Annotated in this window: 93 protein-coding genes and 4 pseudogenes; 50 read left to right on the forward strand and 47 right to left on the reverse strand. The window is 42.2% G+C overall.

Annotated elements, in window-relative coordinates; all coding sequences use genetic code 11:
* Positions 1-154: 154 nt before the first annotated feature.
* Entirely contained in the window at positions 155-3,484 is a 3,330-nt protein-coding gene (locus tag V7K50_RS10290; protein WP_334959657.1) for an efflux RND transporter permease subunit, read from the forward strand.
* Between the two features lie 224 nt (positions 3,485-3,708).
* A complete protein-coding gene (locus V7K50_RS10295; protein WP_334959659.1) occupies positions 3,709-4,146 on the forward strand; it encodes a DUF6918 family protein in 438 nt (145 codons plus the stop codon).
* A gap of 500 nt (positions 4,147-4,646) precedes the next feature.
* Here V7K50_RS10295 and V7K50_RS10300 read toward each other — a convergent pair whose 3' ends face one another.
* Positions 4,647-5,315, reverse strand: a complete 669-nt coding sequence (locus tag V7K50_RS10300; RefSeq protein ID WP_334959661.1) for an HAD family hydrolase — start codon at positions 5,313-5,315, stop codon at positions 4,647-4,649.
* Between the two features lie 493 nt (positions 5,316-5,808).
* Between V7K50_RS10300 and V7K50_RS10305 the strand changes: the two genes are divergently transcribed.
* A complete protein-coding gene (locus V7K50_RS10305; protein WP_334959663.1) occupies positions 5,809-5,988 on the forward strand; it encodes a hypothetical protein in 180 nt (59 codons plus the stop codon).
* 13 nt (positions 5,989-6,001) lie between these two features.
* On the opposite strand, the pseudogene V7K50_RS10315 reads toward V7K50_RS10305, so the two are convergent.
* Positions 6,002-9,449 (reverse strand): annotated as a pseudogene (locus V7K50_RS10315) (nSTAND1 domain-containing NTPase).
* 112 nt (positions 9,450-9,561) lie between these two features.
* Between V7K50_RS10315 and V7K50_RS10320 the strand changes: the two are divergent.
* Positions 9,562-10,035 carry a hypothetical protein gene (locus V7K50_RS10320; protein WP_334959669.1) on the forward strand — a complete coding sequence of 158 codons (474 nt, stop codon included), beginning with the start codon at positions 9,562-9,564 and terminating at the stop codon, positions 10,033-10,035.
* 31 nt (positions 10,036-10,066) lie between these two features.
* Here the strand turns inward: V7K50_RS10320 and V7K50_RS10325 are convergent, their stop codons facing one another.
* The 6 genes from V7K50_RS10325 to ssuD all read right to left on the reverse strand — a co-directional run bounded on the left by V7K50_RS10325 (position 10,067) and on the right by ssuD (position 17,671).
* Positions 10,067-11,365, reverse strand: a complete 1,299-nt coding sequence (locus V7K50_RS10325; protein ID WP_334959808.1) for a P-loop NTPase fold protein — start codon at positions 11,363-11,365, stop codon at positions 10,067-10,069.
* Positions 11,366-11,567: 202 nt separating this feature from the next.
* Positions 11,568-12,923: a (Fe-S)-binding protein gene (locus tag V7K50_RS10330; protein ID WP_334959671.1), complete on the reverse strand. Its 1,356-nt coding sequence runs from the start codon at positions 12,921-12,923 to the stop codon at positions 11,568-11,570.
* Between the two features lie 62 nt (positions 12,924-12,985).
* Positions 12,986-14,320 (reverse strand): FAD-binding oxidoreductase, encoded by a 1,335-nt coding sequence (locus V7K50_RS10335; protein WP_334959673.1) that lies wholly within the window; start codon positions 14,318-14,320, stop codon positions 12,986-12,988.
* A gap of 961 nt (positions 14,321-15,281) precedes the next feature.
* A complete protein-coding gene (gene ssuE, locus V7K50_RS10340) occupies positions 15,282-15,848 on the reverse strand; it encodes an NADPH-dependent FMN reductase (RefSeq protein WP_334959675.1) in 567 nt (188 codons plus the stop codon).
* Positions 15,845-16,483, reverse strand: a complete 639-nt coding sequence (locus tag V7K50_RS10345) for a beta-class carbonic anhydrase (protein ID WP_334959676.1) — start codon at positions 16,481-16,483, stop codon at positions 15,845-15,847. The genes ssuE and V7K50_RS10345 overlap by 4 nt, the downstream gene beginning before the upstream one ends.
* Positions 16,484-16,510: 27 nt before the next feature.
* Positions 16,511-17,671 (reverse strand): FMNH2-dependent alkanesulfonate monooxygenase, encoded by a 1,161-nt coding sequence (ssuD, locus tag V7K50_RS10350; RefSeq protein WP_334959678.1) that lies wholly within the window; start codon positions 17,669-17,671, stop codon positions 16,511-16,513.
* A 311-nt stretch (positions 17,672-17,982) separates the two neighbouring features.
* Here ssuD and msrB point away from each other — a divergent pair, with 311 nt between their 5' ends.
* Positions 17,983-18,477, forward strand: coding sequence for a peptide-methionine (R)-S-oxide reductase MsrB (gene msrB / locus V7K50_RS10355; RefSeq protein WP_334959680.1), 495 nt, complete (start codon positions 17,983-17,985; stop codon positions 18,475-18,477).
* Positions 18,478-18,846: 369 nt separating this feature from the next.
* Here msrB and V7K50_RS10360 read toward each other — a convergent pair whose 3' ends face one another.
* On the reverse strand, positions 18,847-19,446 hold the full coding sequence (locus tag V7K50_RS10360) for an MBL fold metallo-hydrolase (RefSeq protein ID WP_334959682.1): 600 nt from the start codon (positions 19,444-19,446) through the stop codon (positions 18,847-18,849).
* A 118-nt stretch (positions 19,447-19,564) separates the two neighbouring features.
* On the opposite strand from V7K50_RS10360, the gene V7K50_RS10365 reads away from it, so the two are divergent.
* The 6 genes from V7K50_RS10365 to V7K50_RS10390 all read left to right on the forward strand — a co-directional run bounded on the left by V7K50_RS10365 (position 19,565) and on the right by V7K50_RS10390 (position 24,979).
* Complete coding sequence (locus tag V7K50_RS10365) at positions 19,565-19,843, forward strand: hypothetical protein (protein ID WP_334959684.1); 279 nt, start codon at positions 19,565-19,567, stop codon at positions 19,841-19,843.
* 77 nt (positions 19,844-19,920) lie between these two features.
* Positions 19,921-21,111 (forward strand): pyridoxal phosphate-dependent aminotransferase, encoded by a 1,191-nt coding sequence (locus V7K50_RS10370; protein WP_334959685.1) that lies wholly within the window; start codon positions 19,921-19,923, stop codon positions 21,109-21,111.
* A 1,117-nt stretch (positions 21,112-22,228) separates the two neighbouring features.
* On the forward strand, positions 22,229-22,417 hold the full coding sequence (locus V7K50_RS10375) for a hypothetical protein (RefSeq protein ID WP_334801363.1): 189 nt from the start codon (positions 22,229-22,231) through the stop codon (positions 22,415-22,417).
* Positions 22,418-23,011: 594 nt separating this feature from the next.
* A complete protein-coding gene (locus V7K50_RS10380) occupies positions 23,012-23,524 on the forward strand; it encodes an inorganic diphosphatase (protein WP_334959687.1) in 513 nt (170 codons plus the stop codon).
* A 156-nt stretch (positions 23,525-23,680) separates the two neighbouring features.
* Positions 23,681-24,064, forward strand: a complete 384-nt coding sequence (panD, locus tag V7K50_RS10385; RefSeq protein ID WP_334959689.1) for an aspartate 1-decarboxylase — start codon at positions 23,681-23,683, stop codon at positions 24,062-24,064.
* A 12-nt stretch (positions 24,065-24,076) separates the two neighbouring features.
* The gene (locus tag V7K50_RS10390) at positions 24,077-24,979 is read left to right on the forward strand and encodes an MBL fold metallo-hydrolase (RefSeq protein WP_334959690.1); all 903 of its coding nucleotides are present in this window, start codon (positions 24,077-24,079) and stop codon (positions 24,977-24,979) included.
* A gap of 357 nt (positions 24,980-25,336) precedes the next feature.
* On the opposite strand, the gene V7K50_RS10395 is transcribed toward V7K50_RS10390, so the two are convergent.
* The 4 genes from V7K50_RS10395 to V7K50_RS10410 all read right to left on the reverse strand — a co-directional run bounded on the left by V7K50_RS10395 (position 25,337) and on the right by V7K50_RS10410 (position 30,604).
* Positions 25,337-26,554, reverse strand: a complete 1,218-nt coding sequence (locus V7K50_RS10395; RefSeq protein WP_334959692.1) for an HhoA/HhoB/HtrA family serine endopeptidase — start codon at positions 26,552-26,554, stop codon at positions 25,337-25,339.
* A 77-nt stretch (positions 26,555-26,631) separates the two neighbouring features.
* Positions 26,632-27,954, reverse strand: coding sequence for a D-alanyl-D-alanine carboxypeptidase (locus V7K50_RS10400; RefSeq protein WP_334959694.1), 1,323 nt, complete (start codon positions 27,952-27,954; stop codon positions 26,632-26,634).
* A 436-nt stretch (positions 27,955-28,390) separates the two neighbouring features.
* The gene (gene acsF, locus V7K50_RS10405; RefSeq protein WP_334959696.1) at positions 28,391-29,467 is read right to left on the reverse strand and encodes a magnesium-protoporphyrin IX monomethyl ester (oxidative) cyclase; all 1,077 of its coding nucleotides are present in this window, start codon (positions 29,465-29,467) and stop codon (positions 28,391-28,393) included.
* 507 nt (positions 29,468-29,974) lie between these two features.
* Complete coding sequence (locus V7K50_RS10410) at positions 29,975-30,604, reverse strand: DUF2996 domain-containing protein (RefSeq protein ID WP_334959698.1); 630 nt, start codon at positions 30,602-30,604, stop codon at positions 29,975-29,977.
* A gap of 241 nt (positions 30,605-30,845) precedes the next feature.
* On the opposite strand from V7K50_RS10410, the gene V7K50_RS10415 reads away from it, so the two are divergent.
* Entirely contained in the window at positions 30,846-31,691 is an 846-nt protein-coding gene (locus V7K50_RS10415; protein ID WP_334959699.1) for an alpha/beta hydrolase, read from the forward strand.
* Positions 31,692-31,715: 24 nt separating this feature from the next.
* Here the strand turns inward: V7K50_RS10415 and V7K50_RS10420 are convergent, their stop codons facing one another.
* Complete coding sequence (locus V7K50_RS10420; RefSeq protein WP_334959701.1) at positions 31,716-32,792, reverse strand: DMT family transporter; 1,077 nt, start codon at positions 32,790-32,792, stop codon at positions 31,716-31,718.
* Between the two features lie 256 nt (positions 32,793-33,048).
* On the opposite strand from V7K50_RS10420, the gene V7K50_RS10425 reads away from it, so the two are divergent.
* Positions 33,049-33,411, forward strand: a complete 363-nt coding sequence (locus V7K50_RS10425) for a hypothetical protein (protein ID WP_334801342.1) — start codon at positions 33,049-33,051, stop codon at positions 33,409-33,411.
* Positions 33,412-33,768: 357 nt separating this feature from the next.
* On the opposite strand, the gene V7K50_RS10430 is transcribed toward V7K50_RS10425, so the two are convergent.
* Together V7K50_RS10430 and V7K50_RS30675 are read right to left on the reverse strand one after the other, a co-directional pair.
* Positions 33,769-33,900: a hypothetical protein gene (locus V7K50_RS10430; RefSeq protein WP_334959703.1), complete on the reverse strand. Its 132-nt coding sequence runs from the start codon at positions 33,898-33,900 to the stop codon at positions 33,769-33,771.
* A gap of 246 nt (positions 33,901-34,146) precedes the next feature.
* A pseudogene (locus V7K50_RS30675) lies at positions 34,147-34,293 on the reverse strand (ISH3 family transposase); the annotation flags it as partial.
* 226 nt (positions 34,294-34,519) lie between these two features.
* Here V7K50_RS30675 and V7K50_RS10435 point away from each other — a divergent pair.
* Complete coding sequence (locus V7K50_RS10435; RefSeq protein ID WP_334959704.1) at positions 34,520-35,149, forward strand: Uma2 family endonuclease; 630 nt, start codon at positions 34,520-34,522, stop codon at positions 35,147-35,149.
* Between the two features lie 118 nt (positions 35,150-35,267).
* Here V7K50_RS10435 and V7K50_RS10440 read toward each other — a convergent pair whose 3' ends face one another.
* Entirely contained in the window at positions 35,268-36,140 is an 873-nt protein-coding gene (locus V7K50_RS10440) for a D-alanyl-D-alanine carboxypeptidase family protein (protein ID WP_334959706.1), read from the reverse strand.
* Positions 36,141-36,451: 311 nt separating this feature from the next.
* On the opposite strand from V7K50_RS10440, the gene mnmG reads away from it, so the two are divergent.
* Positions 36,452-38,374 (forward strand): tRNA uridine-5-carboxymethylaminomethyl(34) synthesis enzyme MnmG, encoded by a 1,923-nt coding sequence (gene mnmG / locus V7K50_RS10445; RefSeq protein WP_334959810.1) that lies wholly within the window; start codon positions 36,452-36,454, stop codon positions 38,372-38,374.
* Positions 38,375-38,605: 231 nt separating this feature from the next.
* A complete protein-coding gene (locus V7K50_RS10450) occupies positions 38,606-39,946 on the forward strand; it encodes a hypothetical protein (RefSeq protein ID WP_334959707.1) in 1,341 nt (446 codons plus the stop codon).
* A gap of 117 nt (positions 39,947-40,063) precedes the next feature.
* Here the strand turns inward: V7K50_RS10450 and V7K50_RS10455 are convergent, their stop codons facing one another.
* From V7K50_RS10455 to V7K50_RS10470, 4 genes are all read right to left on the reverse strand, one after another.
* Positions 40,064-40,660: a CPBP family intramembrane glutamic endopeptidase gene (locus tag V7K50_RS10455; protein ID WP_334959708.1), complete on the reverse strand. Its 597-nt coding sequence runs from the start codon at positions 40,658-40,660 to the stop codon at positions 40,064-40,066.
* Positions 40,661-40,958: 298 nt separating this feature from the next.
* Complete coding sequence (locus tag V7K50_RS10460) at positions 40,959-42,023, reverse strand: DUF3326 domain-containing protein (RefSeq protein WP_334959710.1); 1,065 nt, start codon at positions 42,021-42,023, stop codon at positions 40,959-40,961.
* 87 nt (positions 42,024-42,110) lie between these two features.
* The gene (locus V7K50_RS10465) at positions 42,111-42,290 is read right to left on the reverse strand and encodes a hypothetical protein (protein ID WP_334959712.1); all 180 of its coding nucleotides are present in this window, start codon (positions 42,288-42,290) and stop codon (positions 42,111-42,113) included.
* 124 nt (positions 42,291-42,414) lie between these two features.
* Positions 42,415-42,732, reverse strand: a complete 318-nt coding sequence (locus V7K50_RS10470) for a 2Fe-2S iron-sulfur cluster-binding protein (protein ID WP_334959714.1) — start codon at positions 42,730-42,732, stop codon at positions 42,415-42,417.
* A 194-nt stretch (positions 42,733-42,926) separates the two neighbouring features.
* On the opposite strand from V7K50_RS10470, the gene V7K50_RS10475 reads away from it, so the two are divergent.
* The gene (locus tag V7K50_RS10475; protein WP_334959716.1) at positions 42,927-43,418 is read left to right on the forward strand and encodes a hypothetical protein; all 492 of its coding nucleotides are present in this window, start codon (positions 42,927-42,929) and stop codon (positions 43,416-43,418) included.
* A 3-nt stretch (positions 43,419-43,421) separates the two neighbouring features.
* Positions 43,422-44,438, forward strand: coding sequence for a GUN4 domain-containing protein (locus V7K50_RS10480; RefSeq protein WP_334959718.1), 1,017 nt, complete (start codon positions 43,422-43,424; stop codon positions 44,436-44,438).
* 66 nt (positions 44,439-44,504) lie between these two features.
* Here the strand turns inward: V7K50_RS10480 and V7K50_RS10485 are convergent, their stop codons facing one another.
* On the reverse strand, positions 44,505-45,134 hold the full coding sequence (locus tag V7K50_RS10485; RefSeq protein ID WP_334959720.1) for a transposase: 630 nt from the start codon (positions 45,132-45,134) through the stop codon (positions 44,505-44,507).
* 1,037 nt (positions 45,135-46,171) lie between these two features.
* On the opposite strand from V7K50_RS10485, the gene V7K50_RS10490 reads away from it, so the two are divergent.
* From V7K50_RS10490 to V7K50_RS10530, 9 genes and pseudogenes are all read left to right on the forward strand, one after another.
* The gene (locus V7K50_RS10490) at positions 46,172-46,570 is read left to right on the forward strand and encodes a hypothetical protein (protein ID WP_334959721.1); all 399 of its coding nucleotides are present in this window, start codon (positions 46,172-46,174) and stop codon (positions 46,568-46,570) included.
* 159 nt (positions 46,571-46,729) lie between these two features.
* Complete coding sequence (locus V7K50_RS10495; RefSeq protein ID WP_334959723.1) at positions 46,730-47,614, forward strand: DUF4351 domain-containing protein; 885 nt, start codon at positions 46,730-46,732, stop codon at positions 47,612-47,614.
* 508 nt (positions 47,615-48,122) lie between these two features.
* A complete protein-coding gene (acnB, locus tag V7K50_RS10500; protein WP_334959812.1) occupies positions 48,123-50,786 on the forward strand; it encodes a bifunctional aconitate hydratase 2/2-methylisocitrate dehydratase in 2,664 nt (887 codons plus the stop codon).
* Positions 50,787-50,841: 55 nt separating this feature from the next.
* Positions 50,842-50,973 (forward strand): annotated as a pseudogene (locus V7K50_RS10505) (element excision factor XisH family protein); the annotation flags it as partial.
* A gap of 256 nt (positions 50,974-51,229) precedes the next feature.
* Entirely contained in the window at positions 51,230-52,318 is a 1,089-nt protein-coding gene (locus V7K50_RS10510) for a DUF262 domain-containing protein (RefSeq protein ID WP_334959725.1), read from the forward strand.
* On the forward strand, positions 52,318-52,995 hold the full coding sequence (locus tag V7K50_RS10515; protein ID WP_334959727.1) for an MAE_28990/MAE_18760 family HEPN-like nuclease: 678 nt from the start codon (positions 52,318-52,320) through the stop codon (positions 52,993-52,995). The genes V7K50_RS10510 and V7K50_RS10515 overlap by 1 nt, the downstream gene beginning before the upstream one ends.
* A gap of 42 nt (positions 52,996-53,037) precedes the next feature.
* The gene (locus V7K50_RS10520) at positions 53,038-53,319 is read left to right on the forward strand and encodes an endonuclease domain-containing protein (protein ID WP_334959814.1); all 282 of its coding nucleotides are present in this window, start codon (positions 53,038-53,040) and stop codon (positions 53,317-53,319) included.
* Positions 53,320-53,431: 112 nt separating this feature from the next.
* The gene (locus V7K50_RS10525) at positions 53,432-53,758 is read left to right on the forward strand and encodes a hypothetical protein (protein ID WP_334959729.1); all 327 of its coding nucleotides are present in this window, start codon (positions 53,432-53,434) and stop codon (positions 53,756-53,758) included.
* Entirely contained in the window at positions 53,728-54,468 is a 741-nt protein-coding gene (locus tag V7K50_RS10530) for a dienelactone hydrolase family protein (protein ID WP_334959731.1), read from the forward strand. The genes V7K50_RS10525 and V7K50_RS10530 overlap by 31 nt, the downstream gene beginning before the upstream one ends.
* A gap of 26 nt (positions 54,469-54,494) precedes the next feature.
* On the opposite strand, the gene V7K50_RS10535 is transcribed toward V7K50_RS10530, so the two are convergent.
* The 3 genes from V7K50_RS10535 to V7K50_RS10545 form a co-directional block, all read right to left on the reverse strand.
* On the reverse strand, positions 54,495-55,451 hold the full coding sequence (locus V7K50_RS10535) for an N-acetylglucosamine kinase (RefSeq protein WP_334959733.1): 957 nt from the start codon (positions 55,449-55,451) through the stop codon (positions 54,495-54,497).
* A gap of 127 nt (positions 55,452-55,578) precedes the next feature.
* Positions 55,579-56,844: an MFS transporter gene (locus tag V7K50_RS10540; protein ID WP_334959735.1), complete on the reverse strand. Its 1,266-nt coding sequence runs from the start codon at positions 56,842-56,844 to the stop codon at positions 55,579-55,581.
* Between the two features lie 55 nt (positions 56,845-56,899).
* Positions 56,900-57,289 carry a GxxExxY protein gene (locus V7K50_RS10545; RefSeq protein WP_334959737.1) on the reverse strand — a complete coding sequence of 130 codons (390 nt, stop codon included), beginning with the start codon at positions 57,287-57,289 and terminating at the stop codon, positions 56,900-56,902.
* A gap of 113 nt (positions 57,290-57,402) precedes the next feature.
* On the opposite strand from V7K50_RS10545, the gene V7K50_RS10550 reads away from it, so the two are divergent.
* Both V7K50_RS10550 and V7K50_RS10555 read left to right on the forward strand, forming a co-directional pair.
* Complete coding sequence (locus tag V7K50_RS10550) at positions 57,403-60,387, forward strand: valine--tRNA ligase (protein ID WP_334959739.1); 2,985 nt, start codon at positions 57,403-57,405, stop codon at positions 60,385-60,387.
* A 179-nt stretch (positions 60,388-60,566) separates the two neighbouring features.
* Positions 60,567-61,001, forward strand: coding sequence for a hypothetical protein (locus V7K50_RS10555; RefSeq protein WP_334801292.1), 435 nt, complete (start codon positions 60,567-60,569; stop codon positions 60,999-61,001).
* A gap of 294 nt (positions 61,002-61,295) precedes the next feature.
* On the opposite strand, the gene V7K50_RS10560 is transcribed toward V7K50_RS10555, so the two are convergent.
* The 3 genes from V7K50_RS10560 to V7K50_RS10570 are packed head-to-tail and all read right to left on the reverse strand — an operon-like array spanning position 61,296 to position 64,525.
* Complete coding sequence (locus tag V7K50_RS10560; protein ID WP_334959741.1) at positions 61,296-61,994, reverse strand: DevA family ABC transporter ATP-binding protein; 699 nt, start codon at positions 61,992-61,994, stop codon at positions 61,296-61,298.
* A gap of 51 nt (positions 61,995-62,045) precedes the next feature.
* Complete coding sequence (devC, locus tag V7K50_RS10565; RefSeq protein WP_334959742.1) at positions 62,046-63,221, reverse strand: ABC transporter permease DevC; 1,176 nt, start codon at positions 63,219-63,221, stop codon at positions 62,046-62,048.
* Positions 63,218-64,525, reverse strand: coding sequence for an HlyD family efflux transporter periplasmic adaptor subunit (locus tag V7K50_RS10570; RefSeq protein ID WP_334959744.1), 1,308 nt, complete (start codon positions 64,523-64,525; stop codon positions 63,218-63,220). The genes devC and V7K50_RS10570 overlap by 4 nt, the downstream gene beginning before the upstream one ends.
* Positions 64,526-64,865: 340 nt before the next feature.
* On the opposite strand from V7K50_RS10570, the gene V7K50_RS10575 reads away from it, so the two are divergent.
* Together V7K50_RS10575 and V7K50_RS10580 are read left to right on the forward strand one after the other, a co-directional pair.
* Entirely contained in the window at positions 64,866-65,483 is a 618-nt protein-coding gene (locus tag V7K50_RS10575; RefSeq protein ID WP_334959746.1) for a TetR/AcrR family transcriptional regulator, read from the forward strand.
* Positions 65,471-65,632 (forward strand): hypothetical protein, encoded by a 162-nt coding sequence (locus V7K50_RS10580; protein WP_334959748.1) that lies wholly within the window; start codon positions 65,471-65,473, stop codon positions 65,630-65,632. Before V7K50_RS10575 ends, V7K50_RS10580 begins: the two co-directional genes overlap by 13 nt.
* Here V7K50_RS10580 and infC read toward each other — a convergent pair.
* A complete protein-coding gene (gene infC / locus V7K50_RS10585; protein WP_334959816.1) occupies positions 65,619-66,128 on the reverse strand; it encodes a translation initiation factor IF-3 in 510 nt (169 codons plus the stop codon). The genes V7K50_RS10580 and infC overlap by 14 nt on opposite strands.
* 220 nt (positions 66,129-66,348) lie before the next feature.
* Here infC and V7K50_RS10590 point away from each other — a divergent pair, with 220 nt between their 5' ends.
* Complete coding sequence (locus tag V7K50_RS10590) at positions 66,349-67,689, forward strand: DEAD/DEAH box helicase (RefSeq protein ID WP_334959750.1); 1,341 nt, start codon at positions 66,349-66,351, stop codon at positions 67,687-67,689.
* Between the two features lie 169 nt (positions 67,690-67,858).
* Positions 67,859-68,101, forward strand: a complete 243-nt coding sequence (locus V7K50_RS10595; RefSeq protein WP_334959752.1) for a ferredoxin-thioredoxin reductase variable chain — start codon at positions 67,859-67,861, stop codon at positions 68,099-68,101.
* 5 nt (positions 68,102-68,106) lie between these two features.
* Here V7K50_RS10595 and V7K50_RS10600 read toward each other — a convergent pair whose 3' ends face one another.
* A complete protein-coding gene (locus tag V7K50_RS10600; RefSeq protein WP_334959754.1) occupies positions 68,107-68,328 on the reverse strand; it encodes a hypothetical protein in 222 nt (73 codons plus the stop codon).
* Between the two features lie 786 nt (positions 68,329-69,114).
* On the opposite strand from V7K50_RS10600, the gene sfnG reads away from it, so the two are divergent.
* From sfnG to V7K50_RS10615, 3 genes are all read left to right on the forward strand, one after another.
* Entirely contained in the window at positions 69,115-70,212 is a 1,098-nt protein-coding gene (gene sfnG, locus V7K50_RS10605; RefSeq protein ID WP_334959756.1) for a dimethylsulfone monooxygenase SfnG, read from the forward strand.
* 587 nt (positions 70,213-70,799) lie between these two features.
* Entirely contained in the window at positions 70,800-72,008 is a 1,209-nt protein-coding gene (locus tag V7K50_RS10610; RefSeq protein ID WP_334959758.1) for an SfnB family sulfur acquisition oxidoreductase, read from the forward strand.
* 93 nt (positions 72,009-72,101) lie between these two features.
* Entirely contained in the window at positions 72,102-73,154 is a 1,053-nt protein-coding gene (locus V7K50_RS10615) for a hypothetical protein (RefSeq protein WP_334959760.1), read from the forward strand.
* Between the two features lie 197 nt (positions 73,155-73,351).
* Here V7K50_RS10615 and V7K50_RS10620 read toward each other — a convergent pair whose 3' ends face one another.
* Complete coding sequence (locus tag V7K50_RS10620) at positions 73,352-75,031, reverse strand: iron uptake porin (RefSeq protein ID WP_334959762.1); 1,680 nt, start codon at positions 75,029-75,031, stop codon at positions 73,352-73,354.
* A 632-nt stretch (positions 75,032-75,663) separates the two neighbouring features.
* Between V7K50_RS10620 and V7K50_RS10625 the strand changes: the two genes are divergently transcribed.
* The 3 genes from V7K50_RS10625 (at position 75,664) to V7K50_RS10635 (ending at position 78,635) form a co-directional block, all read left to right on the forward strand.
* Positions 75,664-76,848 (forward strand): acyl-CoA dehydrogenase family protein, encoded by a 1,185-nt coding sequence (locus V7K50_RS10625; RefSeq protein WP_334959764.1) that lies wholly within the window; start codon positions 75,664-75,666, stop codon positions 76,846-76,848.
* 163 nt (positions 76,849-77,011) lie between these two features.
* The gene (gene cobW, locus V7K50_RS10630; protein WP_334959766.1) at positions 77,012-78,052 is read left to right on the forward strand and encodes a cobalamin biosynthesis protein CobW; all 1,041 of its coding nucleotides are present in this window, start codon (positions 77,012-77,014) and stop codon (positions 78,050-78,052) included.
* 112 nt (positions 78,053-78,164) lie between these two features.
* The gene (locus tag V7K50_RS10635; protein WP_334959768.1) at positions 78,165-78,635 is read left to right on the forward strand and encodes an ABA4-like family protein; all 471 of its coding nucleotides are present in this window, start codon (positions 78,165-78,167) and stop codon (positions 78,633-78,635) included.
* A gap of 68 nt (positions 78,636-78,703) precedes the next feature.
* On the opposite strand, the gene V7K50_RS10640 is transcribed toward V7K50_RS10635, so the two are convergent.
* From V7K50_RS10640 to V7K50_RS10650, 3 genes are all read right to left on the reverse strand, one after another.
* Entirely contained in the window at positions 78,704-78,919 is a 216-nt protein-coding gene (locus V7K50_RS10640) for an acetyltransferase (RefSeq protein ID WP_322647980.1), read from the reverse strand.
* A gap of 405 nt (positions 78,920-79,324) precedes the next feature.
* Positions 79,325-79,633 carry a DUF3181 family protein gene (locus V7K50_RS10645; RefSeq protein ID WP_334959770.1) on the reverse strand — a complete coding sequence of 103 codons (309 nt, stop codon included), beginning with the start codon at positions 79,631-79,633 and terminating at the stop codon, positions 79,325-79,327.
* A gap of 119 nt (positions 79,634-79,752) precedes the next feature.
* Positions 79,753-80,010, reverse strand: a complete 258-nt coding sequence (locus V7K50_RS10650) for a hypothetical protein (RefSeq protein ID WP_334959772.1) — start codon at positions 80,008-80,010, stop codon at positions 79,753-79,755.
* A 125-nt stretch (positions 80,011-80,135) separates the two neighbouring features.
* On the opposite strand from V7K50_RS10650, the gene V7K50_RS10655 reads away from it, so the two are divergent.
* Positions 80,136-80,567, forward strand: coding sequence for a biotin carboxylase (locus tag V7K50_RS10655; RefSeq protein ID WP_334959774.1), 432 nt, complete (start codon positions 80,136-80,138; stop codon positions 80,565-80,567).
* A gap of 244 nt (positions 80,568-80,811) precedes the next feature.
* Here the strand turns inward: V7K50_RS10655 and V7K50_RS10660 are convergent.
* From V7K50_RS10660 to upp, 4 genes and pseudogenes are all read right to left on the reverse strand, one after another.
* Positions 80,812-81,597: pseudogene (locus tag V7K50_RS10660) on the reverse strand (Rpn family recombination-promoting nuclease/putative transposase).
* A gap of 125 nt (positions 81,598-81,722) precedes the next feature.
* Positions 81,723-81,974 carry a YggT family protein gene (locus tag V7K50_RS10665; RefSeq protein WP_334959776.1) on the reverse strand — a complete coding sequence of 84 codons (252 nt, stop codon included), beginning with the start codon at positions 81,972-81,974 and terminating at the stop codon, positions 81,723-81,725.
* Between the two features lie 127 nt (positions 81,975-82,101).
* Complete coding sequence (locus V7K50_RS10670; RefSeq protein ID WP_334959818.1) at positions 82,102-82,455, reverse strand: hypothetical protein; 354 nt, start codon at positions 82,453-82,455, stop codon at positions 82,102-82,104.
* A gap of 75 nt (positions 82,456-82,530) precedes the next feature.
* Positions 82,531-83,181 (reverse strand): uracil phosphoribosyltransferase, encoded by a 651-nt coding sequence (upp, locus tag V7K50_RS10675; protein ID WP_334804072.1) that lies wholly within the window; start codon positions 83,179-83,181, stop codon positions 82,531-82,533.
* An 837-nt stretch (positions 83,182-84,018) separates the two neighbouring features.
* On the opposite strand from upp, the gene V7K50_RS10680 reads away from it, so the two are divergent.
* From V7K50_RS10680 to V7K50_RS10695, 4 genes are all read left to right on the forward strand, one after another.
* Positions 84,019-85,086 carry a response regulator gene (locus V7K50_RS10680; protein ID WP_334959777.1) on the forward strand — a complete coding sequence of 356 codons (1,068 nt, stop codon included), beginning with the start codon at positions 84,019-84,021 and terminating at the stop codon, positions 85,084-85,086.
* 205 nt (positions 85,087-85,291) lie between these two features.
* Positions 85,292-85,669, forward strand: a complete 378-nt coding sequence (locus tag V7K50_RS10685) for a response regulator transcription factor (RefSeq protein WP_334800130.1) — start codon at positions 85,292-85,294, stop codon at positions 85,667-85,669.
* Positions 85,670-85,673: 4 nt separating this feature from the next.
* Complete coding sequence (locus tag V7K50_RS10690) at positions 85,674-86,171, forward strand: chemotaxis protein CheW (RefSeq protein WP_334959779.1); 498 nt, start codon at positions 85,674-85,676, stop codon at positions 86,169-86,171.
* A gap of 60 nt (positions 86,172-86,231) precedes the next feature.
* Positions 86,232-89,078, forward strand: coding sequence for a methyl-accepting chemotaxis protein (locus V7K50_RS10695; protein WP_334959781.1), 2,847 nt, complete (start codon positions 86,232-86,234; stop codon positions 89,076-89,078).
* A 20-nt stretch (positions 89,079-89,098) separates the two neighbouring features.
* Here V7K50_RS10695 and V7K50_RS10700 read toward each other — a convergent pair whose 3' ends face one another.
* Positions 89,099-89,254: a hypothetical protein gene (locus V7K50_RS10700; RefSeq protein WP_334959783.1), complete on the reverse strand. Its 156-nt coding sequence runs from the start codon at positions 89,252-89,254 to the stop codon at positions 89,099-89,101.
* On the opposite strand from V7K50_RS10700, the gene V7K50_RS10705 reads away from it, so the two are divergent.
* Positions 89,253-92,306 (forward strand): hybrid sensor histidine kinase/response regulator, encoded by a 3,054-nt coding sequence (locus V7K50_RS10705; RefSeq protein WP_334959784.1) that lies wholly within the window; start codon positions 89,253-89,255, stop codon positions 92,304-92,306. The two genes, V7K50_RS10700 and V7K50_RS10705, sit on opposite strands and share 2 nt — an antisense overlap.
* 1,471 nt (positions 92,307-93,777) lie before the next feature.
* On the opposite strand, the gene V7K50_RS10710 is transcribed toward V7K50_RS10705, so the two are convergent.
* Complete coding sequence (locus V7K50_RS10710) at positions 93,778-94,062, reverse strand: DUF427 domain-containing protein (RefSeq protein ID WP_334959786.1); 285 nt, start codon at positions 94,060-94,062, stop codon at positions 93,778-93,780.
* 832 nt (positions 94,063-94,894) lie between these two features.
* Here V7K50_RS10710 and V7K50_RS10715 point away from each other — a divergent pair.
* Together V7K50_RS10715 and V7K50_RS10720 are read left to right on the forward strand one after the other, a co-directional pair.
* Positions 94,895-95,641: a DUF6920 family protein gene (locus V7K50_RS10715; protein WP_334959787.1), complete on the forward strand. Its 747-nt coding sequence runs from the start codon at positions 94,895-94,897 to the stop codon at positions 95,639-95,641.
* Between the two features lie 479 nt (positions 95,642-96,120).
* The gene (locus V7K50_RS10720; protein WP_334959789.1) at positions 96,121-96,477 is read left to right on the forward strand and encodes a hypothetical protein; all 357 of its coding nucleotides are present in this window, start codon (positions 96,121-96,123) and stop codon (positions 96,475-96,477) included.
* A 631-nt stretch (positions 96,478-97,108) separates the two neighbouring features.
* On the opposite strand, the gene V7K50_RS10725 is transcribed toward V7K50_RS10720, so the two are convergent.
* Both V7K50_RS10725 and V7K50_RS10730 read right to left on the reverse strand, forming a co-directional pair.
* Entirely contained in the window at positions 97,109-97,447 is a 339-nt protein-coding gene (locus V7K50_RS10725) for a hypothetical protein (RefSeq protein WP_334959791.1), read from the reverse strand.
* A gap of 59 nt (positions 97,448-97,506) precedes the next feature.
* A complete protein-coding gene (locus V7K50_RS10730) occupies positions 97,507-97,740 on the reverse strand; it encodes a hypothetical protein (protein ID WP_334959793.1) in 234 nt (77 codons plus the stop codon).
* A gap of 215 nt (positions 97,741-97,955) precedes the next feature.
* On the opposite strand from V7K50_RS10730, the gene V7K50_RS10735 reads away from it, so the two are divergent.
* Positions 97,956-98,936: an aldo/keto reductase gene (locus V7K50_RS10735; protein WP_334959794.1), complete on the forward strand. Its 981-nt coding sequence runs from the start codon at positions 97,956-97,958 to the stop codon at positions 98,934-98,936.
* A 174-nt stretch (positions 98,937-99,110) separates the two neighbouring features.
* Here the strand turns inward: V7K50_RS10735 and V7K50_RS10740 are convergent, their stop codons facing one another.
* The 5 genes from V7K50_RS10740 to V7K50_RS10760 form a co-directional block, all read right to left on the reverse strand.
* A complete protein-coding gene (locus V7K50_RS10740) occupies positions 99,111-99,488 on the reverse strand; it encodes a response regulator transcription factor (protein WP_094344281.1) in 378 nt (125 codons plus the stop codon).
* Between the two features lie 121 nt (positions 99,489-99,609).
* Positions 99,610-103,743 carry a PAS domain S-box protein gene (locus tag V7K50_RS10745; protein WP_334959796.1) on the reverse strand — a complete coding sequence of 1,378 codons (4,134 nt, stop codon included), beginning with the start codon at positions 103,741-103,743 and terminating at the stop codon, positions 99,610-99,612.
* A gap of 13 nt (positions 103,744-103,756) precedes the next feature.
* Positions 103,757-105,805: an ATP-binding protein gene (locus V7K50_RS10750; protein ID WP_334959798.1), complete on the reverse strand. Its 2,049-nt coding sequence runs from the start codon at positions 105,803-105,805 to the stop codon at positions 103,757-103,759.
* Positions 105,792-106,070 (reverse strand): hypothetical protein, encoded by a 279-nt coding sequence (locus tag V7K50_RS10755; RefSeq protein ID WP_334959800.1) that lies wholly within the window; start codon positions 106,068-106,070, stop codon positions 105,792-105,794. The genes V7K50_RS10750 and V7K50_RS10755 overlap by 14 nt, the downstream gene beginning before the upstream one ends.
* Positions 106,071-106,752: 682 nt before the next feature.
* Complete coding sequence (locus V7K50_RS10760; protein ID WP_334959802.1) at positions 106,753-107,253, reverse strand: fatty acid hydroxylase; 501 nt, start codon at positions 107,251-107,253, stop codon at positions 106,753-106,755.
* A gap of 597 nt (positions 107,254-107,850) precedes the next feature.
* Here V7K50_RS10760 and V7K50_RS10765 point away from each other — a divergent pair.
* Together V7K50_RS10765 and V7K50_RS10770 are read left to right on the forward strand one after the other, a co-directional pair.
* The gene (locus V7K50_RS10765) at positions 107,851-108,558 is read left to right on the forward strand and encodes a haloacid dehalogenase type II (RefSeq protein ID WP_334959804.1); all 708 of its coding nucleotides are present in this window, start codon (positions 107,851-107,853) and stop codon (positions 108,556-108,558) included.
* A 305-nt stretch (positions 108,559-108,863) separates the two neighbouring features.
* Positions 108,864-109,733 (forward strand): DUF5895 domain-containing protein, encoded by an 870-nt coding sequence (locus V7K50_RS10770; RefSeq protein WP_334959806.1) that lies wholly within the window; start codon positions 108,864-108,866, stop codon positions 109,731-109,733.
* The last annotated feature ends 139 nt before the right edge of the window (positions 109,734-109,872 follow it).

The following is a 109,872-nucleotide window of genomic DNA, read 5'->3' on the forward strand; positions in this document are numbered from 1 at the left end:
AGTAGGCGATCTTTGGCAGTCGTAACGAGAGTTAGACTAAATTAGTCTAACTCTGTCTGTAGAATCTCAGTGTCTTTAGACCTGAGAGTGTCAAATTAATAAAAAGCTACTACCTCACTAACCAGTCTTAAACTTTTCCTTTATTCCCTAATTTATGTTTGTCAATACCTTCATCAGACGTCCAGTACTGACGACGGTCTGCACGTTCATCATTTTGCTGCTGGGAAGTATCTGTATTCCGATCCTGCCCATTTCTCAGCTACCAGACCTCGCGCCGGTGCAAATCACCGTTAGCTCTAACAATACTGGTGCGGATGCTCAAACAACAGAAAGTACTGTCACCAATATTATTGAGCGACAAATTAATGGTGTTAAAGATGTATCCTATATATCTTCTAATACGGGTAATGATGGTTCCAGCAACATAACCGTCTCCTTCCCAACTGATGTCAATAGCGATATTGCTCAAGTAAACGTTCAAAATAAAGAAGGACTTGCTGAACCTCAATTACCAGATACTGTTCAACGAACAGGTGTCACCGTTGAAACGGCATCGAGCAGTCTGCTTCTGGTCTATGGGTTTTACTCAGATAATAATGAGTATGACAACATTTTTATCAGTAATTATGTTGATCTGTTTATTCTCGATCAGGTGAAACGGCTTCCTGGTGTAGGAAAAGCTACGATTTTTGGGGAGCGCAAATATGCCATGCGTCTTTGGCTTGATCCCAACAAGCTTGCCCAACATCAACTAACTCCTCAAGATGTGACAGCAGCCCTGCAAGAACAAAATATTCAGGTGGGTGCAGGGGCAATTGGTAAGGAACCAGCACCAGATAATCAAAGCTTTGAATTTGCTTTACGGGCAACCAGTCGATTTAAAGATGCGTCTGAATTTGAGGATATGGTGCTGAAGGTGAGTCAAGGTGGCACTAATAGCACCACTAATAGCACCACTAATACCACCACCAATAGTACCCTAGTTAAGGTCAGAGATATCGGTCGAGTTGAACTGGGAGCCGAGAGCTATCTGGCTGATGCCAAATTCACCATTCCAGGGAATGCTCCCAAGCCAGCCGTGGGTTTGGGGATATATCAACTTCCGGGTAGTAATGCCCTGGACGTTGCCCATGCTGTTGAAGACCAAATCAAAATACTAGAGAAGAGTTTTCCACCTGGACTCAAAGGACAGGTGGCATTTGATACCACTCCATTTGTAGAAATTTCTTTAGAAGAAGTTCTACAGACTCTGGTTGAAGCGATTATCCTGGTGGTCTTGGTAATTTTTGTCTTTTTACAAGACTGGCGTACCACGATCATTCCCACTGTGGCGATCCCCGTTTCCCTGGTTGGGACTTGTGCGGCTCTGTTGGTTTTAGGATTTCAGATTAATACACTGACCTTATTTGGTTTCGTTCTGGCCATCGGTCTGGTTGTGGATGATGCGATTATTGTGGTGGAGGCAGTTGCAGTCAAACTGGAGCAGGGCTTGAGACCCTTGGAGGCGGCAATGGAAGCCATGAAAGAGTTAACTGGGGCAGTCATTGCCACTTCCCTTGTACTCATGGCGGTATTCATTCCAGTTACATTCATTCCGGGCACAACTGGGATTGTCTACAAACAATTTGGGTTAACCGTTGCTTGCTCTATTGCCATTTCCACCTTCAATGCTTTAACTTTCTCTCCGAGTATGGCAGCCATCCTCATGCGCCCGGCTCAGACTCCACGAGGCCCTTTGGGGTGGTTTTTTACGCAATTTAATCGGGGATTTAGCTGGTTTACGCGCCGCTATGTCGGCTTTGTTAGCTACCTTACCCATGTCAAGCCGATTGTAATTGGGGTTTTTATTACTGGTTTAGTAGCAACGGTTTTGATGTACAAAGCAGTGCCAACTGGATTTATTCCAGAGGAAGATCAGGGTTACTTCTTTGTAGTTGTCCAAGGGCCTGATGGGGTTTCTTTGAAATACACCGAATCTGTGATGGAGCGGGTTGCTAAGGAAGTAACATCGCTTCCCGAAGTTCAAGCTAGTTTTATGATCAGTGGCTTTGGTTTCGATGGCAATGCTTCCAATTTAGGCATTGCCTTTGCTAACCTCAAACCCTGGAAAGTGAGAACTGAAGAATCTCAGTCTGTTTATGGAATACTTCAGAGGATGAACAAAAAGCTCTCTGCAATTACAGATGCTAGAGCGATCGCTGTCAATGCTCCGCCAGTGAGAGGATTAAGTAGTACAGGTGGTTTTGAGTTTATCATTCAAGATAAAACCGGAAGTGCGCCGATTCAAACCCTGCTTGATACTGCTCAAAAATTCATTGGGGCGGCCAATAAAAACCCTGCTTTACAACGAGTCTTCACTCAGTTCACCGCAGACACGCCTCAGTTTGACATCCAAGTGAACCGCAACCAAGCCAAAGCTCTCGGTGTTGAACTCAACGATATCTTTGGGGCATTGCAAAGTTACTTGGGGTCGCAATATGTGAATGACTTTGTGCAGGGACAGCGACAGTATCGAGTATATGTCCAAGCAGATGGGGTTTTCCGCTCTAATCCAGATGATATTGGCAAGCTGTATGTTCGCTCTGCAACTGGGGCGATGATTCCCTTGAGTAATCTGGTGAAAGTTACTCCCTTTGTCGGGCCGAAAACCATCTCCCATTATAACTTGTACAGATCAATCAAAGTCCAGGGCGCTCCGGCTCCCGGTGCTAGTTCTGGACAGGCGATTCAAGCGATGGAGAAACTAGCAGCAGAGGTCTTACCTCAAGGGTTTGGTTACGAGTGGACAGGGACTTATCTCCAAGAAAAGACATCTGGGGGATCTACGGGCTTGATTTTTGCCTTCGCCTTCGTTATTGTCTTTCTGGTGCTAGCGGCTCAGTATGAGAGCTACGTTGACCCGATCATTATTTTGCTGACAGTTCCCCTGGCAGTCTTGGGAGCGATGACGGCGATTTGGCTACGTTCCAATATTTTCATGGCAGGTAGCCTCTTCCCCAAAGTGGTGGATGATATTTATTGCCAGGTAGGTTTGGTGACTTTGATTGGTCTAGCTGCAAAGAACGCGATTTTAGTCGTGGAATTTGCCAATCAGCAGCATGAGCAAGGCATGAGCTACACACGAGCGGCGGTGAAAGCGGGGCAAGAACGTCTGCGACCGATCTTAATGACTTCCTTTGCAGCCCTATTAGGATTTTTGCCCTTGGTGATCTCTCAAGGGGCTGGAGCCAGTAGCCGTTGGTCTTTAGGAACAGCGCTCTTTGGGGGGCTGATGCTTTCAACGTTCTTGAGTTTGTTCTTGGTGCCAATTCTGTATATTTTGGTTAAGACTCTGGCTGAGGCTCTATTTTCTCGGAAGCGATCGGGTGGCTCAAAACCTCCAGATTCTCCCAATGGAACTTCGGGATCTAGACATGAAATTCTGCCTGCTGGCTCAAGTCAGCCAGAGACACAACTCAGGTCTCAGCAAGATGGGATAACCTAATTTTTGCCTTAAGCCTCTCTAGCAAAGTGCCTAGTTTTGGCGGTTTGTAGTAAGCACTTTAGTGCTTAGAAAATAAGGACTTAAAGTTGTTACTACAAACTTGCTTATCCAGCAAACTTAAATTTACACCAATTGACTCAACTCTGATACCATTTTGTGTAATTTCCTGCTTACTAAAAAAATTAGTCGAATAGAAATTAAGTACTTAGATAAGGAAGAGTGAAATGGGACTTAGCGACGGACTTTTGAACCCGACCAAAAAGGCGATGGTCATAGAGGACTGTTGCAATATGATCGAAGGACAGCTTGCATCCAAATCAGGCATGAGCGGCATCGCTTTGAAAACTGCCTTCGCTGCTCTGAAGGGGGTTAAGCCAGGATACATTCCCTATGTTGTTGAGCAGATTTTACCGCAATGCCTCACAGCACTTGATCCGATTTGGAGTCAAGGCGTAGAGAAAGGCGATCCAATTGAATACCTGAATGCAAATCGCTCTGATACAGCAGATGCCCTATTGGGTGTCACCGATGGGAGAGTCAAGAATACAAAGCGCCAAATTGTCCGAGGAACCTATGAAAAACTTCGCGGTTCAGCCAAAAAGCACGTAGAAGAAGCAGTGCCAGACTTAGCCAAAGTAATCAATAATTACACTAAGAACTGAGCTAGAAGGGAAGAATCACAATAAACGTATGCCGCCGTTCGATGCGTCGGTGGCTGGCATCCGGGGCAGACATTAAATTGGGGAAAGTGCGTAGACGCATTCGCGCAGCGACTCCAAGAGTTGCGGCTTGTCGCCAGACATCACCTCAAAACTTCACCAACTCCAAATCAAGTTCCGCCCCTTGGATGTCTCCTTCTTTTAACTGTTCTCTGAGATTGAATTAAGGCTTTTTGAGTAAATAATATTGCACAGCTTCGTTGATGAATTGACTGCGTTGGCGTAGCCTCTCCTCTGGAGAATCGCATACCGTCTCTTTCGGAAAATCACCTTTTTCAATGACTCGATCAATTAGTCAATTGTCCGAGCTAGCAAGGTAATGTTAATCAGGCTATGTATAATTTTTTGCTTTGTCTTGCACGGCAATTTAATGGTTCACATCTAAAGTGTGTATAGCTGTGGTAGAGGTGCGATCGCTTACCCTTTTAATACCCTTTTAGTATTTAAGCATTTGCACCCAGAATAGAAGAGTCATAGTGCTGTAGCAAATCTTCTGGATCGTTGTAAATTGCGATCGCTCCCGACAGTTGTTCATCGCTAAAGCCACCGCAGCGCAAAGCAATTACACCTACCCCTGCTTTGCCGGCAGACTCAATATCGTAGGGCGAATCCCCTAGCATCACTACTTTATCAGGTGTCATTTGTCCTTTGTTCAAGGCGGCTTGTACAATGTCAGGAGCAGGTTTAGATGCTTCGGCATCATCGGATGTAGTTACTTCCGATAGCAAATCATCTACTTGGGCAATTTTGAGTAATATGTCCAGTTCTTGAGAACTTGCTGAACTAGCAACAACTAGATGCAATCCCGATTTTTGCATCTTTAACACTAACTCCCTGCTACCATTGGCAGTAGTAATTTGCGGTTTATATTTGTTCAATATAAGTTCTTTGCGTCGTTCGGCGATCGCTTTGCCAGTTCCTTCTTCACCATTTAATTCTGGCACTACTTTAGGAATAAGTTGATCTCCACCCATGCCGATGAGTGGTCTGACTTTTTCAAATGGCACTTCCAAGCCATAAGCTGCAAATGCCTCTACCCAGGCTTGTGCATGAGTATCATTACTTAAAACCAGTGTTCCATCAACATCTAAAATTACTCCTTCTAATGCCATGAAAACCTCGGCTGACGTTTTGTTTCATAGCTGATGATGGCATGGCAAATAATTTACTTCATCGTCCTAACAGAAGAGAAGGGGGTTAGAGGATGTTTGAAAAGTCCTCTTGTTGGTATCAAAAGTTTTAGATCCCCCTAAATCCCCCGATAAATTGGGGGACTTTGATTCCGGTTCCCCCCTTTTTAAGGGGGGTTAGGGGGGATCTAAAAGTACCTAAACTCACCGCAAAACACTTTTCAAACATCCTCTTAGAGAAGAAAGTGCGATCGCCCGCGTCAGTTCTACCCCACCCTAACCCTCCCCGTATGTATTGGGGAGCCACTGCGTTGCGGGGGTTCCCCCCGTTGTCGCAAGTGGCGTGAGGGAACTAGATTTTCTGGCGTTGCATAATTGCGGATTGATTATTGTAGAGACGGCGATTTATCGCGTCTCTTGCCTTAACCGAACCGTATTGGGAGAGGGGTTGGGGGTGAGGTTTTGAGACGTACCTTTGCAAAGCTTCATTGATCAATCAACAGCGATCGCGCATAATTTGAAATATCTAATCACTGCCAACCATCTACTAAACATCGCCGGAAAAGATTTAGTTACCTTAAATTTACATACAGATATGACGGAAATTAAGCCTCTCTCCGCTTCGGGGAGAGGTTTGGAGAGGGGTCTTAATTGATTTCCGGAGATGTCTACTTGATATCATCACAGAGACGCCTATCGCTCTCACTCAAATTCGGGTTATTCTGCAAATAATCATGCAGCCAATTGCAACCCCGCACCAACAATCGGTCTAAATTATCCACAGGCCACAACAGCGCTGTCTTGTCAAATGATGCCGTGGCGATGGTTTTGCCGTCCGGGCTGAAACTCACACTATTGACACTGCCTCGGTCTTGATAACCTTTGAATAGTTGCATCACTTCCCGCCCATATAGTATGTTGTGCTTCTTGACGTGCTGCATCTTGACGTCCTTCTTGACGTGCTTCTTCTGCTTTTTGACGTCCTTCTTGACCTGCTTCTTCTATTTGTCGACGTGCTGCTTCTAGTTGTTGACGTGCTGCTTCTAGTTGTTGACGTGCTTCTGCTTTTTGACGTGCTTCTTGACCTGCTGCTTTTACAAGTCTTGCTTGTATTTGGTTGAGAGTGGTTTGGGCTTGTTTAGCTCCAGATTGTGCTTGCTGTTGTTTTGTCACTGCTTTTTGTAATTCTACTTCAGCAGTTTCTCTTTCTTCGTTTGCCGTTTTAATTTTTTCCTGGGCTTGGGCATTATTCTCTTTTAATTTTGAGGCTGTCTGGTTTGCCTGTTGAGTTTTCTGTTTTGCTAATTTTGATTCTGTTTGTGCGGTTTGCTGATTCTTCTGCGCTTCTTGAAACTTATGCTCTGCATCTTGCTTTTTATTATCAGCATCTTTAGCCACTTGAATTTGACTCAATGCATATCTTGATGATATACCTGCCAATAATAATAGACATACCGCTAAACCAGAACTCACCATCAACCCCATCCGCCCTTGGCGAATTTGTCGCTTGGCTTCTTTTTGAGCATTAACTAATATCTGCTTTGCATCTTTCAGCTTCTCTTCTACTTGCAGGCGTTGTTCTCGCTCTCTAGTTAGTTCTGCTAATATTTCATTACCCTGTTGTTGGCGAATGAACGACACGAGGTAATCATGCACCAATTGATAACGGTCAGCCGGCGATTCTGGTAAAAACAACACTAACCTTGAAGCCACAAAAATCTCTAACACCAAATCTAGTTTATCGGCTTCTGCTGCCAAATCTGCTACTAACTCAGCGCGAGTCTTTAGGGGACGAGTACCATTTTCATCTGTGAGTAAATATAAAACCAGTTGTGCAACACGTTCATTTTCAGCACCACAGTCTGTAATTACTTCTTCTAAAAATCGCTCAACCAGCTTTTCTTTAGTGCCAAACTGAAGATACTTATCTAAAGTTGTAATTTTCTCAGTTTGCAGTTGCGTCCCCACAATTTGTAACTCAATCGGGCGAACCTCCCCCAATTCGCCTGCTAAATCTTGCACTAATTTATCAATTAATGCAGGTTCTAAGTAAAAGTGAGAGCGTTCTGTTAAACTCTGCACCACAGCCATCGCATCGGCTGGCGAAAAGTTACCCAAGTAATAGCGAATATTTTTATCGAGAATATTATTATTAATTACACTTAAATCAAACAGACGGTCTAACTCTAATAAATAATGTAAATAATCTTCTCGTAAGGATAAAATAATCTTCAGAAAAGGAATATCTAGACAAACTTGCAAAAACTCATAAAATGCTCGTCGTTGACCTTGGTCTGTATAAACAAAGAAAAACTCCTCAAACTGGTCAAACATTAAAACCGTCAACAAATTTCTATCAGCATTTTTCCGTAATTGTTCTAAAATAGCTGCTGAAGAATCAAGATTAGCAAATAATTGATTGCCTCTAACTTTCTCAAAAGCCTTAGCGAAACTCTGCCCCAACATTCCTAGCCAATCGGTATAAACTCGTAACAAAATAGGTAAAGCATCTCGCTCACCAATTGCTTCCTGTTGCAACGCCGGGATTAATCCACCCTGCAAAATCGAGCTTTTACCCACTCCTGACTGACCATGAATTACAGTCAATTTATGCTCAGTCCCGCCAATTCTTTCTCGCAAACGTTTAACATCTTGTCCCCGACCAGAAGCGGCAATTTCTTGAGCAATAGTTTCAAAATTTTCTACCTGCAACTGTGCAGAATTAATTGCCTGTCGCTGTGGGTTGAGATAAGATGCACCAACAAAAGCGCGGAAGCCATACTGTTGTTCAATTTGTAATTGTTCTTGTTTAATATTAAAAGCATCTAGATATTCACCTTGTTCAAAGTAGAGCGAGCGTAATCTGTCTAAGATAGATATATATAATTGGGGATTATACTGATGATTACTTTCAAGTTTTGCAGCTTTTAAACTATTAATTGCTACTCGATTTTGATCTAAAGCCTGTTGAGATTTTGCTAAAATAAACCTACACAATCCAACTTCATTTGATTGAAGATTAGGGATATCAGCTAATATTTGCAATGCTTGTCCTGCAAGTTGATTAGCTTCTTCCCAGTGTGACTGCTCTAAGGCTACCTCTGCCAAAAAACCATAATCTTTAGCCAATTGCAACGGCGTACCATAATTTTCATGTAGCGGCAGAGATTTTTCCACAAGGCTTTGCAACTCTGGCCATGCTTGTAAACGTCGCAGCACTTCACCCAGTTTAGTAATATGTTTTGCAACTAAATCTGAACGTTGTGCTTGTTCAAAAATTTCAATAGCTTGCTGAAAGCAAATTTTAGACTCTTGCCAATAGCGTTGATTTTCTGTCTGATTTTTTTCAGCTTGGCGATTATAAACTGAAGCAATATTAACCAGTAATATACCTTGTCGTTCTAAATAATTACTTTGTTGCCAAAACCCCAAGCTTTGTTGATAATGTCCTAAAGCAGCATCTATCCGGTCATGTAAATAATCATTTAAACCAAGCACAAACTCTAAACTTGCTTGAAGTGCTGCTTCTAATACTTCTCCTCGATTTTGCAAATCTTGACGGGCGGTTTCTAGTTCCCGGCACATTTGGGGATTGGGCGTTACATCACCTGCAAAGATTTCATCACTTTTTTGCTGAAGGAAATTGACTAACTCATCAGTAGGGTTTTCAAACTCAATGATAGTTGCCCAATTCTCTAAATCAGTTGCTAATCGAATGAATTTTTGCAGAACTGAATCATTAACCCACAACAATATCGGAAACGGGAAGTTCTTTCTAAACTCCTCCCGTACTTGGTTAGCTGAAGTCAAAACTGTATCAATATCTTTAACCGACTCTAAACCAAAAATCATCAATGCAGGTGGCTGTTCATCTCCCAGCTGTTCGCGTATATTTGTGTAAAGCGTTTTGACTGATGCAGGTAAGGTAATTTCGCATATTTTCACAGGAGAGATTTGGTGCAGCCGTTCTACCATGCGCTGACGTAAAGCAACATAATTACAGCGCAAGAAAATTAGCGAAAACTGCCCCTGAGAAAAGGTAATTGCTCTAACTAAAGTTTGTAATGAACCCTCATTGTCAAAGGCAAAATTTTCCGGTTCTTGCTGATTACTCATAACATACAGCAGTTTTTTTTTGCATGAAGTACAAAGCGACGAGTTTTGAGGCAGGAGGCAGAAAGGACGACGGACGGATTTCTGCTAGTTGTAAAAAGCTGTAGTTGTGAAGATGACGACTATAGCGGTTTCCATTCAGATGCGGTACAACATTACATCACAAGGTGTAGGGGCACGGCAGTGCCGTGCCCCTACGGGTGTACCTCACGTAAACGAGAACCGCTATAACACGGCTCCCGCATTTGTTGATATAGCTCCCGCATTTGTTGATATAGCTCCCGCATTTGTTGATATAGCTCCCGCATTTGTTGATATAGCTCCCACATTTATTGATATTGCTCCCACATTTATTGATATTGCTCCCACATTTATTGATATTGCTCCCACATTTATTGATATTGCTCCCGCATTTATTGATATTGCTCCCACATTTATTGATATTGCTCCCGCATTTGTTGATATTGCTCCCACATTTATTGATATTGCTCCCACATTTATTGATATAGCTCCCGCATTTATTGATACGGTTCCCGTAATTGCTGACACCGCCAACTTTGTGCCATTTTACAAAATACCTGATAGCTAAGAGCGTACAACTCTACCCCTCTACAGCCGATTTATAACCTAAATTCCTTGGCTTCTGCCAAAATCGGATTGATATCAAACCACGAACCATCCTCATCGCGGTATTCAAATACAAACATACTGCGGAGCAAAAGTTCGTATCTTTCATGACCTCTCAAGTTTTTCTCTTGCGCTACCTCACGCAGTAATTCCCATTCATCGGGCGCAATTGCCAAAGTTAGCTCGTTGCGGCGTTGTTTAATCACCCTATTTACACACTCTTGCGACAAAGGTGGGTCTTCTTGCTGAAGACAGCGAAACAATAACATCAGCAAATTACGCAAATGACCGCCGCTAACTAAGCACAGCCTTTCTAAAGTATCAGGACTATCAAAAACCTCAGTAATTAAATTCCGACTTTGTTCCCAACTGACACCAGGAAAAGCCCTCGCCATGACCATCTGTTGCAGCAGTGTAATTCCCTGTGAAAATTGCGAACCATCTTGTAATTGCACAGGAACCATCGGCAAAACCTTGGGGTCTACGCCAAAGCGATTTGTTAACCTTCCTAAAGCGTTGGAAAAAATCAACACTAACGGAATGGTATAAACAACATGACAATTTAGCTGGTTTAACTGTTCACCCCGTTCCACAAAGAGATATTCTGGCTGGTAAAGACCGGAAGGTTTCTGAGAATTATCCACTCTGTCGAGATTATCTACAATTACCACCAGTCCTTTTTTACCCTGCTGCTTGAGTTTTTCTCTAGCAGGCTTGAGCAATTCTTTGTTAATTGATTCTAAAATGCCATTGGTGCGGGGTTCTAAATATTGCCGTAACTGAGAGCGAAGTTTAGGACTATCTTTAGTTTTGGCAGTAATTTTGGCAATACCTACAGATAACTCTCCCCCAAGTTCTATCGGCGTTTGCAAAAATTCACCAAGTTCATTAAACAGAGTTTGAAAGTATCCTGGCTGGAGATTAATTTTTATTGCTTCAAGACTTTGGCTAACTTCACGAGCAACTGCTAATAATATATCTGTAACATCAATATCAGCCATATCCAAGCTTTGGCTAGACTCAAAATAAACCACATGAAATCCCTGCTGCTCTAACTCTGCCTTTAGCCGCAGTAATTCAGTGGATTTGCCACAACCGATATGTCCGGTAAATAATTGACAGGTAGGTTCTTCAGGTGCAAGGCGGGTGATAGTTCGCCCAAGTTCCTCAATAATCCTTGCACCACGCACTTTAGAGAAATCAATATAATACTGTCTATCTTCCGGTTTGCTCACAATCAGAGTTTTACTGGGGTTGCAAGCTTGAAAAAATCTAACTAAATCTAGTTTCATCATAAATCACCCGACATTAGCGTGACGCTCTTGCCCATTTCAGTGATTATACAGACGATAAAGCCGCTATTTCGGAAAAAACTTTTTGAGATTGACTGATTTAAGAACTTCCAAGCAAAAAATATCTCACTTTTCTTGTGGGGTGGGTGTCTCACCCGCCTACAAACAAGGACGGACAGGATGTCCACCCCACAAGAAACATCTATAATTTCAACTTCTCACCACGAATCGAATAATCCAACAACTCCATCGGGTGAATAACTGAAATCTTCTTACCTTGCAACTGTAAATACTTCGTAATCTGCAAAGTACACCCCGGATTAGCAGAAGCAATTAATTCAGCACCAGTATTCAACAAATTCTGCACTTTTTGCCGACCCAATTCTTCAGAAACTTCCGGTTGCAGCATATTATAAACTCCAGCACTGCCACAACATAAAGCCGCATCTATTGGTTCTCTCAACTTCACCCCTGGAATTTGTCGCAATATCTGACGCGGTTGCACACTAATCTTTTGTCCATGTAATAAATGACAAGCATCTTGATAAACTAAATTCAAGGGTTTATCAGTCAGTGGTGAAAGTTTTGCTGTTAAACCAACAGTTGCTAAAAATTCTTGAGCATCTTTTACTTTAGCTGCAAAATCCTTTGCCTTTTGCCGATATTCTGGGTCACTTTCTAAAATGTGACCGTATTCTTTCAAAGTATGACCGCAACCAGCAGCATTAATAATTACGAAATCTACATCCGTTTTGGCAAAACTATCAATCATCTGCCTTGCTAAAGCTTTCGCCTGTTCTGTTTGTCCTTGGTGTTCGGGAAGCGCCGCACAGCAACCTTGAGATTTGGGAATCACAACTTCACAACCATTTGCTGTTAAAACCCGCACGGTTGCTTCATTCACAGAGGAGAAAAACAGCCGTTGCACACAACCTAAAATTACCCCGACTCGGTAACGCTTCTCACCTTTAGCGGGAATCACAGTAGGAAAATTATCTTCAAAAGATTTGAGAGTAATTTCTGGCAGAATAGATTCCATTGCTGCCAAACGGGGCGATATTTTATTCAGTAAACCCGTAGCTCGAAATAATTTAGCAAACCCCAACTTTTGATAAACCAACAACGGAACTAATAAAACCCGTAAAAGATTAGGATAGGGAAACAGAGAAAATATCAGTTGACGAATAAATCTATCTGGTAAACTCCGGGGATAATTCCGTTCAATTTGGTGACGAGTTGCAGAAATTAATTTGTCATACTGCACCCCAGAAGGACAAGTACTTACACAAGCAAGACACCCCAAACAAGAATCAAAATGTTCTACAGTTGCCGTATTTAGAGCAATCTCACCCTCATTAATTGCATCCATTAAATAGATACGTCCTCTAGGAGAATCCATCTCCTTACCCAGCACCCGATAACTCGGACAAGTCGAGAGACAAAAACCACAATGTACACAACTATCAATCAACTTAGGATCAGGTGGATGATTAATATCAAACCCCTTCAAATTCTTTAAACTAGCCGTATTATTAACAGAATTTTCTGAAACTTGCATATTTCTCCCTTCCCCTCTCTATCTCAGCGTTCTCAGCGTCTCTGCGGTTCGTTTTCTTAAACCTAAATCCCACCCACAAACCGCCCAGGACTTAAAATATTCTTACTATCAAACTGTTCCTTAATACAGCGCATCAACGGTAAAGCATTACCCGTATAACCCCAAACATCTATTTGTTCTTTAACAGCCCTTGGTGCTGACAAAATTGTTAAAAAACCTCTATGAGCTTGAGTGCCTAGGCGCAGCCCGCCGCAGGCATCGCGCACTCTCAAAACTTGATTTTTACTCTCTAATTGTAACAAACCTAAACCACTACTAATATGAATCAAACCTAACTCCACCTGAGTCAAAATCTCCACGGCAGCAGTGGGTAACACTCCTATTTTGCAGGTAATTACTGATTCTGTAGCAGTAGTATGTATTCGTTCTTGCAATCTCTGCCATAGATTAGCTTCATCACCATCGGCAAAAATTGCCCCATCTAAGCCCAACTTTTGCCCTACTTCCAAAACTCGATTTGACTGTTCCTTAACACTCTCACTAATACTTTGGAAGCGGGCAATTAATCCTAGTCCTTCACCCAAACCTAAGCTAGATACCAATTTATTTGATAGCAAATCAGCTTGGACTGGTGTTAACGCCGAACCTCGCAGGATATTAGCTGCTTGAGATACAGCCTCTGCACTACCGGTTAGTACCACCGTCCCCGATGCTTCTGGTAGCGGATATAGGCGAAAAGTTAGTTGACTAATAAAGCCTAATGTGCCATAAGAACCAGTAAGCAACTTCATCAAGTCATATCCGGCGACATTTTTGACTACCCTTCCCCCAGCCTTGGCAATTTGTCCATCAGCACGGACAAAAGTAATACCTAGTAACTGGTCGCGCACACTACCATAACGTTGCCGCAGAGAACCTGTATCACCGGTGGCAACAATACCGCCAATAGTTGCCAACTCTGGTGCTGCGGGGTCAAGGGCGAGAAATTGCCGCGACTTTGCCAAAAGTGCTTGCAAATCTGAGAATTTCATCCCAGCTTCTACTGTCACAGTCAAATCACCAACAGCGTGTTCAATCAGTTGGTTCATGCGTTCTGTACTAACTACAACATCAACACCCTTAGCTAAACCACCCCAGCTAAGTTTACTGCCACTACCACAGGGGAGGACGCGCCAGTTGTTTTTATGAGCTGTGGCGATGACTGCGGCTAGCTGTTGTTGAGTGCGAGGATAGACAATACAACTGGGTAAATTTCCAGAAGCTATAGCCTGTTGAATACGTTTTTGCTGACTGAGTTCGATATTTTCCCAAAGACAAACAGCATTTTCTTCGCCGACGATAGATGCAAAATCAGAAGCGCAGACGGCTTGCGGTCTGTCATTAGACATTGCTTTCATTGAGTTTATTTTTTTACGCCCTACTTCTAATTTACTGGCTAACCTGACCAAAAAAGCACATTGCCATTAATATACGGTGGCTTCAATATAAAAAGCGATGCCTAGGGCGCAAGCCAGCTTGTAATCAGCGCCAATTAACAATTCAAAATTCAAAATTAAAGACATTTCAGACGGGGATTTAAACCCCGACTGAAGTAGACATCTCCAGAAACTAAATATGCGTTACCCAGAACCCTTGTAGAGACGTAGCAGTGCTACGTCTCTACATATATTTGATTAGAGCGCAATCTGCTGTAGCGACAAAAATTCTAATAGAACTTTGAGCTTTATCAAAGCTGAATAAAGTTGTAACGCTCTTGTATTACAGCACATTTGATCTGAATGAGGTACACAAGGGCGGGCAGGATGCCCACCCCACAAGATTTATCAGATTAAGATGTGTACTTCATTTATTTGCAAAGTGCTGTAAGAGCGATCGCGCTTCGCTTGGGTAAGGTATTAGCCTTATCCAACCTATAATACAATATCGTTCAGTTAAGTCCGAAATCCTTGGTAGAGACGCGAAATTTCGCGTCTCTACAGGTCTAAAATCAATACCAAAAATCCTTAACTAAACCGTATTGACCTATAATATTTGAAAGCTTTTAAAGCTTAGGAAAAAAGTAGTAGATAAGTGAAATTTACTCATCTACTACACGTAGAGTTAGGAGACAGCTTGGATATTTACAATATCTTCTATGGGAAAAAGTAATAAATTTCAGCAATGTTAGTTGAATAAATTAGAGATGTTTGGAGAGATGTCTAAACCTAGTATATTCATTTGAATATCACTATTTAAATGTAGTTATTGAGAATAAATTTATATTGTTTTATATTTCTCTGATTAACTTTTAAAAAAAAGTAACAGATGGGTAAAAATTACCCCTCTGCTACAAGCAAACGGAGGTATAAACTTGATTATTTAATTGGCATGAACCAATTCTTGAGGCGCTGCGGCATCATAAGCTGCGGCTTTCACAAATTCCTTGAGAACGTCTTTGAGTCTTTGCTCAATTTCCTCATCTAACAAGACACTATTATCAGCTTGTCGTTGAACTTGTTTGTCTACCGCATAAACTGTAGCTAGGATATGCCGCGCTCCTAATTCAGATAATACAGGTTTTAGGGCGTATTCAATTGCCAATAAATGAGCGATGGTTCCACCCAAAGCAATTGGTAATACGGGTTTACCTGTTAATGATTTTTGTGGCAGCAAATCTAGAAATGTTTTTAGCACTCCTGTATAAGCAGCTTTGTAAATTGGGGTGGCAATAATCACACCATCTGCCTTTGCTAATAAAGCTTTTGGCTGTTCTAAAGCAGGGCTGTCGTAACGTCCAAAAACTAAATCTTCAGCAGGCAAATCTCGAACTGAAATAATGTCTACATGCAGGCCTTCTTGTTGTAAAAGCTTGGCAGTATATTCGACAAGACCGTAAGTTCTAGATGGATGGGTTGGACTACCAGCGATCGCTAAAATATTTGTCATTCAATTAAACTCCCAATTTCTAAAATTGGTTCAGTATGTTTTGCAGTTTTGGTCTTCATAGCTGATGCTGTGTTGACCTTTTCACTCAGACGTTTGTAGGGACGGCGCAAACTCATACTCTCAACTTCCCAAATGTAGCCATGAATAACTACATCCTGGGGAATTAAAGGAGAATTACGCAGTAACTCCACCTGCTGTGTGCAGATTTCATCTACATCGGTAAACGTTTTGATCCATTTGGAAAAAACACCTTTTGGTAGCTTCAATTCTGGCAACGCAGGATCGATAGTAACTTGATCCACGTCAATACCTTGATTTCGCAATACCTCACTGAGAAAGTCTCCTGATGCTGTCATCATGCCACATTCGGTATGATTAATCACGATGATTTCTTTTGTGCCAAAAAACTGCGTAGTTAACATCGCTGACCGAATCGCATCATCTGTAACTAACCCTCCAGCATTACGGAAAATATGAGCATCTCCTTCACCAATTCCTAATGCTTTCTCCACAGGTAAACGTTCATCCATGCACGCTAGCACCCACAAGCGTTTGTTGTTAGGTATTCCCAACTGACGACGCAATGCCCACGCTTCTTCTTCTGAGATTTTTTGGTCAATTTGTTGGTGCAGCATGGTTGGTAATCTTCTAGTTCTTATTTACTAGGATACGGACGTTGCTCTTTCTTGAGGCTTTTGCTTAGGGAAATCTTCATTTGCCACGATCTCGCCAAATGGACTTAAGACATGTTGCTTTTCCACTGTCGGCAGATTCTCTAATGGCAGATGGGGAAATAGCAGTTCTGCAACTCGATAAGCTTCCTCTAAGTGGGGATAGCCAGAGAAGATAAAAGACTCAACACCCAAAGAAGCGTATTCCAATATTCTGGCTGCTACGGTTTGGGGATCGCCGACTAAGGCCGTTCCCGCACCACCCCGCACTAAACCGACTCCCGCCCATAGGTTCGGGCTGATTTCTAATGCCTCACGATTCCCGTGGTGTAATTGAGTCATCCGTTGTTGTCCAACTGAATCCATCCGCGCGTAAGCTTTTTGGGCTTTAGCGATCGCTTCGTCATCTACATATTTAATCAATTGATTCGCCGCATCCCAAGCTTCACTTGTGGTTTCCCGCACAATCACATGTAGCCGAATCCCAAACCGCAAAGTCCGGCCTTCTACTTCTGCAAGTCTGCGAACTGATGCAATCTTCTCGGCTACTTGCGCCGGTGGTTCGCCCCAAGTTAGATAAACATCTACATGTTTAGCAGCAATTTTTTGAGCAACAGGAGAGGAACCGCCAAACCACAAGGGCGGATGCGGCTTCTGAACAGCTGGAAACAATAGTTTCCCATCCTGAATGTTGAAATAGTCGCCCTGGAAATTAGCTTGTTCACCACTAGCGATCGCTCGCCATACTGTCAAAAATTCATCTGTTAATTCATAGCGCTGATCGTGATCTAAATGCAAGCCATCCCCCGCTAATTCCACAGGATCGCCACCTGTCACGACATTAATCAGCAAGCGTCCTTCAGAGACGCGATCAAAAGTCGCCGCCATCCGCGCTGCTACCCCAGGTGATACCAAGCCGGGACGAATCGCCACCAAAAAACGCATCCGTCGCGTTAGTGATACCAGCGTTGATGCTACAATCCAAGCATCTTCGCAAGAGCGACCTGTAGGTAGCAATGCCCCTGTATAACCAAGGTCATCCACCGCTTGGGCTATCTGCCGCAGATAAGGAAAGCTTACTGCCCGTCCACCTGTAGCAGTTGCAAGATAGCGTCCGTCGCCGTGGGTTGGGATGAACCATAGTAGCTGCATGAATCTTGTCCTTTTAAACTACGGTAATTCGATAAAATTACCGTGCTTTATTTATAGTTTTTACAGTATCACATATTCTACTTAAGGAAGCAAAGAGTTTTAAGAAAATCCACTCATCAGGTAATTTGGTCTGATTCCCGTGCAGTATTTTGTTGTTTCAAAGCTTATTTTAATGAGTTTATCAGGGCTAACTCAGGGCGTAGACGCAAAGCGGCTTGTCGTCAGACATCGCTAATTATAGTTATTGATGTAGGGAATTCCGTACTGGAATTGATTGGCCAGTTAACCGGAAAATAGAAAATAATAGATATATGGACAAACGGTATTTTTTGCAGGCTAGTGCCGTAATCGTCGGCACAGCATTTTTATCAAGGTATATCAATTGGGAGTCACAAGCGATGACAACTTCTAAGAGTGGATTTGAAGTTACGAAACCAGAGTCAGAATGGCGCACGATTTTAACGCCAGAACAGTTTAGTGTATTGCGTAAACATGGGACAGAACGCCCTTATACCAGCCCATTGGATAAGAAATACGACCAAGGCACTTATTTTTGTGCCGCGTGCGAACTACCACTGTTTACATCTGATACCAAATTTAACAGTGGTACTGGCTGGCCCAGCTTTTTTAACCCAATTGAAGGTGCGATCGCTCTAACTGTAGATAAATCGTTGTTTATGACCCGAACTGAAGTGCATTGTAGTCGCTGTGGTGGTCATTTGGGTCATGTTTTTGATGATGGACCTGCACCCACTGGCAAGCGCTACTGCATGAACGGGGTTTCGCTGAAGTTTGTTCCTGCTTGATCAGCTGCGTAGGCGTAGGCTGACGTAGATATGGCAGGTACTAACCTAAATTATCCTATTTGCTTGGTTCTTGTTTCTGCTTTTTGTCTTTAGGATCTTTTTTAGGTTTTTTAACTTCTTTATTACTTTTTCTTTCTTTAGACATCAGTGTTCTCCAAATAGGTTAATCATTGAAAGCTTCAACATTCTGCCGTCAGGTAATCAGGAGGTGGCTTACCTGATATTCTTTTAAGACAAGAAAGTATCAGACATAAATGCTACTAACTACCATGATACTGTGTTGTTTGATTTTCTTCTGACAACCTTTTTGATCTATTTGAAGCACAATCGCCTTGAGGGTAGCATAGTTAACTGTGCTACCCTAACCAATTATAGGGTCGCTACAAGTTCTTGTAAGCGATCGCGTCCATCACGGAAGACAGGCCAACCATCCCCCACTAACACTGCTTCTACCCGACTAAGTTGAGCCAACCTGCGGACAGAAGCAACAGCCTCCTCTCGATTCAGCAGTTTGTCATCTGGTAAAATTGTTAAGCTACCTGCTTTACGTGCCCGGACTAAATCCCCTGTAATTAAAGTTGTCTCCTCCAGTAACAGAGCCAATTCACCGGGAGTTTTAGAACCATTGAGTTCAATCACCTCCAATCCTGGGACAAATTCTTCACCATTAGACAGCCAGCGATCGCAAGGTATAGGAAAAGCGTCTTTTTCTGCCAGAGGTCCAGCTATCTTAGCATAAGTTTGATCGGCAATTTCTTTACTTGCCCTGACATGCTCAGAATTCGTTAGCACAATCCAAACCACACCACCGAGGGATTTCAGATGATTCCAGTCATGGTTTGATAGGGCTACTGGGTCAATCAAGATGTTTCCATCTGGGCGAATCCAGGCAATCCCATTGAAATCAATATTTCTTGCCGGATTGAAGTTAGACCAGCTATACAGATCGGGACGGTGCAAAGATTTCATGATGATTCTGGATCGGTACGTTCAATAATTGACTATTAATCTCAATAATTTAGTATATAGATAATAAGGGCATTGGGCACTTGTACTGAGTTTCGAATACGCTCAACTACCGCGACTTGTGCCGAGCATCTCGACTTCGCTCGATGGAGCCGAAGCCGAGGTAAGTCGAAGTATTGGGAATTGGGCATTGGGCACTTGTACTGAGTTTCGACACTTCGACTACGCTCAGTGCATCGCTACGCTCAACTACCGCGTTCGCGTAGCGTCTCGTAGAGAAGTCGTTGGCGCAGCCTCTCCAAGAGTTGTATTGGGCATTGGGCATTGGTTCTTCTCCCCTGCTTGCTTCCCCTACTCCCTCATCTCCCTCAGGCTCTGGAATTTGAGTATACTACGATAAATCTATCAATTTTATGGATTTATCAGGTTTAGAGTAATTCCCGCATAACCGCAATAGAGATCAACGGAGGTATAGGGGTGAGTGAGATACAGCGCCAAAAAATATCAGCGAAGGCAGAACAGTTTAGAGAGTCGGTGATTCGAGAAATGACCAGGGTGGCACTGCAACACGATGCAGTAAATCTGGCGCAGGGATTCCCTGATTTTCCCTGTCCCTTGGAGTTGAAACAGGCGGCTTCTGAGGCAATAGAGGCAGATGTGAACCAGTATGCCATTACTTGGGGCGATCGCTTATTTCGTCAGGCGATCGCCAACAAAGTTCGCTGGTATCTCGGCTTAGATATTGATCCCGAAACCCAAATCACCGTTACCTGCGGTTCTACAGAAGCAATGGCAGCTGTGATGCTGGCGACAGTCGATCCTGGTGACGAAGTAATTGTATTTGAGCCGTATTACGAAAACTACGGACCCGATGCGATTTTAGCTGGTGCTATACCCCGCTATGTGACACTGCATCCCCCTGATTGGACATTTGACGAAGCACAGCTACGTCAAGCTTTCAATGCCCATACCAAAGCTATTATTATCAACACACCCCACAACCCTACAGGTAAAGTCTTTACTCGTGAAGAACTCACCCTAATTGCTGAACTTTGTCAAAAGTGGGATGTGTTAGCGTTCACTGATGAAATCTATGAACATATTCTCTATGATGGTACGGAACATATTGCCCTAGCAACTCTTCCCGGTATGGAAGAACGAACCATTACTATTAACGGTCTATCGAAAACTTATAGCGTCACTGGATGGCGAGTCGGCTATATTTTGGCAAAGCCAGAATTGACAGCAGCAATTCGCAAAGTCCATGATTTTCTTACAGTTGGCGCACCTGCACCATTACAACGAGCCGGAGTTGTCGCCATGCAACTGCCACCATCCTATTATCAAGAACTAGCCAAACTTTATCACCAGAAGCGAGACAGGATTCTACAGATTCTAGATCAAGTTGGCATTCCCTATTTTGTTCCCAAAGGAGCCTATTACGTACTTGCAGATATTTCCAAATTTGGGTACAAAACAGATGTTGAATTCACTTACCATCTGATTCAAAATATTGGTGTTGCTGTAGTTCCTGCTTCCAGCTTTTTCAGCGAACCAGAAAAAGGACATTCATTGATCAGATTTTGCTTCAGCAAAAAACCTGAGACATTACAAACAGCGAGCGATCGCTTACTCAAATTGCAATCAACTCTACAACCAACATCCTAATATTCATTTATTCTCTTCTGATTCATGGTAATTCAACATAGGGGTTGTAACCCCTATGTCCAAAGATAATTTTGTTTTAACTAGGGTATAAATCACATTATGAATTACGAATTTTGAAGCGTCTCTAAGTAAGTAGGCGAGAATAAACCAAGGTACTTTGAGTAATGTAAAAAATATTGAGATTAGTTTTTAGTGTTCACGTAGCAATATCCCCAAAGGATTAGGGACTGACAAATAAAAAAATACTCAAAAAACTCGCGAAAAAAATCTCTCCTCCTTATTCCTCTGTGTTCTCCCGAAGTTTGCTCAACGCGAGGAACCCGCGCACGCAACTTCTCTCTGTGTCTCTGTGGTAGCCTGCGGCAAGCCGATGCAGCGTCTACGTTTTTTTGGATAATTTATTTCTTGGAAGTCCCTTAGACTACAAATCTTTAATTATTTACGCGCTAAAATATTTTTTACTCTACCTATATATATATTGACAAAATTGCTGTGATCTAAAATAGATTTAAAAATTTAAATTCGGAAATATTTGCTTAGTAGTATCACTGAATCTATGCTATACAACCCAGTTGATGTATCTGTATATATTCGGTAGTTATGACTAGTTGTAAAAGTCATAACTACCGATTTCTTCTCTGGCATCAAATATTTTTACGTATAACTACTGTATAACAATTAAAAGCACTGATAGATATTCAGTGCAATTGCTGTTTGGTGTCCTGTATCACAAATTAGCAATTCCAGTAAAATAACCTTATCAAAGGCGTTGCTGGATGTTATAATCATGAAGTATCGGACACATACATTTTGCTAATTAATCTTTAAGCAGCGAAAAATGTAACCTATAATGCTGTTAAAGTTGGCTTTGCGTATGCGAATCGTTACACCATACAGGAAAACATCTGAAAATATTAATCACACAATAAAACATGATTTGTTGACTTGTAACTTGGTATTAAGAATTCCATGTATAAAATCGCTATTATGACAGTTGTAAAACTGGTTTAGATTGTAAAATGCTACACATTTTACAGTTTAAAAATAGCTACCATAGCATCAAGACTCTCAATGAGAGAATCAACCTACACAGTGTTACGAAGAACTTCAATTTTGTATGAATTCAAATAGCCAGTCTGCCAATTCTGCCGACACATATTCCCAACGTTTGGCAGACATTGTGGGAACTGCGATCGCTCTGTTGACTCTAACCCTACCCGTATTTGTCATCGCTCACTATTCTTCAACTAATGTTGAAAATAACCAGAAACCTCTGATCCAAAACCTACAAAAAAGTGACGATTGATCAAGCTTGCTAGTAGCATTTCCTCAGCAGGATATCTGCAAAAAAGAGAAAATTGATGTGAGACAATCTCTGTAGATTCGGATGTAGTTCATCAGAAATATGCTGAATCTGTATTGTCTGACTCCAGGTTTCAATTGTCTTGGCAGAGTCGGGGCAAAAATCCCTCCAACAACAATCAAGGGCAGAGGATATGCACAATACCCTCTTGTAAAAAGCGTTGCGAAGTTTCCTCGCAACGCTTTTTCCATTTATTAGCTAATTCAAGGGGGAGATGAGGGAGAAATCAATTCAAAATTCAAAATTCAAAATTAAAGAATTTATTTCTGCCTCCTGCCTCCTGCCTCCTATTTCCCAATACTTCGACTTACCTCGGCTTCGGCTCCATCGAGCGAAGTCGAGATGCTCGGCACAAGTCGCGGTAGTTGAGCGTAGCGATGCACTGAGCGTAGCCGAAGTGTCGAAACTCAGTACAAGTGTCCAATGCCCTGCCTGGAATAAATACCTTGGGAAGAGATCCATATTGCCCTAAAATTCTACACGGGGAGCGAAACTGACTGAATGCCCCATGATTCACTGTTACCGGAGGAGTTTTTTGTGGATTTATCTCGTATTCCTGCCCAACCGAAACCTGGTTTAATCAACGTTCTGATTGAAATTACTGGCGGAAGTAAAAATAAATACGAATACGACAAGGAACTAGAAGCTTTTGCTCTAGACCGAGTACTTTATTCGTCGGTGCAATACCCTTATGACTACGGCTTTGTACCCAATACTTTGGCTGAAGATGGCGATCCCCTAGATGGTATGGTCATAATTGACGAGCCAACCTTTCCCGGTTGTGTTATTGCCGCACGACCGATTGGCTTCTTGGAGATGATTGACGGTGGCGATCGCGATGAAAAAATCCTTTGTGTTCCTGACAAAGATCCGCGCTACACTCAGGTAAAATCCCTGAAAGATGTAGCACCACATCGTTTGGATGAAATTGCCGAATTTTTCCGTAGTTATAAAAATTTGGAAAAAAAGGTGACTGAAATTCTCGGTTGGCAAGATGTAGACAAGGTTGCAGCTTTAGTAGAAAAATCCGTCAAAGCTTATAGAGGATAATAGAAGAGTTAGGAGTTAGGAGTTAGGAGTTAAGAGTTAAAAGTTAAGAGTTAAGAGTTATAAATTTTTATTCCTCACTTCTAACTCCTCACTCCTAACTCCTCATTCCTTACTATTGTTACGGATCGCAAAAACTGCCCCCAACCGCAAACCAGAATGCAGCGTACTATCCTTTTGGCCAAAATTCATAACTGCACCCTCACAGGGGCGAATATCAATTACGTGGGTAGTATCAGCATTGATCAAATCCTTTTGGAAAAAGCTGGGATCTTACCTTATGAGCAGGTGCAAGTAGTTAATAGTGCCAACGGTCAGCGCTTTATTACTTATGCGATCCCGGCTCCAGCCCATTCAGGAGTAATTGAGTTAAATGGGGGTGCAGCACGTTTAGGCATTATTGGCGATCGCTTGATTATAATGACTTACGGGCAGTTCACTCCAGAAGAGTTAAAAAATTACTCTCCTACGGTAGTCATTGTGGACGAAAAAAACAGGTTGTTGGAAGTGCGGCGCTACGATGACCTGCTCGGTAAGGTCTAATTTCAAGGATAAATGCCAAATTTTGAGTTGTCGGATTCCCAGAGCTACATACCTGAAAATTCAGCTAACATGCCAAGCAGTCCAGCAGGTGAATTTCTCGTTCAATTCTGGGGTGTAAGAGGTTTGATCCCCACTCCAACTAGCAACACCAATCGTTATGGTGGTAATACCGCTTGTGTAGAAATGCACGTAGCTGGGAAACGCTTGATTTTTGATGGCGGTACTGGCTTACGCATACTGGGTAAAACTTGGCAAGAACTGCAACAGCCACTAGAAGCCCATTTATTTTTTACCAACTGCCAATCAAACCGAATTCAAGGGTTTCCCTTTTTTGCTCCCGCATTTATTGGAGAAAATTGCTTTCACATTTACGGTACAGCTGCCTCTAATGGAGCCTCAATCAAACAATGTTTGTACGATCAAATGCTTCAGCCACACTTTCCTTACCCTTTACAGGTAATGCAGTCGGAATTACAGTTTTATAATCTGACTCCAGAAAGTGACGTGAAGCTAGATGATGTCATCATTAGAACTGCATTAATCAATCAAACTCAGCGATCAGTTGGCTACCGAGTTACTTGGCAAGATTATAGTGTTGCCTACGTCACGGATTTGCACCAGAATGCTGATCAAGTTGAGCGAGAGCGGATTTTGCAGTTTATTAAAGGTGCTGACTTGCTGATTGCCAATGCCACTTACACTCCGCCCACCTCTCACAACCATGACTCTGCTGATTTGCTCTGGCAAGCTGCGGTGAATGCGGCTCTGAATGCTGGCGTTCAACGGTTAGCCATTTCTCATCATCACCCAGATGACCATGATGATTTTCTTGACCAGGTTCAAGTCGATGTTAAATCTGCTTTTCCTCAAGCCATACTAGCCCATGAAGGTCTAATATTAGCTGTTGGTAAGTGATTTGACTCTTTGGCACTTTTAAATCAGTGCTAGAGCGATGCCTACGCCGGCAAGCTACGCACAAGCACTGACTACAATTAAAATTGGCTATATTGAAATACCCTTGGGTGAAGAATTTTTGGTACTGATTTTAGACCTGTAGAGACGTGAAATTGTACTTCGTCCCGCTACGCTAACGCGTCTCTACCAATATTTTTGGACTTAACTGAACTTTATTGGGTTATATTGCCAATTAAGGGACTTACAAATCAAAAAACATCCCAAATTTTTTGTGGGATGGGTGTACCCACCCGTCCCAGATTTAGAGCGCTGATGTTGCCCACCCCACAAAATGGATAATTTATTTCTTGTCAGTCCCTAAGAAGCATTTTGCAACTCAGCTGTGCGGATTGAAAGCTGCTGTGTCTGATTACCCCGTTGCACTTTCACTTGTAATATTTGACCAAGGCGACTGTCTTCCACAAAGTTCTGCAATTGTTCAGCACTGGTAATTGCTTTACCATCAATTTGAAGAATTACATCCCCGCGCCGGACACCCGCAGATGCAGCTGGAGAATTGGGAACAACTCTGATTACAAAAACACCATTAACTTCTGGTATTTGAATAGCAGAGTTGGGATCGGTGTTATTTTCCTTAGCAAGTTCGGGTGTCAAAGTTAGCATTTGCACGCCCAAATAGGGGTGGGCAACTTTGCCATCACGTTGCAGTTGGGCGGCGATCGCTTTGGCTTTATCGATGGGAATCGCAAAGCCAATACCCATCGCGTCAGGGCGAATGGCTGTGTTAATCCCAATCACTTCACCTTGACCATTTAATAGTGGCCCGCCAGAATTACCAGGGTTAATGGCGGCATCTGTTTGGATAAAATCTAAACGTTTGTCACTAATGCCGACTTGGGCGCTGGAACGTTTGAGAGTACTGACAATTCCCAAGGTAACGGTGTTATCAAATCCTAAAGGATTACCAACTGCGATCGCCCAGTCTCCTACCTGTAGATTACTAGAAGAACCCAAGGGCGCTACTGGCAAATCGTTACCGGCGTTAATTTTGACCACTGCCAAATCTGTAACTTCATCAATACCTTGAACTTTCCCTTCAAAGGTGCGGCCATCTTTGAGTCTGACTGTTACTTTATCAGCCTTATCGACCACATGAGCATTAGTCAGAACTAACCCACTCTTGTCAAGAATAAAACCTGAGCCTAAACCGCGTAACTGCTGCTCAGGAGGCATCTGTTGAGAGAAACCGTCACCAAAAAATCGGCGGAAGAAAGGGTCTTCCAAAAATGGATCAACGCGACGAGTAATTGTCCGCTCAGTATCAATGCGAACAACTGCGGAACCAACGCGATTTACTGCTGCTGTGACAAAGCTACTGCTACCGATGGCAGCATTTGCTGGTGATTGCCGTTGGGCAATTAGTTTTGAAGTATCCCCAGCAGTTACAGAAGGTGCTGGTTCGGCTTGGGAGGGTAACACCTGGAATGTGCTAAAAATTAGCAGAACTCCTAGCGCGATCGCTAACAGATAAGTAGTAAATTGACGTAGAGACCGAGATATTTGGGGAAATTGCATAATCACAACCTAACCTATAAGCCTAATTGTTGCTTAGTCGTGAAAAATCTATATACAGTTATTTTTACCAAGATGAACTAACTTTTGAACAAGATTTCATTGCGACTGGTTGCACCTAGCTGGGGTAAAGAGTTAATCGCTGAGTGGGGAGTGATGGCAGCAGGAACGCCTAGAGGTAGCTGTAATTGTTTGACAACACTTTGTAAGAGTTCCTCTTGTCCAGTTCGGAAACCCCAGACATTTGTCCCACGGTTGATAATGGCAAACCAAACCAAACCGCGATCGCGTGTGGGCATCACTCCCGCCAAAGCGCTCACATCTCGGAGAGTGCCAGTTTTGATCACAGTAGCCAGGGGAAGGTGTCTGGAGTGTACTGTTCCCCGATGATCAAATCCAGACATGGCAAACAAATCAGCTAGATTCAGTTGATGGGCAGATGCTTCAATTTGAATAGCCATCAGCATGGCACAAACAGCCCTGGGGGAAATACGATTTTCGGGGCCTAGTCCAGAACCATTGATTAACTGAATTTCTACTTGTGGTACTCTCGCAAGGCTAGCAGCAGTTGATTGTACTACAGCCGCTCCTCCCACTGACTCTGCTAGCATCTCTGCCATATCGTTGTTACTGTAAACATTCATTTCCTTGAGCAGTTGCTTTAAGGGCAATGAGCGGTGACGTAGTAACAAAGTTTGTTGAGGGTTTGGTTGTGGCTCAAATTTCACCGTACCCGCAATCACAACTTGAGGCTTGGGCGTTCCCTTGGGCATGATTGAGTACGTGTACATGGCGGGACGGCCCCAAGTCGCACGATTTAGTGTTTGCTTGAGCATCATACCCGCCAGCATCGGCTGACGTTGGAAATTCATGGCAAAACTGCCAGTAATAATCAAATTTCCCTTAACCTGCTTGATGCCCATTTGATTGAGAGTATTACCAAGAGCGATCGCTTCTTCCCAAACAAACATCGGATCGCCACCGCCAGCAATGACCAAATCGCCCTGCACAACCCCATTTACCACTGGCCCAGTGATACTCACCAAAGTATCAAATTGGTGGTCTGGACCCCAAGTTTTCAAAGCAACTAGTGAAGTGGCAATTTTGGTTAAAGAGGCAGCTGGCAGAGGTGTCGTACCTTGGTGATTTGCCATCAGCATCGGCCCCGACTGCATCCAAATCCCCTGACTCTCAGCCAGATTTTGGGGCACCACTTTTGATGTTATGAGCTTTTTCAGATATTCTTGCACCGTCGTCGCCCCAGTTGGATTGGGATCAGGGGCAAGAACTAAGCCAGGACTACTTTGCCAAGTCAAAGCATCTAAGGCATCTAGAGGCTTGATTTGTACTCCGGCCATTTCCAGCCAAAGCGACACCAAACCTGAACCCAATAATTCCAGCATCTTTTATTCCTCTGTCAGGATTTGATCGGTTGTTTACTGTGCTAATATACAAGCTTTTTTACAAAAATCAGTAATGAGTCATCATAACTAGTGTTTTTCTGCCATAAAAAAACTAGACAAGTCTAGAATTTATTTCTTACCTGACTTTTCACCTTATGTGGAAAAGTCCACCAAAAACCTAACCCCCTAACCCCCTTCCCGCGTCGGGAAGGGGGAAAATTCAAAGTCTCTCTCCTTTTAGGAGAGAGAAATAGAAGTGAGGTTTTCCAGATGCCGTGAAAAGTCAGATTTCTGACTTCATCAAAAAACATCCCAAATGTTCTTGTGGGATGGGTAAACCTCAAAGAAGTACCCATTCATCTCCAGATGTGCGGGACAAAAAAAAGTGGCTCTGCAATCAGCAGAACCACTAAAGCTTTCGCAAACCTGTTATAACTTAACGAACTGCGCCTTGAGCAGAAACAGTATCAATGGGCTTCATCAGGTACAGCCGCAATAACTGCCAGCCATTAGAGATGTAAAGCGGCAGTTTTTGGAATAATTGCAAGAATTTGGGAGTGTTGGAGTTAGCGATCGCACTCAGCTTTTCATTATTGCTGATACAAGTATCCAAGCGCTGATAAAAATCTGGATTCTCTACATCCAGCATGAGTGGGAACACCCTACCCGCATTTTCGTTAGTCTTCTTAATTACATGGATGTCGTATTCTCGCGCATCCAGTCCCAGGGTGGCATAAAAGTCCTTCCGTTGGATGTCATTAAGATACATAGTCGCAAATACCGACAACAGGAAGAACCGACTCCATAGCTTTGCTCTCCAATCATTCAGCATTTGGGGCTGAGATTTCATGATTGCATCAAAGAAATCGCCGTGACGGTTTTCATCTTGACACCAATTTTCAAAGAACCGGAAGATTGGATAAATCCGGTCTTCGGGATGTGCTTCTAAATGGCGAAAGATGGTGATATAACGCCAATAACCAATCTTTTCAGAAAGATAAGTGGCGTAGAAGATGAATTTTGGCTTAAAGAAGGTATAATCGCGGCTCTTAGTCAAAAACCCTAAATCTAGGGACAGATTAAAGTCCGACATCGCTTTGTTCAAAAAGCCAGCGTGACGCGCTTCATCACGTGACATCAGGTTAAAACACTCTGCCAAGACGGGGCTTTTGCCTTTTAAGCGACGCCCAAGTTCTTTATAAAGCAAAAAGCCCGAAAACTCTGCCGTACAAGAACGTTCTAGAAATTCAACGAACAACTGGCGAGTTTCCCCGTCAATATGATCCCAAGATTGTTCAAACTCGGCATCTCGAACAAAGTGATGGCGATTGTAGTCAGTGCGAAACTCTTCGAGAATGGCTCTTAACTCGTCTTCGTTGACGGAGATATCCATCCGTGCCATTTCATCAAAATCGGTAGTATAAAACCGAGGTGTTAACAGGGTTTCTTTTGCCGGGACTTTAATCCCTGGCCGGATTTCTTCAAAGCCTGGTTTTTTAAGGGAATCTACCATGTCTTGATTGCTCTTTCGTCTTTATTATCTTGAGTACACCAAAAAGCCAAGGGTAAAGCTCTGGCAAGGCGCAACAGCCGACAACAGCCGACAATATTCATTTATATCACGAGTGACTCTTCCTAAAGTCCCACGAGTCGCGTATATCTCAGACCTAAAAGGGACGTAGCTCTACGCTTACCGAGTGTTTCTATAAAGTTCAGTCTACCAAGGTGTGGGTTACAAACTAGTAAGTGAAACGTTAAGAGTTGCAACAATAGAAGGGGATTGGGGATTGGGGACTTGTACTGAGCGTTCGCGTAGCGTCTCGTAGAGAAGCCGAAGTATTGGGGATTGGAGACTGGGGATTGGGGATTGAGAAGATGAGGAAGATTAGGGAGATAAATTAATAACCAATGTCCCATGCTCCATGCTCCATGCTCCATGCTCCATGCCCAATGACGCCAGTTGCTTCAAGTCGGCAAAGCCGCCCAACGCACTGGCTCCCCAATGCCCCATGCCCAACAACTAATTTCTACCTAGCCACTTTTGACCATCCAAACGCTGAACTAAGCCATATACCAACAAATCGAGTGTAGTTTTGCGCTCATCGATTAAGAATGACTCAAGAGTGCTAGGTTTTTTGCCTTCATTGCAGGAAAATTCCTTTTTCCCTTGAATATCTTCTTCGGGGAAATACAGGTTGAACTGACGCCGACCGATTTCTGACCAAGTGCCGATAATTTGCCAGCATTCTTCGGCGGATTCAAAGCCGGTGATTGACACCTTCTGCTTGGCAAAAGACACCTGTAAATCTTGCACACCTTTTTGAGCGATCGCTTTTTGTAAAGCTGGCAAGTAATCTTGCTCAATGAACTCTACAAATGGCTTATCTTCAACAGCAGGGGCTTTTTCCTTTTTGGCGGTTTTAGCTGCTGCGTCGGGTTTTTCGTCTACGGGGGCGGCGGGTTTTTCTCGCTTGGGTGATGCAGCAGCTGGTTTAGCGGCTTTCGGATCTGGTGCGTTGGCAGTTGGAATGTCTGTGGATTCGGGTGAGTCTGTACTAGGAGCGTGTTCTTCAGCGACACTGGGAGCTTGCTTGTCAACAGTGCTGGGAGCTACTTCTCCCGCTTGATTGTGATTGGTTGGGTCTGCCATTGCTCAGGTCAATCCTTTAATCTAGCTTTGGGAGCGATCGCTCACCGTGATGTATCGGGTATTTTCATTTTGACATACTAAGGGATTTTCTAGTCAGCACTCTAGGGCTTCAATCCCCCGTAGGTGCAATTCTTAAATTGCCTCTACGTGAATAAAGTACAGACTTATATAGAACTTGTGTTAGTAAACATCATAAATCGGGAAACATTGAAATAAAGCTTCAACCTCAAAATAAAATCTAATGGATCAACAGCAAATTATCAAACTACTAGTTGGTGATTTTACTTGGCAACGACTACTTAAATCTTTTATCTTTATCTATATATTTTTTGCTACATTTGTATATTTTCGGGCAGATAGCATGATTTTTCTATCTCAACCTTCTAGCTATCAAGATGATGCAACAATTCTGAAATTAAAAAGTGGGGAGAATCCGAATATCTCAGCCATCTACTTATTAAACAATCAAGCTAAATATACTATTCTTTATTCTCATGGTAATTCCGAAGATTTAGGAGATATAAAACCGATCTTAGAAAAATTACACACATGGGGTTTTAGTGTCTTTGCTTATGATTATCGTGGTTATGGTACGAGTCAAGGAAAGCCTACAGAAACTCATGCTTATGAAGATATCAATAGCGCTTACAATTATTTGACCCAAAATTTAAAAATACCACCTGACAAAATTATCGTTTTGGGGCGTTCGGTTGGTGGTGGTTCTGCCGTAAATTTAGCAATGCGGAAACCAATAGCTGGTTTAATTATTGAAAGTTCGTTTATTTCCGCTTTTCAAGTAATAATACCTTTTCGGATTTTACCCTTTGATAAATTTCCCAATCTAGACAACATCAAAAAAGTCAAATGTCCGATATTGGTGATTCATGGAAAAGCAGATGATATCATTCCTTTTGCTCATGGAGAAAAGTTATTTAATGCGGCAATATCCCCAAAACTTTATTTGTGGGTAGAAAAGGCAAATCATAATGATTTATTCCAGGTAGCTGAAGAAAAGTATCGTCAAACTTTGCAGGAGTTTATTAATCTTGTAAAGACAAATCAGCAATTACCCCATCCCAGTAATTAGTAATTACTAATGGGTTATGCCCCCTCACATCCCTTTGAATCCCATACCAGTTTCTACCTGTTGCTGTGCTGGAATAGAACTCACCTTGCCAGAAGCAACTCTGTTAGAAGTCTGATGCCAAATACCAACTTGGCTCAAGAATATGCCTACTAAAATCAAGCTACCGCCAATATATTGAGCTTGGGTAGGGGCTTCACTCAAAATTAAATAGGCCGCTAAGATACCCACAATTGGGCTAAATGAGCTAACTAAGGAAGCCATAGATACAGTAGAAGTTTTCAAACCTTTGATCCAAAAAGACTGGCCTACCACCACAATTAACCCACCATACAAAAACATCCACTGCCACAAAAACGGTGAGAAGACACCAGCGAAATGATCCTTGCCATAGAGGACTAAAGCAATGAAGAAAAAGATGACGGTTCCTAGTGCAGTCCGAAAGATGCTATAGATTCCCAAAGGAACCTGGGAAAGGTGTTTCTTGCCAATAATCGTAGAAGCAGATGTAGCCAATGATCCTGCTACTGCCAAAAGTTCCCCTATGCCTAAACCAAAACCTCCCACGTTCATCATGCCTTCTCCTGGAGGTTGAAGGATAATAGTGAGGATAACGCCGATGAAGGCTGCGATCGCTCCGATAAATTGCCAAATATTTACCCGTTCTCTCAATAACCAGACTGATAAAGCCAGAGTTAGAGGCGGTTCCAAGCGTCCAATCAAGATGACATTGTTTAGTCCTGTGACTGCCAGTGCTTGGAAAAATAAACCAGGTGCCAACGCTCCTGATAAAATAGCTACTGCCGTCAGACTGACCCAATCCTTCCTTGAAAGTTGCTTCAGAGTAGCTTTGTTCCACTGTCGCCCATAGATTAGGATCAGAAGTATCAAGGCGCAAAGATTTCCCACGAATAAAACATTACACAAAGAAATCGGATTGTGTAGGTTGCCGCCGTAGGCATCGCCAATCAAGTGTTGAGCGCCAATTTCTGTTAACTTCCTAGTAACTGCACCAGATGCTGCAAAAATTAGCATTGCTAGCCAGAGGTATGTTTGTCCCGAAATTCTATGGATTAGGCGATGTGGTCTTCTGAGTCTAGTCACAATAGCATCACTGCAATGAAAGCATTGTTCACTATATTAAGTTGCGATCGCGCAGTTCAGGATGAGGTTTTGTTGAGAAAATACTTAAAATATGCTGTGACTTTGAGAAACCATGACTGCCTGAGAAATTGCTGAGAATTAACTAAATTTTCTCAAGGGATAAATTCATGAAAATAGTGGCTTAGTTTCAATCATCTCTCACTCCTACCTGAGATGCTTTGGATGTTCAGGATAAAACAAAAAAGAGAAGTAACAAATGAAACTTGCACCCCTACTTACAAGTGTAGCCTTGGTTGGTTTTTTCACAGTTTGGGACGCACCATTAAAGGTGATCAATCCCTTATTAGTGCAGGCATCAGCAGCCGAAGAAATGTCTGTAACACAGAAACTAGACTTGCTCACTAAGAGTAAAGGTCAGATTGGTAGTGGCGATCAACTGCGTCGTTTCTTTTTTGGTGACTTGGAACCAATCGGTATCCAGGTAGGTGGTGCAGGTCACGTAGTTAACCTTTATAACAAAGCCAATGATGTCACATTCGCTTACTGTTCTCACTATGATGTGATTGTTGCCATTAAGAAAGGCAAGGTAACTAAATTTGAACCCAGTGAAGTGAAGTAATATCATTAGGACTTACGCAAAATATTTCTCAAACTCTCATTTCTCTGTGTCGCGCCAGTTGCTTCTCTCAGGGGGAGACGCTACGCGTAGCAAGATCCCCGAAGGGGTACAAGTCGGGTCACCGCAAGGGCGCACTGGCTTCTCCGTGCCTCTGCGGTTCGTTATTCCATAACTCTTGCGTAAGTCCTAATCATGTTCGGTAAATTACCTAGTATTTGATTTTTGAAATAAGTAGAGCGGCGTGAATAATTCAAGGTTTGTAGTGTTCGCGCAGCGTCTCGTAGAGAGGACTTTAGTTCTCAAATAAGGGCTGTTCGCGAAGCGTTCCCGTAGGGTAGCCCTCACTACGAACTAATTTCAATATTTTTTACATTTAATAGCACAACCACCTTTAATAATGTCATCTGGTAGTCCATAGTCGTTTACCCAGTCTGTAGCCATGAGCATAGCAGTTAAATGACCACCGGCTGAGTGACCAGCTACATGCATGCGTGGGGTCTGCGCCGAAGTTTTCGGCATGGTGATAAATTCAGGCAATAGCTGAACGATTTTGGCGGACAATCTCTTCAATGGTCACTTTAGGACAATATTAAAACTTATTCTGATCAAGAACCCTTTGTTAAAGTGTAGGAATCAGAGCGATCGCTAACAGCTGTGTAAGCTATCTCCTCAGTTTTCAATCATTCGGCGACGGTAAGCCTTGTACCGTCGCTTCTTTAACGGTAACAGCTACCGTATATATAAAGTTGCATAAGCGTAAAATGAATGAGTACCAGATTTAGCTTGACTTCGATATATGTATGGTAATTCATCTGATGTTGGCTTACCATAATAGCAAATCAAATTTAAATCAATCGCTATTTTTAAACACCCTTTTTTTAAACAATCAAGGAATCCGACTTTTCTAGGCGTATAAAAAAACTTTTTAAACAACCTTTAAAAACAGTTGTAAAATAGCGGTCTGGGATGAGGGAAAAGATTTAAGCAAAATTGGGATGCTCCCAAATAGATTAGGATAAATGTCTATCAGTTGTAAGTTTGACGATTTATATCAGATTTTCACTGATTACTGACTACTGTTTATTACTTAGTGATTCTGCGAGGAGTTATGCTGCTAACTGAACATCGCGCTGATCGAGTAGTTCTCTACAATATCAGTTGGCAACAATTTGAAAATTTATTGATAGATTTAGGTGAAACCCGTGCGGCTAAGGTGGCTTATGATGATGGCACATTAGAGATTATGACACCATTACCAGAACATGAATATTACAAAGAAATAATTGGTGACATCATCAAAGATACGGCTGAAGTTTTAGAAATGGATTATGAGTGTTATGGCTCAAGTACTTGGAAACGAGAGCTAAAAAAGGCAGGTATAGAACCTGACAATTGTTTTTATTTCCAAAATGAAGCACTAATTCGAGGTAAGCTCAAGTTCGATTTAAATCAAGATCCCCCTCCTGATCTGGCTTTAGAGATTGATGTTACTAGTAAATCTTTAGATCGCTTTCCTATTTATGCGCGGTTAGGTGTGCCGGAAATCTGGTGTTATGACTCTGGGGAAATTAAAATTTACCAGTTACAAGGTGAAAGATATCTGCAAAGAGAAATAAGTGTAGTGTTTCCTAATCTGAACATTCAAGAGATTCCATCACTAATTGAAAGATACCGCATGGCAGGAAGACGGGTTTTCCGACAAGCAATCAGGGAATGGGTAAGGGGACAGATGAGTTAGGTAGGATACTGGGATCGAGGGTGCGATCGCTGTTTGAGTTTTTTATGAACCTGTCACTTAATAATTTTAATAAAATCAACTGTGTCAGAGCTTATGGATTTTCCAATCAATCTAACTCCTAAAGTGGCGTAATCCAATAAGTAATGCCTCGAATAGCTTGTTTCTTAAAACCAAACAGAGGCAAATTCTCTTCAGTTAAACCCACATAAGTCCAATGTGGTACATCGTTTTCCACGGTTTGAAACCAACCATTTTCATTCAGAGATTTTCTCTGTTCTTGATTAGATATGCGTAAATCAATTGCTAATCCCCAGAGATGTTGTGAAGTTCCAGGAGGTGCAACTAAACCGAGAATTTTTGTTTCTTTACCTTGTTGAACTTTTGCTAAAACTTGATTGTTAGCATATTTGTTCCAAAATCTTAAATTAGTGTTGAAAGTGCGAGTACAATCACCAGAACCATAACCAGATTTTAACGGAATTTCTTGTTTAATTCGCGCTTTGTTTAAAGCATCAGCTGCCGATTTTTGTAAATAACAGTCGTTAGTTTTATCAACATGACCCATTGTTAAAGTCCTTTGAAACTCTTGGGTTTCTTGTTCATTAGCCAAGATATCTTTTTGGGGCAGTTTAATCCCTACATCTGGATTTACGAATACTGCGCCATACATTCGCAGCAAAGTATATTCATAAGTAGCAGGCTGGGGGATTGTGGGTAATTTGATAGCGATCGCAGATAGAAACCGCTGTTGATTATTTAACTTTTGGTCGGGAATAAATGGTTTTGATATTATCTTTTGATAGGCAGCTTTACAAGGTAGTGAATCAGTAGTCAAGCATAGATTTAAGGGTTGGGTAGTTCTACTCAATTGGTTATGGCTAATCTCATTACTAGCTACTAAGACAAAAATCATCAAGAAAAACAAACTGATGAAAGTTGCCTTTTTGATAATTCTATTAATATTAGTTTTATGGTTGATGGTGAGTCTCATTTTTAAGTAATTGCTTAGTTGATTCAAAAATAAAATTAATCGGCTTCTGGTAAATATCTTTTATTGATGAGATAAATTATTTTGTGTTGATGTCTAACTAGATGAACAATAGCTGTAATCAATAAACTGGAACCTGCTTACAATTCTTAAAGAAGATGATATTTTTACTTAATACTCAAGTTTAAAAAGAGAAACTTGTCTCTAATTGAGTACTAGTAAACTTGATAACTTGTTTATCAGAAAGATACATCCATGAAACCACTGGAACAGTTAAAATTGAAAAGAACTCTAAGCTTGCCGATCCTGTAGGTATGACCATGCACAATTCCGTTGAATTTCAAGACGCTTTTGATGTCATAGTCGTCGGTGCAGGTCACTCCGGTTGCGAAGCAGCTCTCGCCTCTGCCCGCCTCGGTTGTCGTACCCTGCTATTGACGCTCAATTTGGATAGAATCGCTTGGCAACCTTGTAATCCGGCAGTGGGTGGCCCGGCTAAATCTCAATTGACTCATGAGGTAGATGCACTCGGCGGAGAAATTGGTAAAGTAGCAGACCGAACCTACCTGCAAAAACGTATCCTCAACTCTTCACGGGGACCTGCTGTTTGGGCATTACGCGCCCAAAGCGACAAGCGCGAATATGCAGCAGTGATGAAAAATATTGTTGAGAACCAAGAAAACTTGACAATCCGCGAAAGTATGGTGACAGATTTGGTGCTGGGTGCTAATGGTGAAGTCATCGGCGTTGAAACTTATTTTGGTGTGGGGTTCCAATGTAAAGCAGTCATCTTGACAACTGGCACTTTCTTGGGAGGCAAAATTTGGGTTGGTAACAAATCAATGCCAGCCGGACGTGCTGGAGAATTTGCGGCTGAGGGGTTGACACAAACCTTAAATCGCCTGGGATTTGAAGTCGGAAGACTTAAAACTGGAACTCCAGCACGGGTAGACAAGCGATCGGTGGATTATAGTAAAATGCTAATCCAGCCAGGGGATGAAGATGTGCGCTGGTTCAGTTTTGACCCCGATGTGTGGGTAGAACGGGAACAGATGCCTTGTTACATCACCCGCACAACTGCCGAAACTCATCGCCTAATTCAAGATAATTTGCACCTTTCGCCAGTTTATGGCGGTTGGGTGGAAGCTAAAGGACCGCGTTATTGTCCCAGTATTGAAGATAAGATTGTGCGCTTTGCTGATAAGGAAAGCCACCAAATTTTTATTGAACCAGAAGGGCGAGACATACCCGAACTTTATATCCAAGGGTTTTCTACAGGGTTGCCAGAAAATTTGCAACTGCGAATGTTGCAGACTCTCCCCGGTTTGGAAAAGTGTGTGATGCTGCGTCCAGCTTATGCTGTGGAATATGACTATTTACCTGCAACTCAGTGCTACCCCACATTGATGACCAAGAAAGTTGCGGGACTATTTTGTGCTGGGCAAATTAACGGCACTACAGGTTATGAAGAAGCAGCAGCCCAAGGGCTAGTAGCAGGAATTAACGCGGCTCGATTTGTTAGTTCTCAAGAAATGATTGTGTTTGCCCGCGAGCAAAGTTACATTGGCACGCTAGTTGATGACCTGTGTACAAAAGACCTGCGGGAACCTTACCGGATGCTCACCAGTCGGTCTGAGTACCGCTTATTACTGCGTTCTGACAATGCCGACCAACGCCTGACACCTTTGGGACGCGAAATTGGTTTAATTGACGATCGCCGTTGGGATATTTTTACCGAAAAGCAAACCAACATTATCACAGAAAAACAAAGATTGCAAGTTACACGAGTCAAAGAACATGATGAAATTGGAATAGCGATCGCATCTAATACCCAACAAACAATTAAAGGTTCAATTACCCTCAACGACTTGCTGCGCCGTCCCGGATTCCATTACATTGATCTCGACAGGTTTGGACTAGGAAACCCCAATCTCAACCGCGCCGAGAAAGAAGGCGCAGAAATTGACATCAAGTATTCTGGCTATCTCGCTAGGCAACAAAATCAGATTGACCAAATTGCCCGCCAAGGGCACCGCCAGTTACCTGGGGATTTGGATTACACAACAATTGAGACTCTTTCTAAAGAAGCACGGGAAAAACTGACTCACGTAAAACCACTCACTCTTGGTCAAGCTGCACGTATAGGTGGTGTAAACCCAGCAGATATTAATGCTTTATTATTATATCTAGAATTGCGTAGAGCCAAGAGCCAGCAAGAGTTTCCAGCGTTAGCCTAACACAAACTTGATAAAGACTGAGTATAGTAGTAGGGAAGGAGATTGGTATGATAGATGACATAACTCTTAGTACTGCCATCATCAACAATCCCCAGATGAAAGTTGAGTTTAATACTAACGCTCAATCAACTCGTCTTAATCGGATGGGGGATTGGATGTTTAATTAATAATCGTAATTTCCAGGCAGTAGGGGCGGCGTTTCCCCGTCCTAGCAACAAAGATAGAACGTCTATGTTACAAGAAGCCAGCACCCGTCTCATAGTACCAGAACCATCAGAAGACTTAATCGCCAACGAGCCTTGGTCGATAGAAAACTATGCTGATGGCCTAATGGATGAACTCTTTGCCGATATCGACTACATTCTCGATGTTAGTGGTAATCTGCCTTCTCAAACTGTTAGGCAAAGTAGTCAGAACAATTCAAGCCACTCTGTTGCTGGGGTTTCACCCAAATATCAACGCCAGTCGCCTTCAGAATACGTGCCTCAGATTATTTTCTCAGACACGCTGAATCAGCGAGTACAGTCAGATGCTGACAATAACCATAAGCAATTGAGTACCGTTGTATTTAATGCCGCTACCGTTAAACCAGTTATTAGAAAGCGTCAGAAAACTAGTCCGGCTTTGGGCAAACTGCTGATTGTGGGAACAACTTTAGGCGTGGCGATCGCTGGTATTATCTACTTGGTACAGTCTGGAGTTGTATATCTTTTAAATACCAAATTGCCCGAATCAGCGCTTCTACTGCCCAAGCCGCACTCACAGTTGCCCGTAAAAACAGAAATTGAGGCAGAGTTAGTTGACTATATGCTCCAAGCACTGGCAGTTATAGATAAGCAAGGAGCAACACCCAATCAAAAATCTTTCACTCCAGGATTCTCCAGTCAGGGAAATACTAACCAAATAGCCCTTGGTAATGGGCAAAGAGCTGGTAATCTACTAGGACTTCCACTTCTAGCTAACAATATACCACCAGCCCCTAACCCTTCTGGAAGCGTTGTTGAGCGGATCTACGTTCCCGTTTATCAAGCGCCGTCGCCAATGCGGTACGCCCTGCCAGCCATTCCTGGGACTCCCACACTTTTACCACAAGTTGCGAGTGTGTTACAGGGATCTCAACCTAATGTTGTGAAAACTGCCCTGAAGACAGTGAGACAAGCTGCCAAGCCTGTAAGCGTTAACATGTTCGCTGCGGCTGTACGATCTGAATTCAAGCCTGTGGCAGGGAAAAATGCACCTATTACCGTGCGGCAAACACCCAAGCCTCTGCCTGCATTACCAGTAGTTCCATTACGTGATGCACTCGCCCCAGAGTCAGAACCAACTATTACCCAAGAACAAGTATATCCGCCAACTGCGATCGCCGATGCTCCTAGTAATACCTTAGAGGGATTGCTAGAGTTGGGCAGCAAGTCTGCCGCTTTGTTTAAAATTGATGGCGTGACTCGCCGCATCAATATGGGTGAAAGTATCGGTTCAAGCGGTTGGACTTTAGTAGAAGTCAGCAATGGCGAAGCAGTCATTCGGCGTAACGGTGAAGTGCGATCGATTTACGCTGGGCAGAAATTGTAAAAGTTCTTCTGTCAGCAACTCTTCCACGCACAAAAACATTCCAATGATAACCTCTAAATTGCACATTGTGACACCAATGAGCATCGCTGTGATCCTACGGAAGATCAAGCTCAAAGTTTATTTTTTAATCGCCGACAATTGCCATATTTTCCAGGAATAGCTAGAAATCCAATTCGTAATAATATGAGCAACAATCGGTACTAATAAGTTGCCAGTAAGCAGGGCGCTATACGCCAATATCATCCCAACAATCGTTGCCCAAATCACATAAGGCCATTGTTGGGAACCACTAAGATGCAAGATGCCAAAGCAAAGACTAGATACAATTACGGCTGTATAATCAGCGCCTAAAGCTGGCAGCATCACACCCCTAAATAATAATTCTTCACTCAACCCTGGTAATAACCCCAGCCAAATTAAGTCTGGTAAAGCTAAAGGCTTTAGTACCACTTCTAGGTAATAATCTGCACTTTGACGATATGCAGTCCAAAGGCGATAAGTTAAGCCACTTAACGCGGTGATGACGAACCCCAACCCTACACCTAGCAGCAAATCTTTTTGGTTCAAGTTCCAAGAAAATAGGGAAAAGTTGCCAAAGTATAACGAAAGTTTGGCGACTATCAATAAAATGATTGCAGTCACTCCCATCGCCCCAAGTATTTGGATGCGCGTCAAGTATGGAATTTCTGGCTCTTGCTTTTGTTGTTCAACCACGATTTTTAGGGGACTGGGGACTGGGGACTGGGGGAGAATGATTTGTAGCTGCAATACACTCTGACCTCACTTCTATTCCTCTCTCCTTTTAGGTAGGAGAGAGGCTTTGAATCTTACTCCCCTTCCCTTGCTGTTAAGGTGCTGGGGGTTAGGTCTGTATTGGACTCAACACAGAAGCGCTATAGTATGAATTCTAACTTCTAACTTCTAACTTCTAACTCCTAACTCCTAACTTCTAACTCCTAACTTCTAACTTCTAACTCCTAACTCCTAACTCCTAACTTCTAACTCATAACTCCTAACTTTTAATTACTGACTGCAAAGGTAATAATTTGGGACTCAGAGCGGAGGGATTGATGCCTGCTTTGTGTGCTACCAATACACCCACTGCTTCTAAATATGAGTTTACCTGTATAGATTTTATCCCCAAGGGTTGGGGAGGAACTTTTATCAGAGTTTTATTTTCTTCTACTGTAATTATTTGGCATTGTTTTTGGCTTAAACTCAGTAAGGCACTGCTACCACAAGCGGTTGCAGGTGCGATCGCAGCATCTACTTCATCTGCCCAAATATCTTCTTTCTCTGATGTAATCAGTCTTTTCTCTATTATAAATTGTGGGGCACGACTTAATCCGACAAGGACGCAGGGTAAAAAGGTATAACCCAATTCTTCGGCGGCGGAACGGGGAGATAAATCAGGTTGTGGAGGTTCGCTCAAAAGGGCGGGAGAATGGGCGCAAGGAATTTGAAAGGTTCGCACTAGCAAATGGCTAATTACGGCTTCTGCCCCCGCTAAAGGATCTACGCCTTCACCGTGGCGATATTTTTGTACTGCTTCTGAGTCTATATCATCCGGGAAACGGGCAACAACTGCGATCGCTTCAGCCCCCGCTTTTTTAATTAATATCTCAGCTGCCCGTAACAAGCTATCTGGATTGCCAATTGTTCCCCAACTAGCTCCCGATGCTGTAGTGCGTAATTCTACATTTAATGGTGCATCTGTAATTACATAATCTGTTAGGGTCAATCCCAGAGTTGCTCTCGCTGCATCGGCGGCTTGTATATGTCGTAGCCGTAACTCTGGCTCAATGGCTTGGTCTAAAAGCAAACCTACTTTGTTGCTGCGGACTGGACGCAAGCCCCAGCATCCAGAGGCGAATTTGTCAAGCCCATAACCTTCAACATAGAAAGTATTTGGAAGATTCCAATACAAACTTGCGCCATTAAGGACATTGGGGTGAGTAATTAGGCGATCGCAAACCTGTGCTATAACTCTGGCAACAGGTAAAGCATCTCCTGCATAACCCCCAATGGCAGCCCCAACGCCAGTTGGTACAATTAAAATAGCGGTGTATGGACGCATATTGAGTGATGAGTTAGGAGTTATGAATTATGAATCAGAAGCCATCAAATCCTAACTCTTGTACAGACGCAATTAATCGCGTCTCTCCTAACTCTTGACTGTAATTACCACAGCTTCAACTGTAGCTTTTTGTTCGTCAACATCCACAGAGGTAACAGCCCAACGCAGAGGTTCGCCTTGTTTCTTCAACTCTGTTTCAATTACTTGTAGTAATTCTGCGGGAGTTTCTTGTAAATCAATTTCTGCGGTAATAAAATGAGTTGTCATCTTGGTAAATCCGGTTGATTTGTAGTTTCTAGAATAGCTGATATTCCTTGCAATAAAATACTTATGTTATTTCTCTGTAGGGGCACGGCATGCCGTGCCCCTACACCTTGCTGTTCGCTGATTATTAACCTTTACCAAACTGTAACTGATAAACTATATCTTCTTTTTCCGTCTTAATTTTCAAATCAGAAAGGGGTTTGGCAACACAAAGCAATACGTAACCTTGCTTTTGTAAATCTGGACTAACGCCCATGCCATCAGCTTGATTTACAGTCCCCTCGCTGATTTGACCGGCGCAAGTTGTGCAAACACCTGCATTACAAGAACTCGGCAGTTCCAAACCAGCAGCATCGGCAACTGATAAAATCGTTTCATCTTCGGGAACTTGCAAGGTATGAATTTTGCCTTGGTGATCAATTTCTACTGTGTAAATTTTGGGCATATACAAAAGAAGCGTGATGCAACGGACAAATTTATTAGTTTATCTGAATTAGTTAAAAATATCCAGATGTTACTATAAAAGTTTAGGTTAAATAGTGAGAATTATAGCAACTAATTCTGAATAAGTTATAGATTAGTAACATTATTTACTATACAATACACAAATATATTAGTTAAATTTGCTTACTATAAAATATGCGCGATCGCGTTTCTTTAGAGACTGTATCTGTAAGTCTGCCTTTTGGCATTGGTTCGATGTCTTGGAAAGTTGACACCACAGAAAAAAAGGCGGCTTGGTCGCTGTATGTGGAATTGGTGACGCGCATTGCTGTGCAATCGTTAGAAGTTGACCAGGGTTTGGTACGAGAAGCGATGAACTCTCTTTATAGTTTATTTGGTACAACCCGCGAAGTTCTCAAAGCCGCCGGGCCGGATGTGGGGGCTTCTCGTGATTCAGTGGGGGGAATTGCCATTGCAGTGTTGAATAATGGGTTAAGACCGTTTTTGGCTAAATGGCATCCCTTGTTGCAAGCGTGGGAAGCTAGACGACCTGTGGGGGTGAGTCCCAAGGAACATGAGCAGAGTTGGTCGGAGGAACCCAAGTTGCGAAGTGAGTTGGAAGCTTTGCGCGGTGGGTTGGAAGATTACGCGAAGGCGTTGGCAAAAATTGCAGGCGTGGAGGAGTAAGTAATGGTACAGTTTGATGTGTTTCTGGCTCACAATAGTCAAGATAAGCCCCAGGTTATAGAAATTGCTCGATATCTTAAGAAGAATGGTTTGAACCCGTGGTTAGATAAAGAGCAGATTCTTGGGGGAGATACAATTTTAGAAAAAGTTATGGACGGAATTAAGCAGTCTAAAACAGGCGCTTTTTTCATTAGTCCAAATGGGTTAGGCAATTTTCAAGAGAATATTGAACTCTACACAGTAATAAATTGGTTTCTTTCGCAGCAGCGAAAATCACAAGGTTTCCGCGTAATTCCTATCCTCCTTCCTGGAGTAGACAAAGTACCAGAGAAAATAGATTATCTTGCGATATGGCGCTGGATTCAATTCATTAAATCAAATGATGAAGAGGCGTTAGATGACTTAATCCGAAGTATTAGAGGTCGAGACACAGAAGTCAAAGCGCAACCAGTCATTCAAACCCCAGACATACCAATTGTAATTCCACCAAAACCACAACCTGCTCAAACAGATGACCTATCCTCAGAAAAAGGCATAGACTACACCAGACTGCGCGACTTACTAGCAGCAAAAAACTGGGAGGAAGCCGACGAAGAAACCTATCGGGTGATGATTCAAGCTGTAGGTAAAAAAGAAGGCGACTGGTTCAACGAAAACGAACTCTTAAATTTTCCTTGCACTGACTTACGCACAATTGACCGCTTGTGGGTAAAATACAGCAATGGACACTTTGGCTTCAGCGTCCAGAAGGAAATTTACTTGAGTGTTGGCGGTAAAGCTGACGGCAAGTATTACAAAGAAGCCTGGAACAAGTTTGGCGATCGCGTAGGATGGAGAGAAATGAATGAGTGGGAATTTAACGTAATTTTTGATACCTCATCCCCAAAAGGACATCTCCCTGTGTTTGCGGATGGCGGCTTAGTATGGCAATTTATTTTCCAAGGCTTTCGGTTTCCAAGCAAAGAGGGAGCAGTCAAGCAGTTTCTTTTCTGGTCTCTTCTCTCGCATCGAGACTTGTAAACTGTAACATCTAAGGCTTTCAGATATTTGTAAAGATTTCTTACCAACCCCCAATGAACGGTAGAATCAACATTTCAGTCTTTCGATACCTGGCACTGCGGGGTTATAACAGTTCGCCTGAATAAATTTTTCTGCTACCTCATGCACTTCAGTATCTTCTGTTACTCTCTGCTTGTCCCAAAGCAAACTCATCTGTCCTGGTGACTTCTTCTTACCTTTATTCTTCAAAGAAGGCAAAAACCGACTACCCCAATGATTCCTTGTTTCAAATTTCGGCTTCGGTCGATATTTCTTACAAAACTGGCGATATCTAGCAGCGCATTCTTCCAACGACCTCCCCAATTGCAAAAACGCCGGATGCCATTGAGTGATGCCATCATTACTCAACCGGTCATGAGTGCCGTAATTGCTGAAGTCGTAGAAAAATCCCTGCTGTATTCCTGCCGCTTTCGGGTTAGCGTGGATATATCGCAGAGTATTTAACGCCCGACGTTGGTCTGTATTGGCAAAACCTGTACTGTGGTAGCGCTTTTCCCAAAAATGCCCCGTGCGGTTGAGCATTCGGTTAAAACACATAGCAGTATACCAATTCAACCAGTGCATAATTTTCGGTAAATCTTCTGGTTGTTTTGGTTCCAGCAGATAATGCACATGATTGCTCAGAGAATGTTTTAAAAGTTCTTTGATCGGTAGCAAAACGTTTTAGATCCCCCTAAATCCACGCCACGTGCTTCAAGTCGGGGAACCCGCCCAACGCAGTGGCTCCCCTTAAAAAGGGGGACTTTGATTCCGGTTCCCCCCTTTTTAAGGGGGGTTAGGGGGGATCATTAAGTACCTAAAATTATAGCCGACGACTTTTAAAACATCCTCTCATAATGCACAAAGCATAAAGCTTAAATTGATATTTGTCCTGTGCCTTCTTGACGGCATACAGAAAGACTTCGCGGCATTCTAAGCGCGTTAGGCGAAATTCGCGGTTATTGCAGCGAGTCGTGATGTGATAGCAAAAACCTGATTGTAAATTGCGTTTTGGGCGAGACATGAAAAAAATCGTTAAAATACCACGCTTGCTATATATAATGCACTCACCAACAAACTTTAGTCATCAATGTTATAAGGTTGACTCTTAAGGTTACAGCATTAAGCCTTAGAGCTAGAACATAAAGGCTTAAGGTTACAACATTAAGGCTTAGAGCTAGAACATAAAGCCTTAAGGTTATAACATTAAGCCTTAGAGTTAGAACATAAAGGCTTAAGGTTACAACATTAAGGCTTAAAGTTAAAGCGATCGCTGTTGACAGAGAATACAGACCATTTGTAGGGGTAGAGTGCTGCTCATAAGTGTCAACTTAACGTAAAAACCATGTCCCGCAAGGAACTGAAGTTCCTTGCTAATAGCTCAAGTCATCTAAAGATGACTAAATAATCCGAAAAATCTTTAGTCTACTTCAGTAGACTTTAGCTATTAGCCTGGAACTTTAGTTCCAGGCGGGTGAGCAAGCTAACAGTTAACCCACTTTTGCTTATTTGGACACTAATGAGCAATGCGTGCCCTATTGTCTATTGCTTAAACATAATATTATTTTGCCAAAAATCAACCTTTGATGATTAAATTCCGAGAAATCACGGACATAAATAAAAACTTTTACTAAAAAAAATGCGCTTTTTGCTGAACCAGAATATAGGTTAATTGAGACAAAATAGCTATGTAATGTTTTTATAAGTGTAAATTTATGCCTCGGAGAAAACGTAGTTCCCGGATTTTAGAAAAAGCTGAGTTTAGAGTTGCCGGCTTAAAAGCTATCGATCCAAATATCAATTTTAATGATACTTACAACTTGCAAAACCTGAATCAATTAATAGAAAATTTTCACAATACCCTTGATGAGTATAACGCTGCTCTAGCTATGATTGACTCTTCTAGAAAAAAGCTGGATGAGATGGAAAAAACCTTAAGTCAGGTTTCAGATAAAATGCTGATGGGGGTTGGTTTTAAGTACGGCAAAAACAGCAATGAATATGAACTTGCAGGTGGCGTTCGAGACAGCGAACGTATCCGTAAAAGCAGATTGACACGCTTGAAATCTAACACAGATAAAACATCAGATCAAAATGCAATAACCGCCTATTAGAGACGCGATTAATCGCGTCTGTATCTATGAAAATTCAAGGTGTCCAGCAGATCCCCGACTTCTCAAAGAAGTCGGGGATCTATTTCATTACGAATGATTCGGGACTGCTATATAATAAGACTTTGCATTAACCCAGAACTTTAAAAATCTTAAAATTGAATGACCAGGTTTATCCATGATAAATTTGCCAAAGACTATCTAGAAGAATTACTAAAAGATTACGGAGAAGTCAAAGCATCAGAAAAAGTTTCAGGAGAGATTAAAGAAATAGATGTTTTATTCACTCCTGCTAAACAGCAAAGCTCTAATATACAAATACTGGGTTTGCTAGGAAGATTTGCCGAACAGCCTGCAATTATAGAACCATACCGCAATCCAGCTTCTACCGATGAAATCTGCGACTGTATTCTCAAATTATTAGAAATCAAGGCACTCCTGCGACGAGAAGCTAAGGCAAATAAAACCAAACTTCAAGACTCAGAAATCCCCAAATTGTGGGTTCTTACACCAACCATATCTGAAACTAGATTGTCTAGCTTTGGAACTATACAAAAAGCAGGTTGGTTATCAGGAGTGCATTTTCTGCCAGATGCCTTGCGGACAGCAATTGTAGCGATACACCAACTACCGCAAACACCAGAGACATTATGGTTGAGGCTTTTAGGTAGGGGAAGTGTGCAGTCACAAGCAATTATCGAGTTGCAAGCGTTACCATTAGATTATCCATACCAAAAAGCAACTCTTGAATTAGTTTACAACTTGCGCGAAAACTTGAGAGTAAATCAAGAATTAGAAGCAGATGATCGGGAGTTAATTATGCGACTAGAACCACTTTATCAAAGAGACAGAGAACAAGCTGTACAGTCAGGAGAACAACGTCTAGTTATACGCTTACTCAATCGCCGTATTGGTGAGATTGATGCGTCATCAATAGAGCGAATTAAAGGATTATCGATTGAACAATTAGAGAATTTAGGAGAAGCATTGCTAGACTTTTCTAGTGTTGCTGATTTAGAAACTTGGTTAAACCAACAATCAATCTAATTCATTATTACTACATCTGCGAAATCAAATTATTACCCCCCTTTATAAAGGGGGGAAACAAAAAAATCCGACTTTTCACGGGATCTGGAAAACCTCTCTCTAAACCTCTCTCCTAAAAGGAGAGAGACTTTGAATTTTCCCCCTTCCCTGTTAGGGAAGGGGGTTAGGGGGTTAGGTTTTTCGTAGCTTTTCCACATAACGTGAAAAGTCATAAACAAGAAAATCCGGTTTCCTCACTTTTATAAGGGGAGGGTTAGGGTGGGGTAAAACAATATTTGATACATCAATCATGACTTTCCAAACATCCTCTTAGTCCACCTCCGTGGACTAAGTTTTGTGTAGTAGCTAATTCTATTCGCTTTTTAAACTTTCAGTATAAAAAAACTTTGCTAATAACCGATTACCAGTAGGGCTTTCACTAATAAAAGTAAGCTAAACTTTTATAGCCAAGTATTGCCTAAAAATATTTCATAATTAAAGGGAGAAAATCCCAATGGAGAAGATAAAAATGCTGGAATTATATCGTAAACACCTAGCCGAAAGAGCAGCACTCGGTATTCCCCCTTTACCATTGGATGCGAAGCAAACCTCAGAATTATGTGAGTTACTGAAAAATCCGCCCAAGGGTCAAGAGGATATATTATTACATCTATTGAGCGATCGCGTTTCTCCTGGTGTTGATCCAGCAGCTTATGTGAAAGCTGGATTTCTCACCGCCATTGCGAAGGAAGAAATTACCAGTCCGTTGATTGCGCCCATCGAAGCGGTGCAATTATTAGGGACAATGATCGGTGGTTACAACGTGCAATCTTTAATTGATTTGCTACAATTGCCCACTGTATCCCTCTCAGACTCATCTGAAACCCCTCTGGTAATGGGCGGACAAGGAAAGGAACCCATCGCCGCCTACGCCGCCAACGCCTTAAGCAAAATCCTCTTGGTGTACGATGCCTTCCACGATGTTTTAGAGTTGTCTAAAACCAATCCTTTCGCCAAACGGGTGATTGACTCTTGGGCAGAAGCTGAATGGTTTACCCTTCGCCCCACAGTTCCAGAAGCAATTACTGTCACCGTTTTTAAAGTTCCTGGCGAAACTAACACCGACGATTTATCCCCCGCCCAAAGCGCCACAACTCGCCCTGATATTCCCTTACACGCCTTAGTGATGTTAGAGTCACGGCAACCGGGAAGCTTGGCAACCATTGCCGAGTTGAAGGAAAAAGGACATCCCGTAGCTTATGTGGGGGATGTAGTTGGTACAGGTTCCTCGCGGAAATCTGCCATCAACTCTGTATTGTGGCATACAGGAAATAATATACCTTTTGTGCCAAACAAACGCGCTGGGGGTTATGTTTTAGGTGGTGCGATCGCGCCAATCTTCTTTAACACAGCAGAAGATGCCGGTGCTTTGCCTATTCAGTGCGATGTCACCAAACTCGAAACTGGTATGGTAATTACCATCCATCCCTACAAAGGCGAAATCACCAACGAAACAGGCGAAATCATTTCCACCTTTGATCTGAAACCTGATACTATCCTCGATGAAGTCCGCGCAGGTGGACGCATTCCCCTACTTATCGGACGTACCCTCACCGACAAAACTCGTCTTGCACTCGGTTTAGAACCGAGCACGGTTTTTACCCGTCCCCAGCAAGCCTTTGATACAGGTAAAGGCTACACCCTAGCACAAAAAATGGTAGGAAAAGCTTGCGGATTACCTGGTGTGCGTCCCGGCACATCTTGCGAACCCATCATTACTACCGTTGGTTCCCAAGATACTACAGGCCCCATGACCCGCGATGAATTGACAGAACTCGCCTGTCTTGGTTTCAGTGCAGACTTAGTTATCCAAAGTTTCTGCCACACAGCTGCTTATCCCAAACCAGTAGACATCAAAACCCATCACGAACTCCCCGATTTCTTTGCATCTCGTGGCGGTGTCGCCCTCCGTCCCGGTGATGGTATCATCCACTCTTGGTTAAACCGGATGCTGCTACCCGACACCGTAGGAACTGGCGGCGACTCACACACCCGCTTCCCCTTGGGTATTTCCTTCCCCGCCGGTTCGGGATTAGTAGCCTTTGCAGCCGCCTTGGGTGTCATGCCTTTAGATATGCCAGAGTCAGTTTTGGTAAGATTCAAAGGTGAATTGCAACCAGGTATCACCCTGCGCGATGTCGTGAATGCCATACCCTACGTGGCAATTCAAAAAGGTTTGCTGACAGCAGAGAAACAGAATAAGAAAAACATCTTCTCCGGGCGAATTCTGGAAATAGAAGGTTTGCCAGATTTAAAAGTTGAACAAGCCTTTGAACTCACCGATGCTAGCGCCGAACGTTCTTGTGCCGGATGTACAATTAAGCTGAGTGTAGAGACAATTTCGGAATATCTGCGTTCTAACGTAGCGTTGCTGAAAAATATGATAGCACGAGGCTATCACGATCCGCGTACCATGCTGCGCCGTGTGGCAAAGATGGAAGAATGGTTAGCAAACCCCGTGTTATTAGAAGGTGATGCTGATGCAGAGTATGCCGAAATAATTGAAATTGATTTGAACGAAATCAAAGAACCAATTGTTGCTGCTCCCAATGACCCCGATAATGTTAAGTTATTATCAGAAGTTGCTAATGATCCAGTGCAAGAAGTATTTGTCGGTTCTTGTATGACAAATATTGGTCATTATCGGGCAACAGCGAAAGTTTTGGAAGGCGCAGGTGAAGTGAAAACTCGCCTGTGGATTGCACCACCAACGCGGATGGATGAACACCAACTTAAAGAAGAAGGTGTATACAGTATTTTTGGGGCTGCGGGTGCTAGAACAGAAATGCCAGGATGCAGTTTGTGTATGGGAAATCAGGCGCGAGTTGCTGATGGTACAACGGTGTTTTCTACCTCTACCCGCAACTTCAATAATCGCATGGGTAAAGATGCGCGAGTGTATCTTGGTTCAGCAGAATTAGCCGCAGTTTGTGCGCTGCTGGGGCGGCTTCCCACAGTGCAAGAATATTTGGATATTGTGGCGAGTAGAATTGAGCCTTTTGCCGATGATTTGTATCGGTATTTGAACTTTGATCAAATCCTTGGTTTTGAGGATGAAGGGCGCGTGATTGCGTTGGAAGATATGCCGAAGCTTGAGGATATTTTGGGTATGCCAGCTAGTAGTTTACGTTAGTAAATATAGTAGGGTGGGCAATGCCCACCCTACTATATTTATTATCTGGGTAAAAATGCCAGCAAAAGATATCTACCATAATGCCGGGAAAAATGCCTTAATTAAAGATGACCGGGCAATTACGGCTGATCTCTATCCAATTAAATATACTGAAGTTAAACTGTTTGCGGATATGGCTGGTGAAAAAAACCGTAAGTAGAAAAAATTAGCAGTTGGTATAATTTAAGCTAAAGTGAGTATTGACTTTAGGAAATGATATGATTCCTGGGGAGAAGATACCTAAGCTTAATGAAGTTAGGGTTTAGTATAATTATTAGATTCAGATAGAATGTTTTTTTCGAGACTCACCTTTAACTTAGCCAAGTGGTAAAATTTGGTCAGATTAGTTCAATCAATACAAAAATCTCTAAGACTAAACATTAACAAAAACAAATTATCAAGTTATGGTAACTCAATTAGAAATTACAGATGAACGCAGAGAAAAAGCTGAAGAAGAAATTCGTGACAAAAGAAAGCGTGTTGACTACAACACCTTAGAATACCCTATTGAAGTAATTGTAAAAAAATACTTAGATGGCAAAGATAAAGAAGAAAATGAATTCTTTATTCCAGACTATCAACGAGAAATGGCTTGGGATGACGATAGGCAATCAAAATTTATTGAATCTGTAGTTTTAGGTTTACCAATACCTTATATTTTCGTTGCTGATATATCAGAATCAGAAGATTTAGCACGTTTAGAAATTATAGATGGTACACAACGTATTCGCACTTTAACTAGGTTTATTAACAATGAACTTAGATTAAAAAATCTTGAAAAATTAAAAACTCTTAATGGGTTTACTTTTGAAGATTTACCGCCACAACGCCAAAGGCGTTTTAACAGAACTACCATTAGAATGATTCAATTAACAGAAGAAGCAGATGAAGAAGTCAGAAGGGATCTGTTTGAGAGAATTAATAGTGGTAGTATTGAATTAAATGAAATGGAGAAACGCAGGGGAAGTAAACCAGGAAAGTTTCTCGATCTAATTGAGGAACTATCAAGAAATAAAAAATTTCAAGATTTATGCTCTTTTACTAAACCTGAAATTGATAAAAGAGATCCACAAGAATTTGTATTACGTTTTTTTGCATTTTTAAATAACTATAAAAATTACTCTGGTAGAAAAGTTCATGAGTTCTTGGATGACTATTTAGAACAAGAAAATCAGTCTAGCTCTCTAAGTATTGATGCAATGAAAAATGAATTTTATTTGATGTTAGAATTTGTGGAAAAGCATTTTAATAATGCTTTACATATTTATCGGAAAATAAAAAATCGCTATGAACCGACAACTCGAATCAAGTTTGAATCAATCTCTGTCGGTATTGCTTTAGCATTAAGACAAAACCCAAATTTAGTACCAAAATCAACTGGTTTTTTAGATTCTCAAACATTTAAAGATTGTACTCAATCTGATGCAAGTAGTTCTCAAAATAAGGTCAATAAGCGTATTCATTATGTTCGCGATCAGCTTCTAGGCAATTAATGAAAAGTACATTATTTCAAGATTTTGATGAACGCGCTCAAGAAGTTAGTAGATATTTTTTATTTTTGAAAAATTTAGAGCAAGGTTCAATTAAATTAAGCATGGGTAATGCTAAGAATATAAAAACTAAATCGATAAACAATGATTTAGAAAAAACTCTTAAAGCAACAGGATTTTTATTGCTCTATAATCTAGTTGAATCCACGATGCGTAATGCAATTACAACAATTTTTGATGAATTTCAAAATAAAAATACTTCTTTTGATGATGCCACAGATAAAATTAAAAAAATTATTATTAATAACTTCAAGGATAACAACTCTACTGATACTCTTTTACAGAGTATCAACAATATTTCATGTGATATAATATCTAGCAGTTTTGATAAAGAGAAATTATTTTCAGGTAATATTGATGCAAGAAAAATACGAAAAACATCTGAGGCGTATGGTTTTTCATGTAAAACAAATGCTAAGAAAACTAAAGACGGTAGCGATTTACTAACAGTTAAGACTAATAGGAATGATTTGGCACATGGTTTTAAATCATTTGAGGAGGTTGGTAGGAATGCTAGTGCGGACGAATTATTGGAAATTCAAAAAAGAGTTATTTCTTATTTAAAGGGAATATTAGAGAATATAGAGAGTTATCTATCTAACAAAGAATATTTAAAATAGATTGCTTCAGCGATTCCCTCACTAATAAACCCAGAAGAAAAAATTCTTTGGCAACATCTTCGTGCTAATCGGCTGAATGGTTTTCACTTTCGCCGTCAGCAGATTATCAATGGGTTTATTGCAGATTTCTACTGCCACGCAACTGCATTAGTGATAGAAGTAGATGGCAAAATTCATGAACAACAAGCCGAATATGATGCAGAACGGGACAAAGTTTTGTCAGCTAGGGGACTGCGTTTGTTGCGAATTAAAAATGAAGAAGTGAGACACGAACTTGATAAAGTTTTGATGCGTATTTCCACAGCTTGTTCTCAACAGACCTAACCCCCCAACCCCCTTCCCTGCAAGGGAAGGGGGAGAAATCTGGCTCCCCTCTCCGCTTCGGAGAGGGGTTGGGGGAGAGGTCAATCCATGCGATCGCACTCTTAACCTCTCTGTGTCGCGCCAGTCGCTACAACGGGGGGAACCCCCGCAACGCGCTGGCAACTCTATTGCCTCTGCGGTTCGTTTCTTTGTTAAAATGCGATCGCTTTCTCATTCTCCTTCCCCTGCAACGCCAACAAACCAGCACCATAAGCCTCAGAAAAATTACTCGCAACAAACTTTCACTGGGGATATTCAGCGATCGCAATCATGGCAGAAAAACGCCAAATTATGGGTTGAAAGTAGCCGGATGCTGCGGCGCTACAGTGTAGAAGCTAATGACAGCAAGCGTAACACGGAGACAAAAAAGTGCAAATCACTAAGCGCAATGTTGAATTAAGAGTAGATGGCAGCTTAATGCGTGTTTATGTAGCGGCTCCCAAAGCAGATGGGAAATACCCTGGTATTGTCTTCTACAGTGATATTTATCAGTTAGGTGATGCAATGATTCGTCTAGCTAACTACTTAGCAGGATACGGCTATGTAGTAGCAGCACCAGAAATTTTTCACCGAATTGAGCCAATTGGTTTAGTGATTGAGCCAGACGATCTGGGAAGGATGCGGGGAAATAACGATGCGCGTCGAACCTCCGTAGCTGATTATGATGCCGATTGCCTTGCTGTGATTGAATTTCTGAAAACAGAGAGTGCAGTTTCTCCAAATCAAATAGGTACTCTCGGCTTTTGTATTGGTGGACATTTAGCTTTCCGCGCCGCATTTCAAAGCGAAATTCGGGCTTGCGTCTGCTGTTACCCTACTGGTATTCCCAGTGGTAAATTGGGTAAAGAGGTAGCTGATACAATCCAGAGGGTAAGTGAAATCAAAGGCGAGATGCTAATGGTATTCGGTACTCTTGACCCTCATATACCAGATAGCGATCGCCAAACCATAATAAAAGCAATTGAGAATGCTAACATCCTTCAGCAAGTTTTCTTGTATGAAGCAGAACATACATTCATGCGCGACGACGGTTATCGTTATGATTCTAGTGCTACCACAGCTGCTTGGTCTGAAATAATAACTTTATTAGGGCGCATATTTGCAAACTGAAAACTTCTATGATTGCTTTCTTCGCGTCAATTTTGAGTTGTCTGCAAAGCTAATAACCCAGCACCATAAGCAGGTTCATGCCTCGCAAAAATCACCTTTACATTAGGAAATTTCTTAACAATAGATGCTGCAAATCTTTCATGGATCTTGCATCTACCGCGCCATACACTTCCTGTTGTCACTACTTCCAAAACTGAGTCAGCACTAAAAATTGCATCAATTACTGTAGATGTAGCTTTTACTAACTCTTTTACAGCATCATCAATTATGATATTCGCTACTATATCACCTGAAGCTGCGGCAAAATCTACAACTGGTGCTAAAGCCGCTATCTGTTTAACTCCCCATTCTCGCCGATATACTACTTCTATTAAATCTTCTATACTTTCCAAATCAAGATGCTGTTTGAAACCCTCTAGCAAACTTGTTGATATTTCCCGTCCATCATCAGATTTTAATGCTGCATTCATGCCAGCCACAGCAATTTTATAAGCGCTACCTTCATCTCCCAGAATATACCCCCAGCCCCCGACTCGCTTAGTATCTCCCTGATGATTTTGTCCAAAAACTATCGAGCCAGTACCTGCTGCAACCACAATTCCTACAGGCTGACCAATTCCACCAACTAAAGCAATTAAAGCATCGTTACAAATTACAATATTCGCTGGTTGTAATGCCCAAGTAATAGGCAACTTATTATTCTGTAACTCTTTAACTAAACCTTTCACTACTTCGATATCTGTTGCACGACCTACACCTGCTAAACCCAAACATATCGCATCAATATTCACAGAATTTGTAATTATTGCTGCCTCAACTGCATTGTGAATTGCAGATTGAATAGATTGTAAAGTTGCTTCAATACCTATACTCTGATAATTAGATGAGCCTGCTTTACCACGACCTAGCACTAGATGCAAATCATCCATCAAGACACAAACAGTTTTGCTACCGCCGCCATCTATCCCCAAAACATAAGTCATATAGCAGTCCTAAATCATTTGTTAAAATCTCCATTTCTTATCTCTCTGTGTTCTCTGCACCTCTGTGGTTCGATTAAAATTCTATTTTTCATAACTCATTTAGAATTGCTATAGATTGGTAATAATGTTAATTATTTTGACGCTTAAATTCTTCTTTTAAAGGAATAAGAAATAGAGCAATCATTCCAGGAATCGTGAGCAAACAGACCAAGACAAAAAATAATGGATAACCAAAAGCTTTTTGCAGATAACCGCTAATTAAACCTGGTAACATCATTCCTAAAGCCATGATGCCAGTGGAGATAGCAAAATGAGAAGTTTTATATTCGCCTTGGCAAATATGCATTAAATAAACACTAAAAGCTGTAAATCCAAACCCATACCCAAATTGTTCCAAGGAAACCAAAGGATACACTAATGTTAGCAAAGGCTTAGTGTAAGCCATATACACATAAAAAATATCAGGTAAGTTTAATGCTAAAGCCATAGGAAATAGACATTTTTTTAATCCATATCTAGAAATTAGCAAGCCTCCTAAAATTCCTCCACAAATTAGGGATATTACCCCAAACGTCCCGTAGACTAACCCGACATCTGATGTCGATAGCCCTAAACCACCTACTTCTAGTTTGTCCAATAAAAATAAAGAGGCTATCTTGACAAGCATTGCTTCGCCAAATCTGTATAGCAAGATAAATGCTAAAATATTTATAATCTTATCCTGAGCAAAATATGAGCTAATAATTGACCAAAATGGCATATTTTCCCTAGCTTGTATTTGTCGTTGGTTATCTGATTCAGGTAAAGGTAAAATTAAGCGATGCCAAATAAACACGATTGCTAAAATTAAAGCTGAGAAGCCAATAGCGATAGTCCAGCTTAAAGGAATATTATTGAGAGATACTTCAAGATAACCTGCTAAAACTACTAATATCCCAGAGCCGAAGATTACAGCAAGTCTATAACAAAGTGAGCGAATGCCAACAAAAAAAGCTTGTTGTTCTGGAGATAAAGCCAACAGATAGAAGCCATCTGTAGCAATGTCATAAGTTGCAGAAATAAATGCTCCTATTGTTAATGCTGCGAGGGAGATGAAAAAGAAATTTGGCAGTTGCAAGGAGAAGGCTATTAAACCCAAGCAGCAGAACATGGCAAATTGGGTATAAAGTATCCATTTGCGTTTGGTAGAGTAAGTATCGACAATTGGGCCCCAAAACATTTTGATGACCCAAGGTAGATAGAGAAAACTTGTCCAAAGGGCAATTTGAGTGTTATCTATTCCCAGTTTTTTGTAAAAGATTACGGAAACTGTGTTGATGATGATGTAAGGTATGCCGGAGGTGAAATATAGGGTGGGGATGAATGTCCAAGGGGAGGTTGTTTGGTGTTTCATGGGTTTGGGGGACGAACCGCAAAGGGCGCAAAGAGCGCAAAGAAGATTAAGAAGATTAAGAAGAGAGTATGATGCTTTTGATGCCGCCTTTGAGGAGAGGGACGTTAAAGTTGATTAGGAGAGCGAGGGGGTAATGAGTCATTTTGAGGTAGGAGAGGACTTGGGCTTCGTGAATGGGGGTTAAGTTTTGGACAGCTTTCAATTCAACAATTAGAGAGTCTCCAACCAAAAAATCTAATTTGCCCTCGCCGACTAGACGACCTTTGTAGTTTACTTTTACTGGATGCTCAAACTTGTGAGGTATCTCGCGCATTAGAAATTCTTCTCTCAACGCCTTGTGATAAACCTCCTCTAAAAACCCCGCTCCTAATACCTGATGTACCTCAATCGCCGCCCCAATCACTCTATAAGCTAACTTTTCTAACTGAACACTTGGTTGCCTCATCTTATCTTCCTCCTCTTCCTTTGCGTACTTTGCGCCCTTTGCGGTTCGTTTCCATCAATCCCTCCCCAACCCTATGGCAAAATTTATTAAAGTCCTTCCTTAGTTTGCCCAGCATGACCGCAACCATTCCCAATCTCCCCAGTCTGTATGACCCCTTTTCCACCGAAGCCAAATGGCAAAAATTCTGGGAAGACAACCAAATTTACAAAGCTGACCCCAACAAAGGCGGCGAACCCTACTGCATCGTCATTCCCCCCCCAAATGTCACCGGCAGCTTACACATGGGTCACGCCTTTGAAAGTGCCTTAATTGATACCCTCGTCCGCTACCACCGGATGCAGGGACGCAATACCCTATGGCTACCCGGAACTGACCACGCCAGCATCGCTGTGCATAGTATGCTGGAAAAGCAACTCAAAAAAGAGGGTAAGACTCGCTACGAATTGGGGCGTGAGAAGTTCCTAGAACGCGCTTGGCAATGGAAGGCGGAATCTGAGGGAACGATTCTGAATCAGTTACGACGCTTGGGTGTCTCGGTGGACTGGTCACGGGAAAGGTTTACCCTGGATGAGGGTTTATCTAAAGCTGTTGTCGAGGCGTTTACTCGTCTCTACGAGGAAGGCTTAATTTATCGTGGTGAATATTTAGTTAACTGGTGTCCCGCTTCTGGGTCTGCTGTGTCTGATGTGGAAGTAGAAAATCAAGAGGTGAATGGAAATCTCTGGCACTTCCGCTATCCTCTCACCGATGGTTCTGGTTTTGTAGAGGTGGCGACAACTAGACCAGAAACAATGCTGGGTGATACGGCTGTAGCGGTTAATCCCAATGACGATCGCTACAAACATCTCATTGGCAAAACTCTAACTCTGCCAATTCTACAACGAGAAATTCCCATTATTGGCGATGAATTTGTTGATCCTACCTTCGGCACAGGCTGCGTGAAGGTGACTCCCGCCCATGACCCGAACGATTTTGACATGGGTAAGCGTCACAATCTGCCGTTAATCAACATTATGAACAAAGACGGCACTCTCAACGCTAATGCTGGGGAGTTTCAAGGACAAGACCGCTTTGTTGCTAGAAAAAATGTGGTTTCTCGCCTAGAGGCAGATGGCTTTTTGGTGAAGATCGAAGATTATAAGCATACCGTTCCCTACAGCGATCGCGGTAAAGTACCTATTGAACCCCTCCTCTCAACTCAGTGGTTTGTCAAAATTCGCCCCCTAGCTGACAACACTCTCGAATTCCTCGACCAGCAAACTTCCCCAGAGTTTGTCCCCCAACGCTGGACAAAGGTCTATCGTGATTGGCTAGTAAAACTCACTGATTGGTGTATCTCTCGCCAATTATGGTGGGGACACCAAATTCCGGCTTGGTACGCTGTCAGTGAAACCGATGGGCAAATTACCGATAACACGCCCTTTGTGGTGGCAAAATCGGAAACTGAAGCTTGGGAAAAAGCTAAATCACAATTTGGTGAAAATGTCAAGTTAGAACAAGACCCAGATGTGCTAGATACTTGGTTTTCTTCTGGACTCTGGCCATTTTCGACCTTGGGCTGGCCGGAACAAACTCAAGATTTAGCAACTTACTACCCAACGACCACTTTGGTGACAGGCTTTGACATCATCTTTTTCTGGGTAGCCAGAATGACAATGATGGCTGGGCATTTTACGCAGCAAATGCCTTTCCAAACGGTTTACATCCACGGCTTGGTGCTTGATGAAAAAGGGCAGAAGATGTCCAAGACCAAAGGTAATGGCATTGACCCGTTGTTATTAATTGACAAATATGGTACTGATGCCCTGCGATATACCCTAATTAGGGAAGTTGCCGGGGCTGGACAAAATATCCGATTGGAGTACGATCGCAAAAAGGATGAATCGGCATCGGTAGAGGCATCCCGCAACTTTACTAACAAGTTGTGGAACGCTGCCCGATTTGTGATGATGAATTTGGATGGACAAACGCCGCAACAATTGGGGAATCCAGTCGCTACCGAATTGAGCGATCGCTGGATTCTCTCGCGCTATCATCAAGTAGTCAAAGAAACCACCAATTACATCGATAATTACGGTTTAGGGGAAGCAGCAAAAGGACTCTACGAATTTATCTGGGGTGATTTCTGCGATCAGTATATTGAACTGGTTAAATCTCGGCTGCAAACAGGAGCAGATCCCGCGTCAAGGCGGCTAGCAGAGCAAACTCTAGCCTACGTGCTAGAAGGAATTATGAAACTGCTTCATCCCTTCATGCCTCATATTACCGAAGAAATTTGGCAGACTCTCACCCAACAACCAGCAGATTCCCGGCAAACTTTACCATTACAAATCTATCCCCAGGTGGATGCAAACCTAATTGATTCAGCTTTAGAAGAACAGTTTGAATTGCTGATTGCTACTATCCGCACAATTCGGAATTTGCGGGCGGAAGCGGATATTAAGCCAGGGGTAAAAGTGACAGCGAATTTGCAAACTGAAAGTGAGAAAGAGCGGGAAATTCTCACTGCTGGACAAGATTACATTAAAGATTTGGCGAAAGTTGAGACTTTAACCATTACTGATAAGCAAGAAAACCAAACTGTTGCTGCTAAAGAACCTCAGAGGGGTTTGAAGACAATTGGTTTAATTATTGTGGCCATTGTCTTTGGTAGATTGGGTTTAGCTGTGGGGTATGCCATTGATGACACTCCCATCGTCGGAACTTTCTTTGAAATAGTTGGTTTTGGTTACACAGCGTGGTTTGTTAGCCAAAATTTACTAACTACTCAAGGGAGACTTAGGTTATGGAGCCGATTTTTCCCGCAGAGAGAATTAGAACAACCACAAGAACCAGAAAATGCGATCGCAGGTGTAATTGGTACAATACAAGTGCTAATTCCTCTGAGCGGTGTGGTAGATATTGAAGTTGTGCGTGCCAAGCTAGAGAAAAGCTTGAGTAAAGCCGAAGCAGAAGTTGAGTCCCTGAGTGCCAGATTAAACAATCCTAGTTTTGTAGATAGAGCTAGAGCCGACGTGGTACAAGGGGCGCGGGATGCCTTAGCAGAAGCACAAAAACAAACAGAAATTTTGCGCGATCGCCTCAAGGGGTTGTCGTAGCGATCGCCTGCATGATTTAGGATAACTGTAATGGGTAATGAGAGTGTCAATAATTCCCAATTACCCATTACCAATCAACAAAATCAAAATATCAATTTTGGCACTTAGTTTTTTTATTAAATTTGTTATTAATTTTGAATTTTGAATTTTGAATTTTGAATTGGAGCGAAGCGACCCTCATGCTATACCTAGCCCAGGTGCGTAAAAACGATTTTTTAGACCAGCACCAGTTACGCTTGTTGGCGCGTCAAGAAGCTGACAACTTGTGGGCGATAATTCCCGAAGAGGCTTTCATTTTGCTGGGAAAGGGAAAAATCATGAGTGAAAACTTGCTTGTTTTAGTCGAACTTTCCCCTACAGGCGACATTCAAAGAATAGAAGATGCCACCAACTGGGTACTCTATCTGGTACAAAACTACCTCACCATCGGCATTACTCCAGAATTTTTGCAGCACGAAGCCGAGCGAGCAGAACATTGGCGACAATCCCTGACATTGCAAAACCAAGACTTAGCGCGGCGTTCCTTGGAATTGGAAGCTCGTCGTGAACAAATTCAAGCCTTAGAAGAAAGTCTCAAACGTGAGAAAAATGGTTATCCCCAAGAAGAAAGTTAAATGAGTAATGAGTAATGAGTAATGAGTAATGAGTAATGAGTAAATACCCATTACTCATTACTCATTACTTAAAGAACGCGAAAAATAACTTTTCCCACTGCAAATTTTACTCAGCAAGGATTAGAAAGGATTGTGCATGAATTTTTAACCCCTGAAAAGGGACAAAATCAACACCCTAGGTTCCCCCCGTTGTAGCGACTGGCGCGACACAGAGGAATAAGGAGGATAGAGTTTTTTGAGTATTTTTTGTTTGTCAGTCCCAAACCTAAATCTGATATAGCTGATGTGATCTGCTTAAGATGCTGCAACAACAGCACGGTCATTTACTAACTTGCCATCTTCCATATAGACGATGCGATCGGCAATATCTAGAATGCGGTTGTCATGAGTAACCAAAAGAATGGTACAATCTTGCTCTTTAGCTAATTTTTGCATGAGGTTGACCACATCTCGTCCCGATTTACTGTCAAGGGCGGCGGTGGGTTCATCTGCTAAAACAATTTTAGGACGACCAACCAACGCACGAGCGATCGCAACTCTTTGTTTTTGTCCCCCAGATAAATCATCAGGATAATAATTCAGGCGATGTCCTAATCCTACTTCCTCTAACATTTGGGCTGAACGGGTTTTCATTTCTGCCGGCGAAATATTATTATGCACTTCCAAACCCATTCTGACGTTCTGGAGTACTGTCAGACTACCGTGCAAGTTGTGCGCTTGGAAAATATAACCGTTATTCCGTCGCACCTGGGTAAGTTGTCCTGTACTAGCGCCACAAAGTTCTTGTCCCAATATCTGCAAACTACCAGATTGGGCAGAACGCAAGCCACCCGATAAGGTGAGAAGTGTAGTTTTACCAGAACCAGAAGGCCCAGTCATGATAATAATTTCGCCAGCGTTAATATCTAGGTTGATATCAAAAAGAACTTGTTTGCGAAGTTGACCATTACCAAAGTAGTGATCGAGATTTTTAACAGAGATTACAGAAGGCATACTAATTTTAGATTTTAGATTTCCCAGTCCCCAGTCCCCAGTCCCCATTTTTTAAAACATATCTGCGGGGTCGGCGGATTGTAATTTACGGGTGGCGATCGCACCAGAAATTATGCACATAATCATAGTCAGCGCTAATACCGTCAAGGCTCGTGCTACGGTCATGTAAAGTGGCAAATTCGTGGCATTACGAGTTAAATAGTAAAGTCCTAAAGGTGCGATCGCTCCTGGGATAAAGCCTAAGACTGCCAAAATTATCGCTTCTTCAAATACCACACCTAATAAGTAAAGATTGTTATATCCCATTGCCTTGAAAGTGGCGTATTCTTTCATGTGGGAATTCACATCTGTAGAAAGAACTTGATAAACGATAATCACGCCTACCATAAACCCCATTGCTACACCGAGGCTGAAGATAAACCCGATGGCTGTATTTTTTTTCCAATAATCTGTTTCAAATTCGATAAATTCGGCTTTGGTGAAAACTTTAACATCATCATCTAAATGAGATTCTAAAGCTACTTTCACCTGTTTTGCATCATAGCCTGGTTCTAGTTGAATCAAACCGACACTGACACTACTTGCTTCTCGCTTCGGAAATAGCCGCAAGAAATTCTGGTCGCTGGTAATCAGGTTCCCATCAGCCGCAAAGGAAGCCCCGATTGAAAATAAGCCGTTAATGGTAATCGTTCGGCGGTCAATTTCAGTCGTTACAGGTTTCCCTTGATCAACTTGAGCGATCGCTTCTTTGTAATCTCCTCTGGAGGCGCGATCAAACAGGACGGTATCTGGTAGCTTCAGCCGATCTATCTGGCTGTTCACATCCCCTAAGTTAAACGCTTGCTTTTCAGGATTAATCCCGATAACTAGTACAGATGTCTTTTGGCGGGTTTGAGGATTCTTCCAATCGACAATGCTAATATACATTGGTTCTGCTGACTTCACCCCCTGTACATCCATTGCCTGATACAGTCGCCGCCGCGTAAAGGTAGACGCATTTAAGACGTTACGGGCTTGAGGACTAACTAGGAAAATATCAGCCTGTATACTTTTGTGTAGCTTAGTATTACTTTCAAACAAGGCAGTCTGAAACCCTAGCTGCATGAACATGAGAACATCAGCGAAAGCAATGCCTCCCAATGCCACCAACAGACGGCTTTTTTCATGATTTAGTTGCAACCATCCCAGGGGGGTTCGCTGCCGCAATTGTTGAATAAATCCAATCATAGTTCTATCACCGCCTTTACTTGCAGATTGGTAAACTTGGCAGCTTTGGTAGTAGATGCTTCGTCTAGTCGCACATGAACTTCTACTACTCTGCCGTCAATATTGCTAGAGGGATCACTGTTGACGAGATTTTGTCGCTGTACTTGCATCCCAATCCAATCGACGGTTCCCTGCAATTCGCCGGGAAGAGAATCACTGATTATCTTGACGCGTTGCCCCGATCGCACTTTGTTAATATCACTTTGGTAAACTTCTGCGACTGCATACATCTGATCGGTTCGACCTAGTTCTACAATCCCGTCATTAGAAACGGTTTCTCCAGCTCGTGTATTAATCTTGAGAATTTGTCCCGCTTCGGGAGCGCGGACATAAGCTTGATCGAGTTGCGCTCTAATTTTTGCTACAGTAGCTTGAGCGCTGTCTACCTCTGCTTGGGCGTTGGCAATATCTGTAGGACGAACTTCAGCTGTTTGGTTAAGGGTGGCTTTGGCTTCGTTAATCTGCTGTTGCAAGCTAGCGAGGGTTTGGTTGCGGTTCGCTTTGGCTTCTTTAATCTGCTGTTCTAAAGTAGCGACAGTTCTGGTCTTATTAGCTTGGTTTTCAATTACCTGCTGAGTAGAAGTTTCTGCACTCAAGCGTTTTTGATCGGCTTGCTGACTGGAAATTGCCCCTTCTTTATATAAAGCGTCATAGCGTTGCACTTCTACTTGAGCGTTCCGTTTTTCGGCTGCGACGCGATCCACCGTTGCTTGTAAACTCTGTCGTTGTCCTTGTAAGTCGGCTTCTAGGCGATCAATTGTGGCTTGCTGAGTTTTGACATTTCCCTCTAGTTCAACTTGCAGACGGTTTACCGCAGCTTCTTTGGCTCCAATTTCTCCCTGTTTTGCTCCCGCTTTTACTTTGTTAAGGCTGGATTTGGCAACTTCAACTTGTTTTTGGGCTTCCACCAAACTTGCTTGCAAGCGATCGCGGCTATCCATAATTGCAATTACCTGCCCAGCTTTGACGCGATCGCCTTCTTTCACCAATAGTTTCTGAAGCAGACTGCCCTCAGTCGAAGAAGTTGCAGACAGTTTTATCACTTCTCCATTTGGTTCTAAGTGCCCCAATGCTGTAACTGTTTTTACTACTGGCATAACAACTACTGGCGCTGCTTGCTTTTCATTTGCGGTAGCCTGGAACTTTAGCACCGTGTAAACACTAGCTCCACCTATTGCTAGAGATGCAATTATTGCAAGTGTAGTCGGCGATCGCAAAAGATTTTGGGGAAACTTTAAATCCTCTAATTTCCAGTTCTGCACCATAGGGTTAACCTTTTACCATTAGTAAATTGTACTAAACTGTTCAGTTCAATTCATGCTAAACTAAACTGAGTAGTTTAGTCAAGAGTAAAGCTGGGGACTTGTACTGAGCGAAGCCGAAGTATTGGGGATTGGGCGTTAGGAGTGCTGAGTTAAGAGTTTTGTTTATCTCCCTCATTTCCCCAATCCCCAGTCCCCAGTCCCCAATTCCCAGTCCCCAGTCCCCAATCCCCAATACTTCGGCTTCGCTCAGTACAAGTCCCCAGTCCCCAGTCTTGGCTAAAAAATACTGTAAATGCCGATTAACTTATTAAAATTCTTTAGAAGAGAGGATAATAAATAAATGGTACGGATTAAAACTGACGAAGTTGCTCGAGATAATTCCGTTGATAAAGTGGAGCAAATTCTGCAAGGGGCAATGCAGGAGTTTCTGCAAAATGGCTATGCTGGTACAAGCATGGATCGGGTAGCGGTAGCTGCGGGTGTTTCTAAGGCAACAGTCTACAGCCACTTTCAAGATAAAGAAGGACTTTTTAAAGTACTGATAGAGTCCTTGGCACATCAGAAGTTTAACTCTCTCTTTGACACGGAACCGATGGAGGGAGAACCAAAAATCGTGCTGCGCCAATTAGGAACCAAATTATTAGAACAGATGAATCACGACCACGAACACTGTGCATTTATGCGAGTGCTAATTGGCGAATCGGGTCGTTTTCCGGAATTAACTCAGATATGTGTTCGAGCGATGATTAAACCAATGCTGGAAACGATCGCTCAATATTTGGCTGTTCACCCAGAACTGAATATTACTGATCCAGAGGCCACAGCGAGGATTTTTTTAGGTACATTAGTTAATTTTCATGTGACTCAATATGTCATGCATGGGAGGGATATTATACCAATGGAAAGCGATCGCTTGATTGATGCCTTAACACACTTAATTACTAAATGCGCCGATTGATTGGTTATATCCCGGTGCGTGGCGCTTGTTTGGTCAGAAAGTCAAATTCACCTGGAGTCACAACAGTATTGCCTCCGGCTTTTTTCGTTCCTTACAAGCTGCCACAAATACATCCTCTAGCGATCGCCAGATTAACTAGGCAGGAATAACTTGAACAATTAGTGCGCGTTTATCCAGCGATTGGATTTTACCTACTTGACTGAGATCATTTGCAATTCGGTCTAGCAGTTCTCCCGCTTGGTCACGATATTGATGTTCTCGGCCTCGTAAACGGATGGCAAATTTCACAGAATCGCCTTTACTCAACCACTCAACTGCTTTCTGAATGCGTAAATTGTAATCAGCCACACCCACGTTTAGCCCGAACCGAACTTCCTTTACCGTGGGTCTAGCACTCTGGCTCTGACGTTTTTTCTTTTGATACTGAAGCTTCCCATAGTTGAGAATCTTGGCGATCGGAGCGTCTTTGCCTTGGGAAACTACAACTAAGTCAAGCTCTAAGCTTTCAGCTAGCTGTAGCGCCTCATTGGTGTCGATCAGACCACGATTATTATTCTCATGATCAATCAAGAAGACGCTAGGTGACTTGATTTGTGAATTAATCAGTTGCTTTTGGATTGCGATAATGAATTTCTCCCAATTAATTGTTTAACACTTTAACTTGCCCGATAATGCCAATTTAACACAACACTGAATCAGAGCAACTTTAACGACACAATAGACGGTAATCTGTTAGAATGCAGTACTATGGCACTCGCTCTCAGTCTCGGCGCTACTGCCCATCCAGCTTTTCAATAACTTTTAATTCGTCCGCCTTAGACTGACGCCTTCATTGGTGACAGGCCGATGTTATTTTTGGAGTCTTATGTCTTTTTCTACTCTCGGCTTGTCCAATGAAATTATCCGTGCCGTTACCGAACGAGGATACACCGAACCCACACCAATTCAGATGCAGGCCATTCCTGCCGTCTTGTCGGGTAGCGATTTGCTAGCTGGGGCACAAACTGGCACTGGAAAAACCGCTAGTTTTACCCTACCGCTCTTGCATCGATTGTCATCTGAAAGGAGTAAAGGTACATCTAATGGATACCCGCCAATCCGGGCGCTGATTCTCACCCCGACTCGTGAACTCGCCGCACAAGTGGAAGAAAGCGTGCGCGAGTACGGTAAGTACTTGAAGCTAAACTCAATGGTGATGTTTGGCGGAGTCGGTATTCATCTGCAAAAACAGCGTTTGAGGAATCGAGTGGATATTCTCGTCGCTACTCCAGGGCGACTGCTAGATCACGTACAGCAGGGCACGCTGAACCTATCGCATATTGAGGTTTTGGTGCTAGATGAAGCAGATCGGATGCTGGATATGGGCTTTATTAATGATATTCGCCGTATCCTCTCTCTTCTACCCAAACAGCGACAGAATTTGCTATTTTTCGCTACTTTCTCAGACAAAATTAAGGCGCTGGCTGCCGGACTGCTTAATAATCCGACGATGATTGAGGTAGCACGCCGCAACGTTACCGCCGACACCATCGCCCAGAAGATTTATCAGGTAGACCGTGACAAGAAACGCCAATTACTGGCTCATCTGATTCGGCGAGATAATTGGTATCAAGTGCTAGTGTTCACTCGTACTAAGTATGGCGCTGACCGTTTGGTGAAGCAGTTGGGCGAAGACCGCATTCAAGCATTGGCAATCCACGGTAATAAGAGCCAGCCGGCGCGTACCAACGCTCTAGCAAAGTTCAAGAATGGCAGCTTACAGGTACTCGTGGCAACGGATATTGCTGCTAGAGGTCTTGACATCAGCGAACTGCCTCATGTAGTTAACTTCGATCTGCCCAATGTGCCAGAAGATTATGTTCATCGCATTGGGCGCACCGGTCGCGCTGGCGCCTCAGGTGAAGCCGTATCTTTGGTGTGCATCGATGAACAGCATCTCTTGACAGATATTGAAAAACTGATTGAGCAACGCTTGCCAAAGGAAGTCGTTGCTGGCTTTAGCCCCAACCCCGACATTCAGCCAGAAGCGATCGCAAATGTACGGCAACACAGATCCAAGCCCGGAGGTGATAAGCGTCCGGCTCGTAGTGCTAAACTGTCATCACAGACATCGGTTAAACGTAAGGTAGCGCCACCAGCCACCAATGGCGATAAACCTGCGGCTCGTTCGTCTGGATCGCGCCGTTCTGCTAAACGCGATCGCTGATTTCCTTTCTTCCGTTCGTTCAACGAAGGGGGCAGGCAGCAGGGGGAAATGACCCCTTTCTCCTGTCTCTTTGTTTGTACCCCAATGAAGCGTCAAGAAATAGCTGATTAAATCGAAATTTTAAGCCATTTAATCATATATTTTTTAGCAGATACTTGTGGAAAAGCAAATGCTAGGTGTAAATGTTGTTATGAAAGTTGGCGATCGCGTCCGCGTTAAAGATTCGGTAGTAGTGTATCATCATCCTGAACATCGCAATCAGCCTTTTGACATCAAAGGCATAGAAGGCGATGTATTAGGTATTGCCACCCAATGGCAAGGCAGACCGGTAAGCGCTAATCTGCCGATTGTAGTCCAGTTTAGTAAAAAGTTTAAAGCCCATCTACGTGAAAATGAGTTAGAAGTCATCTAAATAACTCATCGGCGGCGAAACCACTGAAAAATATTCAGTTCGCCGCGCATTCTTTTAAGCTCTCTGCGGTGCTGTTCTGCTGTTGTATAATACCACTCACAATAACGCTTAAACTCTGACCGTGACCGAACTTCATGATAGAACTGATGGGTTGTTTGGTAAGAGCCAAAAGCTTCCTCAACTTGAGGTTGAGTGTACTGAATAATATAGGGTAAGTTTTTAGACATAATGTTAATAAAGTTAAGAGTGGGGAGTGGGGAGTTTTGAATTCAGGCAATTACCGCACTTCATAATTACAAGACTTACGCAAGTGACACGATGCGATCGCTATTTCATATAGCAATCCTAAATCATAAGCCCTGCGGGCAGGCTACGCCAACGTGAAAAATTAGATCCCCGACTTCTTCGAGAAGTCGGGGATCTGGACATCGCGTATTTTCACAACTCATTTACAGCAGTTTTCATGTATTTGAACCACATCTGTCGTAAGGGCACAGCAATGCTGTGCCCCTACCGCGTGGTCTATTTACCTGAAAATAGCTGTAAGTACTCAGCAGAATTTGACTGTATTCCATTTTGGAATATGGAAATAGAATTTAAGTATATCGAGTCACGACATCGGAAAAATTGTCGCGATCGAGTCTGATTAGAGAACTCCAAGAAATAAATTATCCAATATTGTGGGGTGGGCATCCTGCCCGGCCAGTCCATAGCGCGGGCGAAACGCCCACCCCACAAGAGTTAATTGGATATTTTTTTATTTGTCAGTCCCTTAATTAAAAATACGGTAGCACGATCGGTTTATGGTATATTACGACCATAAGAACCTGAAATTATCTACTCGCAAACTCAGAGTAGTCTCCAGCCGCTCTCAAACTTTTGATTTTGACTGAAATTTTGTTGTATCAAGTTTTAGCTGATTTGTTAGTGATAACAAATTAGGAGCTTTGTTGCTTGATATTTCCTCCTGCATTCTCTTATAACCAAGCAGTTTCAATTACAGACGCACAATTATGGTAGATATTAAGTTCGCATACTGGATTCCCAACGTCAGTGGTGGGTTAGTTGTTAGTAAAATTCCCCAACGCACAGATTGGACTTACGAATATAATGCTCAACTAGCTCAGACGGCTGAAGAAGTTGGATTTGAATATGCTCTAGCACAAGCCAGATTTATCGCTAGCTATGGTGCTGAGTATCAGCTAGAGGCACTTACAACCGTGTCGGCTTTGGCTCCAGTCACCAAAAAATTGAAGCTAATTGCAGCAGTTCACCCTGGATTGTGGCATCCGGGAGTAGTTGCCAAAATCGGTGCCAGCATTGATTTTCTCTCTAACGGTCGGTTTGCTCTGAATGTAGTTAGCGGCTGGTTCAAAGATGAATTCACTATATATGGTGAACATTGGTTAGACCATGACGAACGCTATCGCCGTTCCGAAGAATTTATCCGCGTTCTCAAAGGTTTGTGGACTGAGGATGAGTTTCACTTTAAAGGCGACTTTTACCGCATTAACGGCGGTTGGGTGAAGCCTAGACCAATTCATCAGAACCCACACCCGGAGATATTCCAAGGTGGTAACTCGAAAGCCGCGCGACGTATGGCTGGCCGCGTTTCTGATTGGTATTTTATGAATGGTAACACCATAGAAGGGGTGCGATCGCAGATTGCAGAAGTGTCTAAATTAGCGAGTCTTGAAGGACGCAAAATTAAGTTTGGTCTGAATTCCTTTATCATCGTGCGAGATACGGAAGCAGAAGCCCATGAAGTATTGCGCGATATTATTGCCCAAGCTGATGTGGAAGCAGTGAAAGGATTTGGCGAAGCGGTGAAACAAGCGGGATCTTCGACTCGTGAACGTGAGGGAATGTGGGCGAATTCCAATTTTGAAGACTTAGTGCAGTATAACGATGGCTTCCGGTCAGGCTTGATTGGGACGGCTGAACAAGTAGCTGAGAAGATTCGCCAGTTTCATGAAGTGGGAGTTGATCTAATTCTCGGTGGCTTCTTACACTACACAGATGATTTGCCTGCATTTGGTAAGACAGTAATTCCGATTGTGCGCGAACTTAAAGCCCATCGTCGAACAGCTGATGAGTTGGTTGTGGCGTAGATTAACAGCAGATTGCGCTCTAATCGAATACACGTAGAGACGTAGCAGTGCTACGTCTCTACAAGGTTTTGGGTTTTATATATGTACTTCATTTACCTGAAATCTGCTGTAACAGAACTTTGTGGGTTTTGTGGATTTGTAGCTGTTCTAGATAACAGCTAGATCCACTCACTCCGACAGTAAATACCAGCGATTAGTACACGTTCAAACGCGAAAAAGAGTGTCATAGGGGTAGTGGGAATTGCTCTCAAAGTAGATTTCCCATACAGATATTGCCAGCATTGCATCAGACTTGATCAGTTTTGCTTTCTTGAATTTGAAGGATGGCCATCTTGTCCATCACCCATATTAAATGGGCAAGATGTCCATCCCTCAAATCGGATGTGGTGATCAAATAGAAATATGGGAACTCCAAGAAATAAATTATCCAATTTCACTCCTTCAAAACGGCTTTTTCTCCCCCTGCTCCCTGCCCCCTGCTCCCCTGCCTTAAAAGCGATGGGATATTTATCTGGAAGTCCCTATTTTCCATTGCCTCATAGTAGTGGCGATTATGAGTCACTCAATCACAATCAAGGAGTTTTACCATGACATCAGTAATTAATACAGAACAGAAAGCGCATATTATTCAGGATGACCAAGAAGCGATCGCGATCGCTCACGAACTAGCAGCTGAGTTTGCCAAGGGAGACTCAGAACGCGATCAAACTCGGCGTTTACCTGCTGAAGAAGTGCAAAAGTTCTCCCAGAGTGGATTGTGGGGCATTACAGTTCCGAAAGAGTATGGCGGTGCTTTTGTCTCAAGTGCGACCCTGGCAGAAGTAATTAAAATCATTTCCGAAGCCGATTCTAGCCTCGGTCAAATTCCCCAAAACCACCTCTACATGGTGGAAGCAGTCCGCTTGGATGGCACAGTTCAGCAGAAAAAGTTCTTCTTTGATTTGGCTCTAGAAGGCAAGCGGTTTGGTAACGCCTTCTCAGAAATTGGCACTAAGTCTGTTACTGATGTCCAGACAAAATTAACACCAGATGGATCTGACTTCGTACTCAACGGACGCAAATATTACTCGGCTGGAGCATTACTGGCACATTGGGTTCCCGTCATTGCCAGTAATCCAGATGGTAAAACAGTGGTGGCATTTGTCGAAAGAGATGCCCCAGGATTAACTCTACTTGATGACTGGACGAGCTTCGGACAGCGTACCACAGCTAGCGGTACTACCATTATTGAAAATGTGAAAGTTAAAGCAGAACACGTCATTCCACACTACTTAGCCTTTGAGCGGGCAACACCAATGGGTGCGATCGCGCAAATCATCCAAGCCGCCGTAGATGTGGGAATTGCTAAAGCCGCAGTCCGTGACACCATCCACTTTGTCCGCAACCATACTCGCCCTTGGGTTGATAGCAACTTAGAAAAAGGTTATGAAGACCCCCTGACGCTCTATAACTTAGGTAATGTCCAAATTCAAGTTCACGCTTCAGAAGCATTGCTACGTCGTGCAGGCGAATTTCTTGATGTCGCCAACGAGTCAGGTTTAGAAGAACCCAAGGTAGTTGAAGCATCGATCGCAGTTGCAGAAGCCAAAGCCTTAGCCACCGAAGCCGCATTACTAGCTACCAACAAGTTATTTGAACTAGCAGGTACTAAGTCCACATTGGAAGAATTCAACTACAATCGCCACTGGCGAAATGCCCGCGCTCACACACTCCACGATCCCGTCCGTTGGAAGTACTACGCTGTTGGCAACTACTTCCTCAATGGTGTCTACCCCCCGCGCCATCCTTGGTTGTAATTGCGGCATTCTCTATTGGGGTGAAGCTTTCAAAGGTAACATTTACCAGAATGCTTTGCCCCTAATAAATCCAACATTATTTAAGTTGACCCTATGAGCCTTGCAAACCCAACCCAGAGACGGAGCATTTGGAAAAGCCAGCCATTTAAGGGACTGCTTTTCATTGCTGTAATTGCTGTCATTAGCTATATTTTTGAACTCATCTTTGGTCAAATTCTTCAGTTGAATGTGGGAACAAAGTTGACTTACATCACGATATGCTTCGTCTGGTGGTGGCATCTAGGTTTTTCCCTCAACGGCTATCCAGGCTCACGCTTTTCCTCCACCCGATTTGGACGAGGAACAGTGAATTTAGTAGTGTTGTTGACGCTAGTTTACATTACTGGAGAAGCTTGGAAATTCATCTCTGCTAAACCAGCTATCACTGATACACCAGTTGGCTTGTGGGGACAAACAGCAATCATTGCAGCTGCCGCCAGTTTGTTCTTCTTTGACAACACGATTGTCACCACTGACGAAGTACGCAACTGGCATCCAGTGAGCGGCTTTCTCAATATTTTATTTGCCGTCTTTTTTATTGCCCCCGCCCTCACATTTTTGCCGCAAATGTGGGGACTTCAACCATTTTACATTCCTTGGTATTGGTATCCTTGTTCGACGGTATTCGGCAGTTTCTTTGAACGTTGGCCTTTGAACAAATTGGAACTAGGAATGCCACGTTTAGGGTTACTCCATACAGGCATTATTTTGTTACTCACTCTGATTACAGAATTGTTCCTCAAACAACTGGGACTGGATTTGTTTACCACAACTACAGGGCCAACCTTTGCTGCAATTTGGACAACTGTTGGCTTAGGATTTGTTTGGCAATTCAATATGTGGCCTTTCACGGAGCTATCACAGCCCACAAAAGGCATAGTTGCATCGGTTGCTAGTTTAATAATTTCGGTCTTGTTGTACCTGGTGACAGTATCCCTGATCGGTAAGGAAAATATTATCCAAGGGCTTTACTGGTGGTTTAATATCCTTTGGGTTCAAGTATTTTTAATGGCTCCAGGATTATACGACGGAATTAGCCTTTGGCAGGATGTACCGCCACAAGTTGAAGAACCGCAACCCCTGAGCTTGAATCGTGAAGGGCGTTAATAGTTGTGATTTTGCTGTCTGTCGTAGGGGCACAGCATTGCTGTGCCCCTACCGCGTGGTCTATTTACCTGAAAATAGCTGTAAATTTTAGCGATCGCCATCCTCTTGAAGTTGATATATGCGGTCTGACTAGATCAATTCAGCAGCGCCAAAATTTTTAACATTGCTGAATTGTTCTTGGTATCTTTGCTGAATATCTAAAAGGTGAAGGTTGTTCTCACAGTGCCAATTACCGCATCCTGATTGTCATCGTTTTGACCAGGGGCTGTTATCCAAATAACACCTGGGGTAATGGCAATGTTATCTGTAAGCTGATACTTGTAAAAGCCTTCAATATGCAACGATAAATCGTTTGCAGGTGCTGGATTCCCACCCCGATAAGGTTCTGCGCCCACAAGAATACCACCAAGGTTGCCTTGTTTACCTAAATCTGGGAATGCCAATCCCAAAGCATAGTACCAAATATCAGCACTACCACTACCTGCCAGATTTTTGGCGTTAGTGTAGCCAAAGAACCCATTGACTGCAACTTTCGGACTGAATTTATAAAAAGCTTCTGCTCCATAAGAGTTTGTAATTACTTCATTAAAAGGAGTGTTGGCTTGTGCAGTTCCGACGATCGCTCCACCACTACCAATATCAAATATCGCTCCCCGATTTTGATAGGCATTTACATAGGTTAAGCCAATACCAGAGTTCTTGTTGGGGTTCCATGCTAGTTGGGCGATCGCGCCATATTGACCATTAAATAGGCCACTACCTGCTTGCGGACTAGCATGATCCCCTGCTAAATAACCCAAGCTCAATACAATTTTGTCACTGAATTTGTAATTGATTCCAGCACCAGCACCACCACCAATTCTATAGATAGGGTTGGATGAAGCAAATTCTGTCAGAGCGCGACCGCCTCCCGTAGCACTATCCAAATAGGGACTGAGAGTGGGAATGTAATCAAAAAATACTCCGTTTACTGCTCCTACGTAAGCCTCTATTTTGTCTCCAATCGGGAAGTAATAAGCGAGCCAATCGAGAAAATCATTGTTGTTGGCTGGAGATAGATTAAAGGTTTGAAGTCCTTCTGCTGTACCATTTGGCAGCTTTAAGGTAGTGGCGTTTCCAGCAGTTAAACGGACATTGAGAGTATCTCTACCTGTAAAACTAGTTTTGAAAACCAGGCGAACTCTATCTTGAAAAACTGTGTTGCTATTATTAACGGAGCCACTAAAGGCATTTGTGACGGCAAAGACGGCTTCTCCTACTAACTTTGTTGTTGTAGAAAACTGATTGGCTTCTAGTTTCGCAGTCTGAGCTTCTAAACTATCAAGGCGACCCTGTAAAGTTGCTAGTTCAGCAGCAAATTCTGCTTGCAGTCTTTGTAGTGTAGTTAAGTCTTGTTTGGTAACTAAGTCAGATGTAGATGTTGCAATTAGCTCGTTGATTCGAGATAAACAAGCATTTAAGCCTGCTGCAAATTCATAGCGAGTGATGGCGCGGTTTCCCCGATAAGTTTCATTTGGATAGCCTGCAATACATCCATAACGCTCAACTAAAGACTGGAGTGCGCCAAATGCCCAATCAGTTGGCTGCACATCTGAAAACTGAGATACAGATGTTACCTGAGACATACTGTTTTTCTGTTGGACGTTTGCATCACTATTGATTGCAGGAATTTTAGGCGTTTGGGCAATGGTTGTTTCCGAAGAATTGTTCCCTAAATTGGCGATGCCTCTAACGGGCTGCGCCAACGCAGTTGGTATATTTGTTTGAGTCACAGCCACTAAATTTATGTCTTCAGCATAAGCTGATGTGCTGACTAGCAAAGTAGCTCCCAAAATCATCGATTCCATGCATAAATTATGAAATGAACGATTGAACATTTCTATCACTCCTCATATTTGTTAGTTGGAAAATTTAGTGAAAGCGATCAGACATTTCAGTGATTTTTCAAGCTAAAAATTTATGACTAGACCAGAAAAATGCTGAATGACTCTAACTGTCGAAAGGTTTCAGTAATATTGCTACACCTTGAGATATAACCAGATGTATCAGCAAGTCTCTGGCATTTTTATCTGCACATTTCAGTGTAGAAAAGACTTATTTTCACACAAATAGAATCTTTGTACAAGCTATATCTATAATGTGTACAAAATGTTGCATTTTCACATAAAAATCTCAATTTATCGGCATTGATCTATAAAATACTTTATAACTATCAAGTTAAAGTAGTTTAATGCATTTAAATTAACAATATTGCATATATAATTTCTAAAAACAAGTAGATGAGAAAAATTATTCTCAAATTTACTATCAACGAAATATTTTTTGATGCTGCACTAACAAGCTTTAGCTTTCGGAAAAATAAATCTCATTTTGACTTGATTTATTATTTACGTCGTGCAATAATATTCAAGGTAATGATAGTTTTATAAAACTACTGCGAGTCCAAATTTTTTCCATCATAATTTATAGTTACTTATCGGAATAAGGTTAGCAGGAGAAATTGCAAAATATGCAATTAATCGAAACTAAAGAATATCAAAATTATCTGGATTTAGCTAAGTCTTTAGCAAAGGAATTTGCCCAGACTGCTGTAGAGCGGGATGCCAAAGGGGGAACACCAAAACATGAACGCGATCGCTTGCGCCAAAGTAACTTACTGAAACTGATCGTACCCACAGAGTATGGTGGTTTAGGACAAAGCTGGATTACCGTTTTACAAATTACCCGCGAGTTTGCCAAAGTTGATAGTTCCATTGCTCACGTCTTTTCTTACCACCATCTAGGTGTAATTATTCCTCATATCTTTGGTTCGGCAGAGCAAAAACAGCGATATTACTCAGAAACTATTCGTAACAATTGGTTTTGGTGCAATGCCCTCAACCCTTTAGATAAAAGAACTACTCTGACACCAGAAAATGATTATTTCCGTCTGAACGGCATTAAAAGCTTTTGCTCTGGCTCTCAAGACTCAGATATATTGCCGATTACTGCCATTGATCAAGAAACTGGTGAATTGAATATTTTGGCAATTCCCACCCAACGGCAAGGCGTTACTGTTCATCATGATTGGGATAACATCGGGCAACGCCAAACAGATAGTGGTAGTGTGACTTTTGAGAATGTGTTGGTATACCCTGAAGAAATTATTGGTAGTAGAGACAAACCCGGTCAACCCTTCAATACTATTCGCGCCTGCTTAACTCAATTGAATCTTGCGAATATCTACCTGGGAATTGCACAGGGAGCATTTGAAGCGGCTAAAACATATACTTCCACTAATACAAAACCTTGGCTGACATCAGGTGTAGAGAGTGCAACCCAAGATCCTTACATCCTCCAGCACTATGGCAAAATATGGGTTGAACTCCAAGCAGCTAGAAGCTTGACTGAACAAGCAGGAGAATTACTACAAGCGGCTTGGGAAAAAGAATGGTCACTCACCGCCGAACAACGTGGGGAATGTGCGCTTTGCGTCGCTACTGCCAAAGTTGCAGCGACTACAGTCGGTTTAGACATTACAAACCGCATTTTTGAAGTTATGGGCGCACGCGCTACTACGGCAAAGTATGGCTTTGATCGCTATTGGCGTAATCTCCGTACATTCACTCTTCACGATCCAGTAGATTACAAAATCCAAGAAATCGGGAACTGGGCGTTAAATGATGAGCTGCCAAAACCTAACTTTTATTCATAGTTATATCGATTATTTCACCAGTGGTTTGCGATCGCCAAGATTTTCAGATTTACCATAGACTTTCAGCTTAAAATAACTAAGTCAATCTTCACACCAAGCTTAATCTCAGTATTTAAGTTTGTAACCCGTAAAACTTACCATACTGAGTAAATCAGGCAAAAATATGGCAACAAAAATTCCTGTCACAGTGATCACAGGCTTCTTAGGTAGTGGAAAAACCAGCCTAATTCGCCACCTGCTACAAAACAACCAAGGACGCCGCATTGCCGTTATAGTCAATGAATTTGGCGAACTGGGAATTGATGGGGAATTGTTAAAATCCTGTCAAATTTGCCCAGAAGATGGTGAGGGCGACACTAATATCTTTGAATTAACCAACGGCTGCCTATGTTGCACCGTACAGGAAGAATTTTACCCGACGATGCAAGAGTTAATCAAGCGGCGAGATAGCATCGACTGCATTTTGATTGAAACCTCTGGTTTAGCCTTACCAAAACCCCTAGTGAAGGCTTTTCGCTGGCAAGAAATTCGCAACGCCGCTACTGTGGATGCCGTGATTACCGTCGTAGATTGTGCGGCGGTAGCGGCGGGGACATTTGCTAGCGATCCAGAGGCGATCGCAGCCCAACGACAAGCAGATGATAATCTAGAACATGAAACACCCTTGCAAGAACTGTTTGAAGACCAACTTGCTTGTGCAGACTTGGTGGTGTTAAATAAAATTGACTTGGTAGATGCCGAGACTAAAGCTAGAGTTGAGGAATTGATTAAGCAAGAGTTGCCCAGAGTGGTGAAGATTGTCGAGAGCGATTGTTCTCAAATTGATGCATCTATATTATTAGGATTCCAAGCCGCAGTCGAAGATAATTTAGATTCTCGTCCCAGTCATCATGATACCGAAGAAGACCACAACCACGACGAAGAAATTACTTCAGCTAATTTAATTTTGGATCGTACTTTTGACCCAGAAAAGCTGCAACAGCAGTTGGAAATATTGGTACAACAACAAGAAATTTATCGGATTAAAGGCTTTGTAGCAGTGCCAAATAAATCCATGCGCCTAGTTATGCAAGGCGTGGGAAGCCGATTTGATAAATTTTACGATCGCCCCTGGAAACCCGAAGAGGTTAGGCAAACCCGCTTAGTTTTCATCGGTCGTGATTTGAAGTCTTCAGAAATTGAATCACAACTTGTAGCTTTATAACTATACCCAGATCCCCGACTTCTTTGAGAAGTCGGGGATCTATCTCTTGAGAGTTATGAGTTTTCAAAATCAGAAAAACATCATAACTGAGAATCCTTGACTCGACAAAAATATGACCATATCCCAACTATTTAACATTGCCAATCTTTTCGTATTGCCATTTTGGGCGTTGATGATTTTGTTGCCAAACTGGAAAGTTACACGGCAGATAATGTCATCATATTTGCCCTTTATGCTGTTAGCTGGGGCGTATGTGTATTTGTTTATCAACAGCATTACGCCAGAAAATGCCCAAGCTTTATCGAATCCCCAATTAGCCGATATTGCGCGATTTTTTGCAGATGAAACGGCTGCTGCAACAGGTTGGATTCATTTTTTAGTGATGGATTTATTCGTCGGTCGCTGGATTTATTGGGAAGGGCAAAAAACAGGTATTTGGACAATTCACTCCCTTGCACTGTGTTTATTTGCTGGCCCTATGGGGTTACTGTCTCACATCTTGACTGACTGGATTACTAAGAAATTTTTCCCTAAATCTCAGCACAATGAAACGGTGACGGTAGGAGAAAAAGCTGCTTCCTAATTTGACACATGATAGGGTAGCACATCTGTGCTACCCCACTATTACAAATTACCTAATTTTAAAATCAATTAAGCGTTGTCGTGTCTATAGTCAGCATCTAACCAACAGCGTGGTAGAACTTCACCTGAAGGAAAAACGAGATTTTCTTTTTTAAAACTTTCAGGTTGCTGTTCTTCTTGACCTTCTTGGTCTTTTGCGTGAACAACATCATTATTCGGATCAATTAATTCCTGAATTTCAACAATCTTTACCAATTCGCCACTATCTTTGACTTGTAAAAGCATAGAAATTGCCTCAATGAGTTTGCATGGAAGTTCAAAGCGAGTCTCAAGATAAACTCGCTCAAATCTCAACTGATTTTGAACGCGGATATTCCTTAATTCTTAAAGGAAATTTTTATCATATATCCACACATAAATTACACGAGATTGATTTGTGTGTATCTGTGGAGTTGATTTTTAATAGATACAGGAAAGATAAGTAGGTAGGCGTAAATAATTATCGTTGGGATAAAGCAGGGAGCAGGGGGCAGGGAGCAGGGGGAAAAAGAGTTTGAGCCTTGTTTACTTTTCTTTACACAGTGTGGTTTTGTTGTGCCCACTTACTTATACTTAATTCAGAAATTAAAATCGAATCAGGTAATGCTGATTAATAAAATTGTCCAACTAAGATAATTTTGGTTTTCGTGATTAAAAATCACGTTGATATTTTTCCAAAATATCTACTAAAGTCACCTGACATTGCAGGGGTAGTAAATCGATTAAAGGAACTTCACGTTTCCCGCCGCCAATTTTTATTGGAATCGATCCTAAGACTTGTAAAACTCCGTCTTCATTGACAGCGTTGGAAGTAATTAAAGGATACAGTTGCTCGGCAACAACTGTATGCAGTTTGGCATTAGATAAATAAAGATGCCATTTGGCAACGTCTATGTACACATTTTCGCCAATTTCAGCTGCTAGGGCTTCTAGTAGTTCTGTGGTATTAGTCTTAGCCATAAAAATAACCCTACATTAAGAAAAAGTGCGAAATCTCAGGCTTTTTTACATTATCGCTCAATTAACAGCCTAATCCTACTACCAGAGGTTACAATCGCCCCAGCATGAGTAATCCGTCTTCAGGTGGATTTTGGTGGAGTTTCGCTGTAGTTAGCGATCGCAGCAATATAAATTAGATGTACCAATACTATTGCTGTCCAACTTGCAGTCAATAACGGCAGCCACTCCCAGGTAGTGGCTTTTAAGATATGGAAAAACCATAACCCAGAATTAATAGTACTAGCGATCGCCAGATGCACAGCAAAATTCATCCGGTCATCGATCTTGCGGTAATCAGGGTCTTTGCGATTGGGTTTGCGAGGCCAACGAGGAGGCATAAATATTTGTTACAGATTAAATACACCCTAATCATTCTAAGCTTTTTGGGGCATCTAAAGAATAGGGAGTAGGGGTATGTTGTAAGCTGATTACATAATTATAAAATTAAATCATGGGGTCTTTTATGCAGTTGCGCTCACTCACGGTTGTTTTTATTTCCTGTTTCATCACCTTTCTATCGTGGGCGATCGCTCCCCCATCTCTGGCCCTGACACAGATTAAACTATTTGATGTATCTTATAAAGATTGTCCACCAGAACTAGCACAAGGGGCTGTTATCAGTAGTGGTAGTGCGGCTGCTAATTGCTTTATTGTCATTGGCAAGGCACAAAATGGCACTAATAAAACAGTCTACGACGCAGATATTTTTGGACGCATCTATGATGCCAATAATGACTCGGTGATGCAAAACCGCACTCGCTTAGGCTCTATTACCGAGGTGCCACCAGGTATTAGCGATTTTGAATTGAGAATTTCTGTACCTGCAAATCAGCCTACTCCGTTGAAGCTGAAGCAGTTCAAGGCTGCCGGGTTTAGCGGTCAAGTACGTAAGTAATAAATTTTACAGCAGTTTTCATGTATTTGAATCACATCTGTTGTCGGGGCACAGCATTGCTGTACCCCTACCGCGTGGTCTATTTACCTGAAAATAGCTGTAAGTTTTCCTGCTATAAGTCCCGCACATTATCAAAAGATTCGGTGTGGGGATGAATAGGATACAAATAAGAATAGTCCCTTCACAGAATGTAGCGTGCACCGATGCTCCTCTGATAGTAAAATCCTACTTTAGGAATAGTTCTCTAATTAAGAGATTTCCTAATGATTTCAACATCTAATTCTAATAATTCTGCTATTTCCTGAATACTTAACCCTTTTTGTACTAATTTGGGTATCAATTTTAACTTTAATTCTAGCTTTAGTTCTTCTTTTACTTCTTCTTTTACTTCTTCTTTTGCTTCTTGATAAACTCTGGTTTGTTTTAGTAAATTTAAATTCAGCATAGCTTCTATCTCCTCTCGGTTAAAATTGGGAAACTTGTAAACAATAATCTCTTCTATAAATTCTAAAACTTTTCTTTGGATGAGAACATCGGCTAATTCCAATCTAGCTTTGTCAATTAACTGTTTAGCAAGCTCTGGGGCTTTATTCTCACTTTCTACAACCAATCGGACAATTCCTATACCCAGAGATTCTTCGGCTATTACCTCAAGTTCATCCAGATAAAAGCAACGTAAATGAGGCTCTAACAAGGCATGGTAACGTAAAGGACAGAATGTTTCGTTGCTGTGCTGATCATAAATAACTATTGCATACCACTCAGAAGTGACTGGTTTGTATTGAGAAAAGTAAAGGAAAATACTTGTAAATAAACGGTCATAAAATTCTTCATCTTTGTAAAACTGAACTTCTACAAAATAAAGCGGCTCATTCTCAAATCCTTCTAGAGGAGAAAATACTCCATCTAAACGAAAAGAACGTTGTTTAATTTCTGGTGCAATAGACTTATAAGCATTGGTATTAGTATTAGATTAACCAATAAGTTCAAATAAAATACTAGGAAATTCTTGAAATATATCGTATAATATGGTGTCAGTTTTAAATTATTGCATCCATAATTATTATTAGCATTGACACTGAATAAGTCTGAGCTTGTTAGCCCAGACCTAAAATTTATTAGTTGAACATGAAGTAAACTGCAAATTCTGTGTTATCAGACGGATTGCAGACCACCACCTACTATTTGAAGCAGTATAATAGCTAACATTGGTGAAAAATCCATACCGCCTAGTGGGGGAATGATTGAGCGGAACAGATTTAGATAAGGATCGGTTATCTGGCTCAAAGTCGTAAATGGTTGGTTGTACCAGTTGATAGTGGGGAACCAGGTCAATAGAACCCGAATAATTAGCAAAACAGTATAAATCTGAATGAAAGTAGCCAAGGTGTTAATCAGAAGATACATGGATTTTTTGGTTTCCTACTAAGTGTCAAACGCGGTCTTATCTTTTAATTTTAATTTAGTCCACGTCATGCTGTTTGCGGATTCCACATTTACCACATTTGACACTTTCACCACGCCTGAACAAACTTTACTGTTCTTTAGTGAGGGAGCGGTCATTGCTTGCTTGGGGTGAACCGCTATTAACATTTCCCAGCTGATTTCGGACTTCATCAATTGTGGCATTTAGCTGGGCAATTTTATCTTCTAGCGATCGCCTGGCCGTTTCTATGCCAATGCTCTCACTTTCTGAGGCTTTCATCTGACGACGCTTTGCTGCTATTCTCTTAGCTTCGGCTTGGCTATCTGTCAGTTCTGTCTCCTCCTCTGCTAGCAATTGGGGATCGCGTCGAGAAGCAATCAGTGCGCCGATAACACCGCCAAATACACCACCAACAAATGCCCCTGCGATAAAACCACTACCAAAACCATCTCGCTGACTCATATCTTTACCGCCTTCAACAAACCTTGCAACTTTTACAGTAGTTATGCTATTTTGCTGCCCTAGCTGCATACTAGCTTAAGTCCCAAAGATGCGATCGCCTGCATCTCCCAATCCCGGTACAATATATCCCTTGCTGTTCAGTTTTTCGTCAATAGTAGCGGTGTAAACTATTAAACCTGGATAAGCTTCACTCAATTTTTGCAAAGCTGGTGGAGCCGCCACTACACAAACAATCCTGGTCAGGGATGGGTCGGCACCCCGTTGTGTCAATTCTGCCATCGCCGCCATAATTGATCCTCCAGTTGCCAACATTGGATCGGTAATTAACACTCGTGTTTGGGGGTCAAATTTTTCTGGTAACTTGTTCAGATAACAATGAGGTTGCAGTGTCTCTTCGTCTCGCGCCAAGCCCAAGTGATAAATCGATGCTAATGGTAATAAAGTCTGCGCTCCTTCAAGTAATCCTAGTCCAGCCCGCAGAATCGGTACTACTGCCATTGGGACTTGCGGATCAATCACCGTTGCTGGACAGATATCCAAGGGACTCTGCACCGATATTTCTTGGGTCGGCAACCAGTCTCGTGCAGCTTCATAAGTTAGCCATCTTCCCAACTCAGTCATCGCACTGCGAAATAATACTGAAGGTGTGCCCGCATCACGGGCAACTGCCAGCCAGTGTTTGATCAGAGGATGGGGTGGAACGTAAACGCGCAATTGTAGCGTCATAGCCAGAAATAGGCGCCTTTTTATTGTACAAGAACTGAAACACCATAATACTCTTTCCTGCATCCGGCTGACAGATCAAAATTTACGCTCTCAGCTTTATTGATAAATATTTTCATTAGTAGTTGACATTAATTCTCAATCAAGGCTATATTCTTAGAAAGTGTTCTCCTCTCTTTTAAGGATCGGCAGACGGGATTAGCCAGCAGTAGCAGGCTCGTCCCTCTTTTTTTTAATTAGTCATTAGTTAAGCTAAAACACATCTAATTTGCATATTAAAATTTTTTCAACATCTTGTGGGGTGGGCAACATCAGCGCCTTGATTATGTAATGCCTTTTTCTGGTATTGTTACAAGTCTTTCTGAATTATGTTTTATTTTTATCAAAAAAATCAGTATTATCCCTGTAGTCACAACGGGGTTATTTAATAAAAAGTGGCTTCATCTCGTCCTTACTTAGTTAAATATTATATTTTAATTAAGTGTAAATACAGAAGTTCAAATATATTACCGTCTACAAAATCAGTATTATTCCTGTGGTCAGATTGGGGTTACTCAATGGAAAGTGGCTTCATCTAGTCTTGACATTTTTATGTCTTATTTCTCGAAAGATGTTGATAAATCTCAGTAACACTAAGTAAATTAATCACAATTTACCAATTTACTAAGATTTGCTCATCTGAAAATAACGCTACTGTCGTTGAGTTTCACCACAAACCTAGAGCAAAGGTGATGTATTTTAAAATACAAAGCTTTAATAAAATTTACTTAATTTCAATTGTGGAATAACTCTTCACGAATTTAGCTTACATATATCGAATTTAGCTGAAGTAAAAGCAAAATGAGCACAACTCCTATAGGTAGCTACAGGTTGTTCCAGAAACTACATCCGCTATCTCTGTTGGCACAATTAACCAGTCGGCGTGCTACAGGGTGCTTGAGCATATTTACTGGAATAGTTTCTTGGTCAATTTATCTAGAGGACGGTAAACTTACTTATGCCTCCTATTCAGATAAACTATTTGAACGGCTTGACAGTCACTTGCGACGCTTAAGCCAGCAAATTCCTGCTCTCAACAGCGCCACTCGCGTACAAATGCGGCTGATGTTTGAGACGAAGAATGAACATCAATCAATACCAAATGCGGATTATCAAGCTATTTGTTGGTTAGTAAATCAGGACTATATTACCTCTGTGCAAGCAGGAAGCCTGATAGACGAATTGGCAAAAGAAGTAATGGAATCATTTCTGTGTTTAAAAGAAGGTAGCTATGAATTTAGTGCAGAAAGCTCTTTGAATGAATTACCAAAGTTCTGTCGCCTAGACTTGCGGTTACTTGTTGAACATTGTCAAAAGCAGTTACGAAATCGGCAAAATATCCAGTCATCAATTCCGGCTGGTGGGGGTTCCCAAGTTTTGTCTACAACACAATCGTCTCAAGTTCAGCCACAACTGCAAATAAAACTTGGGCAAAAATTGCCGATACCAATCAATTTTGATCTTTCTGATAAGAATAAAACTACTCACCTACCTGTAGGCAAAAAACTATATACAATTGCCTGCATTGATGATAGCCAAACAGTTTTGAATTCCATCAAACACTTTTTGGATGAAAACACATTTTCAGTGGTGATGATCAATGATCCAGTAAAAGCCTTAATGCAAATTCTGCGGAGTAAGCCCGATCTAATTTTGCTAGATGTTGAAATGCCCAGTTTAGATGGCTATGAGCTATGTTCCTTATTACGAAAACATTCAGCTTTTAAAAATACACCGATCATTATGGTGACTGGGAGAACTGGATTTATCGACAGAGCAAAGGCTAAAATCGTCAGATCGTCAGGATATTTAACTAAGCCTTTTACACAATCAGAATTGCTAAAAATGGTTTTTAAGCATCTTGGTTAATTTAGGAGTTAGGAGTTAGGAGTCAGAATTCAGGAGTCAGGAGTTAGAATAAATGAGACAAGCGGCGAAGACATTTCAAGATTACTAACAAGCTATGCTAATTCAATTCTGTTAGCGGATAGCTAAGGTTTAGCCCATTCTGAATTCTGACTCCTGAATTCTAATAACAAAATATGTTTAATTTATTTTTTTAGGAGATTTAATAGTGAGCCTGACTTTGCTTGGCACAATTCTGATTGTAGAAGATTCTCCCAGCGAATTGGAATTGATGAGCCATTATCTGAAAGAGAGTGGTTACAACGTAATTAAAGCAAGTGGTGCAAAAGAGGGTTTAGAAAAAGCTCTGTTAGAAAAACCAGATGCGATCGTTACTGATGTAGTCATGCCAGAAATGAGTGGATTTGAATTGTGTCGTTCTCTGAGGAGAAATCCGATTACTGCAAAAGTGCCAATTGTGGTTTGTAGTTCCAAAAATCAAGAAATCGACCGTTTATGGGCGATGCGACAAGGTGCAGATGCCTATATAACTAAACCTTACACCCGCGAGCTTCTCCTACGTACTATTAAATCAGTGGTAATTTGAATCAATGACTAGTACAAACATTATTCTTTCTTCAAAACCAACCCAAAATAATTTAGCAGATGGTTATCTGAAGTTTCAGCTAAATCAACAAACTACTGCTGTTTTATCAATGAGGCATACACAAGAAGCAATTCTTGCGCCTATTGAATTTATCACCTCTATGCCTAATATGCCGCCCTGCATATTAGGATTGATGAATTGGCGGAGTCGGATAATTTGGGTAGTTGATTTGCCAAGAATGCTCAATTTAGAATCCCTCGATTATCGACCGCGACAGTATAATGTAATCGTTATCCAAGTAGAATCATTGGTGTTGGGCTTAGTTGTGCAAGAAATCAAAGGTACAACCAAGTTCATAGTTGATGAAATTCATTCTCCTATAGGACAAGTGGCATCCAGTTTAGTTCCTTATTTATGTGGGTGCGTTGTGCAACAGGAAGAAATATTACTGGTATTAGATGCACAGGCAATTGTGCAATCTTCTATTCTCCGCAGTGATTAGGGTTTATTACTAAAAAAGATTTTTAGTGTTCTTATTCACATACTTAGGAGAACTAATTTTATGTTTAATAAAACCAACACGAATCAAGGTAGTGGCGCTCAAAATCGAGCATCGCTGATTTCATCTCAAAAAGGTATTGGGAATGTAGTAAAGCTACCAACTAAGCTGAGTACTGAAACTGCTAATAATTCTTCTTTGAATCAGGCTGTTGCCCATTTTACAAGGCTAGGATTGGTTAAGAAAGCGACTATTTTAGCGATCGCAATCGGGACAATACCAGTATTGGGCATCGGCGCGATCGCTTTTGGTTTTGCCAACAAATCCATTACTAAGCAAATTACCCAGTCTCAACAAGCCGTAGCCACGGGCTTAAGTGATAAAGTTAACCGTTTCATGCTGGGGCGTTACGGTGATATTCAGGTAATATCAAGTTTGCCATTTTTGACAAGTCCCCAAGCTAGTATCAGTACTCAGCAAAAGCAAGCAGCCCTAGATCGCTTTGTTGAAGCCTACAAAGCTTATGACAGTGTTGCTGTTTTTGATCGCCAAGGTAACTTAATTGTCCAATCTACAGGCGAACCCTTAGATAATCAAAAAGACCGTCCCTATTTTCAAGACGCTTTACAAAAAGATACTCCTGTCATTAGCAAACCTGAAGCAGCAAAAAATACTGGTGTAGTGAGTATTTATCTAGCTGCACCAGTGAAAGAGACAAGAACTGGTCAAACTATTGGTGTGGTACAAGCACGTATGCCCGTAAAATCTTTAGAGGAAGTAATCAAAAACTACGTAGCCAATGGACAACAATACCAGTTGCTTGATGCTTCGGGAACAGTTTTCTTGAGTCCCCAAAAGGAATTGTTGGGGAAAGAGGCAAAGGCAGAATATTCTAGTTTACCGAAACTGCTTGTAGCTAAAAAGCTAGATAGTTTTATAGAAGTTCCCAAAACTCAGAAAAAACAAGAACTAGTTAGCTACGTACCAGCTAGTACCCTAGATGGTTTACCTAATTTAAACTGGCAAGTACTTTTATCTACAGATACCGCAACTGTATTTGAGCCGCAAAGACAATTATTGTGGATTATCGCCATTGGTACAGGACTGACAGCATTAATTGTCGGTGCGATCGCCTCGCGGTTAGCTAAACTGACTACACAGCCAATTCTGAATGCGACTGCGGCATTAGCGAAACTAGGCCAAGGTAAATTCAATACCCGTGTGGAAATCGAAAGTGAAGACGAATTAGGGGTATTGAGTGCAAATATCAACCTTATGGCCGAACAATTGCAGGTTTTAGTTAAGGAACAAGAACTCGACGTTGAAGGGGCAAAATTATTAGCAGATATTACCCTACGGATTCGGAAAATTCTCAAAACTGAAGATATTTATCACGCAGCAGTCAAAGAAGTTCACCGAGCGCTCAAAACAGACCGGGTAATTATTTATAGTCTGAATCCAGATACTTGGGATGGCGTAGTCGTTGCGGAATCGGTAAGTGATAATTGGCCGAAAATGCTCGGTGTGCAAATTAGCGATCGCTATTTTCGGGAACGTTATATAGAAACATATCACGATGGACAGGTGCAAGCCATCGGTGGAGTCATTGCCGATGGCATCGCCAATATTCATCAAGACCAAAACTTGAAAAATGCTGGTGGTTACATCCAATTTTTGGAAAAATTTGCTGTCAAAGGTCATTTGCTCGTACCGATTTTTGCCCAAGAGCAACTTTTAGGTTTATTAATTGCTCATCATTGCGAAACACCTCGTCTTTGGCAACAGCCGGAAATTGACTTGTTTCAACAGATAGCAACTCAAGTCGGTTATGCCTTAGAACAAGCCAAGTTATTAGAAGAGATCGAACAAATCAGAAATGTTGGCGTAAGCGGTTCAGACGAAGAACGGCAAGATAAAGAAACACTGCAACAGCAACTTTTAGAACTACTCAACGATGTCGAAGGTGCGGCCAGAGGCGACTTAACAGTACGGGCAGACGTGACTGCTGGGGAAATCGGTACTGTTGCCGACTTTTTCAACTCCATTGTCGAAAGTCTGCGGGATATTGTTACCCAAGTTAAACAAACTGCTACCCAGGTGAATACTGCCATCGGCTCTAACGAAGGAGCCATCCGCCACCTAGCTGAAGAAGCACTTACACAAGCTGCCGAAATCAACCGCACCCTCGATGCTGTTGACCAAATGACCCAATCTATGCAAGCCGTAGCCGAAAGCGCCGAAAAAGCTGCATTTGTTGCCAACCACGCCGCCCACACCGCCACCAAGAGTGGACACGCGATGGATTTAACGGTACAAAATATCCTGTCTTTGCGGGAAACCGTTGGTGAAACTGCTAAAAAAGTGAAACGTTTGGGAGAATCTTCGCAACAAATTTCCCGCGTCGTGTCCTTGATTAACCAAATCGCTATTCAAACTAACTTACTCGCCATTAACGCCGGCATTGAAGCAGCGCGTGCAGGTGAAGAAGGTCAAGGTTTTGCCGTCGTTGCTGAAGAAGTTGGCGAATTAGCAGTTAGAAGTGCCGCAGCCACCCAAGAAATTGAACAGATTGTTGAAAATATCCAACGAGAAACCAGTGAAGTAGTCCAAGCAATGGAAATCGGCACTACCCAAGTGGTCGAAGGTACTCGCATTGTCGAGGAGGCTAAAGAAAGTCTGAGTGAAATTTTGGATGTATCGCGTCAAATTGACTCCTTAGTGCAGTCAATTTCTACTGCAACTGCATCTCAGGTAGAAACATCCCAAAGTGTCAGCCAATTAATGAAAGATATCGCTGCTGTATCACAACGCACCAGCGATTCTTCTCGCCAAGTTTCCGAATCTCTGCAACAAACAGTGGAGATTTCTCAGCAGTTACAACAAACTGTGGAGACTTTCAAAGTTAGTTAAGTTTGTCATTTGTCATTTGTCTAAAAACTAATGCCCAATACTTCTCTACGAGAGGCTGCGCCAACGGCTTCTCTACGAGACGCTACGCGAACGCTCAGTACAAGTGTCCAATGCTCAATGCCCACTTGCCCTGAGCGGAGCCGAAGGGATGCCCAACGATTATTAACAAAAACCATGCAACAAGACAAAGAATTAGAAATCCAGATGCAGTTTCTGGAAGAAGCAACTGATTACTTGAATACCTTAGAAGGGGTATTGCTGGAAATCGATACTAGTAACCGCATCGATTTGGATAAAATCAATGCTGCACTCCGCGCCACTCATTCTATTAAAGGTGGCGCGGGGATGATGGGATTTAGATCGTTAAGTGATTTAGCTCACCGTCTGGAAGATTCTTTTAAAGTTTTAAAAACTAAAAAAAATTCTTTAGAAATTGATACTCAGTTGCAAAGTTTATTGCTATCTGGAGTTGACTGGCTGCGTCAAATTGTCGAATTGCTTGCAGAGGGGAATGTTGTCGAAGATGCGTGGTTAGCAACTTTTTGTTACCCAATTTTTGATGAGTTGCACGATCGCTTAGGCGACCCCGGTCCAGAGGATGCCTCAACCATGCTATCCCCAGAAGATGGCCAAGATGTCATCCCCTTGCTATTTGCAACCGAAGTAGAAGAGTGTTTGCAGCGTCTAGAATCGATATTGGCAGATAGCGAACAGCCCGGTTTGCATGAAGAAGTTGTGATCATGGCAGCTGAATTGGGCGGTTTGGGAGAAATGCTTCAATTACCAGCTTTTAGCAAGCTTTGTGAGTCAGTAACCCAGCACTTGGAAACTGTTAGTAGCGATGTCTTCGACAACCCCTTCGGGGAACGCATTCCCCAAATTGCTCAGTTAGCATTGCAAGCATGGCGGCGATCGCAAGCTTTGGTGTTGACAAATCAATTAGATAACTTGCCTACAGCAATTGACTTGAGTAGTTATACGCAATCTCCGCTACTATTATCGGCAGAAGTAATACCACAGCTTCCCCCCACAAATCCAACTGATACAGATATCCTCGATACATCTGTTTGGCAACCAGAAAATACTAGAGAAAATTGGACTAATGATCAAGCGTTGGCACATCCGGGCGCAGGTATCGCCGCGAATTTTACCTTTGTGGATGCAGAATTTGCTGATGATGTAAATGCTGTCAATGTCACCGAGCATAATACAATATTTGCTAGAGAAGATAATTCGACCGATGCCAAATTTAGCGAAGGCAAAGGAGAGCCAGTTACTGTTGCTAAAGAGCGGGACAATCATGATAATAGCGTCCGAGTTCCTAGCAAACAACTAGAGCAAATTAATGATTTATGTGGTGAGCTGATTGTTCAGCGAAATGGCTTAAACTCGCAACTAGAAAGATTACGCAAACTCGTTCGTAACCTCAACCAACGAGTCCAAATTCTCGACCGAGAAAACCAGGACTTACGTGTAGCTTATGACAAAATTTCTACTCAAGCTGCTGGGGTACAAGCTGAAAATGGCCATCAAATACAAGGTATAAACACCGAATTTGATGCCTTAGAAATGGATCGCTATAACGATTTAAACTTGCGATCGCAGGAAGTTATGGACACTATTGTTCAGGTACAGGAAGTCACAACAGATGTGCAACTTAGTGTAGATGATACAGACCATATTGCTCGAAAACTAAACAAAACATCGAAACAGTTACAGACCAAGCTAAATCACATCAGAATGCGGCCTCTGTCCGATTTAGTCGAACGTTTCCCTAGAGCTTTACGCGATTTAAATGTCGAGTATGGGAAAAATGTCCAGTTAAAAATTGAAGGTGGTAACACTTTAATTGAACGCAGCATTTTAGAAGCATTAAATGAACCTTTAATGCACCTGTTAAGGAATGCTTTCGATCATGGTATCGAAGACTCTACCACCCGCCGCCTTCTGGGTAAACCAGAACAAGGATTAATTGAAATTACAGCGAGTCACCGCAGTAATCGCACCCTAATTACTATCCGTGATGATGGTTGGGGCATTTCTCTGGAGAAAATTCGCACCCGCGCCCTAGCTATGGGATTAGATGCTTCTCTACTGGCTAATGCTAGTGACGAAGAACTGTTATCACTGATTTTTGAAGCAGGTTTTAGCACCTCCGAACAAGTTACAGCATTATCTGGTCGCGGTGTCGGGATGGATGTAGTTCGTAATAACCTGAAACTAATTCGAGGAGATGTCAAAGTTGATACGGAACCAGGAGTTGGTACCACCTTCACTCTATCAGTACCGTTTACACTTTCCGTTGCGCGAGTTCTGCTAGTAGAAATCAACAAGATCCTATTGGCATTTCCCACAGATGTCATTTCAGAAATATCTTTACTCGAAAACGAGCGAATTTTCCAAATGGCAGGTAGCGAAGTTCTAAATTGGCAAGGAACTATGTTACCACTGATTCGCCTGAGTGGTTATTTAGAGTTTAATTGCCTACGTTATGATAGCCCAGAGTTAGAGACTCCGGCAGCAATTAATACTAATAGCGTGTTAGTAGTCAAAGGTAATAATCAGCCAGTAGGGATTCAAATAGATCGTTGTTGGGGTGAACAAGAAGTTGCTATCCGTCAAGTTGAAGGAAATATACCTTTACCTGAAGGCTTTAGTAACTGCACAATTCTCGGTGATGGTCGAGTAGTGCCACTAGTTAATGTCAATGAGTTGCTGTATTGGATTGCTACAAATCGTCAGACTCCCAAAGGCACTCAATTACCATCGGCAAGGTTAAAAACACCGTTCCTGATATTTGATGAGAATAAAATATCAACAGCATCTGTTAAACAGAAAGGCACAATTTTGATCGTAGATGACTCGATTAATGTGCGCCGCTTTTTAGCCTTAACCCTGGAAAAAGGAGGGTATCAAGTAGAGCAAGCTAAAGATGGTCAAGATGCCTTAGAAAAACTCCATAGTGGATTGAGAGTTGAGGCAGTAATTTGTGATATTGAAATGCCTCGCCTTGATGGTTATGGCTTTTTAGGCAAGGTAAATTCAGACGTTGATACAAAAAATATTCCAGTTGCGATGCTGACTTCTCGTAGCAGCAATAAACATCGGCAACTGGCCATGCAATTGGGTGCTAGGGCTTACTTTTCTAAACCTTATAACGAGCAAGAATTACTCCAAACCCTAGAGGAAATAATTCATTCTGTGGCAGAAAAGGCAGCGTCTAATTGATAATTAGGTTTAATATATTTTTTGATGGTGCGTTAGCCTTTGGCTAACGCACAATTTTACAGCAATTTTAAACAAACAGACCATTTGTAGAGACGCGATAAATCGCGTCTTTACCCCTGAATTTTCACGTTATGTGGAAAAACCACGAAAAACCTAACCCCCTAACCCCCTTCCCTACGAGGGAAGGGGGAAAATTCAAAGTCTCTCTCCTTTTAGGAGAGAGATTTAGAGAGAGGTTTTTCAGATACCATGAAAAGTCAGGTCTTTACCCAAGGATGTGTTGCAATCATTAATTGAATTGGTATTAGTACCCTGGCGATTAGAAATCGCGGCGACACAGACCAAACCCGCACTTCGACAAGCTCAGTGACCACCTGCACGGGTTAAAAGACTGATTTATATCACAATACGCTTGGGTTTTTGAGACGCGATAAATCGCCGTCTCTACAATTGTTTTGTCTTATAGCGGTTCCCATTCAGATGCAGTACAACGTTACATCACGAGGTGTAGGGGCACGGCATTGCCGTGCCCCTACGGGTGTATCTCACGTAAACGATAACTGCTATATCTGAACTGGATTAATTTATATTACTAATAATCGCCTAGCTTTTTCGTGATACTATTTGTGTCAATTGAAATAATTTCTACATAAACTCAATTTGTAGTGAATTTATGGTAACTGTAACACTGACAGCTGTTGCTACTGCGATCGCTGTCTTATCCAATAGCTAATGCTTGAAATTTACAGCTATTTTCAGGTAAATAGACCACGCGGTAGGGGCACAGCAATGCTGTGCCCCTACGACAGATGTGGTTCAAATACATGAAAACTGCTGTAAGCTAACAAATTAAGCATTAATTTTGACACTCTCAGGTCTAAAGACACTGAGATTCTACAGACAGAGTTAGACTAATTTAGTCTAACTCTCGTTACGACTGCCAAAGATCGCCTACTGAGTTGATCAAGTAAAATACCTAATCTTCCCACTACTTTTCTTAAAATAAATGCTTAAGTAAACCTGATTAGTATATTACAGCCAGTGACGTTATTTTACTGGCAAGAGTACCCAAACCAAGTGCGTTAGCAAAGCTCGCCGTAGGCATCGCAGGTAGTATACTTGCTGTTAGTCTGGCTTGGCTAGCGAAGAGAAATCTTGCAGCGTTTCGCAAGCCGAAGATATAATTACGTATTAAAATAAATCCACAAATAGTTTAAGGGACTGACAAATAAAAAAACATCCCAAATTTTCTTGTGGGATGGGTGTCCGCACTACGTGCCGCTACGCGAACACCCGTCCCAGATTTAGGGCGCTCATGTTGCCCACCCCACAAAATGGATAATTTATTTCTTGTCAGTCCCTAAGTAATTAGCCCACGCAGACATAAGCCTGAGCGGGCTAATTATTTTATGGGCAATTAGTCGAACGTAATATCAATTACCTGAAACTAAAATACTTCCAGGAACCTTTATTAAGCCTCAACTTTTACACCTTTCCAAAATGCCACATAACCCTCAATATTCTTAGCCTTCTCCTTGGCGCTGGGATAATACCAAGCAGCATCTTTATTGATTTGCCCATCAACTTCGATACTGTAGTAACTGGCGACACCTTTCCAAGGACAAGTAGTGTGGGTGTTAGTTTCTGTGAAATACTGTTTGTTAATGGTGTCAACAGGGAAATAATGGTTGCCTTCCACAACTACAGTATTATCACTCTCGGCTAAAACAGCACCATTCCAAATTGCTTTCGGCATAAATGACTTTCTAAATAAACTATACACATAACATTTTGACACTATCAGCTTATTTATAGAGAATTTATTTTGAAAATGAAAAGCATTTGCTTCTATAGTAAAGATTGTCTTTTGGACAATTAGTATTAAATAAAAGCCGAATCTATTTAAATTACGCTGTAGAAGTACAGCTCACACAATTGATTCACCAACGGGCGTTTTAACGGGACAACCCCCTTCCCGACACGGGAAGGGGGAAAATTCAAAGTCTCTAACGCCACGTGCAACAAGAGTGGCTCGCCGCCCAACGCAGTGGCTCCTCCTTGTAGGAGAGAGAAATAGAAGCGAGGTTTTCCAGATAAGAGTGAAAAGTCAGTATGAAACCGGATTACCTGATTGTTGGTATGTTAAGTTTTATATCGTATTCAATCAATTCATTCAGGAAATAGAACAACCATCCGTCACAGTAATACCAATATGGAAAATGAAATAAAAATTGACGCTAATTAAAGTCATTCACACGTTGATATGGGTATTCTTCAACTTTGTGATTTTCTATATGCTTTATGCCGCGATGCCTAGGTTGGCAAGCTACGCAAATAAACTCGATCTCTGGCTCTGGATTGGTTATGGATTTGTATTTATAGTAAGGTATAACCCTACTAACGTTTAAATTACACTGCCCATTAAATCTGCTTGCCCGAAAATATTCAAATTCCAAAAATGATAATTTTGATATTTATTTTCCAAGTTGGTTAGCCAAATATACTAAGTCGATCTATACATCTATTTTTGCAATCATTCTTATCATCACAATCTATCAAACTCTAAATTAAAAATACTGGCGGCAATAATGACTAAACAGATTTCTCTGAATACCCTATGGAATTCTGCGATATCTAAGGATCGTGTATTTCATTCAAACGAACTCTCTCATTTGCCAGAAGCAGCAAGACGTTATCTTGAACACGCGATCGCTCCTGAAACTGCGATCGCATCTGCGGTTAAATTGCAGATGCACGGCGAAATTAAATTGAAAAGTTGGATTCCATTCAAAGCAGAGCAAGTCATTTGCTGGGAGCATGGATTGATTTGGAGTGCTACGGCATGGATGAATAGTTTGCCAATTGTGGGATCGGATCGGATTATAGACGGTGTAGGTGCTATGCAATGGAAGCTTTTAGGAATTTTCCCGGTGATGATAGCTTCGGGTTCCGATATTACGCGGTCTGCGGTTGGTCGTCTTCAGTCTGAGTCAGTGTGCTTGCCATCTGTGTTTTGTGGTGATGATGTGTCATGGACAACAATGGATTCATCACATTTACATTCCAGTTTTGTAGTGCAAGGTGAGAGAGCCGAACTAGATTTTACCATCGATCAAACGGGTCGGCTCAAGACTTTCAAGCTGCCGCGCTGGAATAACCTTGATGGCTCTGAGTTTCATTATATGGACTTCGGTGGAATTATGGAGGAAGAACGCACATTTTCTGGCTACACTATTCCAACTCGTCTACGAATTGGATGGTACTTCGGCACTGAGCGGTTTGAGTCAGAGGGCGAATTTTTCCGAGCCACAATTGATGATGCAATCTATCGGTAGAACGATTAAACATCAAAAATAAGTCGCACATCGCGTTATTTAAGTACAAGAAAGAAAAACGAACCGCATTCGCACAGTGTCTCGTAAGAGTTGGACGGAAAGGACACAAAGAAAGAAGGAAGTTAAAAGGGTTTAGCGCAGCCTCACAAAGAAATGGTATTCCGAGCATTGCCATCGACTTATTTGGTGATGGCTTAATGATTGGCACTAGTTTAACGATCGCGCCTCATCTAGAGTTAATTCTCAAATAAAGTTATATTGCAAAAATAATCTGGACTAGGTTTTTTCTGCATCGTTAATCAACTTATACAATTCAACCATCCATCAAACTCTTGCAAATACTCGATTTCAAACGTCTGGTTGTTACACTTGTCACAAGAAGAACAATTAGAAATATTTGGAAATCTTTTTGAGAACAGACTGCCCAGTTAACCAAATGAATCTAGGCTCGAAAGTAAACATCTTATCAAACAATACTAATGTCGCATACCTTGATTAATTTAACATTGCCAATAGTCATTAAAGAAATTGAAAATGTCTTAGATGAGTACCCTGAACATCCTTATCAATTAGCTTTTTCGATTTATGAATTGCGCCAAAAGTTAATTGCCCATATTCTAAGTCATGTCCCTAACCGCTATGTAGTCGAAGGAGTACAGGAATTATCCAGCACCCCCAAAGGCCGCTACTCTTTACCTGTGCAAGAGCAGATACAAATAGAAACAGTTGTTCACGGTAGTATTCTGCATATCCTGCGCGAAAATGCTGATTGGCTAAGTCGCCAGATCCTAACTCTGTCTCTTGTTGGGTCAGTTATGCTCACTAGTCTGATTTAATAACTTCATGCTATTGGGTAACAGTACTGTAGAGAATATATTTTGCGCTAGGGTCAATATTTGCTTTTATGTTAGGGAACTCCAAGAAATAAATTATCCAATTTCACTCCTTCAAAACGGCTTTTTCTCCCCCTGCTCCCTGCCCCCTGCTCCCCTGCCTTAAAAGCGATGGGATATTTATTTATCTGGAAGTCCCTTAGCGCGAAGTATGTACTGGACTCTGCCGTTTACTATGAGTAAAACATCCTACTAGATCAAATGTTTCAGAATAATTTTTCTGTGCCTAAATTATCCCATTAAATAAAGGTTAAAAATTAAATATCTTAGTATAACTTGTACAAGTTATACGCCAATCAAACGCTCGGTTAAACATGATTTCTAACATGAGAGTGTCATACTAATCTTTATCAACAAATTGACAAAATTTAGTGAAATATATGCTTAATAAAGCTTTATTAACGAGTCCTCGCAAATTGAGTATATCTACAACAATTATTCAATCGATGAGGAGTAAGCATTTTTGCCCTAACTGTTCAGACATTTTACTCCGTCATGTGCGTTTGGGAAAACTTTACTGGCGCTGTAGTTACTGCTATCAGGAAATGCCTATTTTCTAAACGGGGGTGGTACGCTAACGTGCTATCAGCACGACAACTGATCGCCCCTCAGCAAGATATTCTTGAGATGTAATTAAGGGCGCAGTTTTCAAATCGGAGAAATCTTGAGGAGATGGCAAAGCAGTATCTACAATTCGATGCCAGCCTTCTCCACTACTCAAAAGTGGCAGTTCAAATGTCAACGGCTGCCAATAAGCATTGAGGATAATATATAGATGCTCGTTAAATTTTGGATGACGCAGCGTGAATGCCAGACTACGAGAATCATTCCCCCAATCAGGCTGCTCTAGTTTCGTGCCATGCCAGACGATATTTGACCGATGAGAGTTATTTTGGAAATCAAGAAAATTCAAACTGAAGCCAGGACTTCGGGTGTTGCAAAACGTCTTCGTTGTTCGTCTAACTTAGTTCATCATGCATGTAACTTGGGAAACATTGTATTAGAGATATATCCATACCAAGCAACTTTAGTAAATCCAGAAAATAAACAAATATTTGGCGCAGAATCAATGCTTGGATTTAATGTGACATCTCTCGAAAAGACATTATGTAATTTAGAAGAGTTGGGGATAAAATCCCAAATATCGTCAACAGTTAAAAATACTGAACGGCTTGCTAGTGTTACTGATACTGATGGTAGGGTCATTCTTTTAACTGAGATATCAAGCGTTGACTAAAAATTTAAGAACACGATACTTAATCTTTACTCTCCACTACGAAAGTTGACCACCAAATTTATAATTTATTGGGAGTACTTTGATCATGAAATACTTCTAAGTGTAGATGACTGGGTGATAGGGAAAGGGATAATACTAAAAGACCTAATTTTTTCTGACCAATTACTGACTAGGAGATTATTTGATGAAAACCAGAAAGCTAGGGAAACTTGGGTTAGAAGTTTCAACTATCGGACTTGGTTGTATGGGAATGTCTGAGTTCTATAGTGGGCGTGATGAAATTGAGGCGATCGCAACAATTCATCGAGCATTGGAACTTGGAGTTAATTTTCTTGATACTGCTGATATGTATGGGCCTTTTACTAATGAGCAACTAGTAGGCAAAGCAATTAAAGATCGCCGAGATCAAGTAGTGTTAGCAACCAAATTTGGCAATGTCCGTACTGAAGATGGTGGTTGGAAAGGGATTAGTGGCAAACCCGAATATGTCCATCAAGCTTGTGACGCCTCACTCAAACGTTTGGGAGTGGAAGTAATTGACCTGTATTATCAACATCGGGTAGATACAACCGTACCCATTGAGGATACTGTCGGAGCAATGGCAGAGTTAGTCAAGCTGGGAAAAGTCCGTTATTTAGGGCTTTCCGAGGCTGCTCCGGCTACGATTCGGCGGGCTGTAGCAGTTCACCCCATTGCGGCACTGCAAACAGAATACTCGCTTTGGAGTCGAGAGCCAGAGGATGAAATTTTACCTACTGTGCGGGAATTAGGAATTGGGTTTGTTCCCTATAGCCCATTAGGAAGAGGGTTTTTATCAGGTGCGATCGCTAGTCCTGATGATCTGGCACCTGATGACTATCGCCGAAATGCTCCTCGCTTTCAAGGTGAGAATTTTTATAAGAACCTGCAATTAGTCGAGCAAGTAAAGGCGATCGCCACCGAAAAAGGGGTAACTTCAAGTCAACTTGCACTAGCATGGCTATTCGCTCAAGGAGAAGATATTGTGCCAATTCCTGGTACAAAACGCCGTACCTATCTAGAGGAGAATGTTGCAGCTACCGAAATTACCCTGACTGAACAAGAGTTGAATCGACTGGAAGCAGTTGCACCAAAAGGTGTAGCAGCAGGTGAGCGCTATCCTGATATGAGTACTGTGAACCGTTGATCTATTAACGAAGCTTAACCAGATTTGTGCCCATTGTTTCAAGTGCTGCCAAAGCAAGTAAAAAAGACATCTCCAAAAAAGAATTGTTTTGACGTAGCACTGCTACGTCTCTACAGGGGTTCTGGGTAACATATATTTAATTTATAGAGATGTCTAAAGCATTCAGCACTTTCCTCAAAAACCCAACACCTGCATTGATTTTTCAAGTACTTCTTTGGGGCGGAATGGTTTCGTGAGATATAAATCGGCACCAACCTCAATTCCTTTTTGTTTATCAAATTCCTGTCCTTTAGCTGTTAATATCACAATGTAGATGTCGGTCATTTGCAGGTCGTGTTTAACAATGTGGCAGACTTGCAGACCGTTCATTTTAGGCATCATCACATCAAGAAAAACTAGATTTGGTTTTTCAGCTTTAATAGTTTCGAGAGCTTCTTCTCCATTTCTAGCAGTTAGAAGTTCAACACCCTCGTCTTCTAATGCTTCTAGGGCTTGTTCCATCAAAATCAAGATATTGGGTTCATCGTCAACAATCAGAATTTTCTGGGTCATAAGGATTGGGGATTGGGGATTGGGGATTGAGTATTGGTTATGGATAAGAAATAAGGGAGAGGGGGGAGTGAATTCTTCCCAGTACCCAGTACCCAGTACCCAATCCCCATTCCCCAAATTACTATTCAGATAGCATAATAAAGAATACATTTTCCAACTCCTTCTCGAACCTTAAGGTTTTCACCAAATCGCCTTCTTGAGAAAAGATAGAATCGATGATGATCATGTCAGGTTTGGCTGAAAGGGCTTTATTGATGCATTCTTGGGGATTGGAGGCTTCAATTACGTTGTATCCCTGAGCTTGTAATACATCCGATAGGGTTTTTAAGGCTGATGCATTTTTATCTACAACCAATACCTTTTTACTAGAAGTGCCCTGGTAAAGCAATGAGCCAATTTCTTTGAGGAGTTTCCCTGTGTCAATGGGCTTGGTGAGATAGCGATCAATGCCAATATGGTAGCCGCGTTCTTTGTTTTCAATAATTGACAGAATAATGATCGGAATGTCTGCGGTCTGGGGATCATTTTTGAGGACGGCTGCCACGTCAAAGCCATTGATTTGGGGCATCATCACGTCCAAGAGAATCAGATCGGGACGGGCTGTTTTAATTTGATGAATTGCATCTACCCCGTCCCTTCCTTCCCGAACGTTGTAGCCTTCATTTTCCAGTTGTTGACGAAGCAGTTCCCGAATGTTAGCGTCATCATCCACAACCAAAATGGTTTTACGGTTTTCGTTCAGCACAGTTTTTGTGGTGATAACGTGTTCTTTGAGTTGTTTGACTAACGTCTCTAGATTCAGATTACTAGTGGTTTTTTGATCGCTAGTGTAGGTAGGAATGATGAACGAGAATACGCTGCCGTTACCTGATTCACTCTCAACCCAGATTCTACCGCCGTGATGATCGACAATTTGTTTACAGATGGGCAGTCCTAACCCAGTGCCTTTGGGTTTATCGGTGAGGGTGTCACCAACTTGGCGGAATTTCTCGAATACTTTCGGCTGGTCTTCAGGTGCAATACCAATGCCTGTGTCGATGACGCTGATGCAAACACCTTCGTTTTCTTGTTTGACGCGGCAGGTGACACAACCAAATTCGGTAAACTTAACGGCATTGGAAATCAGGTTGATTAAAACTTGCAACAAACGGTTGCGATCGCCTACTATCTGAGGCAGTCCAGGTTCAATCTCGCTGACCAACTGCAAGCCATTGGTTTGAAACAACGAGGCTGTGGAATTGGTGGCCCAATCGAGTAATTCGCTGGGATCTATGGGCTGCATCTGCCATTCCACCTTACCTGCTTCCATCTTGGCGATGTCTAGAACATCGTTAATTAAAGACGTTAGTCGTTCTGCTTCCGACACAATAATATTGAGATTGTCACCCACCCGCTTGATGGTTTTCTGAAGCTTGCGGTCTTCAGTCGGAAGGATTGGGAAAACATCGGTTTCTAGCTTTTCTTTAATGATTGACGCAAAACCCAGAACGGAAGTCAGAGGTGTCCGCAGTTCGTGGGAAACCGTGGAGATGAAATCGGTCTTCATCTTGTCAATCTCCTTTTCTGCTGTCACATCCCGAATCAGTAGCGCCGAACCGAAGCAGATAGCAAGTTCTCGATCCGTCGTCTTTTTGAAAATGGCGGTCGCCACTGCCTGACCAATGCGTTCCTTCGTCAGTTCGACTTCGGCAGAAAACACCTCCTTGGGATGAGACTGAGTTTGTGTAACTAGTTCTGCTAAACCAGATATCGGCAGTTCTCGATAGTGACAGTTGAGGTCACTAGCTGTCAATTCATACATGGCTAAAAAGGCAGGATTGAAGTGGGTGATTTGTCCTGCGGTGTCTGCCACCAACAAACCATCTGCTAAGTTATCTAGAATGGCATTTAATCCCTGTGTTTCTGCTAAGGTATTTTGCAGGGCAGCTGTCCGCTCTAGAACTCTAGCTTCCAGTTCTTGATTCAGTTGCCGTAGAGCGACTTCTGCTTGTTTACGAGCAGTAATATCGGTATTAATTTCCAGCGTGGCGCAGCGTTGACCGGATGCATCCAGTTGCATTGTCCAGCGACTCTGGACAATAACATATCTACCATCGCGGGTGAGGTGTTGCAGTTCTCCTTCCCAAGTGCCCTGCTGTAAACACTCTGTCTGGATTTCCTTTAGCGGTTTTGGAAAGATTGTGTGTAAGAGGTTGTGAGTGATGTCTTGGTTTTGCACTTCTTCACACTTCCAGCCGTAGAGCCGTTCTGCCCCCTGACTCCAGTAAGTGATTTTGTCGGCGGAGTCGCGGACAATGACGGCATCGCTGGAATGATTTAACATATTCATCAACCGTTGATTTTCCGCTTCTGCTAGCTTGCGATCGTGAATATCGGTGCAGGTGCCAATCCACTCGCGGATGCTACCGTCTGCTTGCACGACGGGGGCACCACAGACAGCAAAGTGGCGGTAGCTGCCATCCTTGCCACGCAGCCGGTATTCGGTTTGATAGAGGCTTTGATTCATCGCCACAGCATTACTCCAGGCAAGGGCTGTGCGATCGCGATCGTCAGGATGAATCGCATCAATCCAGCCCCAGTCCTGAACTTCGGCTTCACTCTGGCCAGAGTACGCCATCCAGGTGAGCATTTCACTGCTCACAGCCAGTCCCTCAGGGGTAGCTACCCAGAAAATTTTTGAACTGGCAGTCGCCAGAGAGCGAAACCGTTCTTCGCTCCGTTGCAGAGTTTTTTCTGCTACCTTGCGATCGTGAATATCGGTGCAGGCGCCAATCCACTCCCGGATGCTACCGTCAGCTTGCATGACGGGGGCACCACAGACAGAAAAGTGGCGGTAGTTGCCATCTTTGCCACGCAGCCGATATTCGTTTTGATAGAAGCTCTGGCTGACCACGGCTGCATTCCAGACTTGGAGTGCGCGATCGCGATCGTCGGGATGAATGGTGTCAATCCAGCCCAATCCCTCAACTTCAGCTGCACTCTTACCCGTGTACGCCATCCAGGTCAGCATTTCACTGCTCACCGCCAGTCCTTCTGCTGTGCATACCCAGACAAGTTGTGAGATCGTATTCACCAGAGAGCGAAACCGTTCTTCGCTCTGTTGCAGAGTTTTTTCTGCTACCTTGCGATCGTGAATATCAGTGTAAGTGCCAATCCACTCGCGGATGCTACCATCTGCTGCCAAAACCGGAACTGCATTACCAAAAAAGTAGCGATAAGTGCCGTCTTTGGCACGAATCCGATATTCAAGTTGATAAAGACTCCGGTTAGCCACAGCAGCACTCCAAACTTCAGCACTGCGGGGACGGTCATCGGGATGCATGACATCCAACCAGCCCCAGCCCATCATTTCGGCTGCACTCTGACCTGTATATGCCTCCCAGCCAGCTATTTCAGCGTTCACCATTCCTGACGGCGATGCCGTCCAGACCATTTGGGAAGCGGCAGTTACTAAAGAGCGATACCGTTGTTCGAGATATTGCTTTTCGGCTTGTGACAGCTTGCGATCGTGAATATCAGTGCAGGTGCCAATCCATTCCCGAACGCTGCCATCTTCTTCGAGAACGGGGGCACCCCAGACCCAAAAGTAGCGATAGTTGCCATCCTTGCCACGAATTCGGTATTCAACTTGATACATCCTCTGGTTTGCCACCGCAGCATTCCAGACCTCTCCAGTGTAGGCGCGATCGTCAGGATGAACGGCATCAATCCAGCCCCCATTCTCAGCTTCAGCTAGACTTTGACCTGTATAAGCTATCCAGCTTGCCAGTTCAAAACAAATTCCTTCTGGTGTGCTTACCCAAACAATTTGTGCAGTAGCTGTCACCAGAGAGCGGTATCGGGCTTCACTCTGTTTCAGAATTTGTTCCGTATGTTGGCGTTCTTGCTGGGCGTGTCGAAGGTCGCTGATGTCCTCCACACTACACCAAATTAGTTGCTCTCCATTTTTCTCAATCGTCAGTCCAGAGATTCTAACCGGAACCAGATGCCCGTCTTTGTGGATTAACTCCTTTTCATAAGGGCCGTAGCGACCAGTTTTTTCTAGGTTCTCTGGGCTAGGTCGATCAGCAACGGTATAGCTTTCAGGGTTAATCTGGCGATCGCACAGATTCAGAGTTTCTGGAACAGTGCGCCCCAAAATGGCAGCATAGGCAGAATTAATGTTAATTAGCGTCCCATCTGTTCGGCATAGTACTAGCCCAATCGGACATTGTTCAAATAGCTGACTGTTATATTCATCAAATTGCTTAAACATAGTTAAGGTTTCTTTAGTGACGTATTTGGGTAGGGTTAGAACAACAAAACCAAGACAACAAAGTGGCGTAAAGCTTTAACGAAATTGGGTGGCGTTGGAACATCTGGTAAATTTGATCGGCTGATGCAGCCTCCACATCTGGATTGTGCTGTGAGAGTCGCTGGATCAGTTGAGTATGGCGGATCAGCAAATCCGTCGGTTTGAGCATTGGAGGTGTTGATGGAATGAAGCCGTCAGTATTGAGAGTATGGGATGATTCCGTTGTCGGAGTTGGCGAGGCAGAGGTGTAATTTTGTTCTTCAGTAGCATCCACCAATGCACAATTGAATGGAATCTGAATCCAGAATTCTGTCCCTTCACCCGGTTTAGAACGACATTTGAGCATTCCCCCATGTTTGTCTACAACAATTTGGTAGCTGATTGCCATACCTAACCCGGTTCCCTTACCAATATCTTTCGTGGTGAAGAACGGATCGTAAATGCGGCGAATTACCTCTTCTTTCATGCCTGGGCCGTTGTCGGCAATACGAATTACAACCCACTCTTTGTCCAGGGCTTGGGTGCGAATGGTAATGCTTGGGATTGTCATTTCTCCTTGATCATTTGTTCTTTCTGATTCCTTTGATGCCAATGACGTAGACGCTTCTCTACGAGACGCTACGCAAACGCCTTGCCGCAGGGTATGATTAATGACTAATGACTCTTCCAAGGCATCAATAGCATTTGCCAAGATGTTCATAAATACCTGATTCAACTGTCCGGGGTAGCATTCAATCAGGGGAAGTTTTGTATAGTCTTTAATGATTTCAATTGCTGGACGACGAACATCTGCTTTCAGGCGATGGTGAAGAATCATTAGCGTTCCGTCGATGCCATCGTGGATGTTGACGGCTTTCATGTCGGCTTCATCATGGCGGGAGAAGTTTTTTAGGGATTGGACAATTTCGACGATGCGACTTGTACCCAGTTTCATGGAATCTAGCAGTTTGGGTAGATCCTGCATAATAAATTCCAGGTCGATATTGTCTAACTCTGATTCCAGTTCTGGAGGAGCAACAGGTAGAAATTTCTGATACTTTGCCAACAGGTGTAACAAATCGTGGGCGTATTCGGCAACATACCTTAAATTGCCGCAAATAAAGTTAACGGGGTTATTGATTTCGTGGGCGACTCCGGCAATGAGTTGTCCTAAACTAGACATTTTTTCGCTTTGGATTAACTGAGTTTGGGCTAATTGCAACTCATGGAGAGCTTGCTGAAGCCTCTGTGTCTGGGCTTTTGCCTGGAGTGCGGCTTGAATACTTTGTTCATAAAGCACAGCTTTGTCAATGGCGATCGCTGTTTGGGAGGCAAAGATACTCACAAGTTTTAGGTGTTCAGCCTTGTATGAGTCGGTTTTGGGCGCTCCAATGGCGATCGCTCCCAGTACCCGCCCCTTAGCTCGCAATGGTACACAAATCATTGCACTCACGTTTTTTTGCCCATGCAATCGAGGATCGGCTTGGACATCGTTGACGAGTTCTGCCCGGTTGGATTGCACAATGTTGCCAATAATTCCCTTCCCCGGTTCCGGCTGACTGTGGTCAAAAAACACTCCAAATTCGGCAATGATTTCAAAGGCAGTTGCATCTGGACTCAGCAGCAGAATCATCCCCGCAGATGATTCAATTAATTGACTCAATTCCTGAAGCACAAGTTGGGCAATCTGTCGCGGATCTAAACTTGTTGTGAGTTGAGTCGAGATATCCTGAAATAAATCAATTTCTTGGTATCGCTCCAGTAATTCTTTGGCGAGTTCTTTTTTCTCAGCTTCCTGCTTTGCTAAAAACGAGAGCAAAGTTGCAAGTATAGTCGCCTGTTCTCCCCCAACAACCCAACCGATGATTTCTCCTGACACCTCGATTGGATATCGGTTTTCGGCAGTTTGCTCCCCAATGCTAATTAGTTTCGTACCGTCTACCAGTTCAATATCAATGGCGATGTTGAACTGGTAGACTAAGTTATGAACCAGAGATGGCAACTCTTTTTTGTTAAGAATCTTTCTGAGGCTAACTGCCGGCATGAAACACCTCATTTAGAGCAGGTTGCAAATTGACCACATTCAAGCTAACCGAGTTGTTAATTTTATTAGAGACTTCCAAGAAATAAATTAGACATCTCGTTGTCGTTCGCGTAGTGTCTCGCAGAAAAGTAGCGCTCACGCCGAAGTCCTGCGGTTCGACTGAGCGCTCGCCGAATGTCCTCCTGCCTTCTTCACCGTAGCTATCCGTACCCCTTCGGATAAGCAAGTTACGCCTAGCATCTCCAGAAAAGAGAGGAATTGTCATAAAAATCTAGGGATATAATAATTTACTAATTAAGACTAGTTTTCCCAAAAACATTAACGATATAACAGCGAAGTTGAGGGGCAGTAGATACCTTTAAACTCCCTGGCAGAGACATTCTTAGGTCTTTGCAAGTCTCTTAATGGTTGATTATTTTTAGAAAACCTATAAGTAAATATTTTATAATTGCAGAAAGGTATAGACTTAAATCTATGGTAAATTGATATCTTTTGTTGCTAGCTCAGTGTAAAACTTTTTTGAGTATGTGGGTGAGCGCATTTCTGAGACTGGAATAATCTGACTTTTCATGGCATCTGGAAAATTTCACTTCTATTTCTCTCTTCCTTTAAGGAGAGAGACTTTGAATTTTCCCCCTTCCCGACACGGGAATGGGGTTAGGTCAATCGTTAGCTTTTCCACATAACTAGGACTAGCCCTTTCAAGGTGGCCAACGAAGATACGTTGTTTCAGTGCTAGCATCTTGAATCATCCGCTCAGATTTTGGGCTTTTTGAAGATTGAAATAACCAATCTTGGTTCCAAATTTCACCACCTTGAAAGGGCTAGTCCTAATAAGGTGAAAAGTTAGTGGAATAATCCCATATAGTTATAGTGTCAGAAAATCAGCTGCGATCGCAGCTGATTTTCCTACTTTTAAAAAATATTTAGGTAAGCAGTAGCTTCAGTTAGATTCGAGAGTAGCGAAAACGAATTCTGAGTAGCCGAAGCCAGCGTAACCACATTTGGGCAGGTTGTTCAAAGAAGGTGAAAATATCACCGAAGCCTAAATTAGTTTTGTGATGATGTAACCAATGTCTTTCAGGAGTAGTAACAAATAGAATTTGGCATAAAATATTTATCGGCTTTGGAGTTTGCCAACCCAGTACGCTGATATGTCTCCACCATACATGAAACTGACCAAGCAGTAATCCAGAAATCACGCCAATGGGAGAGAAAGACCACAAGACTACTGCTATGAGTACATAAGGCAAAGCTCCCAAGATCCCATCTAAAAGAACCTGGGGATTAAAAGTCAAAATAGCGTAGTGGCGAAAGTCCTTCTTCCAGGAGTGGTGCGTTTTTAAATGAAGGCTACCAAAAACGTGCTCGGGTACGTGGTAAAAAAATGTAGATATAAAATCACCAAAAAACAGTAATAACCAAGCAACAGCCATAGCCTCAAGCATTTGTACTCCTCAAGAATAGTTAAGAAAACTCCACAGAAAATATGCAAATGTCATGATGTCGGCGTAGACACCTAGTTTTCCACTATGCAAGCAGCATCTCTGTGTTTCATGGGTCTACGCTCCAGTTAATTTTGCTCAGAGTAGATGTAATTGGATCAGTTGCAGTTTCATCAACCTCCGATCCTTAATGCAGTAAACAGCAACTCGTAAGAACCTCCAATTTGACTTCTAACTCTGGGTTAATGGTATCAATACATCTAAAACCCGATTGGGATATAGTATTTTGCCATAGTTACTACACAATCTTCTTACTAAGACATACAGCGTAAGCAAAGGTTGAGTTAAAGTTAGTACAAATTTAGGTTAAGGCTTGCTTCAATATTGTTAATACTAAATTAATTGCAATTAAGCTTCAATTATGAATCTAATCACAACGATGTAAATAGGTATTCTGCCAAGGTAACTTGGGTTATTGAGATGAGCTAAAAGGGGTTAAAAGTTGATCTTAGAGTATCAAATATTGATTTTTCACATATCATTTATGAACCAGTACCCAGTACCCGATTCCGAATTAATCAAGTTTGGGAGTATAAAAAAGTGATTGACTTCAATCAGTATAAGGCTTTAACTTTCGATTGTTACGGAACCCTGATTGATTGGGAAAATGGCATCTTAGGGGTGCTAAAGCCACTTCTGCGGGTACACAACACTAATTTGGATGACGATCAAATTCTGGAACTTTTTGCTGAATTTGAAGCAGAACTCGAAATTGGAGAATATATCAAATATCGAGAAGTTTTGAAGAGAGTAGTCCAGAAATTTGGTGAACGATTTGGCTTTGAGTCAACTGGTAACGAACTCAATTCGCTTGCCGATTCGATTCAGCATTGGCTGCCTTTCCCCGATACAGTTGAGGCACTTAGAGCTTTAAAGCAAAAGTTTCAGTTGGTAATTATCTCAAACGTAGATGACGATCTCTTTGCTTTCTCGGCAAAGCACTTGGAGGTAGAATTTGACCAGATAATCACAGCAGAACAGGCAAAAAGCTACAAACCCTCCTTAAACAACTTCAGACTGGCTATTGAACGAATTGATTTGCCGCTAGAGCAGATATTACACGTTGCGGCTAGTGTATATCATGATATTGTTACAGCCAAATCTCTGGGACTATCAACAGTCTGGGTAAACCGTCGAGCAGACAAAAAAGCAGTTTATACCACAGTAGCAGCAGTAAGTCAACCTGATTTAGAAGTGCCTGATTTAAAGACTCTCGTTGCTTTGATTTCAGGGACTGACAAGAAATAAATTATCCATCTTGTGGGGTGGGCAACATGAGCGTGCCCTAAATCTGGGACGGGTGGGGACACCCATCCCACAAGAAAATTTGGGATGTTTTTTTATTTGTCAGTCCCTCACCGAAATAATACTGAGCAATAAATCCTGAGTACCCAGCACTGTTTCCATGAGGATCTGTTGTTACAAAACGAAATAGGGATTGCAACATAGATCGATTTTGTCTTAATCTGGAAAAACTACTACGCCAGTTTGACGGCACCTTCGCCCTTGTGCCGATAAACTTGTTCAATAAAACACTTTGATAGCCTAAAACGATGAAAGCATCTGCTAATTTCGACTTTGAAGACGAGAAATTTAATGCACCGCCTTCTCAAGTCATTCCTTGGTGTCAGATGATTAATCCTCGGTATGGCACAGATGGTATGCAATCCCACGGTTTGGCGATTAAATTAGATAATGCTAATGCTGTCGGTTTTGTGCCAGATGATAATTGGCAGCAAGTGGAGCATGAATTTAGCTCTGGAGTCGAAACTGTCTTTATTACCACTACTCCACGCTTGGTTCTAGTGCGTCGGGGACCATTGTCTGTTAAAGATCGGGAAAGTGGTCTAAAACTGGGTACGCTCAAAGAGAATTATGATGCTTTTTTAGCCGACAAACTGAAATTTAAAATCTTTACTCGCTATGTAATTTTTATAGTGGGAGAGAATCAAAAGTTTTTACATGAATCACCACTACAACTAACTCTTAATGGTGTCGCCGGAGCGAGTTTCAGCAAAACCTATTGCGAATATCAACAAGGCAAAGTAGTTAGTGGATTCGTTGCTGAACTAGAAAAAGCTTATGCTATCTACCGCAAGCAACCTTTGACACCAAAAGGCCCTTTGTTCCATGCTCACGGGATTTTTTGCCCGATAATTGAGTGTGAAGAAAGAGGTATTGAACCAAATACAGTTTTGGTAGCTTCAACTGTGGACTACAAACATCCCACGGTAGGAACTTTAACGGAATACTTAATTGCTTCCGATTCTCTTGAGTCTGCAATGATTTGCAAGACTTTTGAAGAATACAAAGATTTCGGGAAGGAACCTGTGAAAGCTGAAACGCCTAAATTGGAAATGGCAGGAGTTTCCAATTCTTACGTTTATGCTGATGAAGATGATTTTGCTTATCCGCCGTATTAGGTGGGAGTGGGGAGATGGGGGAGATGAGGAAGATCAGGTAAATAAGTAATGAGTAATGAGTAATGAGTAATGAGTAATGAGTAATGAGTAATGAGTAATGAGTAATGAGTAATGAGTAATGAGTAATGAGTAATGAGTA

Origin of the sequence: Nostoc sp. (assembly GCF_036917135.1) — a bacterium.
Lineage (GTDB): Bacteria > Cyanobacteriota > Cyanobacteriia > Cyanobacteriales > Nostocaceae > Nostoc.

What these genes read in the sequence shown, in the direction of transcription:
- V7K50_RS10535 (WP_334959733.1), bottom strand. Translation starts at nt 55,451, where the DNA reads ATGACTTATGTTTTGGGGATAGATGGCGGCGGTAGCAAAACTGTTTGT.
- V7K50_RS10670 (WP_334959818.1), bottom strand. Translation starts at nt 82,455, where the DNA reads ATGAGTCAGCGAGATGGTTTTGGTAGTGGTTTTATCGCAGGGGCATTT.
- V7K50_RS10650 (WP_334959772.1), bottom strand. Translation starts at nt 80,010, where the DNA reads ATGCCTCCTCGTTGGCCTCGCAAACCCAATCGCAAAGACCCTGATTAC.
- V7K50_RS10595 (WP_334959752.1), top strand. Translation starts at nt 67,859, where the DNA reads ATGCTAGGTGTAAATGTTGTTATGAAAGTTGGCGATCGCGTCCGCGTT.
- V7K50_RS10690 (WP_334959779.1), top strand. Translation starts at nt 85,674, where the DNA reads ATGACTAGTACAAACATTATTCTTTCTTCAAAACCAACCCAAAATAAT.
- V7K50_RS10480 (WP_334959718.1), top strand. Translation starts at nt 43,422, where the DNA reads ATGGTACAGTTTGATGTGTTTCTGGCTCACAATAGTCAAGATAAGCCC.
- V7K50_RS10435 (WP_334959704.1), top strand. Translation starts at nt 34,520, where the DNA reads ATGCTGCTAACTGAACATCGCGCTGATCGAGTAGTTCTCTACAATATC.
- acsF (WP_334959696.1), bottom strand. Translation starts at nt 29,467, where the DNA reads ATGGTAGATTCCCTTAAAAAACCAGGCTTTGAAGAAATCCGGCCAGGG.
- V7K50_RS10665 (WP_334959776.1), bottom strand. Translation starts at nt 81,974, where the DNA reads ATGTATCTTCTGATTAACACCTTGGCTACTTTCATTCAGATTTATACT.
- V7K50_RS10475 (WP_334959716.1), top strand. Translation starts at nt 42,927, where the DNA reads ATGCGCGATCGCGTTTCTTTAGAGACTGTATCTGTAAGTCTGCCTTTT.
- V7K50_RS10375 (WP_334801363.1), top strand. Translation starts at nt 22,229, where the DNA reads ATGAATTCAAATAGCCAGTCTGCCAATTCTGCCGACACATATTCCCAA.
- V7K50_RS10560 (WP_334959741.1), bottom strand. Translation starts at nt 61,994, where the DNA reads ATGCCTTCTGTAATCTCTGTTAAAAATCTCGATCACTACTTTGGTAAT.
- V7K50_RS10300 (WP_334959661.1), bottom strand. Translation starts at nt 5,315, where the DNA reads ATGGCATTAGAAGGAGTAATTTTAGATGTTGATGGAACACTGGTTTTA.
- V7K50_RS10295 (WP_334959659.1), top strand. Translation starts at nt 3,709, where the DNA reads ATGGGACTTAGCGACGGACTTTTGAACCCGACCAAAAAGGCGATGGTC.
- V7K50_RS10640 (WP_322647980.1), bottom strand. Translation starts at nt 78,919, where the DNA reads ATGCTTTTACAAGTCAAAGATAGTGGCGAATTGGTAAAGATTGTTGAA.
- V7K50_RS10755 (WP_334959800.1), bottom strand. Translation starts at nt 106,070, where the DNA reads ATGACAATTCCTCTCTTTTCTGGAGATGCTAGGCGTAACTTGCTTATC.
- V7K50_RS10495 (WP_334959723.1), top strand. Translation starts at nt 46,730, where the DNA reads ATGACCAGGTTTATCCATGATAAATTTGCCAAAGACTATCTAGAAGAA.
- V7K50_RS10575 (WP_334959746.1), top strand. Translation starts at nt 64,866, where the DNA reads ATGGTACGGATTAAAACTGACGAAGTTGCTCGAGATAATTCCGTTGAT.
- V7K50_RS10735 (WP_334959794.1), top strand. Translation starts at nt 97,956, where the DNA reads ATGAAAACCAGAAAGCTAGGGAAACTTGGGTTAGAAGTTTCAACTATC.
- V7K50_RS10645 (WP_334959770.1), bottom strand. Translation starts at nt 79,633, where the DNA reads ATGGCTAAGACTAATACCACAGAACTACTAGAAGCCCTAGCAGCTGAA.
- V7K50_RS10705 (WP_334959784.1), top strand. Translation starts at nt 89,253, where the DNA reads ATGCAACAAGACAAAGAATTAGAAATCCAGATGCAGTTTCTGGAAGAA.
- V7K50_RS10330 (WP_334959671.1), bottom strand. Translation starts at nt 12,923, where the DNA reads ATGCAAGTTTCAGAAAATTCTGTTAATAATACGGCTAGTTTAAAGAAT.
- V7K50_RS10615 (WP_334959760.1), top strand. Translation starts at nt 72,102, where the DNA reads ATGAGCCTTGCAAACCCAACCCAGAGACGGAGCATTTGGAAAAGCCAG.
- V7K50_RS10425 (WP_334801342.1), top strand. Translation starts at nt 33,049, where the DNA reads ATGAAACTTGCACCCCTACTTACAAGTGTAGCCTTGGTTGGTTTTTTC.
- V7K50_RS10715 (WP_334959787.1), top strand. Translation starts at nt 94,895, where the DNA reads ATGACTAAACAGATTTCTCTGAATACCCTATGGAATTCTGCGATATCT.
- V7K50_RS10600 (WP_334959754.1), bottom strand. Translation starts at nt 68,328, where the DNA reads ATGTCTAAAAACTTACCCTATATTATTCAGTACACTCAACCTCAAGTT.
- V7K50_RS10460 (WP_334959710.1), bottom strand. Translation starts at nt 42,023, where the DNA reads ATGCGTCCATACACCGCTATTTTAATTGTACCAACTGGCGTTGGGGCT.
- V7K50_RS10390 (WP_334959690.1), top strand. Translation starts at nt 24,077, where the DNA reads ATGCCAAATTTTGAGTTGTCGGATTCCCAGAGCTACATACCTGAAAAT.
- devC (WP_334959742.1), bottom strand. Translation starts at nt 63,221, where the DNA reads ATGATTGGATTTATTCAACAATTGCGGCAGCGAACCCCCCTGGGATGG.
- V7K50_RS10720 (WP_334959789.1), top strand. Translation starts at nt 96,121, where the DNA reads ATGTCGCATACCTTGATTAATTTAACATTGCCAATAGTCATTAAAGAA.
- sfnG (WP_334959756.1), top strand. Translation starts at nt 69,115, where the DNA reads ATGGTAGATATTAAGTTCGCATACTGGATTCCCAACGTCAGTGGTGGG.
- upp (WP_334804072.1), bottom strand. Translation starts at nt 83,181, where the DNA reads ATGACGCTACAATTGCGCGTTTACGTTCCACCCCATCCTCTGATCAAA.
- V7K50_RS10655 (WP_334959774.1), top strand. Translation starts at nt 80,136, where the DNA reads ATGCAGTTGCGCTCACTCACGGTTGTTTTTATTTCCTGTTTCATCACC.
- V7K50_RS10700 (WP_334959783.1), bottom strand. Translation starts at nt 89,254, where the DNA reads ATGGTTTTTGTTAATAATCGTTGGGCATCCCTTCGGCTCCGCTCAGGG.
- V7K50_RS10510 (WP_334959725.1), top strand. Translation starts at nt 51,230, where the DNA reads ATGGTAACTCAATTAGAAATTACAGATGAACGCAGAGAAAAAGCTGAA.
- V7K50_RS10320 (WP_334959669.1), top strand. Translation starts at nt 9,562, where the DNA reads ATGACGACTATAGCGGTTTCCATTCAGATGCGGTACAACATTACATCA.
- V7K50_RS10550 (WP_334959739.1), top strand. Translation starts at nt 57,403, where the DNA reads ATGACCGCAACCATTCCCAATCTCCCCAGTCTGTATGACCCCTTTTCC.
- ssuD (WP_334959678.1), bottom strand. Translation starts at nt 17,671, where the DNA reads ATGCAGCTACTATGGTTCATCCCAACCCACGGCGACGGACGCTATCTT.
- V7K50_RS10590 (WP_334959750.1), top strand. Translation starts at nt 66,349, where the DNA reads ATGTCTTTTTCTACTCTCGGCTTGTCCAATGAAATTATCCGTGCCGTT.
- V7K50_RS10760 (WP_334959802.1), bottom strand. Translation starts at nt 107,253, where the DNA reads ATGCTTGAGGCTATGGCTGTTGCTTGGTTATTACTGTTTTTTGGTGAT.
- V7K50_RS10730 (WP_334959793.1), bottom strand. Translation starts at nt 97,740, where the DNA reads ATGACCCTACCATCAGTATCAGTAACACTAGCAAGCCGTTCAGTATTT.
- V7K50_RS10345 (WP_334959676.1), bottom strand. Translation starts at nt 16,483, where the DNA reads ATGCTGCACCAACAAATTGACCAAAAAATCTCAGAAGAAGAAGCGTGG.
- V7K50_RS10745 (WP_334959796.1), bottom strand. Translation starts at nt 103,743, where the DNA reads ATGTTTAAGCAATTTGATGAATATAACAGTCAGCTATTTGAACAATGT.
- V7K50_RS10620 (WP_334959762.1), bottom strand. Translation starts at nt 75,031, where the DNA reads ATGTTCAATCGTTCATTTCATAATTTATGCATGGAATCGATGATTTTG.
- V7K50_RS10770 (WP_334959806.1), top strand. Translation starts at nt 108,864, where the DNA reads ATGAAAGCATCTGCTAATTTCGACTTTGAAGACGAGAAATTTAATGCA.
- V7K50_RS10465 (WP_334959712.1), bottom strand. Translation starts at nt 42,290, where the DNA reads ATGACAACTCATTTTATTACCGCAGAAATTGATTTACAAGAAACTCCC.
- V7K50_RS10750 (WP_334959798.1), bottom strand. Translation starts at nt 105,805, where the DNA reads ATGCCGGCAGTTAGCCTCAGAAAGATTCTTAACAAAAAAGAGTTGCCA.
- V7K50_RS10580 (WP_334959748.1), top strand. Translation starts at nt 65,471, where the DNA reads ATGCGCCGATTGATTGGTTATATCCCGGTGCGTGGCGCTTGTTTGGTC.
- V7K50_RS10625 (WP_334959764.1), top strand. Translation starts at nt 75,664, where the DNA reads ATGCAATTAATCGAAACTAAAGAATATCAAAATTATCTGGATTTAGCT.
- V7K50_RS10360 (WP_334959682.1), bottom strand. Translation starts at nt 19,446, where the DNA reads ATGAAATCTTTGCACCGTCCCGATCTGTATAGCTGGTCTAACTTCAAT.
- V7K50_RS10395 (WP_334959692.1), bottom strand. Translation starts at nt 26,554, where the DNA reads ATGCAATTTCCCCAAATATCTCGGTCTCTACGTCAATTTACTACTTAT.
- V7K50_RS10680 (WP_334959777.1), top strand. Translation starts at nt 84,019, where the DNA reads ATGAGCACAACTCCTATAGGTAGCTACAGGTTGTTCCAGAAACTACAT.
- V7K50_RS10540 (WP_334959735.1), bottom strand. Translation starts at nt 56,844, where the DNA reads ATGAAACACCAAACAACCTCCCCTTGGACATTCATCCCCACCCTATAT.
- V7K50_RS10710 (WP_334959786.1), bottom strand. Translation starts at nt 94,062, where the DNA reads ATGCCGAAAGCAATTTGGAATGGTGCTGTTTTAGCCGAGAGTGATAAT.
- V7K50_RS10515 (WP_334959727.1), top strand. Translation starts at nt 52,318, where the DNA reads ATGAAAAGTACATTATTTCAAGATTTTGATGAACGCGCTCAAGAAGTT.
- V7K50_RS10695 (WP_334959781.1), top strand. Translation starts at nt 86,232, where the DNA reads ATGTTTAATAAAACCAACACGAATCAAGGTAGTGGCGCTCAAAATCGA.
- V7K50_RS10450 (WP_334959707.1), top strand. Translation starts at nt 38,606, where the DNA reads ATGTTACAAGAAGCCAGCACCCGTCTCATAGTACCAGAACCATCAGAA.
- V7K50_RS10415 (WP_334959699.1), top strand. Translation starts at nt 30,846, where the DNA reads ATGGATCAACAGCAAATTATCAAACTACTAGTTGGTGATTTTACTTGG.
- V7K50_RS10470 (WP_334959714.1), bottom strand. Translation starts at nt 42,732, where the DNA reads ATGCCCAAAATTTACACAGTAGAAATTGATCACCAAGGCAAAATTCAT.
- V7K50_RS10410 (WP_334959698.1), bottom strand. Translation starts at nt 30,604, where the DNA reads ATGGCAGACCCAACCAATCACAATCAAGCGGGAGAAGTAGCTCCCAGC.
- V7K50_RS10545 (WP_334959737.1), bottom strand. Translation starts at nt 57,289, where the DNA reads ATGAGGCAACCAAGTGTTCAGTTAGAAAAGTTAGCTTATAGAGTGATT.
- V7K50_RS10440 (WP_334959706.1), bottom strand. Translation starts at nt 36,140, where the DNA reads ATGAGACTCACCATCAACCATAAAACTAATATTAATAGAATTATCAAA.
- V7K50_RS10335 (WP_334959673.1), bottom strand. Translation starts at nt 14,320, where the DNA reads ATGAAAGCAATGTCTAATGACAGACCGCAAGCCGTCTGCGCTTCTGAT.
- V7K50_RS10325 (WP_334959808.1), bottom strand. Translation starts at nt 11,365, where the DNA reads ATGAAACTAGATTTAGTTAGATTTTTTCAAGCTTGCAACCCCAGTAAA.
- V7K50_RS10430 (WP_334959703.1), bottom strand. Translation starts at nt 33,900, where the DNA reads ATGCATGTAGCTGGTCACTCAGCCGGTGGTCATTTAACTGCTATGCTC.
- ssuE (WP_334959675.1), bottom strand. Translation starts at nt 15,848, where the DNA reads ATGACAAATATTTTAGCGATCGCTGGTAGTCCAACCCATCCATCTAGA.
- V7K50_RS10400 (WP_334959694.1), bottom strand. Translation starts at nt 27,954, where the DNA reads ATGCTGGAATTATTGGGTTCAGGTTTGGTGTCGCTTTGGCTGGAAATG.
- acnB (WP_334959812.1), top strand. Translation starts at nt 48,123, where the DNA reads ATGCTGGAATTATATCGTAAACACCTAGCCGAAAGAGCAGCACTCGGT.
- V7K50_RS10635 (WP_334959768.1), top strand. Translation starts at nt 78,165, where the DNA reads ATGACCATATCCCAACTATTTAACATTGCCAATCTTTTCGTATTGCCA.
- V7K50_RS10290 (WP_334959657.1), top strand. Translation starts at nt 155, where the DNA reads ATGTTTGTCAATACCTTCATCAGACGTCCAGTACTGACGACGGTCTGC.
- V7K50_RS10555 (WP_334801292.1), top strand. Translation starts at nt 60,567, where the DNA reads ATGCTATACCTAGCCCAGGTGCGTAAAAACGATTTTTTAGACCAGCAC.
- cobW (WP_334959766.1), top strand. Translation starts at nt 77,012, where the DNA reads ATGGCAACAAAAATTCCTGTCACAGTGATCACAGGCTTCTTAGGTAGT.
- V7K50_RS10610 (WP_334959758.1), top strand. Translation starts at nt 70,800, where the DNA reads ATGACATCAGTAATTAATACAGAACAGAAAGCGCATATTATTCAGGAT.
- V7K50_RS10740 (WP_094344281.1), bottom strand. Translation starts at nt 99,488, where the DNA reads ATGACCCAGAAAATTCTGATTGTTGACGATGAACCCAATATCTTGATT.
- V7K50_RS10490 (WP_334959721.1), top strand. Translation starts at nt 46,172, where the DNA reads ATGCCTCGGAGAAAACGTAGTTCCCGGATTTTAGAAAAAGCTGAGTTT.
- panD (WP_334959689.1), top strand. Translation starts at nt 23,681, where the DNA reads ATGCAGCGTACTATCCTTTTGGCCAAAATTCATAACTGCACCCTCACA.
- V7K50_RS10570 (WP_334959744.1), bottom strand. Translation starts at nt 64,525, where the DNA reads ATGGTGCAGAACTGGAAATTAGAGGATTTAAAGTTTCCCCAAAATCTT.
- mnmG (WP_334959810.1), top strand. Translation starts at nt 36,452, where the DNA reads ATGACCATGCACAATTCCGTTGAATTTCAAGACGCTTTTGATGTCATA.
- msrB (WP_334959680.1), top strand. Translation starts at nt 17,983, where the DNA reads ATGGACAAACGGTATTTTTTGCAGGCTAGTGCCGTAATCGTCGGCACA.